The 112734-nt window shown below is 73.9% G+C and carries 99 protein-coding genes and 2 pseudogenes; 53 read left to right on the forward strand and 48 right to left on the reverse strand.

The features are described 5' to 3' along the window. The first annotated feature begins 282 nt into the window (after positions 1 to 282). Positions 283 to 723 carry a VOC family protein gene (locus tag ACIQWR_RS10110; protein ID WP_404006443.1) on the forward strand — a complete coding sequence of 147 codons (441 nt, stop codon included), beginning with the start codon at positions 283 to 285 and terminating at the stop codon, positions 721 to 723. A 9-nt stretch (positions 724 to 732) separates the two neighbouring features. On the opposite strand, the gene ACIQWR_RS10115 is transcribed toward ACIQWR_RS10110, so the two are convergent. Both ACIQWR_RS10115 and ACIQWR_RS10120 read right to left on the reverse strand, forming a co-directional pair. Further along, positions 733 to 1536: a HEAT repeat domain-containing protein gene (locus ACIQWR_RS10115; RefSeq protein ID WP_404006445.1), complete on the reverse strand. Its 804-nt coding sequence runs from the start codon at positions 1534 to 1536 to the stop codon at positions 733 to 735. A 56-nt stretch (positions 1537 to 1592) separates the two neighbouring features. Beyond that, positions 1593 to 2399 (reverse strand): SDR family NAD(P)-dependent oxidoreductase, encoded by an 807-nt coding sequence (locus tag ACIQWR_RS10120; protein ID WP_404006447.1) that lies wholly within the window; start codon positions 2397 to 2399, stop codon positions 1593 to 1595. Between the two features lie 221 nt (positions 2400 to 2620). Between ACIQWR_RS10120 and ACIQWR_RS10125 the strand changes: the two genes are divergently transcribed. Beyond that, entirely contained in the window at positions 2621 to 2851 is a 231-nt protein-coding gene (locus ACIQWR_RS10125) for a cold shock domain-containing protein (RefSeq protein ID WP_404006449.1), read from the forward strand. A gap of 20 nt (positions 2852 to 2871) precedes the next feature. Here the strand turns inward: ACIQWR_RS10125 and ACIQWR_RS10130 are convergent, their stop codons facing one another. Together ACIQWR_RS10130 and ACIQWR_RS10135 are read right to left on the reverse strand one after the other, a co-directional pair. After that, the gene (locus ACIQWR_RS10130) at positions 2872 to 3675 is read right to left on the reverse strand and encodes a DUF6585 family protein (RefSeq protein WP_404006451.1); all 804 of its coding nucleotides are present in this window, start codon (positions 3673 to 3675) and stop codon (positions 2872 to 2874) included. A 163-nt stretch (positions 3676 to 3838) separates the two neighbouring features. After that, the gene (locus ACIQWR_RS10135; RefSeq protein WP_404006453.1) at positions 3839 to 4600 is read right to left on the reverse strand and encodes a class I SAM-dependent methyltransferase; all 762 of its coding nucleotides are present in this window, start codon (positions 4598 to 4600) and stop codon (positions 3839 to 3841) included. A 212-nt stretch (positions 4601 to 4812) separates the two neighbouring features. On the opposite strand from ACIQWR_RS10135, the gene ACIQWR_RS10140 reads away from it, so the two are divergent. Next, positions 4813 to 7134: a family 20 glycosylhydrolase gene (locus ACIQWR_RS10140; RefSeq protein WP_404006455.1), complete on the forward strand. Its 2322-nt coding sequence runs from the start codon at positions 4813 to 4815 to the stop codon at positions 7132 to 7134. A gap of 259 nt (positions 7135 to 7393) precedes the next feature. Here ACIQWR_RS10140 and ACIQWR_RS10145 read toward each other — a convergent pair whose 3' ends face one another. From ACIQWR_RS10145 to ACIQWR_RS10160, 4 genes are all read right to left on the reverse strand, one after another. Next, positions 7394 to 8617: an MAB_1171c family putative transporter gene (locus ACIQWR_RS10145; protein ID WP_404006457.1), complete on the reverse strand. Its 1224-nt coding sequence runs from the start codon at positions 8615 to 8617 to the stop codon at positions 7394 to 7396. Beyond that, on the reverse strand, positions 8614 to 9816 hold the full coding sequence (locus tag ACIQWR_RS10150) for an MAB_1171c family putative transporter (RefSeq protein ID WP_404006459.1): 1203 nt from the start codon (positions 9814 to 9816) through the stop codon (positions 8614 to 8616). Before ACIQWR_RS10150 ends, ACIQWR_RS10145 begins: the two co-directional genes overlap by 4 nt. Then, entirely contained in the window at positions 9816 to 10379 is a 564-nt protein-coding gene (locus ACIQWR_RS10155; protein WP_404006461.1) for a toxin-antitoxin system, toxin component, read from the reverse strand. Before ACIQWR_RS10155 ends, ACIQWR_RS10150 begins: the two co-directional genes overlap by 1 nt. 135 nt (positions 10380 to 10514) lie before the next feature. Further along, positions 10515 to 11099, reverse strand: a complete 585-nt coding sequence (locus tag ACIQWR_RS10160) for a helix-turn-helix domain-containing protein (RefSeq protein ID WP_404006463.1) — start codon at positions 11097 to 11099, stop codon at positions 10515 to 10517. A 199-nt stretch (positions 11100 to 11298) separates the two neighbouring features. On the opposite strand from ACIQWR_RS10160, the gene ACIQWR_RS10165 reads away from it, so the two are divergent. The 5 genes from ACIQWR_RS10165 to ACIQWR_RS10185 all read left to right on the forward strand — a co-directional run bounded on the left by ACIQWR_RS10165 (position 11299) and on the right by ACIQWR_RS10185 (position 15397). Then, a complete protein-coding gene (locus ACIQWR_RS10165; RefSeq protein ID WP_404006465.1) occupies positions 11299 to 11808 on the forward strand; it encodes a helix-turn-helix domain-containing protein in 510 nt (169 codons plus the stop codon). Further along, positions 11801 to 12166: a DUF4180 domain-containing protein gene (locus ACIQWR_RS10170; protein ID WP_404006467.1), complete on the forward strand. Its 366-nt coding sequence runs from the start codon at positions 11801 to 11803 to the stop codon at positions 12164 to 12166. Before ACIQWR_RS10165 ends, ACIQWR_RS10170 begins: the two co-directional genes overlap by 8 nt. Before the next feature lie 28 nt (positions 12167 to 12194). Then, entirely contained in the window at positions 12195 to 13331 is a 1137-nt protein-coding gene (locus ACIQWR_RS10175) for a PP2C family protein-serine/threonine phosphatase (RefSeq protein WP_404006469.1), read from the forward strand. A gap of 115 nt (positions 13332 to 13446) precedes the next feature. Continuing rightward, positions 13447 to 14223, forward strand: coding sequence for a S1 family peptidase (locus ACIQWR_RS10180; RefSeq protein WP_404006471.1), 777 nt, complete (start codon positions 13447 to 13449; stop codon positions 14221 to 14223). 73 nt (positions 14224 to 14296) lie between these two features. After that, positions 14297 to 15397: a M20 family metallopeptidase gene (locus ACIQWR_RS10185; protein WP_404006473.1), complete on the forward strand. Its 1101-nt coding sequence runs from the start codon at positions 14297 to 14299 to the stop codon at positions 15395 to 15397. Between the two features lie 165 nt (positions 15398 to 15562). Here the strand turns inward: ACIQWR_RS10185 and ACIQWR_RS10190 are convergent, their stop codons facing one another. Continuing rightward, positions 15563 to 16291 carry a ribonuclease H gene (locus ACIQWR_RS10190; protein WP_404006475.1) on the reverse strand — a complete coding sequence of 243 codons (729 nt, stop codon included), beginning with the start codon at positions 16289 to 16291 and terminating at the stop codon, positions 15563 to 15565. 181 nt (positions 16292 to 16472) lie between these two features. Here ACIQWR_RS10190 and ACIQWR_RS10195 point away from each other — a divergent pair, with 181 nt between their 5' ends. Then, positions 16473 to 18044 carry an alpha/beta hydrolase gene (locus ACIQWR_RS10195; protein WP_404006477.1) on the forward strand — a complete coding sequence of 524 codons (1572 nt, stop codon included), beginning with the start codon at positions 16473 to 16475 and terminating at the stop codon, positions 18042 to 18044. Next, the gene (locus ACIQWR_RS10200) at positions 18041 to 18301 is read left to right on the forward strand and encodes a hypothetical protein (protein WP_404006478.1); all 261 of its coding nucleotides are present in this window, start codon (positions 18041 to 18043) and stop codon (positions 18299 to 18301) included. Before ACIQWR_RS10195 ends, ACIQWR_RS10200 begins: the two co-directional genes overlap by 4 nt. Before the next feature lie 19 nt (positions 18302 to 18320). On the opposite strand, the gene ACIQWR_RS10205 is transcribed toward ACIQWR_RS10200, so the two are convergent. Next, positions 18321 to 19022, reverse strand: coding sequence for an esterase/lipase family protein (locus ACIQWR_RS10205; protein WP_404006480.1), 702 nt, complete (start codon positions 19020 to 19022; stop codon positions 18321 to 18323). Between the two features lie 75 nt (positions 19023 to 19097). Continuing rightward, positions 19098 to 19958 carry an ammonia-dependent NAD(+) synthetase gene (gene nadE / locus ACIQWR_RS10210; protein WP_404006482.1) on the reverse strand — a complete coding sequence of 287 codons (861 nt, stop codon included), beginning with the start codon at positions 19956 to 19958 and terminating at the stop codon, positions 19098 to 19100. Between the two features lie 307 nt (positions 19959 to 20265). On the opposite strand from nadE, the gene ACIQWR_RS10215 reads away from it, so the two are divergent. From ACIQWR_RS10215 to ACIQWR_RS10245, 7 genes are all read left to right on the forward strand, one after another. Beyond that, positions 20266 to 20460: a thiazolylpeptide-type bacteriocin gene (locus ACIQWR_RS10215; RefSeq protein WP_399257441.1), complete on the forward strand. Its 195-nt coding sequence runs from the start codon at positions 20266 to 20268 to the stop codon at positions 20458 to 20460. 90 nt (positions 20461 to 20550) lie between these two features. Beyond that, on the forward strand, positions 20551 to 23259 hold the full coding sequence (locus tag ACIQWR_RS10220) for a lantibiotic dehydratase (protein ID WP_404006484.1): 2709 nt from the start codon (positions 20551 to 20553) through the stop codon (positions 23257 to 23259). Next, the gene (locus ACIQWR_RS10225; RefSeq protein ID WP_404006486.1) at positions 23256 to 25091 is read left to right on the forward strand and encodes a hypothetical protein; all 1836 of its coding nucleotides are present in this window, start codon (positions 23256 to 23258) and stop codon (positions 25089 to 25091) included. The genes ACIQWR_RS10220 and ACIQWR_RS10225 overlap by 4 nt, the downstream gene beginning before the upstream one ends. Next, positions 25091 to 27094 (forward strand): TOMM precursor leader peptide-binding protein, encoded by a 2004-nt coding sequence (locus ACIQWR_RS10230; RefSeq protein ID WP_404006488.1) that lies wholly within the window; start codon positions 25091 to 25093, stop codon positions 27092 to 27094. The genes ACIQWR_RS10225 and ACIQWR_RS10230 overlap by 1 nt, the downstream gene beginning before the upstream one ends. Before the next feature lie 61 nt (positions 27095 to 27155). Then, a complete protein-coding gene (locus ACIQWR_RS10235) occupies positions 27156 to 28781 on the forward strand; it encodes a lantibiotic dehydratase C-terminal domain-containing protein (RefSeq protein WP_404006490.1) in 1626 nt (541 codons plus the stop codon). Positions 28782 to 28958: 177 nt separating this feature from the next. After that, positions 28959 to 29417 (forward strand): hypothetical protein, encoded by a 459-nt coding sequence (locus ACIQWR_RS10240; protein ID WP_404006492.1) that lies wholly within the window; start codon positions 28959 to 28961, stop codon positions 29415 to 29417. 143 nt (positions 29418 to 29560) lie between these two features. Next, positions 29561 to 30775: an acyltransferase family protein gene (locus tag ACIQWR_RS10245; protein ID WP_404006494.1), complete on the forward strand. Its 1215-nt coding sequence runs from the start codon at positions 29561 to 29563 to the stop codon at positions 30773 to 30775. A gap of 42 nt (positions 30776 to 30817) precedes the next feature. Here ACIQWR_RS10245 and ACIQWR_RS10250 read toward each other — a convergent pair whose 3' ends face one another. Both ACIQWR_RS10250 and ACIQWR_RS10255 read right to left on the reverse strand, forming a co-directional pair. After that, positions 30818 to 31222 (reverse strand): hypothetical protein, encoded by a 405-nt coding sequence (locus tag ACIQWR_RS10250; protein ID WP_404006495.1) that lies wholly within the window; start codon positions 31220 to 31222, stop codon positions 30818 to 30820. Positions 31223 to 31245: 23 nt separating this feature from the next. After that, on the reverse strand, positions 31246 to 32697 hold the full coding sequence (locus tag ACIQWR_RS10255; protein WP_404006497.1) for an MFS transporter: 1452 nt from the start codon (positions 32695 to 32697) through the stop codon (positions 31246 to 31248). 101 nt (positions 32698 to 32798) lie between these two features. Between ACIQWR_RS10255 and ACIQWR_RS10260 the strand changes: the two genes are divergently transcribed. Beyond that, positions 32799 to 33707, forward strand: coding sequence for a helix-turn-helix transcriptional regulator (locus ACIQWR_RS10260; RefSeq protein WP_404006499.1), 909 nt, complete (start codon positions 32799 to 32801; stop codon positions 33705 to 33707). A gap of 49 nt (positions 33708 to 33756) precedes the next feature. Here the strand turns inward: ACIQWR_RS10260 and ACIQWR_RS10265 are convergent, their stop codons facing one another. The 6 genes from ACIQWR_RS10265 to ACIQWR_RS10290 form a co-directional block, all read right to left on the reverse strand. Next, on the reverse strand, positions 33757 to 35586 hold the full coding sequence (locus tag ACIQWR_RS10265) for a serine/threonine-protein kinase (protein WP_404006500.1): 1830 nt from the start codon (positions 35584 to 35586) through the stop codon (positions 33757 to 33759). 52 nt (positions 35587 to 35638) lie between these two features. After that, positions 35639 to 36352 (reverse strand): hypothetical protein, encoded by a 714-nt coding sequence (locus ACIQWR_RS10270; protein ID WP_404006501.1) that lies wholly within the window; start codon positions 36350 to 36352, stop codon positions 35639 to 35641. Positions 36353 to 36456: 104 nt separating this feature from the next. Next, positions 36457 to 37734 carry a VWA-like domain-containing protein gene (locus ACIQWR_RS10275; protein WP_404006503.1) on the reverse strand — a complete coding sequence of 426 codons (1278 nt, stop codon included), beginning with the start codon at positions 37732 to 37734 and terminating at the stop codon, positions 36457 to 36459. After that, a complete protein-coding gene (locus ACIQWR_RS10280) occupies positions 37731 to 38954 on the reverse strand; it encodes an AAA family ATPase (protein ID WP_404007462.1) in 1224 nt (407 codons plus the stop codon). Before ACIQWR_RS10280 ends, ACIQWR_RS10275 begins: the two co-directional genes overlap by 4 nt. Before the next feature lie 184 nt (positions 38955 to 39138). Next, positions 39139 to 40515, reverse strand: coding sequence for a hypothetical protein (locus ACIQWR_RS10285; protein WP_404006505.1), 1377 nt, complete (start codon positions 40513 to 40515; stop codon positions 39139 to 39141). A 226-nt stretch (positions 40516 to 40741) separates the two neighbouring features. Further along, positions 40742 to 41827, reverse strand: a complete 1086-nt coding sequence (locus tag ACIQWR_RS10290) for an amidase domain-containing protein (RefSeq protein ID WP_404006507.1) — start codon at positions 41825 to 41827, stop codon at positions 40742 to 40744. A gap of 295 nt (positions 41828 to 42122) precedes the next feature. Between ACIQWR_RS10290 and ACIQWR_RS10295 the strand changes: the two genes are divergently transcribed. Continuing rightward, entirely contained in the window at positions 42123 to 43466 is a 1344-nt protein-coding gene (locus ACIQWR_RS10295; RefSeq protein ID WP_404006509.1) for a hypothetical protein, read from the forward strand. A 32-nt stretch (positions 43467 to 43498) separates the two neighbouring features. On the opposite strand, the gene ACIQWR_RS10300 is transcribed toward ACIQWR_RS10295, so the two are convergent. From ACIQWR_RS10300 to ACIQWR_RS10310, 3 genes are all read right to left on the reverse strand, one after another. Beyond that, a complete protein-coding gene (locus ACIQWR_RS10300) occupies positions 43499 to 44689 on the reverse strand; it encodes a cytochrome P450 (RefSeq protein ID WP_404006510.1) in 1191 nt (396 codons plus the stop codon). Between the two features lie 185 nt (positions 44690 to 44874). Beyond that, entirely contained in the window at positions 44875 to 45444 is a 570-nt protein-coding gene (locus tag ACIQWR_RS10305) for a GNAT family N-acetyltransferase (RefSeq protein WP_404006511.1), read from the reverse strand. Between the two features lie 254 nt (positions 45445 to 45698). Beyond that, positions 45699 to 47870, reverse strand: coding sequence for a transglycosylase domain-containing protein (locus ACIQWR_RS10310; protein ID WP_404006513.1), 2172 nt, complete (start codon positions 47868 to 47870; stop codon positions 45699 to 45701). Positions 47871 to 48051: 181 nt separating this feature from the next. Here ACIQWR_RS10310 and ACIQWR_RS10315 point away from each other — a divergent pair, with 181 nt between their 5' ends. Together ACIQWR_RS10315 and ACIQWR_RS10320 are read left to right on the forward strand one after the other, a co-directional pair. Then, complete coding sequence (locus ACIQWR_RS10315) at positions 48052 to 48411, forward strand: PadR family transcriptional regulator (protein ID WP_404006515.1); 360 nt, start codon at positions 48052 to 48054, stop codon at positions 48409 to 48411. Continuing rightward, positions 48408 to 49298, forward strand: coding sequence for a hypothetical protein (locus ACIQWR_RS10320; RefSeq protein ID WP_404006517.1), 891 nt, complete (start codon positions 48408 to 48410; stop codon positions 49296 to 49298). Before ACIQWR_RS10315 ends, ACIQWR_RS10320 begins: the two co-directional genes overlap by 4 nt. Positions 49299 to 49346: 48 nt before the next feature. Here the strand turns inward: ACIQWR_RS10320 and ACIQWR_RS10325 are convergent, their stop codons facing one another. Next, positions 49347 to 50123, reverse strand: coding sequence for a class I SAM-dependent methyltransferase (locus ACIQWR_RS10325; protein WP_399257400.1), 777 nt, complete (start codon positions 50121 to 50123; stop codon positions 49347 to 49349). A gap of 253 nt (positions 50124 to 50376) precedes the next feature. Here ACIQWR_RS10325 and ACIQWR_RS10330 point away from each other — a divergent pair, with 253 nt between their 5' ends. Both ACIQWR_RS10330 and ACIQWR_RS10335 read left to right on the forward strand, forming a co-directional pair. Further along, complete coding sequence (locus tag ACIQWR_RS10330) at positions 50377 to 50832, forward strand: hypothetical protein (protein ID WP_404006519.1); 456 nt, start codon at positions 50377 to 50379, stop codon at positions 50830 to 50832. Between the two features lie 50 nt (positions 50833 to 50882). After that, positions 50883 to 51059: pseudogene (locus ACIQWR_RS10335) on the forward strand (phosphoesterase); the annotation flags it as partial. Positions 51060 to 51187: 128 nt separating this feature from the next. Here ACIQWR_RS10335 and ACIQWR_RS10340 read toward each other — a convergent pair. The 3 genes from ACIQWR_RS10340 to ACIQWR_RS10350 form a co-directional block, all read right to left on the reverse strand. Continuing rightward, positions 51188 to 51880 carry an SMI1/KNR4 family protein gene (locus ACIQWR_RS10340; RefSeq protein WP_404006521.1) on the reverse strand — a complete coding sequence of 231 codons (693 nt, stop codon included), beginning with the start codon at positions 51878 to 51880 and terminating at the stop codon, positions 51188 to 51190. Positions 51881 to 52042: 162 nt separating this feature from the next. Further along, positions 52043 to 54355, reverse strand: coding sequence for an FdhF/YdeP family oxidoreductase (locus tag ACIQWR_RS10345; protein ID WP_404006522.1), 2313 nt, complete (start codon positions 54353 to 54355; stop codon positions 52043 to 52045). A gap of 218 nt (positions 54356 to 54573) precedes the next feature. Then, complete coding sequence (locus tag ACIQWR_RS10350; protein ID WP_404006524.1) at positions 54574 to 55269, reverse strand: DUF3152 domain-containing protein; 696 nt, start codon at positions 55267 to 55269, stop codon at positions 54574 to 54576. Positions 55270 to 55562: 293 nt separating this feature from the next. Here ACIQWR_RS10350 and ACIQWR_RS10355 point away from each other — a divergent pair, with 293 nt between their 5' ends. Continuing rightward, a complete protein-coding gene (locus ACIQWR_RS10355) occupies positions 55563 to 56447 on the forward strand; it encodes an aminoglycoside phosphotransferase family protein (protein ID WP_404007466.1) in 885 nt (294 codons plus the stop codon). A 60-nt stretch (positions 56448 to 56507) separates the two neighbouring features. Here ACIQWR_RS10355 and ACIQWR_RS10360 read toward each other — a convergent pair whose 3' ends face one another. After that, positions 56508 to 57701 carry a GDSL-type esterase/lipase family protein gene (locus ACIQWR_RS10360; RefSeq protein ID WP_404006526.1) on the reverse strand — a complete coding sequence of 398 codons (1194 nt, stop codon included), beginning with the start codon at positions 57699 to 57701 and terminating at the stop codon, positions 56508 to 56510. Then, positions 57698 to 58336 (reverse strand): TetR/AcrR family transcriptional regulator, encoded by a 639-nt coding sequence (locus ACIQWR_RS10365; RefSeq protein WP_404006528.1) that lies wholly within the window; start codon positions 58334 to 58336, stop codon positions 57698 to 57700. The genes ACIQWR_RS10360 and ACIQWR_RS10365 overlap by 4 nt, the downstream gene beginning before the upstream one ends. Positions 58337 to 58538: 202 nt before the next feature. Here ACIQWR_RS10365 and ACIQWR_RS10370 point away from each other — a divergent pair, with 202 nt between their 5' ends. The 6 genes and pseudogenes from ACIQWR_RS10370 (at position 58539) to ACIQWR_RS10395 (ending at position 65124) form a co-directional block, all read left to right on the forward strand. Continuing rightward, on the forward strand, positions 58539 to 60476 hold the full coding sequence (locus tag ACIQWR_RS10370; RefSeq protein WP_404006530.1) for a hypothetical protein: 1938 nt from the start codon (positions 58539 to 58541) through the stop codon (positions 60474 to 60476). 107 nt (positions 60477 to 60583) lie between these two features. Then, positions 60584 to 60853: pseudogene (locus ACIQWR_RS10375) on the forward strand (serine hydrolase); the annotation flags it as partial. A 53-nt stretch (positions 60854 to 60906) separates the two neighbouring features. Then, on the forward strand, positions 60907 to 61389 hold the full coding sequence (locus tag ACIQWR_RS10380; RefSeq protein ID WP_404006532.1) for a hypothetical protein: 483 nt from the start codon (positions 60907 to 60909) through the stop codon (positions 61387 to 61389). A 233-nt stretch (positions 61390 to 61622) separates the two neighbouring features. Continuing rightward, positions 61623 to 62282: a hypothetical protein gene (locus ACIQWR_RS10385; RefSeq protein ID WP_404006534.1), complete on the forward strand. Its 660-nt coding sequence runs from the start codon at positions 61623 to 61625 to the stop codon at positions 62280 to 62282. A gap of 238 nt (positions 62283 to 62520) precedes the next feature. Then, a complete protein-coding gene (locus tag ACIQWR_RS10390) occupies positions 62521 to 64146 on the forward strand; it encodes an alpha/beta hydrolase (protein ID WP_404006535.1) in 1626 nt (541 codons plus the stop codon). Between the two features lie 312 nt (positions 64147 to 64458). Beyond that, positions 64459 to 65124: a DUF4232 domain-containing protein gene (locus tag ACIQWR_RS10395; RefSeq protein WP_404006537.1), complete on the forward strand. Its 666-nt coding sequence runs from the start codon at positions 64459 to 64461 to the stop codon at positions 65122 to 65124. Between the two features lie 43 nt (positions 65125 to 65167). On the opposite strand, the gene ACIQWR_RS10400 is transcribed toward ACIQWR_RS10395, so the two are convergent. Next, positions 65168 to 66205, reverse strand: a complete 1038-nt coding sequence (locus ACIQWR_RS10400; RefSeq protein ID WP_404006539.1) for a PP2C family protein-serine/threonine phosphatase — start codon at positions 66203 to 66205, stop codon at positions 65168 to 65170. A gap of 112 nt (positions 66206 to 66317) precedes the next feature. Continuing rightward, entirely contained in the window at positions 66318 to 67712 is a 1395-nt protein-coding gene (locus tag ACIQWR_RS10405; protein WP_404006540.1) for a serine/threonine-protein kinase, read from the reverse strand. 111 nt (positions 67713 to 67823) lie between these two features. Here ACIQWR_RS10405 and ACIQWR_RS10410 point away from each other — a divergent pair, with 111 nt between their 5' ends. Then, positions 67824 to 68384 (forward strand): hypothetical protein, encoded by a 561-nt coding sequence (locus tag ACIQWR_RS10410; RefSeq protein WP_404006542.1) that lies wholly within the window; start codon positions 67824 to 67826, stop codon positions 68382 to 68384. Between the two features lie 45 nt (positions 68385 to 68429). Here the strand turns inward: ACIQWR_RS10410 and ACIQWR_RS10415 are convergent, their stop codons facing one another. The 5 genes from ACIQWR_RS10415 to ACIQWR_RS10435 form a co-directional block, all read right to left on the reverse strand. Beyond that, the gene (locus ACIQWR_RS10415; RefSeq protein WP_404006544.1) at positions 68430 to 68720 is read right to left on the reverse strand and encodes a hypothetical protein; all 291 of its coding nucleotides are present in this window, start codon (positions 68718 to 68720) and stop codon (positions 68430 to 68432) included. Beyond that, positions 68717 to 69472 carry a DUF1524 domain-containing protein gene (locus ACIQWR_RS10420; protein WP_404006546.1) on the reverse strand — a complete coding sequence of 252 codons (756 nt, stop codon included), beginning with the start codon at positions 69470 to 69472 and terminating at the stop codon, positions 68717 to 68719. The genes ACIQWR_RS10415 and ACIQWR_RS10420 overlap by 4 nt, the downstream gene beginning before the upstream one ends. Positions 69473 to 69665: 193 nt before the next feature. After that, on the reverse strand, positions 69666 to 71276 hold the full coding sequence (locus ACIQWR_RS10425) for an alpha/beta hydrolase (protein ID WP_404006548.1): 1611 nt from the start codon (positions 71274 to 71276) through the stop codon (positions 69666 to 69668). 295 nt (positions 71277 to 71571) lie between these two features. Further along, on the reverse strand, positions 71572 to 73215 hold the full coding sequence (locus ACIQWR_RS10430; protein ID WP_404006550.1) for an ABC transporter substrate-binding protein: 1644 nt from the start codon (positions 73213 to 73215) through the stop codon (positions 71572 to 71574). Positions 73216 to 73267: 52 nt separating this feature from the next. Then, positions 73268 to 75454, reverse strand: a complete 2187-nt coding sequence (locus tag ACIQWR_RS10435; RefSeq protein WP_404006552.1) for a hypothetical protein — start codon at positions 75452 to 75454, stop codon at positions 73268 to 73270. A gap of 247 nt (positions 75455 to 75701) precedes the next feature. Here ACIQWR_RS10435 and ACIQWR_RS10440 point away from each other — a divergent pair, with 247 nt between their 5' ends. From ACIQWR_RS10440 to ACIQWR_RS10475, 8 genes are all read left to right on the forward strand, one after another. Further along, the gene (locus ACIQWR_RS10440) at positions 75702 to 76439 is read left to right on the forward strand and encodes an NPP1 family protein (RefSeq protein WP_404006554.1); all 738 of its coding nucleotides are present in this window, start codon (positions 75702 to 75704) and stop codon (positions 76437 to 76439) included. A gap of 90 nt (positions 76440 to 76529) precedes the next feature. Further along, complete coding sequence (locus ACIQWR_RS10445; RefSeq protein ID WP_404006556.1) at positions 76530 to 80408, forward strand: helix-turn-helix domain-containing protein; 3879 nt, start codon at positions 76530 to 76532, stop codon at positions 80406 to 80408. A gap of 219 nt (positions 80409 to 80627) precedes the next feature. Beyond that, positions 80628 to 81518 carry a C40 family peptidase gene (locus ACIQWR_RS10450; protein ID WP_404006558.1) on the forward strand — a complete coding sequence of 297 codons (891 nt, stop codon included), beginning with the start codon at positions 80628 to 80630 and terminating at the stop codon, positions 81516 to 81518. Between the two features lie 59 nt (positions 81519 to 81577). Beyond that, positions 81578 to 81952 carry a hypothetical protein gene (locus ACIQWR_RS10455; protein ID WP_404006560.1) on the forward strand — a complete coding sequence of 125 codons (375 nt, stop codon included), beginning with the start codon at positions 81578 to 81580 and terminating at the stop codon, positions 81950 to 81952. Positions 81953 to 82102: 150 nt separating this feature from the next. Then, positions 82103 to 82828, forward strand: a complete 726-nt coding sequence (locus tag ACIQWR_RS10460; RefSeq protein ID WP_404006562.1) for a response regulator transcription factor — start codon at positions 82103 to 82105, stop codon at positions 82826 to 82828. Continuing rightward, complete coding sequence (locus tag ACIQWR_RS10465; RefSeq protein ID WP_404006564.1) at positions 82825 to 84348, forward strand: sensor histidine kinase; 1524 nt, start codon at positions 82825 to 82827, stop codon at positions 84346 to 84348. Before ACIQWR_RS10460 ends, ACIQWR_RS10465 begins: the two co-directional genes overlap by 4 nt. Positions 84349 to 84407: 59 nt before the next feature. Then, positions 84408 to 84824, forward strand: a complete 417-nt coding sequence (locus tag ACIQWR_RS10470) for a hypothetical protein (protein WP_404006566.1) — start codon at positions 84408 to 84410, stop codon at positions 84822 to 84824. Beyond that, entirely contained in the window at positions 84821 to 85039 is a 219-nt protein-coding gene (locus ACIQWR_RS10475; protein ID WP_404006567.1) for a hypothetical protein, read from the forward strand. The genes ACIQWR_RS10470 and ACIQWR_RS10475 overlap by 4 nt, the downstream gene beginning before the upstream one ends. A gap of 4 nt (positions 85040 to 85043) precedes the next feature. On the opposite strand, the gene ACIQWR_RS10480 is transcribed toward ACIQWR_RS10475, so the two are convergent. Together ACIQWR_RS10480 and ACIQWR_RS10485 are read right to left on the reverse strand one after the other, a co-directional pair. Next, the gene (locus ACIQWR_RS10480) at positions 85044 to 85397 is read right to left on the reverse strand and encodes a hypothetical protein (protein WP_404006568.1); all 354 of its coding nucleotides are present in this window, start codon (positions 85395 to 85397) and stop codon (positions 85044 to 85046) included. A 143-nt stretch (positions 85398 to 85540) separates the two neighbouring features. Then, positions 85541 to 86050, reverse strand: coding sequence for a DUF664 domain-containing protein (locus ACIQWR_RS10485; protein WP_404006570.1), 510 nt, complete (start codon positions 86048 to 86050; stop codon positions 85541 to 85543). 279 nt (positions 86051 to 86329) lie between these two features. On the opposite strand from ACIQWR_RS10485, the gene ACIQWR_RS10490 reads away from it, so the two are divergent. Together ACIQWR_RS10490 and ACIQWR_RS10495 are read left to right on the forward strand one after the other, a co-directional pair. Then, on the forward strand, positions 86330 to 87166 hold the full coding sequence (locus ACIQWR_RS10490) for an undecaprenyl-diphosphate phosphatase (protein WP_404006571.1): 837 nt from the start codon (positions 86330 to 86332) through the stop codon (positions 87164 to 87166). Between the two features lie 75 nt (positions 87167 to 87241). Continuing rightward, on the forward strand, positions 87242 to 88519 hold the full coding sequence (locus tag ACIQWR_RS10495; protein WP_404006572.1) for a monooxygenase: 1278 nt from the start codon (positions 87242 to 87244) through the stop codon (positions 88517 to 88519). 114 nt (positions 88520 to 88633) lie between these two features. On the opposite strand, the gene ACIQWR_RS10500 is transcribed toward ACIQWR_RS10495, so the two are convergent. After that, positions 88634 to 91480 (reverse strand): AAA family ATPase, encoded by a 2847-nt coding sequence (locus tag ACIQWR_RS10500; RefSeq protein WP_404006573.1) that lies wholly within the window; start codon positions 91478 to 91480, stop codon positions 88634 to 88636. 377 nt (positions 91481 to 91857) lie between these two features. Here ACIQWR_RS10500 and ACIQWR_RS10505 point away from each other — a divergent pair, with 377 nt between their 5' ends. Continuing rightward, positions 91858 to 93624, forward strand: a complete 1767-nt coding sequence (locus ACIQWR_RS10505; protein ID WP_404006575.1) for a putative Ig domain-containing protein — start codon at positions 91858 to 91860, stop codon at positions 93622 to 93624. Positions 93625 to 93849: 225 nt separating this feature from the next. After that, a complete protein-coding gene (locus tag ACIQWR_RS10510; protein WP_385772458.1) occupies positions 93850 to 94176 on the forward strand; it encodes a DUF6968 family protein in 327 nt (108 codons plus the stop codon). Between the two features lie 17 nt (positions 94177 to 94193). Here ACIQWR_RS10510 and ACIQWR_RS10515 read toward each other — a convergent pair whose 3' ends face one another. Then, positions 94194 to 95213 carry an aldo/keto reductase family oxidoreductase gene (locus tag ACIQWR_RS10515; RefSeq protein WP_404006576.1) on the reverse strand — a complete coding sequence of 340 codons (1020 nt, stop codon included), beginning with the start codon at positions 95211 to 95213 and terminating at the stop codon, positions 94194 to 94196. 43 nt (positions 95214 to 95256) lie between these two features. Then, positions 95257 to 96747 (reverse strand): hypothetical protein, encoded by a 1491-nt coding sequence (locus tag ACIQWR_RS10520; protein WP_404006578.1) that lies wholly within the window; start codon positions 96745 to 96747, stop codon positions 95257 to 95259. 209 nt (positions 96748 to 96956) lie between these two features. Between ACIQWR_RS10520 and ACIQWR_RS10525 the strand changes: the two genes are divergently transcribed. Further along, positions 96957 to 97706: a GntR family transcriptional regulator gene (locus ACIQWR_RS10525; RefSeq protein WP_404006580.1), complete on the forward strand. Its 750-nt coding sequence runs from the start codon at positions 96957 to 96959 to the stop codon at positions 97704 to 97706. Between the two features lie 26 nt (positions 97707 to 97732). Here ACIQWR_RS10525 and ACIQWR_RS10530 read toward each other — a convergent pair whose 3' ends face one another. The 3 genes from ACIQWR_RS10530 to ACIQWR_RS10540 form a co-directional block, all read right to left on the reverse strand. Then, positions 97733 to 98038 carry a cupin domain-containing protein gene (locus ACIQWR_RS10530; RefSeq protein ID WP_404007469.1) on the reverse strand — a complete coding sequence of 102 codons (306 nt, stop codon included), beginning with the start codon at positions 98036 to 98038 and terminating at the stop codon, positions 97733 to 97735. A 150-nt stretch (positions 98039 to 98188) separates the two neighbouring features. Next, positions 98189 to 99454 (reverse strand): 3-phosphoshikimate 1-carboxyvinyltransferase, encoded by a 1266-nt coding sequence (aroA, locus tag ACIQWR_RS10535; protein WP_404006582.1) that lies wholly within the window; start codon positions 99452 to 99454, stop codon positions 98189 to 98191. Between the two features lie 166 nt (positions 99455 to 99620). Then, positions 99621 to 100256: an alpha-ketoglutarate-dependent dioxygenase AlkB gene (locus ACIQWR_RS10540; protein WP_404006584.1), complete on the reverse strand. Its 636-nt coding sequence runs from the start codon at positions 100254 to 100256 to the stop codon at positions 99621 to 99623. A gap of 128 nt (positions 100257 to 100384) precedes the next feature. Between ACIQWR_RS10540 and ACIQWR_RS10545 the strand changes: the two genes are divergently transcribed. Continuing rightward, on the forward strand, positions 100385 to 101005 hold the full coding sequence (locus ACIQWR_RS10545; RefSeq protein WP_404006586.1) for an L-threonylcarbamoyladenylate synthase: 621 nt from the start codon (positions 100385 to 100387) through the stop codon (positions 101003 to 101005). A 70-nt stretch (positions 101006 to 101075) separates the two neighbouring features. Here the strand turns inward: ACIQWR_RS10545 and ACIQWR_RS10550 are convergent, their stop codons facing one another. Both ACIQWR_RS10550 and ACIQWR_RS10555 read right to left on the reverse strand, forming a co-directional pair. Beyond that, on the reverse strand, positions 101076 to 101684 hold the full coding sequence (locus ACIQWR_RS10550; RefSeq protein WP_404006587.1) for a TetR family transcriptional regulator: 609 nt from the start codon (positions 101682 to 101684) through the stop codon (positions 101076 to 101078). Continuing rightward, positions 101681 to 103207, reverse strand: coding sequence for an MFS transporter (locus ACIQWR_RS10555; RefSeq protein ID WP_404006589.1), 1527 nt, complete (start codon positions 103205 to 103207; stop codon positions 101681 to 101683). The genes ACIQWR_RS10550 and ACIQWR_RS10555 overlap by 4 nt, the downstream gene beginning before the upstream one ends. 235 nt (positions 103208 to 103442) lie before the next feature. On the opposite strand from ACIQWR_RS10555, the gene ACIQWR_RS10560 reads away from it, so the two are divergent. The 4 genes from ACIQWR_RS10560 (at position 103443) to ACIQWR_RS10575 (ending at position 106476) form a co-directional block, all read left to right on the forward strand. Continuing rightward, positions 103443 to 103883, forward strand: a complete 441-nt coding sequence (locus tag ACIQWR_RS10560) for a ribonuclease domain-containing protein (protein ID WP_404006590.1) — start codon at positions 103443 to 103445, stop codon at positions 103881 to 103883. Between the two features lie 77 nt (positions 103884 to 103960). Beyond that, on the forward strand, positions 103961 to 105217 hold the full coding sequence (locus ACIQWR_RS10565) for a sensor histidine kinase (protein WP_404006592.1): 1257 nt from the start codon (positions 103961 to 103963) through the stop codon (positions 105215 to 105217). Positions 105218 to 105264: 47 nt separating this feature from the next. Then, a complete protein-coding gene (locus ACIQWR_RS10570) occupies positions 105265 to 105972 on the forward strand; it encodes a response regulator (protein WP_404006594.1) in 708 nt (235 codons plus the stop codon). 189 nt (positions 105973 to 106161) lie between these two features. Next, on the forward strand, positions 106162 to 106476 hold the full coding sequence (locus tag ACIQWR_RS10575; RefSeq protein WP_399257915.1) for an SHOCT domain-containing protein: 315 nt from the start codon (positions 106162 to 106164) through the stop codon (positions 106474 to 106476). 118 nt (positions 106477 to 106594) lie between these two features. Here the strand turns inward: ACIQWR_RS10575 and ACIQWR_RS10580 are convergent, their stop codons facing one another. Continuing rightward, entirely contained in the window at positions 106595 to 107548 is a 954-nt protein-coding gene (locus ACIQWR_RS10580; RefSeq protein ID WP_404006596.1) for a tellurite resistance/C4-dicarboxylate transporter family protein, read from the reverse strand. Positions 107549 to 107761: 213 nt separating this feature from the next. On the opposite strand from ACIQWR_RS10580, the gene ACIQWR_RS10585 reads away from it, so the two are divergent. Further along, entirely contained in the window at positions 107762 to 108850 is a 1089-nt protein-coding gene (locus ACIQWR_RS10585) for an AI-2E family transporter (protein WP_404007472.1), read from the forward strand. Positions 108851 to 108895: 45 nt separating this feature from the next. Here ACIQWR_RS10585 and ACIQWR_RS10590 read toward each other — a convergent pair whose 3' ends face one another. Beyond that, positions 108896 to 110005 carry an alpha/beta hydrolase gene (locus ACIQWR_RS10590; protein ID WP_404006597.1) on the reverse strand — a complete coding sequence of 370 codons (1110 nt, stop codon included), beginning with the start codon at positions 110003 to 110005 and terminating at the stop codon, positions 108896 to 108898. A 255-nt stretch (positions 110006 to 110260) separates the two neighbouring features. Here ACIQWR_RS10590 and ACIQWR_RS10595 point away from each other — a divergent pair, with 255 nt between their 5' ends. From ACIQWR_RS10595 to ACIQWR_RS10605, 3 genes are read left to right on the forward strand one after another with little or no spacing between them, the layout of a single operon-like run. After that, positions 110261 to 110689: a hypothetical protein gene (locus ACIQWR_RS10595; RefSeq protein WP_404006599.1), complete on the forward strand. Its 429-nt coding sequence runs from the start codon at positions 110261 to 110263 to the stop codon at positions 110687 to 110689. After that, entirely contained in the window at positions 110683 to 110979 is a 297-nt protein-coding gene (locus ACIQWR_RS10600) for a helix-turn-helix transcriptional regulator (protein ID WP_404006601.1), read from the forward strand. The genes ACIQWR_RS10595 and ACIQWR_RS10600 overlap by 7 nt, the downstream gene beginning before the upstream one ends. Next, complete coding sequence (locus ACIQWR_RS10605; protein ID WP_404006603.1) at positions 110976 to 111983, forward strand: NAD(P)-dependent alcohol dehydrogenase; 1008 nt, start codon at positions 110976 to 110978, stop codon at positions 111981 to 111983. The genes ACIQWR_RS10600 and ACIQWR_RS10605 overlap by 4 nt, the downstream gene beginning before the upstream one ends. A 50-nt stretch (positions 111984 to 112033) precedes the next feature. Here the strand turns inward: ACIQWR_RS10605 and ACIQWR_RS10610 are convergent, their stop codons facing one another. Continuing rightward, entirely contained in the window at positions 112034 to 112615 is a 582-nt protein-coding gene (locus tag ACIQWR_RS10610) for a TetR family transcriptional regulator (protein WP_404006605.1), read from the reverse strand. Positions 112616 to 112734 lie beyond the last annotated feature (119 nt).

Here is a 112734-nt window from a genome sequence, read left to right on the forward strand (position 1 = left end):
CGCACCCCGGCAAGCTCCCCAGCCCTCATACAACCAGCGAACTACCAGACACCCGACCTGACAAGACCCGCTAACAAAGCACTACTAGGGAGTGTCTGACGGATGTCCGTGGCGTCGCGGCGCCCGGCACGCACTCTCGCCGCACCGACCGAAAGCCCGAGTACGTCCAGTACGCGGGCTCCCGGTCGGCACGCCGAGAGCACGCACCGGACACCGCTCCTTCCCCACGCACATCCGTCAGACACCCCCTAGCCGTCGGTGGCCGCCCCTATCCTCGGGCGCATGACCCTTCTGCGCATGGACAACGTCGCCATCGTCGTCGACGACCTCGACGCCGCCGTCGCCTTCTTCACCGAGCTCGGCATGGAGCTGGAGGGCAGGATGCCGATCGAAGGGAGCTGGGCGGGACGGATCGTCGGGCTCGACGACATGCGGTCCGAGATCGCGATGATGCGGATCCCGGGCGCCCCGGGCCGGCTCGAACTGACGAAGTACCACAGCCCGGAGGCGATCGCCCCCGAGCGGGAGGCCACCCCGGCGAACACGCTGGGCCTGCACCGCGTCATGTTCGCCGTCGACGACATCGAGGACACCCTCGCCCGCCTCCGGCCGCTCGGCGCCGAACTCATCGGTGAGGTCACGCGCTTCGAGGACAGCTACCTGCTCTGCTACCTCCGCGGGCCGGGCGCGATCGTGCTCGCGCTGGCCGAACAGCTGAGCTGAGGAGGGGGCTCAGCGCCCCTCGCGCGCCTCCTGCACCGCCTCCCGGACCGCCGCTTCGGGGTCGTCGGCGAGGGCGTCCAGCAGCTCGGTGACCCCGGGCGTGGACCAGCGGGACACGGCCCACACCAACTCCTCGCGCACCGTGGGATCGGGGTGCGCGGCCAGCCGGCCCACCTGGGCGAGCGGACCCCGCCGGCGCATCCCGAGCCACTCCAGGGCGTCCCGCAGCGCGGCCGGGTCCCCCGGGTCACCGGCCGCCGCGATCCGGGCGAGCAGGACCGGGGTGGGCGGCGGCGGAGCGTCCGACGGGAGCGGGAGCCGCTCGCGCAGGCGCCGTGACCCGTACTGGCCCCGGCCCTGGCACCCGACGCAGGTACAGGGGCGCACCCCGTGCGCGTCCGGCACGTACCGCCAGCCCGCCACCTGCGGCGCCGTGCGCACCCGGTGCACCGCGCCCGACCGGATCGCCCCGGGGACGAAGACCTCCCACCCGCGCGGGTCCTCCAGCGCCGCGATCCGCCGCACCGCCTCCGCCGCGGTGACCGCGGCCTGCGTCCCGCCCGCCCGGTCCCGGTAGTGCCCGACCAGCACGTCCTGGGCGTCGTCCAACCGCACGTGGACGGCCACGAGCCCGCCCCGGGTGCCGAATCGGGCCAGCTCGCGCAGCCACTGGTGGGTGAGGGTGTACGACGGCAGCACCGGGAAGCAGAAGACGCCCCGCCGGCCGCCCTGTCCGTAGCTCACCGCCCGGACCCCGGAGCGCCGGATGCGCGGCGCGTTCGCCGCCGAGGTCAGGTGCACGAACATCGCCATGGCACGGGATCCTAGGCCTCGCGCTCGGCGCCCTCCCGCGCGGGTCCCGGCACGGGTCAGCCGGTGGCCGTCGAGGGCATGATGCGGCCGACCGAGGTGACCATCTGCCGTCGGGTCAGGAGGCGGCCGCCGAGGGCCATCAGCCGGTTGAGGCCACCGGGTATGACGCTGGGCGGCGGGTTGCGGCGGTCGAGGGTGCGCAGCGCCGTGCGGACGACCGCTCCGGCGCTCTGGACGCGGGTGCCGCCGCTCACCCCGTCCGTGCCGAGGACGTCGAAGAATTCGGTGCGGGTCGCTCCGGGGCACAGGGCCAGCACGCGCAGCCCGGTGCCCCGGGATTCGTGCCAGAGGGCCTCGGTGAAGCTCAGGACGAAGGCCTTGCTCGCGCCGTACACCGCCATCCCGGGTACGGGCTGGTAGGCGGCCGTGCTCGCGACGTTGACGAGGACGCCCTTGCCGTGGGCGCGCAGCCGGTCCACGAAGGCCCCGCTGATGCCGACCACCGCGCCGACGTTCACCGCGATCTCCTGGCGCAGCCGCTCCGGGTCCCCGCGGTGGAGGGGGCCGAAGGTGCCGAAGCCGGCATTGTTGATCACGCTGGTGACGGTCAGCCCGCGCCGGTCCAGCTCCTGCGAGAGCAGTTCTCCGGCCCGGTCCACGCCGAGGTCCATGGGGACGGGGACGACCGCGACCCCGTGCGCCGCCGCCAGCTCCGCCGCCAGCCGCACCAGGCGCTCCTCCCTGCGGGCGACCAGCACGAGGTCGGAGCCGCGCTCGGCCAGGCGGCGGGCGAACTCCTCCCCCAGGCCCGAGCTCGCTCCGGTGATCAGCGTCGTCTGGCCCCGGTAGTCGACCGCGTTCATGGCGCTCCTCCTGGATGCGTGGTGGCGCTCACCGTACGGGGCGGGGCGCGGCGCTCGACGGCCGGCCCGACCCGCGGGGGAGCGCCCGTACGTACGGCGGCCTCACCCGACTGCGCCGCCCGGCGCGCGGCCCCCGCCCGTACCGCCCACAGTGGACGGCACGCACCGCCCCGGGCACCGCCCCGGGCACGCGGCCGCGGCTCCGACGCGAAGGAGGCTGCATGGACGACACGTGCGAGGAGCCGGGCGGGGCCCGGGTCAAGGGGTTCGTCCAGTCCTTCAACCGCGACCACGGCTACGGCTTCCTCGTCCCCTACGGGGCCCGGGACGCGATATACGTCGAGCGTGCGGACATCGAGTGCGGTGCCCCGACCCTGTCCGAGGAGCAACAGGTCAGCTTCACCATCGAGTTCGCCGCCGGGCGCTTCGTCGCCAAGCACGTCCAGCCCTGAGTCCGCGGCGCCGGAGCGCGCTACCGGCGCCGCAGCTCGTCCACGATGGTCAGGAAGACCAGCAGGTTGGGCACCTTAGGGGCCTTGGGGGCCGCCCACGCCTTGGTCAGGCCGGTCCGCCAGACGCAGACCATGCCGCCGCGGGCGGCGACCTCGCTGACCTCCGCCCAGGGCAACGTCCCGTGGGACTCGTGCGTGACGCCGGCGCGGGACAGCGCGAGCGGGCCGAATCGGACCGTCCCGCCCTCGCGCACCAGCTTCCACACCTTGTCGACCTGGGTGCGGGCGACGGCTTCCGCGAGCAACGGGCCCCAGGTGACCGAGCCCGCGTAGAGGTCGGTGATCCGCACCTGCTCGCCGCCCGGCGCGACCACCACGGAGACGTGGGAGCGCCCGACCGGCGTCCGCGTGCCCTTGTAGTCGATCACCTCCTGGACGGTCTCCTGGTAGAGCACGGCCCGCTCCCAGCGGGCCGCGAACAGCGCGCTACCGCCCTTGTCGACGATCAGCCCGTGCTCGTAGAGGTGCAACCGTTTGGCGGCCAGGCCCCTGCGGAACAGCGGGCTGTTGGCGACCGCCACCGCGGCCAGCACACCGATCCACAGGGGGTACATCGCGACCTTCCAGTCCACCTCCAGCCAGAGGAGGACCCCACCGCCCAACAGCGCGGCGATGCCGACCAGCGAGCCGATGACGAACCAGATCCGGTACTTGCCCCGGACGCCGATCTCGCTCTCGGGCCGGAAGGTGTGCTCCAGGGCGCCGAGCCGGTGGCGCACGGCGAGGGCCTCAGCTGCTCGGGAGGGCGACGTCGGGACGGTCATGCGCAGCCTCGGCTCCACGGTCACGGCGACCCCGCAAGGCCACCTGAACGGTGCGGAGTTGACCGGACGACACGGCGCCGCCGCCGCACGTACGACCCCAGCAGCCAACACCACGATCAAGGCCCGGGCAAGCCCTCCCGGCCCCCGGTCGCCGCGCCGCCGGTCAGCGCGCCCGGGCCGTGGTGACCACCAGCGGCGGCGCGGCCCGCTCCGCCGACCACGGGCGGCTGTGGGCGAGATCGGGGTCGGCGACGAGCAGCGCCTCGGCCACCGTCGGGTGGTGGTGCGCGACGCCCTCGAACCCGGCGCGTTCGAGCAGCGGCGGGAGCACGTCGACGGGCCATGCCCGGTTGGGCATCTCCTGCCAGGTGCCGTCCGTGCGCAGGAGCCGTACGGTCACCCGCTCGCCGGGGCCGTAGACCGCGCCCGGCTCCCCGATGCGCAGCGAGGCGTACTCCGTGCCCGCGCACGCGGGGTCGGTCGCCAGCAGCACGAACAGGCCGCCCGGCCGCAGCAGCCGACGGACCTCGCCGAACACCGAGAGCAGGGCCGCCTCATCCGGCAGCGAGGCCAGCACGTGGTTGCACATCACCGCGTCGGCGCAGCCGTCCGCGAGGCCCACCGCCCGCCCGTCCTCGACCAGGTGGTACTCCGCGACCGCGCTGCCCGCGGCCCGGGCCAGCTCCAGCATCTGCGGGGAGGTGTCCACGCCGAGCACCCGGGCCCCGAGCACCCGGGCGGCGTGCGCCGCGACGGTGCCGGGCCCGCAGCCGTAGTCCACCAGGACGTGCCCGGCGCCGATCCGCTCGGCCAGGGACCGGAAGACGAAGGGGTACCCCAGCAGCCAGTCCGTGGCCGCCACCACGGAGGCGAAGGCCCGCGCCCCCTCCGGCCCGGACCACGCGGCGCGTTCTCTGTCGCTCACAGCACCCACTATCGGGCCGGGACCACCGGGCGCACGGGTTACGACACGGCGGGGCGTGCGCCGGGGACCGGGGACCGGGCGGGCGTCGACGATCGTGCGCGATCGTGCGCGCAACCAGCCCACTTCGAGCACCTATTGACATGAACGCGGCACTGCGCTGCACTTTGCCCGCCACACGCACTCCCCTTCCCACCCACCGTTCGGGGACTTCCATGCGTCTGCTCAGACTCCTGATCGCCGCCGTGCTGGCCCTGGCCGCACTCGCCGTACCCGCGATCGCCGCTCCCACGACCGCCGCTCCGGCCGCCCCGGCCGCCGCCGGGCCGCCCCAGACGATTCCGGCGCTGCGCCAGTGGACGGCCGGCTCCGGCGCCTACACCTTCACCGGCACCAGCCGGATCGTCGTCGATCCCGCCTCCGCCGACCGGCTCCTCGACGAGGCGCAGACCCTGGCGGAGGATCTGGGGGCCCTCGCGGGGCGTCCGGTGACCGTCGTCACGGGCACGGCCTCCACCGGTGACATCGCGCTCGCGCTCGGGGACGCCACACTGCCCGCCGAGGGCTACCGGATGACCGTCGCGGCGACCCTCTCCCTACGGGCCGGGACCGACGCCGGCGCCTTCTACGGCACGCGCAGCGTGCTCCAGCTGCTGCACCGGTCCACCTCGATCCCCGCCGGAACCGCGGTGGACTGGCCGTCCAAGGCCGAGCGCGGCCTGATGATCGACCAGGGCCGGAAGTTCTTCACCGTGGAGTGGGTCGCGCAGCACATCAAGGAGTTGGCCTACCTCAAGCTCAACTACTTCCACTTCCACCTGTCGGACACCTTCGGCTTCCGGCTGGAGAGCGCCACGCACCCCGAGATCGTCTCCGCCGACCACTACTCCAAGCAGGACCTCGCCGACCTGATCGCGCTCGGGCGGAAGTACCACGTCACGATCGTGCCGGAGATCGACACCCCGGGGCACATGAACCCGATCCTGGCCGCCCACCCCGAGTTGAAGCTCAAGAGCAGCTCGGGCGCGGTCAGCGCCGACTTCATCGACCTGTCGCTGCCCGCCTCGTACGCCCTGATCAAGGACCTGGTCGACGAGTACCTGCCGCTCTTCCCGGCCGCCTACTGGCACATCGGCGCCGACGAGTACGTCACCGACTACGGCAAGTACCCCCAGCTGCTCAGCTACGCCCGCGCCCACTACGGCGCGGGCGCGACCGCGAAGGACACCTACTACGGGTTCGTGAACTGGGCCGACGACCTGGTGCGGGCCGGCGGCAAGACCACCCGGATGTGGAACGACGGCATCAAGTCCGGGGACGGCACGATCGCCCCGCACCCGGGCATCCTCGTCGAGTACTGGTACAGCTACGGGCTCACGCCCCAGCAGTTGGCCGCGGCCGGGCACCAGGTCGCCAACGAGTCCTGGACGCCGACCTACTACGTGCTCGGTGGCGCCAAGCCCGACACCAAGTGGATGTACGAGACCTGGACCCCCGACCGCTTCGAGGGCGGCGCCACCCTCACCGACCCCGCGAAGAACCCCGGTTCGCTGCTCCACGTGTGGTGCGACAACCCGGGCGCCGAGACGGAGGCCCAGATCGCCGCGGGCATCGCCAACCCCCTGCGGGCCCTCGCCCAGCAGACCTGGGGGTCACCGAAGCCGGTGGGCGACTACGCCTCCTTCACCACGGTCATCGGGGCGATCGGGCACAACCCCGCCTGGCCCGGGCTCGCCCAGCCGGGGAACCTCGCCCGCAACCGCCCCACCACCGCCTCCAGCACCGAGACGGCGAACTTCCCGGCGGCCACCGCGACCGACGGTGACCCCGCCACCCGCTGGTCGAGCGCCCACGCCGACCCGCAGTGGCTCCAGGTCGACCTGGGCTCCACCCAGGCCGTCGACCGGGTGGTGCTGCGCTGGGAGGCGGCGTACGGCAAGGCGTTCCAGATCCAGCTCTCCGACGACGGCGCGACCTGGCGCACCGCGTACACGACGACCAGCGGCGCCGGCGGGGTCCAGGACCTCGGCGGCCTCTCCGGGTCGGGCCGCTACATCCGGATGTACGGGACCCAGCGCGGCACCGCCTACGGGTACTCCCTGTACGAGTTCGAGGTGTACGGGGGTCAGCTGGGCGGGACCCGGACCCTGACCGCCGCCGGGCGGGCCCTCGACGACCCGGCGAGCTCCACCGCCTCCGGCACCCGGCTGATCACCTGGACCCCGCACGGCGGCCCCAACCAGCAGTGGCAACTGGCGCCGGGCGGCGACGGGACCTACACGTTGACCAACGTCCTCTCGCACCTCTGCGCGGACGTGGAGGGCGGATCCACCGGCGCCGGCGCGGCCGTGGTCCAGGCCACCTGCACGGGCGGCGACGGCCAGCGCTGGCTGTTCACCGCGCTCGGCGGCGGCGACTACTCGGTGGCCAACCGGAAGAGCGCACTGCTCCTCACCACCGCTTCCACCGCGGACGGCTCCCCCGTCACCCAACAACCGTCCGGCGGGACCGGCATCCAACGGTGGCAGCTCGCCTGACGGCAACCCTACCAACGATCGTTTCTCTGGACGAACCGATTAACCCCCGGTTCAGACCTTGGGGGAACAGCCCCCTCCACTGGTCAAGTACCTGACCAGTGGGGGTTTTAGGGCCCCAAGGCACGACGAATCCGCCCGTGCCGGACGCGGTGAGTCCGAAAGGTCAAATTCAAGGATCGTTTCGCTTGCACAATCGATCATTGACATGTTCTAGTGGCCACGAAGCCCGGGGAGGAAGTCCTCGCCGGGTCGGAGACGGCTAGCGTTGCGGCACCGGTATATCGGGGGTGTGCCGCAGCGCAGCCGCTTCTCGGAAGGACCGGACGACGTCCGAGCACAGCGCGCGGGACATCCGCACCAGACCGGAGGGATCGTCGGGAGAGACCAGTACGGAGCGGTGGTTCTGCCGCAGCGGGTCCGACCCCTCGGGCAGCGGGACGCGACGGGCCCACACCACGACCGCGTCGACGAGCGCGGCCGCGTCGGCGGTGGCCTCGGCCTCTTCGGCGCAGCCGGCCGTTTCGCGCGCGCGGAGCAGGGCGCGGGCGCGCAGTTCCGCGTCCAGGTAGGGGCTGACCGTGAGGATCCCGTCGTGGATGTCGGCTTCCAGCTGGGTGACGCGCAGTTCGATGGAGGCACGGGGGCCTTCGGCGAGCTCGCGCGTGTGCTGGGTGGCCGCGCTCAGCTCCTTCCAGAGCGGCCGCAGCTGACGGAACCGGCGCCACTGGTCCCAGTGGGTCGAGCACCGCTGCCAGGCCAGCGGCAGCACGAACCCGCCGCCGATCAGGATCACGGACAGCGAGGCGACCACGGGGGCGACCCCGGCGCTGAGGTAGTCCCGGTCGTGACCGAGCCAGCGGGAGACGATCGCGGTGAACTTCAGCCCGTCGTAGGCCAGGTTGAAGAGGTGCCCGATGCAGATGAGGATCAGTCCGGCGCGCAGCGCGCCGTGCACCTGCCGCGCCCACACCCAGCACAGGGCCGTCACGATGATGCCGTTCGCCGTGTGGGCCAGCAGGTAGAGCAGGAGCATCTCGCGGATGTAGGGCGTGGACGCGTAATAGGTGTCCATGTCGGTGAGCCGCTCCACCGGAGCGTCGCCCAGCACGAACAGGACGTTGATCGTGACGACGACCACCGCGGTCACCCGGTAGCAGCGGCGCGTCCACCGGGCCGCCCAGGCGGCCTTCTCCGGCCCGGCGTTCCACCGGATGATCAGGACGATGCTCGCCCCGCAGAACGCGGTCAGCAGGGAGTAGACGAGCGGTGCGGCGGCGTTCGCGATGCCGGTGAAACGGTTGATCGCCACGAGCGAGGGCAGGGCGGTGGCGAAGTCCACGCAGACCGCCAGGGCGAGCACCGCGCAGACGGACCGCAGCAGTTCGTTGCGCGGGTCGCGCCACAGCGCGGGGAGCCGGAGCAGCAGGATGACGACCAGGAAGGCGCCCGGTATGTAGAAATCGAGGCCTTGCGAGCGCATCATCGTGCGACCTTCCGTGCGGGTGCGGGGGGCCGGACGGGCCCGGTGGTCACCGTCCGGCGGGAGAGCACCCCATAGTGCCGGGCCACCCGCGCGATTTCGTCGCCGCCCCCTCCCAGGAGGAGGGAGACCGCTTCGAACCCGGCGCCGCGGTCGGCCCCCTCCGCGGGGTCCGGTCCCTCCCGTTTGGCCGCGATGGCGGCGGCGATCATGGTAGCGGCCCCGGCGGCCCGGGCCGGCCCGGGCTCCTCCCCCGCGCGCAGGGCCGCCGCGCGCCCCTGCGTCATGAGCTCCGGATCGCAGTGCGGGGCGAGGGCGATCAGCTGGTCGTGGACGTCCGTCTCCCGGTACGCGAGCCGGTCGTCCAGCGACGGCCGGCGCAGCGTCAGCGTCAGGTCCGGCTCCCGGGCGACCTCGCGCAGGTCGCGCCAGAGCGGAGCCAACTCCCGGTAGCGCCTCCAGGTGTTCCGGAAGGCGTCGACCCGCTCGCCCTGCGGGAGGAGGAACCCGGCAGCGCAGAGCAGGGACCCGAGACCCGCGGCGGGCGGGGCGAGGTCACTGCTCAGGTAGTCGAGGTCGACGCCCGACCAGCGGGCACCGAGCGCCACCGCCTTGGCGATCCCGAAGGCGGCGCCGAGCCCGAAACCGGCGACCAGGCAGCTCAGTCCGGCCCGGAGCCAGCCCTCGGCCTCGCTCAGCCACCGGCGGCAGGTACGGGTGAGCGTGGCGTAGATCGCGGTGTGCCAGAGCAGGTAGAGGACGATCATTTCGCGGATGCCCGGGGCGGAGGCGTAGTAGGTGTCCAGGTCGCGCACCCGCTCGCTCGGCGCGTCCCCGGAGGCGAACAGCGCCGAGATGGACACGATGACGAACGCGCCGCCCCACAACCAGCCGCGGACCTGGCGCCGGACCTCCTCGCCGAACCCGCTGCGCCAGTAGGTCAGGAGCACCATCGCCATGGTGCTGCACGCGCTGAGGAGCGAGTAGACGAGCGGTGCCGAGATGTTGTCGACGCCCGTGGTCCGGTTGACGAAGCGGATGGTGGAGGGGGCCGCGAAGAAGAACCCCGCGCCGATCAGGAAGGTCAGCGCGGCGACTCCGCGCACCATGGGGTTGCGCCACCTGCGGGTCAGGTTCGGCAGTTTGGCGAGGAAGACCAGGGCGAGCACCACGGCCGGTATGTAGTAGTCCGCATTGGCCATCAGTCCTCAGAGCCTCCGAGGGAGGACTGGATCCGCTGCCCGGGGCCGTTGAGGGGGCGCTGGCCGGCATGGGGCTCCACGTGGCGGCGCAGCCGGCTGCCGAACCGGCGTCCGAACGCCTCCGCCTCGGCCTCGTCGCCGGGCACGGCGTGCGTGCGCGCGGCGACGCTGAGGATGGCCTGGTCGAGCGGGCCGGGGCCGAGGACGTCCACCAGCAGCCGGGTCGCGGCCTGCGAACCGTGTTCGTGGGTGCCGCAGTGGCCGCGCACCATGTGCCAGATCTCGTGCCCCAGGATGACCAGGGAGTGGAAGGGGCTGGTGCTGCGCACGACGACGATGACGTCCTCGTGCTCGCGGTCCAGCCACAGCCCGGACAGGCCGGGCGGGAAGTTGCGCCGCAGCACCCGCACGGGGCGGCCGCGCATCTCGGTGAGGTAGCCGGCCACCCTCTTGAACAGCTCGTCCACATCGACCGGGGCCGGCCCGCGCAGCGCGGCGTCCAGCTCGCCGCACAGCTTCGCCATCTCCTCCTCGAGCTGGTGCTGCCGACGCCTGTTGCGCAAGATCCCCACCCGGAAAACCCCTCGAAAAGCACACCGCTCGGGCGCGGTGTGCGGTGCCCTCTCCCCGTGCCCGCGCCGAGTGGCGGAGCCGATCCCACGTACTGCCTCCGCGCGCGATACCCCGCGCGCAGCGCCTCAGGCGTCCAGCTGGTCCTCTTCGATCGAGTTGATCAGGGCCTGCATCACGGCGCGCGTCTTGGGCGATGTGCCCCGCAGGGCGAATCCGTTGAGCTGGTTCTTGCGCTTGAAGTCCTGGAGCTCGGCCAGCTGGCGCGACTGCTCCTCCTCCAGCTTCTCCCGCAGGGCCCGGTCCAGGGCCTGGGAGGGGGTGGCCGTCAGGAAGCCGCGGGGCACCTGGAAGAAGTCCTCGATCCGGGCGGCGTGCTCCAGCGAGGGCGCCTTCTCCCCGCGCAGGAAACGGCCGAACCACTGCGGCGTCAGACCGGCCCCGTGCGCGATCTCGGCCTGCGTGTACGACCGGCCCGCCGGGCCGAGCCGGGTCCGGCGCAGGAATTCGAGCCGCTGGGTGACCTGCTGGAGGAAGTCGCTCTCGGGCAGCGGGCGCCGGTGCAGGCCCGCCACCACCACGGACTCGGGCAGACCGGTGCTCCGGGCCAGCGGCTCCGGGTCGAGGGTCACGGCCCAATCCAGCTCCGCTTCCTCGATCAGCCCCTCGAGAAGCGCCAGGCTCTTCAGGTGAGGGCTTTCCTCGTCGGTCACGTTCACTCCTGGCTGGCTTGCTTGTCCCGTACGCGTAGCGGCCGACGGGCAGCGCCCGTACCGCCTCGTCACTGAATCAGATCAGCGATCGGTTCTACAACCGAAACGATCGTTGAATTCACCGCCCCACCCCTCCTCATCGCTCCCTATCAGTACTCATCTTCCATAAATACAGTTGTTTGCAGTACGATCCAGTCCCATGGAGAGTGCTGAACGCGAGCTGTATTCGGTGGGCGAGGTCGCCGAGCGCCTGGGGCTCCATGTGCGGACCGTCCGGAACTACGTGCGCGACGGGCGGCTCAAAGCCGTCCGGATCGGCAAGCAGTACCGGATCAGCCGAGAGGACTTCGAGGCGCTGACCCGGCTTCCGCTCACCGACCCGGATCCGGCAGCGGCACCGGCGCCGAAGCCGGTCACGGCCCCGCGCGGACACCTGGAGGTGTCCAGCATCGTGCTGGTCGAGCCGATCGGCCCGGAGGGGGCCGGCCGGCTGAGCACCCTGGTCACCGCCGCCGTGCAGGGACCGCGGGACACCCCGGAAGCACTGCGCGTCCAGACCGTCTACGACAAGGAGCGAGCCCGTATGAAGATCGTGATCCTCGGCGGTGCGGTCGACACCGCCGATCTGCTGCACCTGATCGACGGCGCCCTGGAACCGGACAACGGCCTGTTCCTCTCCGGCGCCCGGCAGGGGGCCCACCGTGCCTGACCGCCTCGTGACCCACCACGGCGTACCGGTCCTCGTCTGCGCCGCCGACGGCCCTCCGATCGCCACCGAGCAGGACGCCCTCGACCACCTCATCGGCGCCGCCTACCAGCACGCGCCGGACGTGGTCGCGGTCCCGGCGCAGCGGTTCGACGACGCCTTCTTCGACCTCAGCAGCGGGGTCGCGGGAGCGATCCTGCAGAAATTCGTGAGCTACCGGCTCCGCCTGGTCGTCGTCGGGGACATCGCGCACCACCTGCGGGCGAGCAAGGCCCTGCCGGACCTGGTCCGCGAGTCGAACCGGGGCACCCACGCCTGGTTCGTCGACGACCTCGACGCGCTGGCGGACCGACTCGCGTGAGTCGCCTCCCCCGGTGTATGCAGGAGCCATGGGTCATCGGCTGCGCCACCCGGGGCGGGGCGGGGGCCGGGAACCGCGCTTGGCGCTGCTGCCGGTTCCCTTCGTCCTGATCGCCCTCGTCACCGTGGTCGACATCCTGGCTCCGCCGGGTGTCCACCTCGGCCCGTTCCTGGTCGCCGCACCCGCGCTGGCCGCTTCCTTCACCGGGCCCCGGATGACCGGGTTCGTCGGCGCCGTGGCGGTGCTGGCCCAGGCCGTGGTGGCCGTCGTACGGACCAACCTGACCGATCTGAACCACACCATCCAGATCATCGCGCTGGTGTTGATCTCGGTGTTCGTCACCCTCTTCGCCCATCTGCGCGAGGTCCGCGAACGCCAGCTCACCCAGCTGCGCTCGGTGGCCGAGGCGGCGCAGCGGGTCGTCCTGCGGCCCCTGCGCGAACGGATGGGCCCGCTCCGGCTCGCCTCCGTGTACCTCGCCGCCGAGGCCGAGGCGCAGATCGGCGGGGACCTGTACGCCGCCGCGCGCACCCCCGACGGCACCCGGCTGATCATCGGTGACGTCCGGGGCAAGGGGTTGGCGGCCGTCGGGGACGCCGCCCTGGTCCTCGGCGCCTTCCGGGCCGCCGCCCACCAGGAGCCCGACCTGCCGGGGCTGGTCGCCCATTTGGAGGCCGCCGTCGCCCCGGACCCGTACGACGACGGCCACGACGGCGACGCACACGGGGAGCCCCCCGAGCACGACGGGCACCGCGAGCAGTTCACCACGGCGGCCGTGCTCGACGTCCCGGACCGGGAGACGACCCTGTACCTCGTCAGCTGCGGGCACCCGCCGCCCCTGCTGCTGCGCGGCGGGAAGGTCCTCCCGCTGGAGGTGGACCACCCCGCTCCGCCCCTGGGCCTCACCGAGTTCGCGGACGGCGGCTTCGTCGTGCAGTCGTTCTCCTTCGAGCCCGGGGACGTCGTGCTCCTCTACACCGACGGGGTCATCGAGGCCCGGGACGCGCGCGGCGCCTTCTACCCGCTGGCGGACCGGGTCGCCGACCGGGTCGGCGACGGCCCGGAAGCCCTGCTGCGCCACCTGTGCGCGGACCTGCTCGCCCACTCCCCCGGCGGGCACCTGGGCGACGACGCGGCGATGGTGGCCATCGAGCGGCTCGGCTGACGTTTCCGGCCATTTCGCCGCCGCCGCGGAACCCCGCCACCGGTGCCCCCATCCTCCTGCACGACATCGACGCCGCGCGCCCCCAGGGTCGCGCACCGCGCCCCGGGGGGATCACATGCTCAGGTTCGACAGGCGTACCGCAGCCGCCGCGTTCACCGCTTCCGTACTCGCCGCGGCCGGACTCGCGGCCACCGCGGCTCCGGCCGCGGCCGTCCACGGCGGGCAGAACGCGACGGTGACGGACCACCCGTACGCCATGCTCATCGAGACCGCGGACGGACAGCCGTTCTGCGGCGGCACGCTCGTGGCCCCCACCAAGGTGCTGACGGCGGCGCACTGCGTCAAGGACGCCCCCGCACCGCTCGACCTGCTGGTCGTCGGCGGGCGCACGACGGTCGCGAGCACCAAGGGCACGGTCCGCCACGTCGCCTCGGTCAAGGTCCACCCGAAGTTCGAACAGGGCACGCTGACCTACGACGCGGCGGTCATCACCCTCTCCGCACCGATGCCGTACGCCGCCCTGCCGGTGGCGGGCCCGAAGGACTCCGCCCTCTACGCCTTCGGCACGAGCGCGAAGACGGCGGGCTGGGGCCGCACCGCCACCAACACCCCCGCCACGCGGCTGAAGTCGGCCACCTTGACCCTGGCTCCGCTCACCGGCTGCGCACCTTTCGCCGAACCCGGCGAGTCCGACGCCCTCAAGGTGTGCGGGCTGCCCCGCGCCGGTACGCACGACAGCATCTGCCGCGGCGATTCCGGCGGCCCCCTCGTCGCCGGGGGGAAGGTGATCGGCATCGTCTCCACCGGGAACAAGTACTGCGACGACCAGTACCCGGTGTCCGTCTACACCAAGGTCAGCGCGATCGCGGCGGGCCTGGGCCTGCCCACCTGAGCGGGCACGGCCCGACGGCCCGCCCCGTGGACAGGCGCTCCCGCGGCGCGGCGCGGCGGATACCCTTGCCCGCATGACGATGCCCAAGACCGTCCCCGTGAGCGTCGACGCCATGCTCGAAGACCTTCGGACACTCGTCGAGACCGAATCCCCGTCGCGCGAGCGCGACGCCCTGAGCAACTCCGCCAAGGTCGTCGCCGCCGTCATCGAGAGCCGCCTCGGCGGGCAGGCCGTGCTCGTCGAGAGCGAGGCCGGGCCGCACGTCCACTGGTCCGCGGGCGGCGATCCCAAGGTGCTGGTCCTCGGCCACCACGACACGGTGTTCCCGCTCGGCACCCTGGAGCGCCGCCCGTTCGCGGTCGCCGACGGCCGCGCGACCGGCCCCGGGGTCTTCGACATGCTCGGCGGACTGGTGCAGGCCGTCCACGGCCTCGCGGCCCTCGACGACCGGTCGGGCGTCGAGATCCTGGTGACCGCGGACGAAGAGGTCGGCTCCCACACCTCCCGGTCCCTCATCGAGGAGCGCGCCCTCGCCTGCGGCGCCGTCCTCGTCTTCGAGGGCGCCGCCGACGGCGGGGCCCTCAAGACCGGGCGCAAGGGGTGCGGCACCTTCCAGGTGGCGATCACGGGCCGCGCCTCGCACGCGGGCCTGGAGCCCGAGGCCGGAGTCAACGCCCTCGTCGAAGCCGCGTACCAGGTCCTGGACATCGCGGCGCTCGGCCGCCCCGAGCTCGGCACCACCGTCACGCCGACCGTCGCGTCCGCGGGCACCTTGGACAACGTCGTCCCCGCCGGGGCGACCGTGATCGTCGACGTCCGCGTCGAGTCCGCCGACGAGACCGAGCGCGTGGAGTCCGCCTTCGCGGCGCTGTCCCCGCACCTCGCCGGCGCGCGGATCGAGGTGCAGGGGTCCATCGGCCGTCCCCCGATGCCCGAATCGGCGTCGACGTCCCTCTTCGCGCTGGCCCGGCGGCTCCTGCCGCACCTGGAGGGCAAGGCGGTCGGCGGCGGCAGCGACGGCAACTTCACGGCCGCGCTCGGGGTGCCCACCCTCGACGGGCTCGGCGCAGTCGGCGGCGGCGCCCACGCCGACCACGAGTACCTGTTGGTCGACGCCATGACCGAGCGGGCGAACCTCGTCACCGAACTGGTGCGGGCGATCCAGCACGCGTAGCGGGGCCGCGGGACCGCGCGGCGGGCACCCCGTAACCCCCTCGCGATCCGCTCGTTGAACGGGCAGGTCAAGCGAAGAGCACGGAGTCCCGGCCCCCAGGGTCCGGGACTTCGTGCTGTCCTGGCAGAACGGCAGCGGGCGACCTGGGCGCGGGCGGGCGCGCGGTCAGGCGGGCACGTCGGCGGGGGCCGCGGCGGCGCAGTCCGCGTGGCCCCAGCGCGCCCCGAGCTTGGCGATCATGTCGCCGGCCGCGTAGGGCTTGCCGCACGGGCAACTGCCGGGGAACTTCGCCTTGATGGCGCGGCCGCCCTTGCCCGACGCCGCGCCTGACGCCGCGCCCGACGCCGCGGTCCGCTTCTCCGGGGCCGCCGACTTCTGCCGCGCCGGTCCGCTGCGGGCCGGCGCCGGCACCGGGACGGTCTCGCTGCCGAGCGCCGTCCCGGCCGCCTGCTGCGTCACGGCGGCGTCACTGGCGGCCTGGTCGGCGATCGCGTTGAGGTGATCGCCGTCCTCGCGGTGGGCGGGGACGTAGCGGAACTCCACGTCCCGGTCGGTCAGCAGCACGTCGATGCTCTCGACCAGTTCGCGGTTGGCCACCGGCTTCCCCGCCGCCGTCTTCCAGCCGTTGCGCTTCCAGGCGGGCAGCCATTGCGTCACGGCCTTCATCGCGTACTGCGAGTCCATCCGTACCTCGATGGACGTGCCCGGCGCCACGGCCTCCAGGAGCCGCTGGAGGGCGGTGAGTTCACCGACGTTGTTGGTGGCGCGGCCGAGCGCGCCGGACTCCCAGCGCTCCGGACGGCCCGCGGAGTCCGCGATGACCCAGGCCCACCCGGCAGGCCCGGGATTCCCCTTCGCCGCCCCGTCGCAGGCGGCAATGATGCGATCTGACATCCCCCGATCATGCCCCACCGGTCCCGGTATCCCGGCATCGGCGGACGGCCCGGTCGGCCGGGCCCCGGCCCTCGGGGTGGCACTACTGCCACCTCCAACCCTGGCAGCAGTGGTATCGAAGCCGGGGTGGCCCGCGGGCGAGGATCGGAAGCGACCGAGATCGTCCGACGGGGAGTACCACATGCACCTGTTCAGCAGGAAGAGGAAGACCGCGCGCCGGGCCGGAGCGGCCGCCGCCTGCGCACTGCTCGCCGCCGCCGCGCTGCCCGCGGCGGCCGCGAACGCGGCCCCCGGAGCGGGCCCGTCCACCGGGCCCTCCGCCACGGCCCCGCCCGTGCCGGAGCGCTACCGCGCCCAGCGCCTCGACTGGCACCCCTGTGCCTCGGGTCCGCTGGAGTGCGCCACGATGGCCGTGCCGCGGGACTGGTACCACCCGGACGCCGGGCCGAACCTGAGCATCGAGGTGTCCCGGCACCGCGCGACGGACCCCGCGAAGCGCCGCGGCGTCCTGATGGTGGCGGCGGGCGGGCCGGGTTCCTCCGGGCTGGGCCGCCCCGCGGGGCTGGCCGCGTACGGGCCGAAGCTGGCGGCGGCGTACGACATCGTCGGCTTCGACCAGCGGGGCGTGGGCGCCAGTACCCGGGTGGTCTGCTCCGACCAGGACGGGGTGGACGCGCTCTTCACCAGCGGCGACCTGCGCGACCGGTCCCCGCGGGCCCTCGCCCGCACCGTGGAACGCGCCCGCGCCTTCGTCCGGGACTGCGAGCGCAACTCGGGCGGACTGCTGCCTTACATCACCACCGACCAGGCCGTGCACGACATGGACCTGTACCGGGCGCTGCTGGGCGAGGACCGGATCTCCTACTTCGGGCCGTCGTACGCGACCGTCCTCGGGGCGTACTACGCGACCGAGTTCCCCCGCCGGGTGGACCGGGTCGTGCTCGACAGCAACGTCGACTTCACCAGCACCTGGCAGGCCTTCCAACTGGGCCAGCCGGCGAGCTTCCAGCGCCGCTACGAGCAGGACTTCCTCCCCTGGCTGGCGGCGAACGACGCCACCTACCACCAGGGGAGCACCCCGGCCGCCGCGCAGGCCTCCTACGAACGGCTGCGGGCCGCCCTGAGCGAGCACCCGCTCGACATCGAGGGGACGGTGGTCACCGCCAACCACCTCGACGTGGCGGCGAGCGACGCGATGTACAACGCCGCCGGCCGCTTCGCGTCCTTCGCCTCGCTGCTCGGCGTCCTCGAACACCCGGAGCAGGCGCCGGCGCCGGCGCGGACCGCGGTGGCCGCCCGGCTGAAGCACCTCATGGGGGCTCCGTTCGTCGCCGACTACTTCGCCGTGACCTGTGCGGACACCCCGTGGAACAGGGACGGGCGGTTCTGGCTGGCGCAGAGCGGCGCGGCGACCCGCGACGCCCCGCTGGTCGGGGCCCGCGCGCTGACCTTCGCCTCGATCTGTGCGAACTGGCCCCGGACCGCGACGCCGCGGGTCAAGGTGACCGGCGCGGGGCTGCCGCCGGTGTTGATGCTCAACTCGACGAACGACCCGGCGACCTACTACGAGGCGGCCGTGCGCGCCCATCGCGGGCTGGCCGGTTCCCGGCTGGTGACGGTCGACGGGGGCGACCACGGCCAGTACCAGAACGGCAACGCCTGCGTCGACGCGCACGTCGAGGCCTACCTGTTGGACGGCGCCCTGCCGGCCGAGGACACCCGCTGCGCGGGCAACCCGGCTGGTACCGCTTGAGCGGGAGTGACGCACGGACCGGAGCCGGGGGGTGGCGAGCCGGGGTCAGGGCCGGGAGCGCGCCGGTCAGGGACGGCCGGCGGATCCGGACGCTCGGTCAGTGGAGGACGGTCGGATACAAGGAGGTCGCCGGCTTCAAGGGTGAGTACGTCTCCTGGCAGATCAACCGGAAGTTCCGCCACGACGACAGGATCTGCGTGGTCTTCGAAGGCCTGCGGGAACGGCCGTGCGTGACCCTGCGCGACGCGTCCCGGTAGCACCGGACGACCGGCCGCGTCAGCCGGCTCGCAGTCCGCCGATGTGGTCCCTCACCGCCGTGTACACCCCCGCGTCACCCGGGAAGGCGCCGTGTTGCAGGCACGGGGTCCGCGTGTTCACCGCGCCCGCGAGGGCGACGCTGCTGTCGGGATTGATGACCCCGTCGCAGGAGGACCACCACGTGGCGTAGCGGGTGGCTCCGGGCGTTTCGTCCCCCTTGTTGAGCGCGGCGAGGAAGGCGGAGCCGGGGCGCATCTCGACGCAGGAGTCCTGACCGCACCAGCGGGCGGTGTCGGTGCCGTGGTTGGGGCCCGCCAAGGACACCCACGCGTCGACCTTGGCATCGCCGCCGAGGTTCTTGAGGTAGTAGCGGGACGACAGCGCGCCCATGGAATGGCTGACGAGATCCACCTTCATCGCCCCGGTCGTCCGAAGGACACGGTCGATGACCTCGGCGAGCTGCTGGGCGGTGCCGGCGTTGGAGCCGGACGTGGGGTACGTCCACTGGACCAGGCGATCCGCGGGCCAGCCGTCCGCCCGGAACCGGCCGGCCATGGTGTTCCAGGTCGCACCGTCACTGTTCCAGCCGTGCACGAAGACCACGGGGTCGGGTACGGCCGGTGCCGGGGCGGGCGCGGCGGGACGAGCGGCGGCCGGGGCGGCGAAGGTGGCCAGAGCGAGTACGACCGCCGGGACGACGCGGAGCGCGGGTGAGTGCATGGCCCGTTTGTAGCGGCCCCGACCCACCCGCCTAGGGCAGCAGCCCGCCCCACTCACCCGTCCGGCGGCGGGACTTCACACCGGAAACGTTTCGGCGCCTCGCCACCAGTCGTCGAGCGGGGTGACCGGGACGGTCCGCTTGTGCCGGGTCGCGAGGAAGATCGACTCCAGCTTCGCCGCCACCTCCGGGGCGACGTCCGCGCCCTCCAGGTAGTCGTCGATCTGCGCGTACGTGAGGCCGAGCGCCACCTCGTCGGGCAGCGCGGGCCGGTCGTCCTCCAGGTCGGCGGTCGGCACCTTCTCCCATGAGCTGGGCGGTGCGCCCAATTCCTGGAGCAGGGCCACTCCCTGACGCTTGGTCAGCCCGGTCAGCGGGGTCACGTCGACACCGCCGTCGCCGAACTTGGTGAAGAAGCCGGTGACCGCCTCGGCCGCGTGGTCGGTGCCCACCACGAGCATGCCCAGCTGTCCGGCGATCGAGTACTGGATCACCATGCGCTCGCGGGCCTTGATGTTGCCGCGCACGAAGTCCCGCAGCACGGTCTCCTCGCCCAGCAGCTCGCGCAGGCCGGTGGCCGCCTCGACGGCGACGGCGTCCGCGCTCGGCTTGACGTTCACGGCGATCGACCGGTCGGGCCGGATGAATCCGAGCGCGATCTGCGCGTCGTGCTCGTCCGCCTGGACGCCGTAGGGCAGCCGCACCGCGACGAAGGTGGCCTCGTGCCCCTCCGCGCGCAGCTCCTCGGCCGCCAGCTGGCAGAGCCGACCGGCGAGCGTACTGTCCTGGCCGCCGCTGATCCCGAGGACGAAGCCCTTGGCCGGGGTCGACCTCAGGTAGTCCTTGAGGAAGTCGACCCGCTGCCGGATTTCGACTTTCGGCACGACGGCCGCCTTGACACCGAGCTCGACGCGGATCTGCTCCCGTAGGTTCACCATCCACGTACTGTACTGGCCGGAATCGAGCCGGAGAAAACCGGTCGCCCCGGCCCCCCGCGGCCGCCCGGCGCCCGGCCCGCCCGGGGGCCGGAGGCAGAGGCCGCGTGCAGCGCCGCTGGAGCCGGTGGCCGCGCGGCCGGTACTCAGCGGCGTGTCGGCCAACTCCGTTGATTTCGGCTTGAGTTACGCCGGAAGAGCGCAAATCGCGCGCTGCGCGCCGAACGCCCCCGGAGCTACGGTTGCGCTCGCTCGTCCCCCACCAACGGGACGGCGGTTACCAGCCAACCCCACCACCCTGGGAGTTCTCATGGCAGACATCAACGCGGCCACCACCTTCGAGGCCACCGACCTGGACCTCGGCGGAATCACCGTCACCACGATGCGCGACACGGCGGGCGTATCGGCCTTCTCGGCCAACACGTCCACCTCCGGCTGCGGGTTCCCCGGAGCCTCCTCCTGCGCGTGCGTCCAGCATCCGCAGGTGCTCCCCAGCGTCGCCTGAGGCCGTTCCGCCGGCGTCCGACCCGGCCCCCGCGCGCACTGCGGGGCCGGGTCGGACCCACCCGCCGAGCCGAAAGGGAATCCGGACCACATGCCGCCCTCCGCGCCCTTCCCGCGCACCGCCCCCTACCTACAGGTGCGCGCGACCGTACTGCACCACCCCGCGCAGTCCCCGGACGCCGCCGCCTTCCGCGCCGGGACGCACGCGCTGGCGGAGCTCGAAGGCGTGCTCGCGGAACTCCTCCCCCGGCTCACCGACGCCCTCTACCACAGCCGCGGCGGCCACCCCGGGGCGTTCCACCGGGACGTAGTGCTGCCCCTGCGCCGGGCGCTGCACAACCGGCGCGCGCCGCGGGCCGCGCTCCTCGAACGGCTCGGCGGACTGCCCGAGCGGGTGCCCGAGCTGCGGGCCTGGCTGGAGCTGCGGGGCCGGCTGGATTCGGCGCGCGCCCGGGTCGCCGCCACCGCGGCCGCCGCGCTCGCCGCGGAGCGGGAGGCGCTGGCCGCCCAGTGCCGGGAGCCGGCCTTCGCCCTCGCCGCCTCCTACAGCGGCGCCGATCTACTGGCGGCGGTGGAGCGCGCCGGTGCGGGGACGAGCGGGCGGCGGGCACGCAAGGAGGAGCCCGGGGTACTGCGTCACGCCCTGCGCGCCGGGACCAGGACCAGCCCGCTGTCCTGGTTCACCGCCGTCGGCTGGGGCCCGCTGGACGACGGGACGCCCGCCCCGCGGTCGCCCGGGGCCGAGTGGGGAGAGCGGGACCTGCTCGGCGCCACCGTCACCTCCGCACGGACCAGCCGGACCCTGGTGGCCGCGCTGTGCGAAGCACTGCTGTCGGATCCGCGCCGGCGCGCCCGGCTCCCCCACCGGATGGTCGGCCCGGCCCGGTTCGATGGCGGCCGGGCCGTGTTCGCGCGCACCCACGCCGCCTCCTCCTTCGGCCGCTTCGTCCTCACCGACGAGGACGAGGTGGCGGTCGCGGCGAGCGGCCCGCTGGAGCGGGTGACGGAGCTGTGCCGTGCGCCCCGCACGCCCGCCCGGCTCGCGGCCGCGCTGGCCCGGCCGCAGGACCTGCCGGCCGCGTCGGCGTACGTGGAGCAGCTGGTCGCGGCCGGGCTCCTCGTCCCCGTGCCCCCCGTGGGCCCGCACGAGCCCGATCCGCTGGCGCGGCTCGCCGACTGGCTGCGCGACGGGACGGACGGGGCGGACGGGGCGGACACCGCCTTGGCCCGGCTCGTCGACGAAGTGGCGGACACCACGGCGAAGTTCGGCGCGGCCGCCCCCGGCGAACGCGCGCGGCTGCTGACGGTACTGCGGGAGCGGTGGACCACCTTGTTGGAGGCGGCGGGCGGGGCCCTGCCCGGGGGCGGCCGGACACCCACCCTGCTGACGGAGGACGTGGTGGCCGCTCGCCCGGTGCCGACGGACGGCCTCCTCGACGACCACGACCACGCGACGCTGCGCGAAGTGGCGGCGCTGGCCGAGCTGTTCGACCTCGGGCACGTGATGCGCCGCGCACTGCGCGACCGCTTCGTCGCCCGCTTCGGCTCCGGCGGGGTCTGCCACCCGGTCTGGGACTTCGGTACGGAGTCGGTCGCGGCCTGGGACGACACCGCCCGCGCGGCGCTCCTGGGCGCGGACGACGGGTCCGTCGAGCTGCCTTCGGGAGCGGTCGAACTGACGCTGCTGCGGCGGGCGTTCACCGAAGAAGTGCGCCGACACGCCGCGGCCGCGGCGGACCCGGACGCCGATGTCGTCCTGCCGCCGGGGCTGGTGGCGGACGTCGGCGGCCGGTTGCCCGGCTCAGCGGCGGTGCGCCCCGTGTCCTACGCACACTTCCTCCAGTACGACGCCCGGGCGCGGCTGCTCTGCCTCAACCACGTGTACGGCGGCTGGGGCCGGATCGGCAGCCGCTTCCTGGACCTGGTCGACCCCCGCGCCGGCGAGCTGGTCGCGCGGGAGGCGGACCGCGTCACGGCCCCGGACGCCCGGCTCGCGCAGTTCCGACCCATCCGCGGCTTCAACGCCAATCTGCACCCGCTGTTCCTGCCCGACGAGATCGTCTCGGAGGAGCACGGTCCGCAGCACACGGAGCACACGGAGCACACGCAGCGCTCGCGGAGTCCGATCGACGAGGCCGACGTGGAACTCTTCCACGACCCGGCGACCGACCAGGTCCGGCTCCGGTTACGGTCCACCGGCGAGCTGCTGGAGGTCCTCTACCCGGGCCTGCTGGTGCCCAGCCTGCTCACCACGCGCAGCGCGCCCCTGGTCCACGACCACCCCGAAGGCGTCGTCTCCTTCGACGCGCTGGTGCCCGAGGTGGTGACCGAAGTCCCGGGCGGTCCCTTGGTACGCACTCCTCGGCTGCGGCACCGCAACATCGTGCTGCGGCGGCGCCGCTGGACGCTGACCGGCGGTACGGTCGCCGCCCTGCGGGCCGCCCTGGCCGCCGACGCGGAAGTGCCCTTCGGCGCCGCGGCCCGCTGGCGCGCCCTGCTCGGCGTCCCTGACCAGTTGTTCCTGCACCCGGCCAAGGGCTCCGCGGTCGATGGCGCGGGCGGGGACGGGGGCGGGGACGCCGGGGCGTTGCGGCGCACGATGAGCCGACTGGCGGTTCCCAAACCGCAGTTCGTCGACCTCGGCAACGCCCTGCACCTGCGCTGCCTCGACCGGTGGCTGGCCCGCCATCCCGACGGGGTGGTGCTGGAGGAGGCCCTCCCGCGGCCGGGCGGTCAGGACCGGCCCGTGCGCGCCGTCGAAGTCGTGGTGGAGACCTACCGGGCGGGGTGCGAGGCGTGAGCGCCGCGCCGCCCGACGCCTTGGACTCGGTGCGCCGACGTCGCCTGCGGCCGGGCGTCACGGCCACCGCGCTCGCACGGGGCCTGCACCTGCGCGGGTGGTCCGCCAGCGTCACGCTGGAGGGCAGCCCCGCGCTCCCCGGGCTGTGGCGGATGCTGGAGGAGGCCCTGCGCGAGGGCGGCGGCGCGGACCTCGCCGACCGCACCCCGGTCGGCACGCCGCTGCGCACCGCGCTGTGCACGCTGATCCGGCAACTGGACCTGCACGGGATGCTGGTCGAGGAGACGGCGCTGCCCACCGGCGGCGCCGCGGACCGCTGGCTGCGGACCGTCGCCGACCGGCCCGCCGAGGCCTCCGCCGCCTTGCGCGACGCCCTCGTCGAGGTCCGCGCCGGCGATCCGGGCGCCCGCCTGGCCGCTGCCGCCCTACGGGCCCTGGCGCGGGCCGGGGTCACCGCCAGGGCGGTGACCCCGGCGGCCGGCGGCCCGGACCGGGTGCTGCTCTCGGCCGCCCGCGCGGACGGGAGCGTGCTGGCGGTCGGGGCGGCACTGCGCCCGGGCGCCGCCTTCGTCACACCGGTCGGCGGGCTCGGGGCGGCGCGCGCGGACGCCGAGGCGATCGCCGACCGGCTGGGGCGGGACCGTGACGGGGGCCCGGTCCCGGACCCGGACTCCGGGACCGGGGCACCGCCGCTGCCCGAGGACGAGCTCGCGGCGCTCGTGGCCGGGGCCGCCGTGCAACGGCTGCTGGCGGCCGTGGCCGGCCTGCCCGACCCCGGGGAGGAGGACACCGGGACCGAAGCCGCGGCGGAAGGCGGTTCCGGGGCCGTCGGCGCCGCCGGGCGGGTGCCGAAGGCCCGGATCCCCGTCGCCCTGGTCGTCGGGGAGCGCCCCACCCGCTCGGCCCATCACCCCTGGTTGGGCCCGGGCCGGGCCGCCGCCCCGGCACCGGAGACGCTCGCGGAGGCGCTGGTGGCCGTGGCCGCGCTCGGCGACGTACGGCTCGGCCCGCTGCCGGCGCCCGAGGCGGGTTCCCTGCCCCAGCTGCCGGTGGCACTGGTCCGCTGTGCGGCGCCGGGCGGCGCGGGGATCACGTCCGGGGGCGTACGGGCGGACCTCGCCCGGATCGACGCCCTGTGCCGCACGGCCGAGCTGCGGGCGGCGGTCCCGGGGCCGGCGTCGGGAGGCTCCGCTCCGGTGGTGGGGGCGGGTCCCGAGCACGCGCTGGGCCGGGCACTGCGCCGGGCGGCGCTGCCCCCGCGGCTCGCGGCAGCCCCGCCCGCGCCCTGGGACCCGTACGGCGCGGACCATCCGCAGGCCCGCCACTGGTGGCGCACGCTCACCGAGCGGCTCGGCGTTCGGGCGGAGCTGACCGTGACCCCGCTCGTCGCGGGCGGGGGTGCCCACCGGGCCGAGGTGCACGGGCACGTACGCGGGAGGAACGGGCGACTGCTCGGACAGGCCGTCGAAGCCACCGCGGGAGACGCCGCGGCCTTCGCGGTGCTGGCCGCGCTGACCCGCGTACAGATCGGGCCAACAGACGTGACGGACCATCACATCACCTCGCACGGAGGGGAGTTGTGCGTGCTGGCAACGGCTGCGGTCATCCCGGCGCCCTGGGAGGACGAGCGGTGGACGACGGGCTGGTGGAGCCGGGTGGCCGGCCGCGAACGGGCCCTGCGCGCCGTCCTCACCGAGGCCACCGGACTGCGCACCCGCCCTTGGACCCCCGTCGGGCCCGGCGGTCGGGACCTGCTCACCGCCCTGCGCGGATGCGGATTCAGCGCCCTCGACATCGGTATCCACGCCAACGACCCGGAAGGCGGACGGTGATGGCCACGACCACCGCGCACCCGACCACCGCGCCCGCGGCCGCGGGCCTCTCGGCGGCCCTGGGCGCCCTCGACGTGACCGTGCTCGACGTCCGCGGCGCGCTGGCGCGCACGGCGGGCCGGGCCGTCGTCGTGCTGGACGACTGGACGCTGGAGAGCGCCGCCGAGCTGTCCCGGCACGCCCTCGCCCACCCCGTCACGCTGGTCCCGGTGCGCTGCGACGGCGCGGTCACCGTCGTGGGGCCCGTGCTGCGGCCCGGCGCGGTGGGCTGCCTCTCCTGCACGGAGTACCGCAGGCTGGCCACCATCGGCGGACGGGTGCCCTGGCACGGCACCGGCCTGCGGCTGACCGGGGGCCCCTCCCCCGCGATGGCCGACGCGGTCGCCGCGTCGGCGGCCGGGATGCTGGGCGCGGACCCGCGACGGCCGGACCCACGGCGCCCGGACGCCGGATCGGACGCCGAACCGGACGCCGAACCGGACGCCGGACCGGGGGCGCTCGTGCGGATCGTGCACAGCGGCCGCACCACCTGGTCGGACCACGTCTTCCGCCCGGTCGGGGGCTGCCCGGTGTGCCTGCCGCTGCCGCCGGACGACGCGAACGCCGCCCGTCCGCCCCGGGCACCGCGGCCGCTGTCGGACCCGACCGTGCTGCGCGGCCCCAACGACCGTACGGGACGGGAGGATCTGCGGGCCGCGCTGTACGACGAGCGCTTCGGCCCCGTCCACCGGGTGACCCGGACCGAGGACTCGGTGCACGGCCTGACCAGTGCGTACGTCACCTATGGGCGCGACCTCGGCGACGGCGGCTACGGCCGGGCGGGCGACTGGGACACGAGCGAGCGGGTGGCCCTCTTCGAGGCCGTGGAACGCCTCACCGGGATGAGCCCGCAGGGGCGGCGTACCGTACTGCGCGCGTCCTACGCCGAGTTGGGACCGGAGCGGGCGGTGGACCCGGAGCGGCTGGGGCTGCCCGATCCCTCCCACCACGGCCATCCGGCGTCGGGGAGCGTCGCCTACGACCCGGAGCTCGCGCTGGACTGGGTCCACGGCTGGTCGCTCACCCGCGACCGGGTGACCGCCGTGCCCGAGCACGTCGCCTACTGGGACCCGAGCCCGGGGCGACCACGGGTGGTCTACGAGTGCTCCAGCGGCTGCGGGCTCGGCAACAGCCCCCAAGAGGCCGCGCTCTACGGCCTGTTCGAGGTCGCCGAGCGGGACGCCTTCCTGATGGCCTGGTACGGGGCCACACCGCTGCGTCGGATCGCACTGCCCGGTGACGACCTGGAGGTGGTGCACCTGGCGGACCGCGCGGAGTCGGCCGGCTACCGGCTCGACCTGTTCGACGCGACGAACGACTTCGGCGTTCCGGCCGTCATCGCCGTCGCCGCGTACGGGGATCCACGGGCGGCCGCCCCCCAGGTGTTCGTGGCGGCGGGAGCACACCACGATCCACGGGTGGCCGTGCGCGGGGCGGTGGTGGAGACGGTGACGAACGTCTTCAACGCCCCGCAGCGGATGCGGGCGGAGCCCGAGGAGTTCAGCCCGGCCCGGTTGTTGCCGATGTTGGAACGGCCCGAGCTGGTGCGGACCCTGGCCGACCACACCGCGCTGTACACCCTGCCCGCGGCCCGACCGCGGCTGGACTTCCTGCTGGACTCCGTCGACGGCGGCGACCGTCCGCTGCCGTGGCGCGAGGCCTGGCCCGGTGCGCCGGAACCGGTCGTGGACCTGGCGGAGCTGCTCGACACGACCGTGCGGCGGCTGGCCGGGGTCGGGTTGGAGGTGATCGTGGTCGGCCAGGACGAAGCGGGCGTGCGCGAGCGCCTCGGGCTGTACGGCGCCAAGGCGGTGGTGCCCGGCGCGCTGCCCATGACCTTCGGACACGTGAACCGGCGCACCCGGGGGCTGCCCCGGCTGCTGGAGGTGCCGTACCGGCTGGGCAGGTCCCCCGCTCCCCTGCGCCACGAGGACCTGGCCCTGCACCCGCACCCCTTCCCCTGACACCCGCCCCCGATCCACCCCCCGCTTCGTCGTCGAGCATCGAGCACCGAGGAGAACCGCCGTGCCGTCGTCCACCTCCGGTCCCGGACAGCCCTGGCTGGCCCTGCACTTCTCCTTGCGGACCGCACCGGGAGCCGTCGACGACTTCCTCGTGCGGGAGGTCGCGCCGCTGTTGGACGGCCTCGTCCGTACGGGCGCGGCCACGGCCTGGTCCTTCGTCCGCGCGGACGTCGACGGCGGCCCGCACCTGCGGGTACGGCTGCGCGGCGCCGAGCCGGGCGCGGCGGCGGCGTTGGCCGGGTCCCCGAAGGTCGCGGAGGCAACGGAGGTCCTGGAGGTCCTGGAGGACACGGCAGCGGCCGACGAGGCGCCGGGCGAGGCGCTGGCGGCGTGCGCCTCCCGGATCGCGGTCGAGGTGGTCTCCGTGACGGATCGCGGTAGCGGACGGCTGGCGGCGGCCGCCGATCTGGCGCACGCGACGGCCTGGGCCCTGGGAATGGACCGCTTCGAGAGCGCGCGCTGGCTGCGCGGCCGGGCAGGACGGCACCCCGGGCCGGCGGTGGAGGCGGCGGCCGGCGACCCACCGGCCGACCGGGTGACCCGGCTGCCCGGGGCGGTCGTGCACGCGCAGGTGAACGCGGTCCACGCCGCGCAGCGCGAGCAGCTCGCCGGGCGGGCCGCCGCCCTGCGCGAGGAGCTGGAGCGCGGCGGCGCCGCGGGCCCGGTGGCGCGGTGGGCGGCGGCGGTGCGGGAGGCGGACGAGCGGGAGGGCGGCGGGGGCGGCGCCGCCCGGGTGCGGGAGGCGGTGTGGGCGGCGCGGCTGCACGACCTCCTCGGCCGGCTGGGCACGGCCCCCGACGAGGAGCGGGCCGTCTGCCTGCTCGCCGCCCACGCGCTCCTCGACGCGGGGCGACCGGCCTCGCACTTCCCCACGGGCCATCTGGCTCCCGACCGCCAGTACTTGGAGCGGAGCAAGTTCCGGATCGGCCGGGAGCACGAGATCGTCCCCCGCCACGCCCCGCCGGAGGAGCTGCCCGCCGGACCCGAAGTGGCCCTCGCGGCCGGGCCGGTGCCCGATGTCTCGCTGCGGGCCGCCGTCACCGGGCGGCGTACCGTGCGGGGCTCGCTCACGGGGCCGCTGACGGCCGCCGGGCTCGGCACGCTGCTGTGGGGCGCCCACGCCGTCAGCCACACGACGGGCGCCGACCCCCTGGTCCCGCACCGCCCCTACCCCAGCGCGGGGGCCCTGTACACGGCTGGCCTGCGGCTCTTCGCCCTCGGGGTGGAAGGCCTGGCTCCGGGCACCTATCACTGCGTGCCCGACCGGCGTGCGTTGCGGCGCGTGGCGGACGCGCCGTCCCTCGACGAGATCGAAGCGCTGTCGGCGTACACCTCCGCGCCGCCCGACGACCCGCGGGCCGTGGTCGTGGACGGCGTACCGGCGGTACTGGGGCTCTACGTGGACCTGGGCCGCCTGCGCCTGCGGTACGGCCTGCGGGCGCTGCGGATGGGCCTGTTGGAAGCCGGGCACCTCGCACAGTCCCTGCTGTTGACGGCATCGGCACTGGGGCTGGCGACGACCCCGCTGGGCGGCTTCCGCGACGACCTGGCGCACGAGCTGTTCGGCCTGGACGGCCTGGACCAGCCCCTCCAGTACCTCCTCCCGATCGGCCGCCCCCCGGCCTGAGCCGAGGACCACGTGGGCCGAGGACCACAGGGGCCGAGGATCACGGGGACCGCTCGCCGCCCCCGCGGCCGGACGCGCCGGATACCCGCTCGCGCCGCGCGCCCCGCGGTGGGTACCGTACGCGGGCCCGCGGGGGGACCGCGTGGAGCACGTCGTCATGTACCGGGGGGACACACGATGAGCACGGAGACCAGCGGGGCACTGGAGCCGGTGTGGCTCGTGTCGGCGAACGTCGTGTGGTGGCGGCGGTACGGGGCCGGCGGTCAACAACTGCGGCGCGGGACGAAGTCGTTCAGAGGCGGGGCGAAGGTGTACGTGAGCTACGTGCACTGGGGGCCCGGCGGTGACAAGATCACCGTCATCGGACGGGAGCGGAACACCGGACGGTGGATCGTCATCGACATGGCCACCCGGAACCTGCACAGCTTCCGGCCCCGGTTCGTGCACACGCCGAGGGTGTTGGAGCGCTTCCACGCCTCGACGCGCTGGCCCGCGTGGGACGCCGAGTTCGCGGCCCAGGCGGCCACCGCGCTGGAAAGGCACGCGTGCGCGTACCGCGCCGAGGGGTGGCGGGGCTCCGAGCACCCCCCGCGCTGTCTGTGCCACGCCTGCCTGACCGGCGAGCCGACGGCGTAGGTCAACGGGCGGAACCGGCCACGCCGGGCTTCTTGAGCGGTCCACGAGCGGCCGCCGGTACAAAGAGCGCTGTACCTCCCCTTCAGGGCTGGGCCGCACCACACCGGATGCACCGCAGGACCACATCCCAGAACGGAAGCCCCATGGCCACTGACCACATCACCACCGGTTCTGCGCCATCGCGGACGAGAGCGGCGGCTCCCCGCGAGCGCGCCGCCCCGACCGCCACGGAGGCCGTCGCACCGGAGCGGCCCCGTACTCCCCGGCTGGACTCCCTCACCGGTCTGCGGTTCCCCGCCGCGCTGGCCGTCTTCGCCCACCACGCCTTCCTCCCCATCCCCCCGCTGCGGTTGCTGGGCGACGACGCCACCGAGGAGCGGCTGGCCGGCTGGTTCGCGCAGGCGGGCGGGCTGGGCGTGTCCTTCTTCTTCGTGCTCAGCGGCTTCGTGCTGACCTGGTCGGCCCGGGACAGGGACACCACGACGGCGTTCTGGCGGCGCAGGTTCGTCAAGATCTACCCGACCTACCTCGTCACCTGGGCGCTCGCGCTCTCCCTGTTCGCGATGTACTACACCTCCGCGGGCGTCGCCGTCGCCAACCTGTTCATGGTCCAGGTGTGGTGGCCGGAATACATGACCAACTTCAGCGTGGACGCCCCGAGTTGGTCGCTCGCCGTGGAAGCGGTCTTCTACCTCTGCTTCCCGATGCTGCTGCGCGCCTTCCGGCGCATCGACCCCGCCCACCTGAAGTACTGGATCACCGGGGCGATCGCCGCGGTGGTGGCCACCCCCGCCCTCGCGTACGCCCTCTTCCCGAGCGACCCGCGGATCCCCAGCGGTCACGAGAGCTCGGTCTCGCAGTACTGGTTCAGCTACGTGCTGCCCCCGGTCCGGATGGTCGACTTCGCCCTCGGCATCCTGGTGGCGCTCGCCGTGAAGCACGGGCGTTGGCGCAACATCGGCATGATCTGGTCGAGCGTGCTGCTGGCCGGCGGGTACTGGCTGACCTTCCACGTGCCGTACCTCTACGGCCAGCGCGCGGTGATGATCCTGCCGATCGTGCTGCTGATCGCGGCCACGGCGACCGCGGACATCGAGGGCCGCAGGAGCCTGTTCCGGGGCCGCACGATGGTCTGGCTGGGCGAGATCTCCTTCGCCTTCTACCTGCTGCACTACATCACGATGTGTTCGCTGCGCTGGGCGCTCGGCGAGGACCGGATGTACTCGCTGCCGGTCACCCTCGCGATGCTGGTGGGCGTGGGCGTGGTGACGGTCCTGATGTCCTGGGGGCTCTTCGCCTGGGTCGAGAACCCGCTCGTACGCCGCTTCGGCCGCTCGCGCCCCGCGAAGACCGGCTGAGGCCCCGGCGGGGAGGCCCGCGGCCCGCCTCCCCGCACCGCGTCAGGGCATCTCGTCCGGGTCGCAGCTGGCCCGGCGCAGCCCGATCGTCCGCAGGGCGCGCATCAGTCCGTCGGTGTCCCCCTCGCGGACCACGTGCACGGCGCCCTCCTCGGCCCGCGCGGCCAGCGCCCCGAGGACCGCGCCCGCCGAGGTGCGCAGGACCACTCCGCTCGGCGGGTCCAGGGCGCGCACCCCGCGGAAGACGTCGAGTACGTCGGGGTCGCCCCCGGGACCCGCGGGCAGCGCCAGGACCGTGATGTCGGGGAGCAGGACGCGGGCGTGCGCGAGCGCGACGGCGGGTGCCTGGGCATGGGAGATGACCTGGAAGTGCGGGTTGCTCTGGATCCGCGACCGCAGCCGCTCCAGCTCCGCCCCTTCCGGTACGCCCACCACCAGGACCGTCATCACAGTCCCCATCCTCCGTCCGGTCAGCGCATGGCGCGCGGCAGGCGCAGGCTCAGCAGGGCCGTCACCGCGACCAGGCCCAGCTGCACGAGCAGGGTGACGGCGAGGGCGTCGCGCATCCCCATGGAGGGGGTCAGGGCGAGGAAGAGGCTGCCGAGGGTGGCCACGCCCAGGGCCAGCGCCGACTGCTGGGTGGTGACCATGACGCCGCCGCCCACCCCGGCCCGGTCGGCGGGTACGTCCGAGAGCATCAGCCGCATCAGCACCGGCAGCTGGAGGCCCTGACCGAGGCCCGCGACGGCGACGCCGGGGGCGAGTCCGACGATGCCGAGGTCGGGCCAGTCGCGCAGCACGGCCAGGAGCAGCAGGCCGAGGCCGACGGCCTGGAGCACGCCTCCCGCGGTGACCACGCGCGTGCCGAACCGGGCGACCAGGCGCGGGCCCGCGAGCGAGGCCGCGAAGAACGAGAGAGCCATCGGCACCAGGGCCAGTCCGGCGGCCACCGGCCCCATCCGCAGGCCCTGCTGGAGGGCCACGGCGACCACGAACATGAATCCGCTGAAGCCGATCGAGAAGGGGACGACCATCACCAGCCCCCGGCGCAGCGAGTCCAGCCGCAGCAGGCTCGGCGGCACCAGCGGGACCCGGCCGAGCCGGTCCAGTCGGCGCTCGGTGAGGTAGAAGGCCGCGGACGCGAAGGGGAACACCCCGAGCGAGACCCAGGTCCACAGCGGCCAGCCGGTCGCCCGGCCCTCGGTCAGCGGCAGCAGCAGCGACACCAGGGACAGCGCGAGCAGCAGGGTGCCGGACACGTCGACGGAGGCGGGGCGCTCCGAGCGGGTCTCGGGCACCGCGCGGGCCGCGAGCACCAGACCCAGCAGCACGATCGGCACGTTCACCAGGAACACCGAGCGCCATCCGGAGCCCGCCACGTCGGCGGCGACCAGGACGCCGCCGAGGATCTGGCCGGCGACCATGGACAGCCCGGCGGTCGCTCCGTACAGGCTCATCGCCCGGGCCCGGCGGGGTCCCTCAGTGGTGGCCTGGATGGTGGCGAGCACCTGCGGCAGCATCAGCGCGGCCGCGGCGCCCTGGGCCACGCGCGCCCCGACCAGGGTCCAGGCGGTGGGCGCCAGGCCGCAGGCGAGCGAGGTGAGGCCGAAGGCCGCCATGCCGATCAGGAAGAGCCTGCGCCGACCGGCCATGTCGCCCAGGCGACCGCCGAGGACGAGGAGGACGGCGTAGGCGACGCCGTAGCCGCCGACGACCAGTTCCAGCACGGCGGGACCGGCCGCGAGGTCGGTGTCGATGGCGGGCAGGGCCACGTTGACGATGAAGAAGTCGATCAGGGGCAGGGCGGCGCCGAGCAGCACCGTGAACAGCCCGAGCGGGGTCATCGCCGCGGGCCCCGAGGGGTCCGGCGCGGTGGCTCGGGGGGAGGGGTGGGTCGTCGTACGTACCGTCGTGTCGCTCACGACGGAGACGATCCTCCTATCGGGAGCCTGGTACCAGAGTCTCTTTATCCTGGTACCACGAGCACCTGGAAACGGGATGGGGGATGCGGCACCCTGGGAGCATGACCACTGTGGCTCCCGATACGGACGTGCGCCGGCACGAGCTGGCCGAATTCCTGCGCAGCCGGCGGGAGCGGATCACCCCGGAGCAGGTGGGGCTGCCGCGCGGCCGTCGTCGGCGCACTCCGGGGCTGCGCCGCGAGGAGGTCGCCCAGCTCTCCGCCGTGGGCGTCACCTGGTACACCTGGCTGGAGCAGGCCCGTGAGATCCAGGTCTCCCAGCAGGTGCTGGACTCCCTGGCCCGGGCCCTGCTGCTGGACGCCAGCGAGCGCAGGCACCTGTTCGCGCTGGCCGGGAGCCCGGACCCGACGCCGCACGCGCCGTGCCCGATCGTCACGCCCGCGCTGCGGGCGCTGCTCGACCAGCTGGGCCCGGTGCCCGCCGTGGTGCAGAACAGTCGCTACGACATCCTGGCGTACAACGCGACGTACGGGCGGCTGCTGTGCGACATGGACCGGGTGCGGCCGGAGGACCGCAACTGCATGTGGCTGGCCTTCACGAACGAGGAGTGGCGGGCGGCGGTGGTCGACCGCGCGGAGGTGAACCGGGTGATGGCGGCCAAGTTCCGCGCCTCGATGGCGGAGCACCTGGCCGAACCCGCCTGGAAGACGCTGCTGGGGCGACTGGAGACGGCCTCGGCGGAGTTCCGCGAGGTGTGGGCGCGGCACGAGGTGGTCGGCCAGGGGGGCAGGGTGAAGCACATCCGCAATCCGCTGGTGGGACTGCTCAGCCTCGAACACACCAACTTGTGGCTCGGACCGGCGACCGGTGCGCGACTGATCACCTACACGCCGTTGGACGAGGAGACCCGCGGGCGCCTGGAACTCCTGGAGCGCCTCGCACCCACCGCCGCCGCCGCGCCCGCCGTGCCCGCCGTGCCCGCCGTGCCCGCCCTCGCGGGGCGGGGCTGACCGGGCCGGTCCGCGGTGGGCGGCCCGGACCCGGTCGCCGCGGCGGTGCTCAGCGCGCCTTCGGGTCGTCGGCGTTGCGCCAGACCGTCAGGTCGACGGTGATGTACTTGCTCGGGTCGTTCGGGCCCGACTTGCCCTGGTAGGTGGCCACGGCGATGTGCCCGGCCTTGCTCAGCACGCAGATCTGCGTCCCCTTGCCGAGCTGGTCGAGCCCGACCTTCTCGGTGTAGCGGGTCTCGCTGCGGCAGGTCTCCAACGAGCCCTTCTGCGAGTTGTTCAGCACGACCAGCTTCCCGTTGGCGCTGCCGAGCTTGTCGTCCCCGAACATGCTGTCGCTGTAGTAGTAGAGGTCGCCCTTGCCGTACATCACGCCGCCGCTGTGGTCCTCGGCCGGGGTCGGCGGGTTGTCACCGAGCATCACCGCGTAGTTCCCCGTCACGTCGATGCCCTCGTACGTGGCGGGCTGCGGGTCGGTCCGCTTCTTCGGCGAGGCCGAGGAGCCGCTCGTGCTCGCGGCGCCGCCGGACTTCGCGCCGTCGGCCTTCGCGTCGCCGCCCTTTCCACCGGTGTCCGGCAGCAGGTAGCCGATGAGACCGAGCCCGACGAACGCGGCCACGACGGACCCGACGACGATCAGCCCGGTCCGGCGGGGGCGGGGCGCGACCGGCGGGTAGCCGGTCGGGTGGGTGGGCGGCAGCGTGGGGTAACCCGGCCGGTAGGCCTGCGGGTTGTGGTAGCCGGGCGGCGGGGTCTGGTAGCCCGGCGGCGGCCGGTAGCCGGGCGGGAGCCCCGGGGCCGCGGGCATGCCGGGGGCCGCGGGGATGCCCGGCACGGCCTGCGTCGGCGCCGCGGCCACCGCGTGACCGGTCGGCGCGTACGGGTGCGCGCCGCCCGGGGGCGGGGTGTGCGGGGAGTACTCGGTCGGCGTCGGCGCGACGGACGGCTGCTGCGGGGGCGGGGTGGGCGCGGGGGCGGGGAGTCGCAGCCGCTCGGTGATCGAGCCGGCGACCTTGCGGGGCAACCAGTCCTCCCCCTGGCGCAGCGGTTCGGGCGAGATCTGCTGGCACAGCTCGATGATCTCGGTCAGCGCGGGACGCGCGGCGGGGTCGCGGCTGAGGCACCGGGTCACCAGGGGCCGCAGCTCCTCGGGCAGCCCGCTGAGATCGGGGTCCTCGTGAACGATGCGGTACAGCACGGCGTGTGACGGTCCGTCACCGAAGGCGGGGGCGCCGATCGCGGCGTAGGCCATGATCTGGCCGAGCGCGAAGACGTCGGTCGCGGGGGTGATCGTACCGGCCGAGGCCTGCTCGGGCGCCATGAACGCGGGGGTGCCGACGCTGACGCCGGTGCTGGTCAGGGCGGTGGTGTCGGCAGCCCGGGCGATGCCGAAGTCGATCACGCGGGGGCCGTCGGCGGCGAGGAGCACGTTGGCCGGCTTCAGGTCGCGGTGGACGATGCCCGCGCCGTGGATGACGTGGAGGGCCTCGGCGACCCCGACGGTCAGCAACAGCACGCTGCGCAGCGGCAGTGCCCCGTTCAGGGCGACGGCGTGCGCGAGGGAGGGGCCGGGCACGTAGGCCGTGGCGAGCCAGGGCTGCTCGCCCTCGGTGTCCGAGTCGATGACCGGGGCCGTGTACAGGCCCTGCACCCGCTCGGCGGAGCGCACCTCCTGCTGGAAGCGCCGCCGGAACTCGGGGTCTTCGCCGAACTCCGCCCGGATCACCTTGACCGCGATGGGACGACCGCCGGGCGTGTACGAGAGGTACACCTTGCCCATGCCGCCCGCGCCCAGCACCGCGGCGAGGCGGTAACCGCCCACCACGACCGGGTCGTCCGCCTTGAGCGGTTGGAAGAACTCTGCCGAAGGCGTACTGCTCATGATCAACCCATCCCCTGCCGGCGGCGCTTCAGCCCCTGCCGAGGCCGCGAAGTCAACCGCGAGCGTACCCAATGCCGGGGCCGCCGAGGGCCACGCGCAGGGCGGGGTCCACGGACCCGTCGAAGGTGGTGGCGAGGTGGCGCAGCTCCTCCCGTCGTTCCGGGTCCCCCCGGCCGGTCAGGGCCGTGGCCCAGGCCACCCGGTCCGCGGCGGCGATGCCGGCCGTTTCGTGGAAGAGCGCGTACAGGGCGTACCAGCGGACGGCCGCGTCGTCGTCCTCGGCGAGTCGGAGCAGGGCCTCGACGACCCGGTCCTGCGTGTGGTCGGGATCGGCCAGCGCGGGCAGGGCCGCGGCGACCCCGAAGCGCACCGCCTGCTCCGCGTGCGAGCGGTGGCCGAGGACGAGGTCGAGGGTCTCCCGGGCCTCGTGGTAGCCGAGGACGGAGAGCATGCATCCGAGGACCCAGTAGTCGGGTTCGCTCGGCAGCTCCGCCACGACGACCGCGATGGTCTCCGCGCGGAAGGGCCGGCTGCCGTCGGCGGCGCGGGGGCCCAGCTCGCGCAGGACCCGCGCCCCCAGTTCGCGCTGCGCCGGCTCGTCGTGGGCCAGCAGCCCGGCGGCCCGCTCGAAGACCTCCCGGGTGGGGCGGTCGAGCAGGAGGAGGAGGTGGGGCGCGGGCCCCTCGTCGCCGTCGTCCCGTTCGATCTCGACCAGGGCGCTCGCGAACAGCTCGTCCGTGGACGCGCCGGCCCCTCCGTCAGCCATCACGCCCACGCACCTCTCCCCTGCTTCCCGACGGCCACCGGACGCCGGACGAACGACCAGTATGCGAGGACCCCGCCGCCGGTGGTCGGGAATTTCGCCGCGCCCTACCCGATGGTCACCACGCGCGCCCACGGCGGCGGTGTGTCCGGCTCGTAGTCGGGGTTCTCCTCGTCCATCGACCCGTCGCGCGCATCCCGGGGGAAGAGGCCCACCACCGTCCGGCACGGCGGAGGAGTCTCGGGCCAGGGCGTCTGGCCGTCCGTCAGCACCACGATGACGTCGGGGCGGGGGCTCGCCCGCAGGGCCGCGGCGAAGCCCGTGCGCAGGTCCGTACCCCCACCGCCGACCAGCGCGATCCCCTCGGCGCCGCACAGCGCGTGCACGGTACGGGCCGCCGCGTCGCACGACACCACGGTGACCAGGTCCCGACGGCCGCCCACCGCACGGGAGATCGCCGCGACCTCCAACAGCGCGCCGCCCAGTTCGGCGTCGCTGACCGACCCGGAGGTGTCGATGACCACGCAGACCCGCGGCGGCCTGCGGCGCAGGCTCGGCAGCACCACCCCGGGCAGGCCGGCCGAGCGCCGCGAGGGGCGGCCGTACGTGTAGTCCTCGCCCGCACCGGATCCGGCGGCGGCCGAGCGGACCGCCGCCCCCAGCAGCTCCCGCCACGGCTGCGGCGCGTGGAAGACCTCCTCGGCCCAGCGCCGCCAGCCCTCGGGAGCGCTGCCCGGGCGGCCGGTGATGCCCTGGGCCACGCGGAACCGGACCGCGTCCCGTTCGTGCTCGGTGAGGCCGTGCGCGCCGTCCGGTCCCAGGTCCCATGCGCGGTCCAACCCGTCGGCGCCGCTGCCGCAGTCCAGCCAGACCATGCCCTGGGTGAGCGGCCCGAGCCCGAACTGGCGGAGGTAGTCCTCCATCAGTTCCCCCGGAGCGAGCCCCAGGGTCCGGGGCAGGACGGCTCCTTCGGGCCGGACCAACCCGTCCCCGAACACGTCGTCGTTGATCTCGCAGTCGGCGGCGATGTTCATCCGCAGCCGTTCCCCGGGGCCGCTCAGGCCCCGCTCCCGCGCGACCCGGTCGCTGCGCCCGTGGTGGTCGCGGAGCAGGTGCGAGACCTCGTGCACCCAGACCCCGGCCAGTTCCTCCACCGGTGTCCGGTCCACGAACGCCGGGGAGACGTAGCACCGCCAGTGCCGGTCGACGGCCATGGTCGGCACCCGCCGCGACTCCACGACGTGCAGGGCGAACAGCGCCGTCGCCACGTACGGGCGGACCCGGGTGGCGTGCAACCGGGCGGCGTAGAGCTTGTCGAGGTCCAGGACTCCCGGACCCCCGTGTACGGGCGGGGCGTTCGGGGCGCGTCGCGCGCCGCCGCTCACCAGGACCCGCCGGACCGCGTCGCGGCAGCGGCCCGGGCGCTCGCGCGGTCCGCCCGGCGGGACAGCGACACGGCTCCGGCGAGCCGCTCGATGGAGGCCGGGACGTCCCACTCGTCCCGGCGCAGGGAGGCGAGCGCGGTAGCGGGGACGACCACCAGGTCCGGCGCCCCGGTGTCCAGCGCCTTGACCAGCAGCGCCCACGCGGCGTCCCAGCGGGGCTTGTCGGGGCGCACCCGCACGGCCTCCACCACCGCGTCGAGGCAGGCCTGGCGCAGGTCCCCGCGCTGCGGGAGGTCGGCGCCGGCCGGGTCGGCGAGCAGGGTCTCGGGGTCCGGCAGGTCCATCCGGTCGATGCCGGCCAGTAGTTCCAGACCGGGACCGTCGCCCACGGCGCCGCGCACCAGCAGGGAGAGCACCTCGCGGGAGGAGCCGGCCGCGGTCGCGAAGGCGACCAGGGACAGGGCCATGTCCCAGCTGCGCGGGGACGGCCAGGGGCCGCCCCGACGCGCTTCGTTGCCGGGCAGCCGGTGCACCAGCGCGGGGCGGGCGGCCAGGAGTCCGCACACCGCGCGCCGGGCGAAGTCGACCGCGTGCGGCAGCCGCTCCGGGTCGAGCCGGGGCAGCGTCGCGCGGGGCCAGGTGCCACCGAGCCCGCGGACCACCACCTCGTGGTCGTGGGTCCACTGGAGGTGGACGAACCGGTTGGCCAGCGGCGGGCTCAGTTCCCACCCGTCGGCCGCCGAGGCGCGCGGGTTGGCCGCGGCCACGATCCTTACTCCGGGCGGCAGTTGCAGTGCGCCGATCCGCCGCTCCAGTACGAGGCGGAGCAGGGCCGCCTGCACGGCCGGCGGCGCGGTGGACAGTTCGTCCAGGAACAGCAGCCCGCGCCCGGCCTCCACCAGGCGCACCGCCCAGTCCGGCGGGGCCATCGGGACGCCGTGTCGCGCGGGGTCGTCCCCGATCACGGGCAGGCCGGAGAAGTCGGACGGTTCGTGGACGCTGGCGATGACGGTGGTCAGCGGAAGGTCCAGGGACGCGGCGAGCTGGGTCAGGGCGGCGGTCTTGCCGATCCCCGGCTCGCCCCACAGGAGGACGGGGAGATCGGCCGCGACGGCCACGGTCAGCGCCTCCAACTGCACGTCCGGGCGCGGTTCGGTGGTGGTGTCGCGCAACAGGGCGAGCAGTTCGGCCGCGACGTCGAGCTGAGCGGCCTCGGGCATGGGCGTGGGCGTAACAGCGGGCGCGGGTGCGGGCGCGGGTGCGGGTGCGGGTGCGGGTGCGGGTGCGGGTGCGGGTGCGGGTGCGGGTGCGGAAAGGGGCATGGAGAGGGGCATGGAAAGGGTCATCCTTCATCACCTGTGCAGCGTCGTGAGGGGGGACGGTGGGACGGGGTGGTCCCCCGGTTCAGCGAGTGGTCGCCCGCCGCGGCCGCGTACGGGCGGCGGGCCGGCGGTGGGCGGCCGGGAGGGGGCGCCCCGGGGCCGGGTCCATCAGGCCCGCCCGGAACAGCCCGTAGGTGATCCGCCGGTCGGCGGCCGCTTCGAGTTCGTCGCGCAGGGGGCCGCCGCGCAGCAGGACGTCGGGCCCGAGCAGGCCCTCGACGACGGCCAGTGCGCCGGCGGTGTCCCCGTGGTCGAGGCGTTCGCGGACCCCGGCGAGGCAGTCCGGGCGGCGGTGGGCCAGGTCGATCTCCCGCAGGCAGGGCAGCGGCGTCCCGGTCAACGCGACCAGCAGTTCCTCCCGCCGGATCTCGGCCGGGTCGTGGTCGAGCGGGGCCAGCACCCCGTCGACCAGGCCGATCCGGTGCCGGGCCCCGCGGCAGTCCACCAGTCGCGGCCCCGGCTCCGGCGCCGGACCGCTCGGTCGCGCGGCCGCCCGGTGGCCCGGTACGAGCGCCGGGGCGACCAGCGGGTGCAGCCGGTCGGCTCCGATCAGCCCGGCCGCCAGCAGCTCCAGGTCGGGCGGCACCCAGGTCGACGCGTCGGGCAGGAGCGGCGGCTCGGCCGTGCCCCGGCCCGCTCCCGCGTCGCGGTGGCGGTATCCGTGGTGGTGCCGGTCCAGGTCGACGTACAGGTCCAGTCGCTCCCGCGTCCCGAGCCGGACCGTGACGGTACCGGTGGACCGGCCCTCGGCGCGCAGCAGGATGCCCGCCTCGGCCACCCACCGTTGCGCGGCCCAGGGTTTCCCCGGCGGGAGCGCACCGAAGGGGTCGGTTCCCCCCGCGAGCGGACCGACCCCGGACCGGGTCCGGAAGTCATCGGTCCGCCGCGCGTCCCACAGGTGCCGGTGCAGGTCGAGCCGGAAGCGCGGGTGGGGTCGGGCGTGCGGGTGGCGGCGGACCGCCGCGTCGGAGCCGTGCGGATCCCAGAGCGCGAGGCCGATCCGCTGACCGGCGTCCGCCCAGGCGGGCGGGGTCCGCGCCACGAGGTGCAGGGGACGGGGGCCGTCGGGTCCCGGGACCTCGTACCGGGCCAGGGCCACGGTCAGTCCCGGGCGCAGCAGTCCGTCGGGGGCGACACGCGGCAGGTGCCAGCGCAGCAGGTCGGGAGCGAGGTGGCGCAGGTCGGCCCGGATGCGGGCGGCGAGTTCCCTGCCGTGGGCGCGTGCCACGTCGCGCGGCCGGAGGTCGACGTCGACGTTCGCGGCGGCGCAGGCGGCGGCCCAGTCCCCGGCCAGGCGGCGGGCGGTCGCGGTTTCGATCATGGAGGGCGGCACGGCGTACTCGCGCACGCGCAGCCAGCGGGCAAGGCGGGAATTCCCGGTCGCGGTGTCGGTGGGCATCAGCACTCACCTTGCGCGGACGGGTCCCCCGATCTCTGTGTCGTTTCGGTGATCATCGCGGTGAGCGTACCGCTCTCCCGCCGGCGTCCGCCAGGGATTTGCGGCCCGGGATCCACAGGCCGGGTGTCGTGCGTCACGTCCCACCCCGTCCCGACGGACCACCCCCGTCCCGACGGACCACCCCCGTCCCGACGGACCGCCAGCGGCCCGCCGGGACGGGGACCCGTCAGGTGCGGTAGGCGAAGTACACCGCGTTGGGGTACGAGGCGATCAGGCTCGCCAGGGACTTCCGGTAGGTGTTCGTGGAGTGGTACGTGAGGTAGGGCGTTCCCGCGCTGCTCCGGTACGTCACGATCATCGAGTGGTCCTTGGACCCGTCCCGGTTGAAGTCCATCTGCAGGATGTCGCCGACATCCATCTGGTAGACGTAAGCCAGGTTCGGCGCACGGTTGTTGGAGTTCGTGAACCATGCCCACTCGTTGGCGCCCGCCCAGGAATCGGTCTGGAGGGAGCCGTCGTACCACCAGTTGCGGTAGTCCGAGGTGGTCCCCGAGACGTTCTTCCAGCCGCCCGCCTTCAGGGACTGGCTGATGAAGTTGGTGCAGTCCCCGCCGGCGCCGTTGAACTGCCGGTACGCCGGGTTGTAGTTCTTCCAGTACTTCTCGGCGTAGGTGGCCATGGCCGCGTAGTCGTACGCGCCACCGGTCTTCGCCTTGGGCTTGGCCGGCGCGGGGTACTTCGTGGACGCCGGGGTGCCGTCCGGGTAGGTCTGACCGTCGTCCTTGACGACGGCGGTCTTGGCCAGGGTCGGCTCGTTGACCGCGACCGGGCCGTTCTCCTTGGAGGCGATCGAGGTCAGCTCCCAGGCGCCGCCCGGCTTGCCCACGAGGTTCAGCTCGTAGCGCGTACGGAAGCCGGTCGTCGTCGGCTCGTCACCGCGGACCTTCTTGTAGGTGAGGGTGGTCTCCTCGGTGACCTGCACGACCGCCTTGCCCTTGGTGACCGTGGCCTTGTCCACGGAGACCTTGGTGTCGGCGGCGCTGTAGGCCTCACCCAGCGCCTTGAGGCGCGTCTTGCGGGTGCGCAGCGACGAGAGCGCTTCGGTCTCGTCCTTCTGCAGCTGGGGCGACATGCGCGTCTTCTGGCCCGAGGTGGCCGGGCGGTGGCCCGGCTGTTCCTCGACGAGGGCCTCGGTGCGCTGGGAGAGCACGTCGTCGGCTATGCGGGCGAAGGCCTTCATGTTCGCACTGTTCGCGGTGTGCGTCTGAGGGGCCTCGCTCGCGGAGGAGGAGGGCAGGAATGCGTACGACATGACTGCGGCCAGAGCCACGGCGCCGATGGCGGCGGGTCTGAACGTCTTTGGTATCACAATAGTTCCCCTTGTCACCGGTCCACACGAACCGGCGGGCGGAATCCTCGCACAGCCGACGTCCCCGCAGAATTCCCCCCGCACGACCCCGTCCGGATCGGCACCCGTCTGTGCCCCCGCTGTGAGACGGCGCGCACGAAGGGTCCGGAGTGCGGTAGACATGCAGACAAGTTCTATATTCGTATGAACAATCCATGCGCGGCGGGGGCTGCGGTAACCACGGGGGAAGACAGCTGCCATGCCTGACACCGACGACGCCCCGGACTCCTCCGTGACGGAATCCCGAGCCGCCCTCAAGGCCGCCCGCAAGGCCCGCGAGCGGGCGCGCAACCGCAAGCGCATGGGCGTCGGCGCCGGCGCGGTCGCCCTCTGCGCGGCCACCGCGACCACCTACGCCCTCACCCTCGGCGGCGGCTCCGCCGCCGGCGGGGACGAGAAGACGGCGTCCGCGGAGCTCTCGGGCGGGCAGAACGGCAAGGCCGCGGCGGCGCGCGACGAGGAGAAGAACTGGGACGGCAAGGTCAAGGTGCTGGGGGACGGCTCCACCTCCTACACCGGGCCGCAGCCGGGCCAGCTCAAGCCGGAGAAGCTCAAGCCCGGCGAGAAGCCGCCGCAGTTCGTGGTGTTCTCCTGGGACGGCGCGCTGGAGGGCGACGACCACCTCTTCTCGCACTTCCGTCAGGTGGCCAAGGAGAACAAGGCCCACATGACCTTCTTCCTCACGGGCATCTACCTGCTGCCCGAGAGCAAGAAGATGCTGTACACCCCGCCGCAGCACAGCCCCGGCTCCTCGGCCATCTCCTACCCGACCGTCCCGCACGTGAAGACCACGCTGGAGCAGCTGCGCGGCGCCTGGGGCGACGGCGACGAGATCGGCTCGCACTTCAACGGCCACTTCTGCGGACCCAAGGGCGGCGGGGACTGGAGCCCCGCCGAGTGGAAGAGCGAGATAGACCAGACGTACTCCTTCATCAAGAACTGGAAGACGAACACCGGGTTCACGAACGTGGCGCCGCTGCCCTTCGACCCGGACCGCGAGGTGGTCGGCGGCCGCGCCCCCTGCCTGGAGGGCCAGAAGAACCTCCTGGAGGCCGCCAAGCCGTACGGCTGGCGCTACGACGCGAGCTCGTCGGGGGACTTCCAGCTGTGGCCGTCGAAGATCAACGGCATATGGAACTTTCCCCTCCAACTCGTCCCCTTGCAGAACAAGGAGAAGCAAGTCCTCTCGATGGACTTCAACTTCCTCTACAACCAGTCCGGCGACAGCACCAAGGGCGATCCCACCAAGTACCCGGAATGGCTTGAACAGACCCGTATGTCCTATCTGAACGGCTTCAACCGGGTCTACAACGGCAGCCGGGCACCGATGTACATCGGCAACCACTTCGAGGACTGGAACGGCGGCATCTACATGAAGGCCGTCGAGGACGTCATGAAGGACGTCTGCCCGCGCCAGGAAGTGCGGTGCGTGTCCTTCCGCGAGCTGGCCGACTGGCTCGACGTCCAGGACCCGAAGGTCCTGGCCCAGCTGCGCCTGCTCGATCCGGCGCAGGCCCCGGAGTGGCCGACCCTGGTCAAGTAGCCCCGCCCGCGGGCGGCACCGCCCCGCCGCGCTCACGCCTCCCAGGTGACCGGCAGGGACTTCACCCCGTGGATGTCCGCGGCCTCCGGGCGCAGCGGGACCTCCTCGGCGGGTACGGCCAGGCGCAGCGCGGGGAAGCGCGCGACCAGCGCGCCGAGCGCGACCCGCATCTCGATGCGGGCCAGCTGCGCCCCCAGGCACAGGTGGATGCCGTGGCCGAAGGCCAGGTGCCCGCCGTCCTCCCGCGCGAGGTCGAGCGCGTGGGGGTCGGCGAAGCGCTCCGGGTCGCGGTTGGCCGTGTTGTAGGACAGGACCACGGTCGTGCCGGCCTCGATGGTCCGGCCGCCCACCTCGACGTCCACGAGCGCCGTCCGCATGAACGACTTGGCGACGCTCAGGTACCGCAGCAGCTCCTCCACGGCCTGGTCGATCAAGCTGGGATCGGCGCGCAGGGCGGCCAGTTGCGCGGGGTTCCGCAAGAGCGCGAAGGCTCCGAGGGCCAGCATGTTCGCGGTGGTGTCGAAGCCGGCCGCGAGCAGGATCAGGGCGATCCCCCGCAGCTCCTCCTCGCTCAGGTCGCCGGCGGCGAGTTCGCTGAGCACGTCGTCGGTGGGGGCGGCGCGCTTGGCGGCCACCAGCTGCGCGAGGTACTCCTGGGTCGCGGTGTAGGCCGCCATCAGCTCCTCGTCGCCGGTCTCCCCGCTCATGAAGGTGTCGATCTGCTCCTGGAAGGAGTCCCGGTCCTCGTACGGCACCCCCAGCAGCTCGCAGATGACGATGGTGGGGATGGGCTTGGCGAAGGCGGTCACCAGGTCCGCCGTCGGCCCGGCCGCCTCCATCGCGTCCAGGCGCTCGGCGGTGATCTGCTCGATGCGCTCGGTGAGCATCCGCATCCGCCGCGCGGTGAACTTGCCCACCAGGGGCTTCCGGTAGCGCCCGTGCTGCGGCTCGTCCATGAGCAGGAACTCGCCGGGCGGCGCCGGCGGAAGGCTGAAGTCGACCACGTTCAGGAGTTCCTTGCGCGAACTGAACCGCGGGTCGGCCAGGACGGACCTCACCAGGTCGTATCCGGTGATGAGCCAGCCGGGCGGGCCACCGGGGTGGGCGTAGCGGCTGATGGGTCCGTGCTCGCGGGCCTCGACCAGCTCGGCCGGCGGATCGAAGGGGCAGCCGGGCCGGCGCTCGCTCGGCAGCGCCGCGACGGTGTGGGTGGATCCGCTCATGGCCGTTCCTCATCTCTCGACATCTCGTGTTCACGCATGCCGAAAGCTACGTTGCGTTCACGAACTCGTCAATCACTAACAGCCCATCAATGCACGCTTTCCCAGGCCATTGACGGTGAATTGATGCAATGACCCCAAGGCTGAACGCAACGATGCGTTGCAATGGGCTACGTTGAAAGCAACCGTCACCGGCGCAGGTCGAGCATGTGGAAGACCTTGTCGTAGCGGCGCGCGCCGACGGCGACGAAGTCCGGCAGGCGGCCGTACTCGGTGAAGCCCAGGGACCGGTACAGGTGCAGGGCGTTGTCGTTGTCGCCCCGGGCGTCCAGGGTGAGGACCTCGATCCCGGCCCGGCGGGCATCGGTGATCAGGGCCGCGGTCAGGGCCCGGCCGACGCCGCGTCCGTGGGCGGCGGCGGCCACCGCGAGCTTCTCCAGGTCGGCGTGCGGGCGGTGGGTCGCCCGGGCGTAGCGCTGCCAGTACCCCAGGCCGACCAGCCGACGCCCGACGTAGGCGGCGCGCAGGGCCGCGTCACCGGCGCGCGCGGCGCGGACCACCCCGTCGAGGAGCTCGGCCACCTCGTGCGGGGAGGGCGGGTCGACCCACCCCAGGGCCGCGCCCGCCCGGACCAGCTCCGCCAGGATCCCGTGGGCGGACTCCGCGAAGTGCGCGCCGAGCTCGGGGTCGGAGGTCAGCTCCGCCGCGTCGAGGAGAACGGGGCCGCCGGCACCGCCGTCGATCGTCATCGTGTTCATGATCGGCAGCCTACGAGCCCCCGGGCGCTCACCGGCGGGAGCGACGGCACGACGCCGCCCGCCGGGCTCCGGGCGGCACGGCGAAGGCCCCGGACTCCTTGCGGAGACCGGGGCCTTGATCGAGCGCTGGGCAGGCCTTGCACCTGCATCCCCCCACAGGAAGTGGGGTGCCTTTCCTTGGACCACCAACGCGAGCCCACCGCCGGGAATCCCGGCCGCGAGAACAAGATCAATCGTAGCGCACCCCCGAGGGGTCACCGCACCGCCTTGATGTACTCCGCCCACAGCTCGACCGCCCGGTCGCTGCCCGGGGTACCGGGCGCGTCCGCGCCGAGGCCGGTCAACGGCAGCGGGATCAGGTCGGTGAGGGACATCCGGTAGACCACCACGGCGGTGGACTCCTGCCCGGTGTTGGCGACGAACCAGCCCGCGGTGTTCGCCGCGGTCGTCCCGGTCTTGCCCGCCGTGCCCGGGTGCGTCCTGCTCACGGCCTTCGCCGAGCCCTCGGTGACGGCGTCCCGCAGGGCGTTGGTCACCGACGCGGCCGCCGTGGCCGACATCGCCCGGGCGGGCTTGGGGGCCACGACCGGCAGCGCGCTCCCGTTGCGCGTGATCGAGCGCACCGAATAGGGCTCGGTGTGCATGCCGGCGGCGGCGAAGGTCTCGTAGGCCCCGGCCATCCGGATCGCGCTGGGCGTCGAGTTCTCCCCGAGCGCGAAGCCGGGCACCTGGGGGCCGAGGCTCGCGCCGAGCAGTCCGGCGCGCTGGGCCAGGCCGTCCACCCGGTCGAGGCCGACGTCGAGGCCCAGTTGCAGCATCGGGGTGTTCACCGAGTTGGCGACGGCCTGGCGCAGGGTGACCTGGCCCCAGCTGCGGGCGACGTCGTTGCGCCCCTTGACGACCTTGCCGCTGCGGTCCCAGTAGGGGCCGTCGGGCGTCTGCACGGTGACCTGGTCGTTGCCGTCGTAGAGGGAGGTCGGGGCGACCTTGGTGCGCGGCTTGCCGCGGGTGCGCATGACGCCGTCGTCCAGGGCGGCGGCGTAGACGAAGGGGGTGAAGGCCGTGCCGACCGGGATCGTCGTCGCGTTCGATTCGTTGAAGCCCTGCTTCAGGTAGTCGGGTCCGCCGTAGACGGCGAGCAACCGCCCGTCGGGGGCGACGCTGGCCGCGCCGATCTTCGCGTACGTGTCGGTGGTGGGCCGGTGCTCGGCGTCGAAGTCCTTCTGCGTCTTCTGCACGGCCGCGGTGAGCGCGTCCATGCGGGACCTGTCGAAGGTCGTGTAGATCTGGTAGCCGCCGAGGTCGAAGTCGGCGTCCTTGATGTGCCCCGACTTGATCGCGTAGGCCTTGGCCAGCTCCACCAGGTAGCCGGACTGGCCGGTGGCGTCGCTGGCGACGGACCGCTCCACGGGGTCGGGGAACTTCGTGTACTTCGCGCGCTCGGCCGCCGTGAGGTTGCCGGTCTCGACCATCCGGTCCAGCGTCCAGCTCCAGCGTTCGACGGCGCGGGCGCGGTTCTCCTTGCTGATCGCCGGGTCGTACAGGGCGGCGCCCTTGAGGAGCGAGGCGAGGAAGGCGCCCTCGCTGGCGTTGAGCTGGGAGACGTCCTTGCCGTAGTACGCCTGGGAGGCGCGCTGGATGCCGTAGGTCCCCCGGCCGAACCAGCTGGTGTTGAGGTAGTCCTGCAGGATCTGCTGCTTGGTCTTCTGCCGGTCCAGTTTCACCGCGAGGAGGATCTCGGTGAACTTCCGGGAGACGGTGCGGTCCTGGTTCAGGTAGGCGTTCTTCACGTACTGCTGCGTGATGGTCGAGCCGCCCTGGGTCTCGCCCCCGGTCACGGCGGCCTTCACCGCGCGCAGGAAGCCCGAGGGGGAGACCCCGGGGTCCGAGTAGAAGCTCGCGTTCTCGGCCGAGAGGATGGCGCCCTGAACCGGCTTGGGAACCTTCTCCAGCGGCATTTCCTGGCGGCTGACCCAGCCCGTGCGGGCCATCTTGGAGCCGTCGGACCAGTAGTAGACGTTGTCCTGCTGCTTCGCGAAGGAGTTCAGGTCGTCGGGTATGTCGGTGACCGCGTAGGCACAGCCGACGAAGGCGAGCACGGCGAGGAAGCCGTAGAGGCACGCGCCCAGCCATTGGCGCCAGGACGGGATCCACCGGCGCCAGTCGGCGCGCCCGGGCCGGGGGTAGTCCGGCTTCAGGCGCCGGGCGAGGGGGCGCGCGCGGGCGACGAGCGGGGCGAGGGCGGGGGCCAGCGCCGCCCGGCGGGCGGCGACCCACGCGACCCACGCGGCCCACCTGGCCGCGCCGGCACGCTCGGTGCGGCGCTTGCGCCGACGGCCCGCGGGGGCCTTGCGCCCGGCCCCGACCCCGGCCGTCGCCCGATCGTCGCCCGACCCCTGCTCTGCTGCCCCGCCGCGTCTGCTCACGCCGAATGTCCCCTCTGCTCCCGTACCCCCTCACCATAAATCGCTCGTACGAACCTCCATGACGCCGCCCCGGCCGATGGGACCCTTCGGCGGTCGCTCGGCGGACCGCTCCCCGCTCCCCCTCCCGCCGCCCTCCCGCTCCGCCGCCGTTATATGCCGGTGGGTGACTTACGATGCGGACATGAGTGATCGTGCGATGCAGGAACCCACCCTCCTCCTCCTGACCGCGCTCGCGGACGAGCCCCGGCACGGCTACGCCATCGCCCGCGAGGTGGAGAAGATCTCGGACGGTCGGGTCAAGCTGCGCACCGGCACGCTGTACGGCGCCCTGGAGCGGCTGCTCGGGCAGGGCCTGATCGAGGTGCACGAGGAAGAGGTCGTGGACAGCCGCCTGCGCCGTACGTACACGCTCACTCCGGCCGGGCGGGAGGGCCTCGGCGCCGAAGCGAAGCGGATCGCCGCGACGGCGCGCGAGGCGACCCGGCGCCTGGGCGTCACCGGCGAGGCCACCGGCGGCGTCACCGGCCGGGCCACCGCGTGAGCCTGCCGCTGCTGCGCCTGTACCCGGCCGGGTTCCGCCGCGAGTTCGGCGACGAGATAGCCGAGGCCTACCGCGAGGCGACCGAAGGGGCCGACCGGCGCACCCGATTCCGGGAGGCCGCCGACATCGCGGCGCACGCCTTCCGGCTGCGACTGGGCACGGGCTCCGCCCAGCCGGGCGGGCGGCTCTTCGCCGCCGTGTCGCCCTACGCGCTGGCCGCCACGGCCTCGTACGCCGCCTTCAACCTGATCTCGACGGTCTCCGACTGGCAGATCAGCGACAACCCCGACTTCCTCGTGCCGCTCACCTACGCCACGAGCGGCAGCTACGTGGTGGCGCTCGTCGGCGCGGTACTGGCACTGTGCGGACGCGCCTCGGGCGCCCTGTGGTCCCTGGTCGGCATGATCGCCAACGCCCTCTGCGTCCTCGTCGTGGTGCTGCCCGCCGACCTGCCGGTGCCCTGGCAGCTCCCGGCCTTCCTGCTGCTGCCGCTGGTGTCCGCCGTCCTCCCGCTGGCCTGCCCGCCGGACCTGCGGCCGCCGCGCCGGATCCTCAGCACCGCCGGGGTGGTGGCCCTGGTCCTGTGGGCCCCGCTCGCGGTCTTCCTCTTCGCCCTGCTCGACTCGAAGGGGATCGGGCTCTTCCTGCACTGGCGGTACGGGGTCCCCGTGCTCGCGGCGCTGGCGCTGGCGGGCCGCTCCGCCCTGTCCGGGCTCCGCACCGCGCCCCAGGTCGCGGTCGCCGCGCTGCCCTTCATGATCACCAGCTTCTTCGGCGGCGTGCTGGACGGGGACAGCATCCCCTCCGTCCTCCTGCTGCTCGCCATCACGGCCTACGGCGTACGCCAGTGGCGGCGCCGGAACTCCGGGACGCCCACCCCCACCTGACACCGGCCCGCGCCGGCCCGGGACCGGCTCGGGGCCGTCCGCGCCGGGTCAGCGCGCGCTGACCCGGATCTTGGACTGGCCGTGGCCGAGTTCCTCCCAGTCGTCCATGAACCGGGCCGCGAGTCCGTGCCGGGCGGCCAGGGCGATCAGGGTCTCGGTGCGGTAGTAGAAGTCCTCGCGCAGCACCTGGTGCTCGGAACCGGTGGTGCGGTCGAAGGTGAAGTCGAAGTGGCCTCCCGGCGCCAGCACCCGGCCGACGTGCGCGAGGCACTCGTCGATGACCTCGATCGGCGAGTGCGAGAACACGCTGTGCGCGTGCACGACGTCGAAGTGGGCGTCGGGCAGGAAGTCCAGCGTCAGGTTCCCCGTGATGGTCAGGTGCGGGACCTTGTCCTGGAGCCCCCGCTCGGTCAGGGTCTCCTTCGCGGCGATCAGGATGTCGGGCGAGATGTCGATGCCGTAGTAGTGGCCCGGCTCCAGGTAGTCGATGAAGCGCCAGCCCGCGCGCAGGTTGCCGCAGCCTATGTCCAGCATCCTGGCGCCCGGCGCGAGGTCGTGCCGCAGCAGGTAGTCGAACTGCATCCGGCCGAGCGCGAGCCAGCGTTCGTGCGTCTGACTGCCCACGGCGGCCTCGGGGTTGCGCCGGGTGTCCGAGGCCATCACCGCGCGGTAGTAGCTCACGTGGTCGGGGTGCTTGAAGGCCAACCAGCGGTCGCGCGCGGCCCGCTTCAGGTACGGGGCGATGCGGTGCGGACTGCTCGCGGCGTACCGGACCTTGTGGGCGAGCGACGCCCGGTTGGCGACGAGGTTCTTCTTGCTGGCCATGCCTGCTCCATCTCCGTCACACGCCGAGTCCCCGGTACGCACGGCGGCGTCGACCGCCGCCGGACCGGGATTCATGTGGCCACTATATGCCGGTGACCGACATATGCACGTCGCGGGGGGATGCCCGGGGCTCCTCGGGGTTTCCCGCGGTTTCCCGGATCCGTCCCCGGGAGGAGACGGCCGCCTCCTCGACGGCCGAACCGGGGTGCACCAGGCTCGGACCGACCCGCTCCCCCGGCGAAAGGGAACTCCCATGCACACCGCACTCCTCAGGAGCCACACCCGTACGTTCGCGAAGGCCGGCACGGCGGTCGCGGTCGCCACCCTGCTCCTGTCCGCGACCTCGACGGCCACGGCGCACGCCGCACCGGCCGCGCCCACCGGCGCCAAGGCCTACGTGCAGCGCTGCACGGACCTCGGCAACGGCACCCTGTGCATCGACGTCAACGGCCGGGTCGGCGCGCAGGGCGTCATCGGCGTCGGCTATTGGAAGCGGGCCGGGGACGCCGTCCACGTCCGGCTCGGCTGGCAGAACACCACGGGCGGCGGCGCGAACTTCAGCAGGACCGTGCACGGTCCGCTGGTCCCGGGGTCCAACACCGGCACCGAGACCTGGCGGACCTACCTCGCCGCCGGCTGCGTGTACCCGCTGATCGAGGTGGTCGGCCAGGGCACCCTCAAGGGCAAGGAGGTCTGCGTCCCCTCCTGACCGGAACGGCCGACGGGGGCGTCCTGGCGGGCACGTGGGCCCGGACGCGGTACTCGCCGCAGGGCTACGGCGGCCAGAACGCCCGCTGGTCCCTGCCGGGCAACGGCCCGGACTCGGTCGACCAGCCCGGTGCCCTCTCGTTCGTCCACGGCAACCTCGGCATCATCGCGCTCGACGCCAACGACGTCTCGTACGGGATCACCACCAACATCGGCATCAGCGGCGGGGTGAACAAGCCCGTCCGGCTCTGGTGGTGAGGATCGCGCAGGCGGCACCTGAGCAACTCATCGTCTCTGCCTGGAAACAGGTCCCTGATGCTCACGATCTCGACTCGGTCGAGCCCCTCTCCAAGAGGTCAGCCCTCCAGCCAGTCCCCCGGCACCGCCTCCCGCAGCTGCTCCAGCCCTTCTTCCGTACGGACCCGGGCATGCAGGCAGAACCCGTCCAGCTCGCGGATCAGGACATCGGCGTCAGCGAACCAGCGCATGTCGCGCCCCACGCGGGGAAGCTCCGGAAAGAGCCCATCCAGCTGAGTCTCCTCGGCGCCCTCCTCCAGGAAGTCAGTGAACCCGCCACTGAACAGCACCGTCTCGGACATCACCATCTCGACGCAGGCAGTCATCAGACTCGATTCCCAGGCTTCCCACCGCTCCTGTGACTTGTCGGCGAGATCCGCACGCACAACGGTGCCTGGGTCGCCGTCGCCCAGTTCTGCCAACAGGATGCCCCAGGAGGCCGCCCCCTGGTTCTCCGTCCGGTACACGAGCGCGCCGTCGAACACGTGCAGTTCATCGGGCTCGAGCAGGGTGTCGTGGTTGCTGGTCAGGTCGGTCCGTCGACCCAGCAACAGATACGTCTCACGAAGCGCGGCCGGCAGATCAAGGCCCAGGCGCCGCTCGGCTGCCTCGATGTCCGCCACCGCGAATCCGTCACCCGGCCGAAGTGGCTGCTGCCAGTGGGCGGCGAAGTCAGCGACGAATCGCCACGCTTCCCCACGATGACTCAATGCTGCAGGTAGACGGGTGTGGATGTCGAAAGTCTCAGTCATGCCCGCACCCTACGGCGGGGCGCCGACACCATCCGGCCGAAGTGCTGACGTTGAACGCGGTGGCCCGCAAGGTCCCGATCGGCGAGCGCACCGACCCGGGACGGCTTCGCGTACGTCAGCGCGCCCGGCGGGCCGGTCCGGACGGCGGACGGCGGGCCGCCCTCAGATCACCGCGACCGCGGCCGGTCCGCTGTCCGGCTCGAAGCGGATGACGACCGACTTGTAGGCGGGGGTGTTGCTGATGTCCGAGGTGTGGTCGAGGGGTACCAGGACGGTCGCCTCCGGCATGTAGGCGGCCGCGCATCCCCGCGCCGTGGGGTAGGAGACCACCTTGAAGTGGGCGGCCCGGCGCTCCCGGCCGTCGGGCCACTCGGAGACGAGGTCGACGAAGGACCCCTCGGTCACGCCGAGGGCGGTGATGTCCGCGGGGCTGACCAGGACCACGCGCCGGCCCTCGTGGACGCCGCGGTAGCGGTCGTCGAGGCCGTAGATCGTGGTGTTGTACTGGTCGTGCGAGCGCAGCGTCTGGAGCAGCAGCCGCCCTTCGGGGACGTCGAGCACCACCATGTCGTTGACCGTGAAGTTGGCCCTGCCCGTGTGGGTGGGGAAGCTGCGCGCGTCCCGGGGGGCGTGCGGCAGCACGAAGCCGCCGGGCCGGCGCACCCGGGCGTTGAAGTCGTCGAAGCCCGGGACCACCCGCTCGATGCGGTCCCGCAGCCGGTCGTGGTCGGCGGCGAACTCCTCCCAGGGGACGTCGTCACCGGGGCCGAGCGCAGCGCGGGCCATCGCGCAGACGATGGAGGTCTCCGAGCGCAGCATCGGTTCGGGCTTCAGCCGCCCGCGCGAGGCGTGCACCCGTCCCATCGAGTCCTCCACGGTCACGAACTGCGGCCCCGCCTGCGTGCGGTCCTCGTCCGAGCGTCCCAGCGTGGGCAGGATCAGCGCCCGCCGGCCCGTGATCAGGTGGGACCGGTTGGGCTTGGTGGAGATCTGCACCGTCAGGGAGCAGCGGCGCAGTGCTTCCTCGGTGACCGGGGTGTCCGGGGCCGCGGCCGCGAAGTTGCCGCCCATGCCGACGAAGACCTTCACCTCGCCGTCGCGCATCGCCTTGATGGCGCCCACCGAGTCGTAGCCGTGGTGGCGCGGCGAGGTGAATCCGAACTCCTCGCCGAGCGCCCGGTGGAAGGCCTCGGTGGGGCGCTCGTAGATGCCCATCGTGCGGTCGCCCTGCACGTTGGAGTGGCCGCGGACCGGGCAGACGCCCGCGCCCGGGCGGCCCACGTTGCCGCGCAGCAGCAGGAAGTTGACGATCTCCCGCAGCGTGGGCACGGAGTGCTTGTGCTGGGTCAGGCCGAGCGCCCAGCACACGATCACGCTCTTGGACTCCAGGACCATCCGCGCGGCCGCTTCGATCTGCTCCATGGGCAGGCCGGTGGCGGCCAGCACGTCGTCCCGTTCGGTGGCGCGGGCGTCCCGCTCCCAGGCCTCGAAGCCGAGGGTGTGCTCGGCGATGAAGGCCCGGTCGAGGACGGTGCCCGGGGCCTCGTCCTCGGCGCGCAACAGCAGCTGGTTCAGGGCCCGGAAGAGGGCGAGGTCGCCGCCCGTACGGATCTGCAGGAACAGGTCGGTGAGCTTGGTGCCGTCGCCCAGGACGCCGCGCGGACGCTGGGGGTTCTTGAACCGTTCCAATCCCGCTTCGGGCAGCGGGTTCACGCTGATGATCCGGCCGCCGTTGCCCTTGGTCTGTTCGAGGGCGGCCATCATCCGGGGGTGGTTGGTACCGGGGTTCTGCCCCGCGACGATGACCAGGTCGGCGTGGTGGATGTCCTCCAGGGAGACGCTTCCCTTGCCGACGCCGAGGGTTTCCACCAGCGCGTCCCCGGTGGCCTCGTGGCACATGTTGGCGCAGTCCGGCAGGTTGTTGGTGCCCAGGCGCCGGGCGAGGAGCTGGAGCGCGAAGGCCGGTTCGTTCGGGGTGCGGCCGGAGGTGTAGAAGACGGCCTCGTCGGGCGAGTCGAGGGCGGCGAACTCCTCGCCGATGATCTCGTACGCCCGCTCCCAGCTGACCGGGACGTAGTGCGTCGCGCCGTCGTCCAGGAGCATCGGGTGGGTGAGCCGGCCCTGTTGGCCGAGCCAGTAGCCGGACCTGCCGAGCAGGTCGGCCACCGCGTGTTCGGCGAAGAAGGCGGGCGTCACCCGCCTCCGGGTGGCCTCCTCGGCCACGGCCTTGGCGCCGTTCTCGCAGAACTCCGCCCGGTGCACCCGGTCCTCCTCGGGCCAGGCGCAGCCGGGGCAGTCGAAGCCGTCCGACTGGTTGACCCGCAGCAGGGTGCGGGCACTGCGCAGAACGCCCATCTGCCGCTGCGCCAGCCGCATCGCGGTGGTCACCGCGTGCACGCCGACCGCGTGGTGGCTGGGCTCCGTGATGCGGGGGGCGTCCTGGGCGGGATCGGATCCGGGCGCGCGGACGGCCATCGTGCTCCTTGGGTTGGTACCGGACCCGCCGCGCCGTGGGCGTCGTCCCGCGGGGCACGGTGGGACCGCCGGTGCGTTCTCCGTATCGGCCTTCGAAGGCTACGGGGGCTGGAGCGGCCCGATCATGAGGCGAAGGCCCCGCCGTCCCCACGACCAAGGGACCCCCGTCCACCTGCCGAAGGGCCGTGCCGAAGGCCCGTATCGGGGCCCGGCCCCTCCTACTGCGCCTCGGGTCCCGTGAGGAAGGCGCCGTCCGCGGTGTAGGGCCAGGCGTTGGACACGCAGCCGTCCAGCCCCTTGATCTGCTGCATCATCACCGGCGCCGGTCGGCCGCGGCCCGGGCACCCCATGTGCCGGCGGTAGCCGATCATGTGACCCACCTCGTGGTTGATGATGAGGTGCCGGTACTCGGTGGCCGGTCCGTCGTACTGCGGCGAACCCTGCATCCAGCGCTTGAGGTTGACGACGACTCCCCCGGTGATCTCGCAGTTCAGCTCCCCGCGGGTGTTGCCGACCGGCGCGCAGAGGGTGTCTGTGGTCTTCGGGGTGGCGATCTTGATGGTGACGTCGGCTTCGGTGTCGACCAGTTGGAACTGACCCTGGCCGTGCGCGGCCCAGCTCCTCGGGTCGGAGAGGATCGCCTGGATCTCCGTGGCCGCCTGTACGGGCGACACGTCGATGCCGTCCTCGACCTCCACCCGGTAGCGGCGCAGCGGCCCACCGGTCCCGATGACGGCTCCGGAAGCCTGCGCGCTGGTGAAGGTGCCGGGCCCGGAGGCGGGCACCGGGGGTCCGGAGTACGGGGGTGCGTGGGTACCGCTCCCGGGCCGCTGGGAGAGGGCGAAGCCGCCGGTGAGCGCCAGTCCCAACAGGGAGAGGGCGATGACCGGCAGCCGACTGTGCCGCGTTGCCACGGTGTGGATCCTGCCTTTCCTGGGCGCTGGTCACGGCGGTCGGCTGCGCCGGGCCGGTGCGTCCTTCGAGCAGTCTGGGAGACCGACGTTTCCAGCATCGCGGGGTCACCGGTCGGGAACCGCACGATCATGTATCAACCGCGTATCAACGCCCGGAACGGCTGGTTCCGCGCATGCCGTGCATTCCTCGCGCATTCCGCGTATTCCACCGCCGGGGAAACCCGGTTGACGCCCCGCCGCCTCCGACGGTCGGATGGTGCGTCATGAGCACAGGTGCGGAGAGCGCGGAACAGATGCACGCGGGCAGCCACCCCATCGACGAGGACCTCGTACGGCGCCTGGTCGCCGGCCGGTTCCCGCAGTGGGCCGGGCTGCCGGTGCGGCGGATCGCCTCGGGCGGCACGGTCAACGCCGTGTACCGGCTGGGCGGGACGAGGCTGGTCCGGCTGCCGCTGACGGCCGACGGCGCCGGGGACGTACCGCACGAGCAGGAGTGGCTGCCCCGGCTGGCTCCGCTGCTCCCGACGGCCGTCCCCGAGGTGCTGGGGGTCGGCGGGCCCGCCGAGGGGTATCCGTGGTCGTGGTCGGTGTACCGGTGGCTGGAGGGCGAGAACCCCGCGGCCGGGGCGCTGGACGCGCCCGAGGCACTGGCCGGGGACCTGGCCGCCTTCGTGGCGGCGATGCGGAAGGTCACGCTGGGGCGGGCACCGCGGGCCCACCGCGGCGGGCCGCTGGCCGCGCTCGACGCGGCGACCCGGGCGGCCGTCGAGGAGCTGCGCGGGATCCCGGGCGAAGCCGTCGACTGCGACGCGCTGGCGGCCGTGTGGGACCGGGCGTCGCGCGCCCCGGCGTGGGACGGACCTCCCGTGTGGCTGCACGCCGACCTCATGCCGGGGAACGTGCTCGTGCGGGGCGGGCGGCTCGCCTCGGTGATCGACTTCGGTTGTGCGGGGGTGGGCGATCCGGCCTGCGACCTGTTCCCCGCCTGGAACCTGCTGCCCGCCGACGCCCGGGAGGTCTTCCGCACGGCCCTCGGCGTGGACGACGCGACCTGGCTGCGCGGCCGCGCCCGGGCCCTGTCCCAGGCGGTGATCGCGCTGCCCTACTACCGGAACACCAACCCGGCGATGGCACGCAACGCCCGGCACGTGATCGCGGCGGTGCTGGAGCGGGGGTGACGCCGCCGGACGGGGCGGGGGCTGGGGAACAGGGCCAGGGGGCTGGGTCAGGGGGCTGGGTCAGGGAGCGGGCCGGGCGGTCGGGTCCGCGAAGGGGCCCTCGGGTGCGAAGGCGCGTGCGGCGAAGCGCTCGCCGATGCGGCGGTGCGTGGCGGCGTCCGGGTGCAGCTCGTCGGGCAGCGGCAGCTCGGCGTTGTCGGCCTCGCCGTAGAGCTCGCGGCCGTCCAGGTAGTGCAGGTTCGGGTCGCAGGCCGCCCGCTCCGCCACGATCCGGGCCAGTTCCTCCCGGACGACGCCGAGGGTCAGCTTGCCGCTCGCGCGCTCCGCGGGATCACCGGTGGCCAGGAAGCGCAGTCGACCGGCGCTGAAGGCGGCGAAGTCGGGGGCGCTGGGACCCGGGGTGTCCTCGTGGATCGGGCACAGGATGGAGGAGACCACCAGCAGCGGCGCATCGGGGTGGCCCTCCCGGATGGTGTCGAGGAAGCCGTGGACGGCGGGGCCGAAGGCCCGCAGCCGCATCAGGTCGGTGTTGACCAGGTTGATGCCGATCTTGAGGCTGATCAGGTCGGCGGGGGCGTCGCGCAGGGCGCGGGCGGTGAACGGGTCGAGCAGGGCGCTGCCGCCCAGGCCCAGGTTGGTCAGCTCCACCCCGCCGAGGGCGGCGGCCAGCGCGGGCCAGGTGGTGCTGGGGCTCTCGGCGTCGGATCCGTGACTGATCGAGCTGCCGTGGTGCAGCCACACCCTGCGCCCGTGGTCCGGCGCGGGCTCGACGGGCGCGTCGGAGCGCAGGGCCACCAGACGGGTGGTCTCGTTGTGCGGCAGCCAGATCTCCACGTCCTTGTCCGCGTCGGCGAGGCCGGAGAAGCGGAGGGTGCCGACCGGGCCGGGCTGCTCGGTGGTGGTGCCCGCGGCCAGGTCGATGGTGAGGGTGGTGCCCCCGGCGACGCCGGCCCGCCCGACCAGGCTGCCGTCGACCAGCAGGTCGTAGACGCCCTCCGGGCGCGGCGGGGCGCCCACGTAGACGCGCTTGGTGGGCAGGGTGTCGAGTTCGAGGGCGGTGGCCCGGGTGCGGAAGACGAGCCGTACGCCGGAGGGCTGCGACTCCGCCATGGCGAGCTGGCCGTCGGCGTTCTGGGCGCGGGCCCGGGCGGGCAGCCGGTGCGGCAGGACGCCCTGTTCGGTGTGCTCCAGGTCCAGCGCTCCGCGCAGGAGGTCCGCGGTGATCGGCGTGGTGATCCAGCGGTGCGTGCTCATGGTGTCGTCAGCCTGTCCGTCGAAGGGCCCGCATCGCCCGGATGCGGCGGTGCGCCACCACTGTGCGGCGGCGTGGTCCAGCTGCGCAGGAGGGCGTCCAGCCGGTCGAGGATCCACGACCAGGTCTCCTGCGGGTCGGGAGCGCTGTGGCTGAAGCCGCCGGACAGTTCCAGGGTGACGTAACCGTGGAAGACGCTGCCCAACAGCCGGACCGCGTGCGTCTGGTCGGGCTCGGTCAGGTCGTACCCGCGCAGGATCGCCCGGGTCATCCGGGCGTGCCGGCCGCCCGCGCTCGCGGCGGCCGCCTCCGGGTCGAGCCGGAACTGCGCCGCGGCGTAGCGACCGGGGTGCTGCCGGGCGTAGTCGCGGTAGACGTTCGCGAAGGCCGCCAGGGCGTCCTTGCCCGCCCGCCCGGCGAGGGCGACGGCGACCGCGTCGGCGAGTTCTTCCAGCGCGAGCAGGGCGATCCCGGTCTTGAGGTCGTGGGAGTTCTTCACGTGCGAGTACAGGCTCGCGACCTTGACGTCGAACTGTCGGGCCAGCGCCGAGACGGTCACCTGCTCGAAGCCGACCTCGTCGGCCAGCTCCGCCCCCGCCCGCACCAGACGTGCCGTGGTCAGTCCCGCACGTGCCATAGCCATCCCTCCATCAGCCTGAAGCCATTATTGATTTACCTAAAAGCTTTAGGCAAATCCCGCTTCCTTGGTCTCTCCGGGTCCATTGTGCGAGCCGGGAGGAACGCGGCGCGCCGGCCCTCGTTACCCACGCATGACGTGCGTCCGCGGCGCCCCCGCGGTGTTGCGGCGGTGACGGCACGTCACCGAACGAGGGAGGCTCATGGCACCGTCCATCACCCTGTCCGCCGTCCTGGCGACAGCCCTGCTGAGCATTCCCGGACCGACCACCGACACCACCGCCGGCACCACCGCCGGCTCCACCGGAACCACCGGCACCACCGCCGACGCAGCCGCCTCCGCCCCGCGCGCGGAGCAGGCCCGGCACGACGTGGGCCTGTTCGGCATCAAGGCCGCGGACCACGCGGCGGCGCAGGAGTTCACCGCCGCCGGCTCCCGTCTCGACCGGGTCGGCTTCTACCTGACCAGCGCGGCCTCCACCGGCACGGTGACCGTGCAGGTGCGCACCGCGCTGGACGGCGCCGCGTCCGCCGTCGCCACCCGGACGCTGGACCTGGCCGCCCTCGGCGGTGCGGGAGCGGGCTGGATCGAAGTTCCGTTCGGCGCACCGCTCACGGCGGGGAGTCCGTACTACCTGTTCGTCCAGGCCACCACCCGCGAGGGCAAGGCGGTCGTCTGGCACGGAACGCGGACCGCGGATCCCGGGTCCCCGGTCAGCTGGAACTACGACCGGGCCTACTGGGGAGGCTGGCACGCCGACGCCGCCCGCCTCGCCTTCCGCGTCAACCCCGTCGGCGCCGACCGCTGCGGGGAGAGCGAGCCCTGCTACGTGCCCACCTCCTCGTTGGCCGCCCGTACGGCCGGCCTGCTGACGAACCAGCAGGTGACGGAGGCCGTCGCGCCCTCGTTCGCGGTGGGTGCCGGCTACGTCGAGGGCAGCAACGTCCTGCGCCTGCCGTCGGGCCGCTGGCGCCACCTCCCCGCCGGTCGCAAGGCGTCGGTGGTGACCGGGGCCGACGACCCCGGTGCGCTGAAGCAGATCACCGAGAGCCGCGCCTGGCTGGCCGCCGGCAAGGTGCCCGGGTCGACGCCCGCGCGCCGGGAGGCGTCCCGGCGGGCGCTGTTGTCCATGCGGGCCCTGCTGCACCCGAACGGGGCGTTCGCCGCCGCCCGGTCACCGGCGTGGGAGTACTCCTGGCCCCGCGACGGCGGCTTCGCCGCTGCCGCCTTCGCCGCGACCGGCCACGACGCCGAGGCGTACCGGATGCTGCGCCACGACCAGGCGACCCAGCGTCCGGACGGCACCTGGGAGGCGCGCACCACGCTCGACGGCGCGGGTCCGCCCGACGCGCGGACCTGGCAGCTCGACGGCAACGGCTGGGTGCCCTGGGCGACCTGGCAGTGGTACCGGGCCGCGCCCGCCAAGGACCGGGCCGCCAGGCTGGCCGCGCTGTACCCGATGGTCCGCAAGGCCGCCGACTACGCGGCCGACTCGCTCGACGCGGACGGGCTGCCGCCCGCCGGACCGGACTACTGGGAGCTGCCGACGGACACCGCCAACATCGGCACCGCCGCGCCCCTGCTCTCGGGGCTCAACGCGGCCGCCGACCTCGCCCGGGCGTCCGGCCGCGGGGCCGACGCGACGCGCTGGGCGACGGCCGCCCGGCGCCTCGCCGACGGCATCGCGACGCACTTCGCACCGCTGGGCTACCCGCGGACCAGCGACGGGCTGCACGGCCGCGACAGCGCCGCCGCGTTCATGGCCCCGCCCTTCAACACCGCGCCCGCCGACCTGGCCACGGCCCTCGACTCCACCCACCGCGCACTGCTGCTGCCGAACGGGGGGCTCACGCCCGGCAACGACCCCGGGTTCAGTTGGGGGGCGTACGCCTGGACGCCCAGCACCACCTTCTTCGCGCTGGCCTGGGCCGGTACCGGTGAGCGGCAGAAGGCCGAACGCGTCCTGGACTGGGTCCTGTCCAAGCGCAACGGGCTCGGCGAGCTGCCCGAGACCGTCAACGGCAGCGGGCGGCCCTCCTCGGTCGCACCGCTCGGCTGGACCGATTCCCTGGTGCTCCTCACCGCCCTGGCCCTCGACGGCACCCCGGCCCCGACCCCGCCCACGACGCCGGCGCCGTAGGCCGTCCCCTCCGGATCCTGCCGGGCCGGGGGCCGGGGCGGGGCTCCCGGCCCCCGGCCCGGGCGTTGGGGCCGGACGGGCCACGGTCCGCCGGGGTGCGGCCGCGTCGCCCCCGGCGCCGGTACCGGTACGCCAACTCCGACAACATCGCCGTCGCCCTGATGGCCGAGGCCGCCACCCGGCGCCGGTACGAGGAGCTGCTCCGCGAGCTCGTCCACGCGCCCTCGGGCATGGACGACACGAGCCTGCCCCAGGGCTACCGACTGCCCGAGCCGTTCCTGCACGGTTACCAGATCGATCCGCAGGACGGTCCCGTCGACGTCAGCGAGGCTGCACGAGTGAGGTCCAGCGGGTGCGGGGTCCGCGCCGGTGGGGGAAGCTGGGAATGCCGCAGTGCCCACGGCGGGCAGAGTGGTGAGGAAGGCCCTTCGTGAACGTTTCAGCAGCCGACCGTCCCGCGCGCGCGTCCCGGCGCAGGGCGCGGATGACCACGGTGTTGTGCGCGGCTGCGGCCCTGACGGCCGTCGCCGCGCACCCCGGTGGGATGTCATCGGCGCGGGCACTGGACCCACCGGACCCGGTGGTGGTCGTCGACTGTTCCGCACAAGCCCGCATGCGCCCCCAGGAGTACCTCCTGGCCTGCGGTGACGGGAACAACCATCTGGTCGACCTCCGGTGGGACACCTGGGGCGCGCGGACCGCGACGGCCACCGGCACCGACATGGTGAACGACTGCCGCCCCTACTGCGCGGCCGGCCGTTTCCGCGCCTACCCGGTATCGGTGACGCTGAGCGACCCCCAGACCTGGCCCGCGCACCCGGACGTCCGGCGCTTCACGACGATCAGGCTCCTCTACACCGACACCGCACCGCCGCCGGTCCCCAAGGACGTGACCTACAAGCTCGTGTACTGAGAGCCCGGAAGCGCAGGCAGGACCATCGGTCCCCCCCCCTCGTCGCGACCGGCCGAGGCAAGGTTGGGAGCGGGGCCCGCGGACGTCCCCCGGCCGATTCCCGGTGGCGTCGCCGGGCACCCGTCGGAGATGATCGGCGTCCACGTACCAGGTGCCGCCCCCTGCCAGGAGGCGGCAGAGCGCGACTGGACCTCGTACGCCGCCGATGTCCGCCGCCGTGCCCCGGAGAACCGATGAAGCTCCCCGTGACCATCCACCACGTACGCCTCGGATCAGCGGAGTTCAAGGTCATCCGACCCGCCCGGCCCCTGGCGCGCGCCGTGCTCATCGACCACGACCGCCACCTGGACGCCTACCTCGATCAGGACGCCGCCCAGCGAATCGGTGCGCTGTGGACGCTCGCCGCCTCTTCACCTCGCTCGCTGGTCCACCTGCCCATGCGGGGGAACCCCGGCCCCTCCCGAGCGCTGCCGGAGAACTGCACGCGACAGCTCGATCTCGTACTGCTGCACCACTCGCTCCAGTTCGCACCCGCACGCTGGAAGGAGATACGGGGACGGCTCGGCCCAGGGCGTCCGCGGACCGTGACGCTACCCGGCCCGAGACACACCGACGATGCCGTGATGGACCACGGGGCACGGCACTACCAGGAGAACCGGGATCTGTTCCACCAACATCTCCACGCCGAGACCCTGTTCATGACCGGCAGCGCGAAGGTGTTCAGGGAGACCGCCCGGCACTTCTTCGACGTCGCCCGAAGCGGACCCGGATACGTCCCCCTCCATCCCAACTACCCGCGCTTCTACACCGACCTCCACTCCAACGACGGCATCCTGGGCGATGCGCGCGAGATCCGCATCGAGTACTGCGACGAGTGGCACCCATGCCGCTAGTTGTCGTTCGTCGTCCTCCCTGAGGGGGATGGGACTACGCGTGGGCGGGGCGGGCCGTCCCGGAAGTGGCGGCGGATGTGGGGATCTTGAGGGGTGGGTCTCGGTCATGTGGCTTGATTCCGGGTGGTACGCGTGGGGGACGGAAGATCGGCTCTTGGGAGGGATCCGGTCTCTCCGGCTCATCCAACACAGTGGAGGTGCACGCGATTTCACCTGACGAAGGAACGGCACCACGCGCATGAAACGTCTCGCACCCCTGCTCGCCACCGCCGGGCTCCTGGCCACCGCTCTGCCCGCACTGGTGGCGTCCCCGGCATCCGCTGCCCAGACTCCCGAGTACCTGCGCCAGAAGCCGGCGTGGCACCGTTGCAGCCCCGATCGGCCGGCGGAGTACGAGTGCGCGACCCTCAAGGTCCCGCTCGACTACCAGCGTCCCGAAGGGCGCACCCTCGACGTCGCCATATCCCGGATGAAGAGCGAGAACCCGGCCAAGCGGCGTGGTGTGCTGCTGCTCAATCCCGGCGGCCCAGGGACTTCCGGCCTCTCCCGGCCGATCCGGGCGAACGCCGATATGCCCAAGGACGTCCGCGACCGGTACGACCTCGTCGGCTTCGACCCGCGCGGCGTCGGCGAGAGCAGCCCGATCAGCTGTGGCGATCTGAGCGCGGCGGAGACGGGCGAAGGCGGGGCCTACCGGCCCGAGACCTTCGCGTCGGACGTGGCCTGGGCGCGCGGGATCGCCGACAAGTGCCGTGAGAAGTCGGGCGATGTGATCCCGTACATCACCACCCGCAACACGGCGCGCGACATGGACGTCATCCGCGCCGCACTGGGGGAACGGACGGTCTCGTACCTGGGCTACTCGTACGGGACGTACCTCGGCACGGTGTACGCGCAGATGTTCCCGGAGCGCACCGACCGGTTCGTCCTGGACAGCGGCATAGACCCGCAACGCGTCTGGCGCGGCATGATCCAGGTGCAGGGGACCGGGGCCGAGCCCGCCTTCGAGCGGTGGACCCGGTGGGCGGCCGAGCGCTCGGACACCTACGGCCTCGGCGCCACGCCCGAGGCGGTCTCCGCCACCTTCTGGGCCCTAGTGGCCCGGGCCGACCGGGAACCGATCGACCACTACGGCCAGAAGATGACGGGTGACGACATCAGGGCCGACCCGTCGCTCTACTTCGATCCCCACGCCGCCTCGGTCGTCATCAAGGGCATAAAGGCGTCTGGCGAGAAGGCGCCCCAGCCGCCGGTGAACCCCGCTCCGAGCGGCACCGCTCCGGGCACGAGCGGGAAGGACGCCGGTAAGAAGGGGTCCGTCGCGCGGTCACCGCTCGGCGGCGGCCGGGCCGCCGCTCCGGGCGTCGACGCGGCCGGGGCCTCGGAGGCGCCGGACGCCACTCCCGCCAGCAACGCCACCGCCGCGCACTGGGCCGTGGTGTGCGGGGACGCGGACAACTGGCCCCGCGATCCGGACCAGTACGCGCGGGAGGCGGCGCAGGACAAGATCAAGCACCCGCTGTACGGGGATTTCGCCTCGAACATCAAACCGTGCGCCTTCTGGCAGCGGCCGCTGGAGCCCGCCACGCCCATGAAGACCCGGTTCGATGTCCTGACCGTGCAGAACGAGTGGGATCCGATGACCCCGCTCAGCAGCGGCCAGGGGATGCACCAAGCGCTCAAGGGATCGCGGATGGTGCTCGCGTCGGGAGGTGTGGGGCACGGCGTGTACCTGTCCACCCCCACGGCCTGCGCCAACACACCTGTCAACGCGTACCTGTCGACGGGTCGGCTGCCCGCCAAGGACGTCACCTGCCACAACCCGCCGCCCGCCCCGGACCCGGAGGGCGCCGGAGCCCGCTGACGACGGGGCCCGCGCCGCTCGCCGTCAAGATCGACTGCGTCACAGTTCCGCCCCAGGGGCCGGGTGGCCGAGAACGCGCGCGGAGCATGGCGGGAACCGTCATATCCGCTGGTGGGAGGCTTGGGGCGAGCTGCCGTGTCGGCCGCACGGGCGTGCGTCGTCCGACCATGCGTGTAACAGGAAGGTATGAGGGCAGGGGCGGACGGAACGGAGCGGCGGTCGGACGGGTCCTCTGGGTCAGAAGTGCCCGTTCCCACCGGCCCGTTCGGGCCCGAGCCGCCCCGGCTGCCTACCGATTCCGAGGAAACAACGATGCGCGTCCACAAGATCACCTTCGCCGCCCTGGCCGTCGCCGCCGGCCTCTCGCTGACGGCGTGCCAGAACGGCGACGACGCCGCGGCACCGGGTGGCGGCCCGTCGTCCGCGTCCACCGCGTCCCCGTCCGCGCCGTCGACCACGGGCGGGGCCGACCAGGTCGGGGGCAAGGGCTCCCCGACGGTCGCGGGCGGCAAGGGCACGGCGGCCGGGACCGGCTCCGACAAGGGCGGCGCGTCCGGCTCCGACAAGTGCCGCACCGGCGACCTGGAGATCACCGCGATCGACAGCACCATCGGCGGCGACACCGACGGTACGGTCGCGGTGCAGTTCAAGAACCGCGGCAGCCGGGACTGCACGCTCTCCGAGTACGCCGGCGTCGATCTGAAGACCAACGCGGGGTCGATCTCCGCGAAGCGCACCGGCCAGCATCCCGGCCCGACCACCCTGAAGAAGGGCGCGGCGGTCTCCTTCGGCGTCACCTACCCGCTCAACACGTCGGGCGGCTCCGGCGTCCGCGTCACCGGCCTGGTCGTCACCCCGCCGGACGAGACGAAGTCGGTCAGCCTCGCCTGGCCGGGCGCCGCCACCCTGCCCGTCACGGACGGCAGTGGCTCCCCGGTCAAGGTCGGCCCGATCGGCAGCGCCGGCCAGGGCGGCTGACCCACCGCGAAGCGTCGTACCGCTCGCGCCCCGGGCCGGCGCCTCAGGTTCCGCGCAGGCGGACGGCGAGGGCGGCGATGTCGTCGTCGAGACGCCCCCTGCTGTAGTGCAGGAGATCGCGGTGGAGGGCGGCGAGGAGGTCGCGGGGCGGTGTCCCGGGCTGTCGCCGCATCCACGTCGCCAGCGGGAAGAACTCGCCGTCGCGGGCGCGCGCCTCCGCGATCCCGTCGGTGTACAGGAGCAGCAGGTCGTCGGGGGCGAAATCGAAGCTGTCGACGGTGTAGTGGTCGCCGATCAGCTCCGCGAGGCTCAGCAACGGCGACGGCGTCGGCGTTTCGAGGACGTGCAGCCTGCTGCCGTTCAGGAGCAGTGGTGGAGGATGCCCGCAGTTGAGGATGTCGACGCGCCCGCCCCCGTGCGGGATCTCGGCGAGAAGCGCGGTGGCGAAGCGTTCCATGGCCCCCTCGGGTGGAAAGGCCGCGTTGTACCGGGTGCTGCTGGCGTCCAGCCTGCGGGCGACGACGACCAGGTCCTCCTCGTCGTACGCCGCCTCCCGGAAGGCGTTGACGATCGCGGCGGCCGCCCCCACTGCCGGCAGGCCCTTCCCCCGCACGTCGCCGATGAGCAGCCTGACCCCGTACTTCGTGTCGACCACCTCGTAGAAGTCCCCGCCGATGCGCGCCTCCGCCGCGGCCGCGAGGTACAGCGACTCGATCTCGACGCCGCCGATGCGGTGCGGCAGCGGGCTCAGCACCACCTGCTGCGCGGCCTCGGCGACGAGCCGCACCTGGAAGAGCGTGCGCTCGCGCTGCAGCCGGGCGTGGCTCCCGTACGCGGCGGCGACGGTCACCGCGATGATCCCCGCGGCCGTCCACCACGTCCCCAGGTCGGGGAAGACGAAGCCGAGGCCGATCATCAGCATGAGGCAGACCGTCCCGAGCAGAACGGTCGGCAGGACCGGCCACATGGCGGCGGCGAGGGCCGGCGCCGCGGGCAGCAGTCGACTGAAGGCCATCTCCGGCGGCGTGGCATAGGCCAGGCTGGCGATGACGACGGTCAGGACGACCGGCGACAGACGCACGAGGCTTCCCGGGTCGGGGCGCCTACGGAGCCGCGGCCGTCCGGACTCGATCACATTGACCAGAATATAGGCGCATCGGGGGTACGGCGCTCCGACCGGCGTCACCCTCCGCTCACGCGGGACGACTGCCGGGCACTTTCCACCACAGCAGCCAGGCTCCCGTGCCCAGGATCAGGACGTTGGCCAGCATCATCAGGGGGCGCGTGGCGAAGCCGATGTCCCACCAGCCGAACAGCCGCCGCAGCAGCTCCAGGGTGAGGAAGTACAGCGCCATGTCGGCGACGATGACGACGGCCCAGCAGACCGCGGGGCTCCAGCGCGGCCTGGGCAGGGCGTGCGGCAGACAGAGCACGAGGGTCACGGTGAGGGCCGCCGTCCCGTGCCCCCGGCGCACCACGTCGCCCAGGTCGTTCCAGGGCAGGACCACGCCGGTGACCCACAGCAGCGCGTAGCAGCCGACGAGGCGCAGCAGGCGCGCCGTCGCCGGGGACGGTGGGACGGTCCGGGCGGTGGGCCGGGTGGGGTCCGGGGGCGCGGCTTCGAGCACGGTGGGGCGCGGGGGGACGGGGGCGGGGGCGTGTGCTGGCACGGGTGGAGGTCCGGGTACGGGCCCGACCCGGTGCGGGGTCGCGTCGCGGACCGGGGTCCCGTCGTGGCGCGGGGGAACCGCCGGGGCCGGGGTCGGCCGCTCCCGCGCCAGCGCCTGCAGCGCGGTCAGTGCCTCCGCGGCGCCGATCCGGTGTCGCGGGTCCTTCGTCAGCAGCGCCACCAGCAGCGGGCCGAGCGTGCCCGCACGCCGCGTCGGCCGGGGTTCCTCGGTGGCGACGGCGATGCACAGCGCGGTGAAGCTGGGCGCGCTGAAGGGGGGTACGCCCTCGACGGCGCAGTAGAGGGTCGCCCCCAGCGCCCACAGGTCGGTCGCGGGCGCGGGCGACTCGCCCGTCAGCTGTTCGGGGGCCATGTAGGCCGGGGTGCCGATGAGCGCACCGGTGCGGGTGAGCGCCGTGGTCGCGTCCGCGGTGTGCGCGATGCCGAAATCGGTGAGGACCACCCGGTCCTCCGTCAGCAGGACGTTGTCCGGTTTGACGTCCCGGTGGACGACGCCCGACGCGTGGGCGCGGCCCAGTGCCTTCAGCATCGCCGCGCCGATCTCCGCGACCCGCTGGACGGGCAGTGCGCCGTCGCGCGCGATGGCCGCGGCGAGGGAGGTGCCGCTCACGTACTCCATGACGATCACGGGCGCGCCCTCGTGCTCGACCACGTCGTGGACGGTGATGATCCCGGGGTGGTTGAGCCGCGCCGCCGAGCGGGCCTCGCGCACCACCCGCCGGAGCAGGACCTCCCGCTGATCGCCGGTGGTGCCGGGCGGGAGCGTCACCTCCTTGATGGCCACCTCCCGGCCGAGCACCTCGTCCGTCCCCCGCCACACGCGGCCCATGCCGCCCTGGCCGACCAGCTCCAGGGGCCGGTACCGGCCCCCGATCAGCACACCGCTCGCCTCAGTCACGGCGCCAGCCTACGGTCCGAACTCCCACCGTTCGCAGGGCAGTCCGGCCGGTCCGATCACCGGCCGGGCGGTTCTGTAGGGTCGGGTGATCTACGAACACGGGGGAAGAACATGTTCACGTCCACAGTGCGGGGTGCGGCGATCGTCGTCACGGCCCTGGCGGCGCTCACCGTTTCCTGCGGTCCGGGTCCCCAGCGGGCCGAGCCGGCCGCGCCGACCACCTCGGGCAGCGCGGCGGCCACCGGTGCCACGAGCCCCGCCGCGAGTCCCGCCACGGGCGCCCCCGCCGAACCCACCACCGGAGGCTCGCCGCCGGCCGGTGCCCCGGCCCCGTCGGCAGGGGCCGCCGATCCGGCGGCCGCGCCCCCCGTGAAGGTCCGCGATGCCTTCGCCGGACTCCAGGCCACCCTCGGCGACTCCTGCACGCCGAGCGGATGCGCCTATTTCCTGGGCCGGGTGTACGACGAACTGCACACGATGGACAGGGCCATGAAGACGGACCCGAAGGGGCCGGGTCACTTCCCCGAGCCGATCGCCCTGATCGCGAAGCTCGACGGGGAACTCGCCGGCGACCGGTCCTTCGACAACCTCAAGGAGCACCAGACCCTGCTGATCGGCACCCGGGACAAGGTCAACACGTGGATGCAGGGCCACCCCGACGACTATCGCTGACTACCGCTGACCAACGCTGACCACCGCTGACGACCCGGTCAGCGGTCAGCCGTCGGCCTGCTCCTGGGCCCGGTAGCCGGCTCGGACCAGGGCGAGGGCCGCGCGGTGCACGGCGTGGGGAGTGGCTTCGAGCCGGTACGGCCCGGAGGTGAGCAGGTACCACTCCTCCGCGCCGGTGTACTGGATCTCCACCAGAGCCGGCCCGCCCGGCCGGGCGGTGGTGCGCAGGGTCAGGTCCCCGGTGATGACCCCGACCTCGTCGGTCATCGCTCCGCCGGGTCCCGCGACGACCTCGTCCACCCACTGCTCGGCGGCGCCCGCCCCGTCGTCGGTCATGAGGCGCAGGTGTCCAGCATCGTCGTCAGCATCTGCTTCTCCGCTTCCGTCACCGTCAGTCCGTACGTCGACTTGACGGTGGTCCAGGCCCGCCCGTACTGGCACCAGGCGCTCTTGTCGGTGGGCTGCCAGCTGTCCGGGGTCTGGTCCCCCTTGGACCGGTTGGAGGACGCGCTCACCGCGATCAGCTGCGGGCGGACGAGGTCGTTGGCGAACTCCTTGCGGCGCTGCGGGTCCCAGGCGGCGGCGCCGGAGCGCCACGCCGCGGCGAGGGGCACCATGTGGTCGATGTCCAGCTTGCCCGCGTCGGTGAGCGTGACCCCGTCGTAGAGGCTGCGCCAGGTGCCGGAAGCGGCCTTGCAGTCCGCGTTCAGGGCGACGTCCTTGCCGTCGCGCTTGATGACGGTCTCGCGCGTGTCGCACTTGTTGCCCTGGTCGATCCAGTGCGTGAACTTGTCCCGGGAGTATCCGGACATCGAGCCGACGGGTCCGACCTTGAGCGCGGCCAACTGGGTGCGGGCCACCTGCACGGTGACCATGCCCGGCAGGACGTCCCCGGTGACCGGCTTGCCGTCATCGCCGCCGGCGCCCTTCTTGGACGCGGACGACGAGGGGGACTTGGCGCCGGACGCCGACGCCGACGGCTTGCCGTCGCCCGCGCCCCGGTCGGTCGCGGGCTGCGAGCACCCGGCCAGGGCCAGCAGAACCGTTACCGCCAGGATCCCACCGGGCACCCGCATCTGACGTCCCATGTCCCCCACCCCACCCAGAACCGCACCGAACCCGTTGTCCGGTTCACCCTACCCAGTACCGATACTTCTCAAGAGGCCGGCTCGCCCGCACTCCTGCCCCACCGTCACCACGGGGCCGCCCGCACCGCCGCGACCCGGCAGCGGGGCCGTGGTCGACCCGACGGTCGACCGCGGCCCCGCTGCTTCGGGGTGTTCAGCGCAGGGTGGGGATCACGTCGCGCGTCTCGTCGACGCCGACGTTCGCGCTGCGGCGGGCCAGCGGGACCGCCGGCGCCTCGTCAGCGCAGACCGTGCCCCGCGCGGGCAGGGCCAGGGTGGCGAGGTAGTCGTTGACGAGCGCGCTGACGCACGCGCTCCGGTTGTAGGCGGTGTGTCCTTCGGCCGCGAAGGTGACCAGTCGTCCGTTCTCCAGCGTCCCGGCGAGGGCCACGGCGTCCTGGTACGGGGTGTCCGGGTCCCCGGTGTTCCCGAGGACCAGGATCGGTGCGGACCCCGCGGCCCGGTAGGAGCCCTCGAAGCGGCTCGCGCGCTCCGCCGGCCACTGGGCACAGGTGGGCGCGTGGTTGTGGTCGTAGGTGGGCGGCCCCAGGCCGATGGGGGTTCCCAGCAGCGGCGTCGTGGCGGACTCGGCGCCGACCATCGCGCCCAGGAGCAGCTGGCTGCTCGGGTAGACGCGGTCGGCGCACTCGACGGCCATGTTGACGTTGAGGAAGTCGAAGGAGCCGGGTGAGGGCGGGTTCAGCAGCCAGGTGGTCCGGTGCTCCTGGGCCGCCCGCAGGCTCTCGCCCAGGGCGGGCCAGATCTCCTTGCCCGAGTTGATGTTGAACATCATCCGGTAGGCGAGGGTGTAGCCGGTGGCCGGGCGTCCGCTCGCGGTGACGACCGGATCGGCGTCGAGGTCCCGCTTGAGCTGTTCGAAGGCCTGCCGGGCCCTGCCGTCACCGAACCCGCAGGTCGCGGCGTTCTGCGAACACCAGTCGAGGAACCGGCCGACCGCGGCGTCCAGGGCGACGAACTGGCCCGCGTCGTAAGCGTACGGGACGTCCGCGTAGTGCCGCGGGTCGTAGGAGCCGTCCAGGACCATGGCGCGCACGCGCCGGGGGAACTGGGCGGCGTAGACGGTGCCGACGTAACTGCCGAAGGACCGGCCGTAGAAGGTGAGCGTCTGCTCGCCGAGGGCCTGGCGGAGCAGGTCGATGTCCTTGGCGTTCGAGGCGGTGCCGATGAACGGCAGCAGGTCGCCGGAGCGCGCCTTGCAGGCGGCGCCGACCTCGCGGCCCTGTCGCACGGCGAGTTGCAGGGCACCCGGGCCGGGCACGCCGCGCGCGGCGTCGACGGCGGCCGCGTACTCCTGGTCGTTCCAGCACTCGATCTGGCCGCTGCGCTTGACCCCGCGCATGTCGTAGCCGACGACGTCGAAGCCGTCCCGGAGCGAGGCGGGCAGCGCGTCGTAGCTGTCGCGCGCGAAGTCCACCCCGGAGTTGCCGGGGCCGCCGGGGTGCAGCAGCAGGACGCCCGTGCGGTGGGTCGGGTCGGCGGCGAGGTGCCGGGTGACCGCGATCGGGATGGTGCGCCCGGTGGGCTCGCGGTAGTCGAGCGGGACCTGGGCGGTCGCGCACTCGAAGCCGTCGCCCGGGTCGGCGCAGGGCCCCCAGGTCAGCGTGGGAACGGGCGGGGCGGCGGCGCGCGGCGTCGCCCCGGCCGCGCCGGGGACGCCCCCGAGGAGGGCCGTGACCGCGACCAGGACGAGGGTTGTCCCCCAGACTCCTCGCTTGCGCGGATGGTCGGTCGAGCGGGTCTGCATGTGTCGCGACTCCCTGCGTGGAAGGTCGGTGAGGGCCGCGCACGAGGTCGGCGCGCACGGGGTCGGGGGGAGGGACCCCTGCGCGCCCTCGCTCGGTCGAGCGGCGGCAGGCCCAGGCTCCCACTCGTGGGGCCGGCCGGGATAGACATCAGGCCGCACAAGATCCGGAACGCTCGGCCCCGCTCGGCCGCTCCGGAAGGACCTGTGGGTGGCCGGGCGGGCGGCTCGGCTGGGCGGGCGGTCGGGGCGGGCGTACGGGTACGGGACGGGTACGAGTGCGGGTACGGTACGGGCCTCAGCAGCCCGGGGCGCCGGTGCCGCCGCGCTGCGGCAGGCTCAGGTTGGGTGCGGAGTTCGGCCAGGTGAGCGAGACCGTCTTCGTCTTCCCGTCCGGCTGGATCTCCACGACGGGGGCCGGCTTGCCGACGGGGTTGCCGTCGGTGCCGAAGGACAGCCAGCCGCTGGCGCCCGGCAGCATCTGCGCGCAGTAGAACTGGTGCAGGATGCCGGTCTCCAGGCCCGGGTTCTTCAGCCCCGCACTGTCCTGTCGGGCCGCGCTGATGGCGGCCACCGTGGCGTCGTGGGTGAGCATCGCCTGGCCGTTGGCGAGGTCGGCCGGGTCGAAGGCGAGGGCCGCCGCGTCCCCCTGGGTGGTGAGGCGCTGGCTCGTGCACGGGTCGGGCCGTCCGGTGTACGCCGCCCAGAACTGGTCGTAGTTGTGCTTCGCGTCCGAGCCGGGGCACGCGGTGCCCCACTGGTCCGGGCTGGCCAGCGCCGTGTAGGCCACGGCGACCCGGCCGGAGGCGACCCCCTTGAGGACCGCGTCGTCGTGGATGGCCTCGGAGGCGTCGTCCCCGGCGAGGATGTGCAGCTGGGTGATCCCGCAGGGCGAGCCCTGGACCCAGTTCTCCACGAAGGCGCCGAGGTCGCGGCCGCGGCCGGCGAAGTAGACGATCGACGGCTGGGCCTGGCAGAGGTTCGCGTGCATCAGGTTGAACTGGTTGATCAGGTACGCCTTGCGGCCGGAGCCGCTGGGCAGGCTCTTGGGCGAGGTGTACGGGAGCACGGTGACGGTGCGGTTCGGCGCCTGGAGGCGGACCTTCGCCTCGGCCGCGAGGGTGGCCGTGTAGTCGTCGCCCACGACCCCGTCGGCGACCACGGCGAGCGAGCTGACGGCCGGGCGCAGTCCGGCGACGTACTGGTTGGCGGCGATGACCGAGTCGGTGTTGGTCGGCGAGACCCGGAACATGTCCGTGATCAGCCGCTTGCCCGCCGGGTCGGTGGGGTCGAGGTTCATCGAGTTTCCGGTCACCGTCGAGCCGATGACGGGGATGTGGAGCTTGGCGGAGATCGCCGCGGCGGCCTGCCGGGTCTCCTCGGTGCTCTGCCCGAGGCCGACGACGGCGGAGATGTGTTCGGCCTCGGCGTGCTTCTCGATGCGGGCCACCGTCTCCTTCCACGCGCCGTACTGGCTGCCCATGTTGGCCAGGTAGAGCTTCACCCCGGGCGTACTGCCGTACGCGGCCGTGTTGTTCGCCCGCCAGACGGCGGTGACGGCGCCTTCGATGTTGGGGTAGAGGGAGTCGTAGGTGAGGGTGTCCACGTCGGCGACGGGCGAGAGGTCGAGCAGCAACACCACACTGCTGGACGGACCCTTGACGGCCGCGTTGGACGTCTTGATCATCTCCTCCAGCTTCTGCATGCGCTCCGGTTCGGCCTTGGTGAAGGGCACGCTCTCCAGGTTCACCCCGACGCAGGCCGGCGGTGAGCCGGCCGCGGTCATCCCGGACCCACAGCTCAGGGCGGGCCGGTTGAAGTAGTCGTAGGTCCAGCGGGCGCCGAAGACCACACCGGCGAGGACGACGAGGGCGGCGGCCAGGGACAGCACCGGATGACGGCGCAGCCCTCCGAGTCGAGGATTGTGGACACCTACGGTCATGAACCACTCCTAGCGGTGCGCCCGGGCCCGCCCCTCGGCGGGCCCGGAGGGGTCAGGCGAAGAGCGCGCCCGCTTGCTGGAGTGCGCTGACGTCCAATAAGCGGGAATTGTGCGAGAGCCGTTCGAAGCCTTCTTCGATCTGGGCGTCCCAGCCGTGGCTGTGTTCGGTGAGCGGGTCGTTGTAGAGCCAGAGCAGGGCCAGCAGCTTGGCCGTGGCCACCGTCACCACGCCGCTCCCCCGCCCCTCGATCCCGGCGAGCAGGAGCGCGTACACCTGCGGGGCGGACCGTTCGTGGACGAACCGGCAGGGCGCCGACGCCAGGTAGTCGAGCAGCCGCACCCACGCCCGGTGGTCGCGGTCGAAGCGGGCGGCCAGCGCGTCGGCCACCGGGGCGAACCGGCCCAGGCACAGCTCGTAGAAGAGGCGTTGTTCCTCGACGGCCTCCGGCGTGCGGCCGCGGGCCGCCGACATCGCCGCCAGCGCCTCGGCCTGGCGGACGAACACCCCGTCCCAGGGGTCGACGGGCGGCGCGTCGGCCTCCCCCGGCCTCCGGGCACGGCCGGCCGCCGGCGGTTGGGCGGGCGCGGCGGACAGCGCGGTCAGGACGCAGCGGCTCAGCCACGGGTGCAGGGCCGGGGGCCGGTCCGCGGGGCCCCAGCCGACCTCGCGGATGCGGGAGGGCGCGTGGGCGTGCGTACTGACCCACAGGTTGCGGCGGAGCAGCTCCAAGCTGTGCGGGAGGTCGGCGAGTTCGGCCGGTACCCACGGGTCGTCGGCGGTGCGCGCGTCGGCGAGGTAGGCCGCGGCCAGCACGACGGCGGGCGGCGGCGTCCAGCGCGCGGCGGGCACGGCGAGCCCCTCGGGCAGGCTGGTCTCCAGGGCGCGCGACCACAGCGGTCTGCCGCCCGGGTCGAGGGCGGCGGGCAGGGATCTCTCGACCGCGGTGGCGTCGCCGTCCGGCAGCGCGCCCTCGCGCTGTTCCTTCACGGCGGTGACGGCTCCCCAGTGGCCACCGGTGAGCCGGTGGGCGACGGAGGCGGCCAGTGGCGGCGCGAGCGGTCCCGGGGCGCCGGTGACGTACCCGACCTGGTCCTCGGTCATCGGGTCGAGCCACACCGGGTACCAGTGGGACGCCACCGAGTCCGGGTCCGCGGCGGCGCCCGCGTCGTCCTCCCGGGCCCACTGGGCGCGGTCGGCGCGCGCGAGCAGGGGGACGCGGCGCTGCGAGGTGCCCGCGATCGGGGTGGTCCGCCAGGGCTCGCACCAGCGGGTGGTCCACTCGGGCTGCCACTGGTCGCAGGCAGCGAGCACGACCAGCGGGTCGGGCTTGGCCGAAGCGCCCTGTCCGGTCTGCCGGTTGCGGATGCGCGCGTTGATGAGGGCGCCCAGGAAGCGGCGTCCGGCGGCGGTCTGCGCGCCGTCCACCAGGAGGACCCACGCGTGGTCGTGGCGCCCGCGGGCCGCTTCGTGCTCGGGCACCTCGCAGGAGCAGGTGGACCGCAGGGCCGGGTGGCGTTCGGCCTGCTCCTGGGCGTCGGCGAGGAAGGCCGAGAGGAGCGGGGCCACGGCGGCCGAGCGGGACGCGGAGCTGAGCCGGATCAGGGCGTCGACGTAGCCCGCGTCCTCCGCCTCCGGGATGCCGACGTGCCAGCGCAGGGCGTCGCGCAGGCCCCAGCGGGCCGCGCTCTGGAGCAGGGAGCCGATGACGGGTCGGGCCTGGTCCCGGACGGCGGCGACCACTTGGCTGCCGGTCCCGGAGACCAGCGGGCTGAGCGCGCCGGTGGCCACGACGTCCATGGTGGTGACCGCGGCGCCCTCGACCCGGGTGGCGAAGCGGCCCGGCCGGGTGCCCCGCGTGTAGGCCTGTATCAGCCCCCGGATCTGGTCGGTGGCCCGGGTGCGGTCGGTCTCCAGGTTCTCGTTGAGTGCGAGCAGCCCGAGGGCGAAGCGGTGGAAGACGGGGCTGCGGCGCAGGGTGTCCCAGCCGCGCATCATCTGGAAGGCCGCCAGGGTGGCGGCGGACACCGGGTCCACCGGGTTCTCATTGAAGTCGAGGTGGGCGTGCACCACCGTCGAGCCGCAGCCGTGGGACAGGTTGGCCAACAGGGTGGACTTGCCCGATCCGCGCGGACCGAGCAGCGCCATGACGGGCTGCCGCTGTTGTGGATAACGCCAGATCATGTGCCGCAGGAACGCCTCGGTCCCCTGCGCGTGACCCGGCTCCGTCGTTGCGCTCACCATTGCCCCCGCCCCCCAGCTGGTCGCGTCGCCCGCGTCGACGCAACGGAAGTAAACACCGAACGGACGCTCCGTGACGGGCATACCGCGGATATTGAGGATCGCGAGAACTGCCGGGACCGGGGCTCGTGTTCGGCGATGCGGGGCCGCAGAATGCCAGCACCCCCACACAGGTCGAGGAGTTGATGTGCGCACACTGCCCCCTTCCGCGACGACGCCCGGGCGCCGGAGCGGGATACGACGGTTCGTGACCACCGCTTCACTGGGCGCGGCGGCGCTCGTGCTGACGCTGCCGGCGCTCGCCTCCGCCGACGTACTGCCCTCGCTGCCGCAGAACGCGGACGGGCTGGAACAGACGTTCTCCCCGGCCTACGACTACGACCGGGACGGCTGTTACGCCACCGCGGCCATCGGCGGCGACGGGCGGCTCAACCCCGGACTGAAGCTCGGCGGGGACGTGAACGGGCGCTGCCGGGACGCCGCGCAGCTGCAGAACTCGAACACGTACGCGCGCGAGAAGTGCGACAACGGCTGGTGCGCGGTCATGTACGCGAGCTACTTCGAGAAGGACCAGGCCACTCTCGGTCCGGCGGCCATCGGGCACCGGCACGACTTCGAGCACGTGGTGGTCTGGATCAAGGACAACCAGGTCCAGTACGTGTCGACTTCGCAGCACAGCGGCTGGAAGTGGTACCCCCGCTCCGCCGTCCGCTTCGACGGGACGCACCCCAAGGCCGTCTACCACAAGGACGGCGCCTCGACCCACTTCTTCCGGCTGGCCAACGGCAATGACGAGCCGCCCGAGAACCACACCGGTGGCTGGTTCTACCCCCGCCTCGTGGGCTGGAACGGCTATCCGGCCGGCCTGCGGGACAAACTGATGAACGCGGACTTCGGCGCGGCCACCATCAAGATCACCGATGGCCGCTTCGGCGACGCGCTCAATGCCGCCAAGCCCCCCATCCCGTTCAACGCGTACAGCTGACAGCCGCCTGCCGGGCGGCCGGGGAGGGGTCAAGCGGAGGAACTCCTCTCCGTTATGCGTACGTCCCTCCCCTGCGGGAAAGTACGCCCCGTGCCGACCGATGATGGGACGACCGGTGGATTCCCGGCGGAGCTGCGGCGCATGCGCCAGCTGCGCAAGATGTCGCTCTCGGCTCTTGCCCGCTCCGTCCACTACAGCAAGGGGTACCTGAGCAAGATCGAGAACGGCGGCAAGCCGCCGACCCCCGACCTCGCCCGCCGCTGCGACGAGGCGCTCGACGCCGGCGGCGAGCTGGCCCGGCTGGTCCCGGCCCAGCGTCCGGCGGCGGGCGCCGCCGCGCGCCCGGACGAAGTCCGCGCGGCCGAGGGCGGGCTCCCGCCGGGATCGGCCGCGGTCTGCCCCTACCGGGGGCTCGCGGCGTACGGGCCCCAGGACGCCCAGTGGTTCTTCGGCCGGGACGGGGACACGGCGGAGCTGGCGGCCCGGCTGGCCGAGCGGATCGGGCAGGGGGCGCTGGCCGTGGTGGCTCCCTCGGGGGCGGGGAAGTCCTCGCTGCTGCGGGCGGGCCTGCTGCCCGCGCTGCGGCGCGGGGTGCTGCCGGTGACGGGAGCGGGTGACTGGCCGGTGGTGCTGTGCACGCCGGGTGCGCACCCGCTGAAGGAACTGCTGCGCTGCGCGGCCGAGGTGCTGGGTGCGGCGGCCGCGGGGATCACCCCCGAGGAGTTGGCCGGGCGGCCGGAGGTGCTGCTGGAGGCGGCGGTGGCCGCGCGCGGCCGGGGCGGACTGGTGCTCGTCGTCGACCAGTTCGAGGAGGTCTTCACGCTCTGCGAGGACGACCGGGAGCGCCGCTCCTTCGTCCGGGTGCTGCACGCGCTCGCCGCGGCCGCCGGGGAGGCCCGCGCGCCGGTCGACCCGACCGGCGGGACCGGCCGGGCCCGGGGGTCGGGTCCGGTGCGTGGGCCGGGCGCGGGCGGCGCGGTGGACACCGGCGCCGCCACGACCGCCGTGGTGATCGGGATCCGCGCGGACTTCTGCGGTCACTGCCTCGACCACCCGGAGCTCGTCGAGGTCTTCACCCACGGGCTGTTCGCCCTCGGTCCGATGTCCGGCGCGCAGCTGCGCGAGGCGATCACCGGACCGGCCGCCCGGGCCGGGCTCAGCCTGGAGGGCGGCCTCGTCGAACTGCTGCTGCGCGACCTCGGGGACGGCTCCGCGGCCGACGCCGGATCGCTGCCGCTGCTGGCCCACACGCTGCTCATCACCTGGCAGCAGCGCGCCGGTACGACCCTGACGGTCGCGGGGTACGAGATGACGGGCGGCATCCACGGAGCGGTGGCCCGCACCGCGGAGTCCGTCTTCGGTCTGCTCGACCCGGCCGAGCGGCGGATGACGCGCGAACTCCTGGTCCGGCTCGTCCACATCGCCGAGGGCTCGGCGCAGACCCGCCGACCGGTGGAGCGCGGCCGGCTGCTGCGCCAGTTGCCCGAGCCCGCGGCCGGGGGCCGGGCCCTCGACGCCTTCATCGAGGCCCGGCTCGTGACGGCGGGCGGCGCGACCGTGGAGATCACCCACGAGGCGCTGCTGCACGCCTGGCCGCGGCTGCGCGAGTGGACCGAGCGGGACCGGGCCTCGCTGCGGATGCGCCAGCAGCTCTCCGAGGCGGGGGCCGAGTGGGCGGCCGGCGGGCGCGATCCGAGCCTGCTGTACCGGGGGACCCGGCTGGCGGGCGTACGGGAGTGGCTGGACCGGGCCGCCGACCGCTCCGGGCTCGGGCCCGAGGAGCAGGAGTTCGTCGACGCGTGCGAGGCGGAGGAGGACCGGCGCGAGCGGGCCGTGCTGCGCCAGAGCCGGGTCCGCCGGGCCATGGTGGTCACGCTGGCCGGGCTGCTCGCCGTCGCCCTGACCGCCGGAGCCCTGGCCCTCCAGCAGCGGTCGCAGGCGGTGGACCAGCGGCGCACCGCGCAGTCCCAGGCGATGGCGGTGCGGGCCGGGCTGCTCGCGGCGGGGCAGCCCGAGGCGTCGATGCTGCTCGCGGCCGGCGCGTACGGCACCGCGCCGACCCCGCAGGCGCGCGGCGCGCTGCTGAGCACGCAGGCGCAGTACTTCGCCGGCCGGCTCCCCGGGCACGAAGGGCCGGTCAACTCCGTCGCCTTCAGCCCGGACGGGAGGCTCATCGCCTCGGCCAGCTCGGACACCACCGTCCGCTTGTGGGACGTCGCCGCGCGCACCCCGGTGGCCACGCTGCGGGGCCACACGGGCCCGGTGACCTCGGTCGCCTTCAGCCCCGACGGTCTGCGGCTGGCGACGGCGAGCGCGGACGGGACGGTGCGGCTCTGGGACACGACCGCGCACCGGATCACCGCGACGCTGACGGGGCACCGCGGCTCCGTGCGCTCGGTGGCCTTCGCTCCGGACGGCCGGACGCTGGCCAGCGGCGGCCTCGACCGCACCGTCCGGCTGTGGAACCTGCCCGAGGGCACGTTCCGGGCCGTGCTGACCGGGCACGAGGACACGGTCATGGGCGTGGCCTTCAGCCCCGACGGCGCCACGGTCGCCTCGGCCGGCGCCGACCGCACCGTACGCCTGTGGAACGTGGCCGGGGAGCGGCAGGCGGCGGTCCTCGCCGACCACACCGACCAGGTCCTCGGGGTCGCCTTCAGCCCGGACGGGCGCACGCTCGCCTCCGGCGGCGCCGACCGGACCGTACGCCTGTGGGACCTGCCGGCGGGCACGGTGCGCGCCGTCCTCACCGGGCACGGCGACGACGTCAACAGCGTCGCCTTCACCCGCAGCGGTGACACGGTCATCAGCGGGAGCGGCGACGGCACGGTGAAGCTGTGGGACCCGGTCACCCGCAAGACGGTCACCACCCTGTCCGGCCACACCGACTACGTGCAGGCCGTCGCCGCCGGACCCGGGCAGGAGTTGGCCACCGGCGGGTTCGACCAGTCCGTGGTCCTGTGGGACCCCGGCCGGACCGCGCTGGCCGCGCGGCCGTTCACCGAGTCGTGGCAGTCGGCCTTCTCCCCCGACGGGCGGCTGCTGGCCGCCGCCGAGGCGGACGGCACCGTGCGGATCTGGGACACCGCCCGGCGTCGGCTGCTCAACACCCTGGCCGGACACGACGGTTCCGTCTTCGCCGTCGTCTTCTCCCCCGACGGACGGCTCATCGCCTCCGCGGGGGCCGATCGGACGGTCAGGGTGTGGCAGGCGGCGACGGGCGAGCCGTACGCGAAGCTCACCGGCCACGTCGGTTCCGTGTTCGCCCTCGCCTTCGCCCCCGACGGCCGGGAACTCGCGTCGGCGAGCGCCGACCGCACGGTCGCGCTGTGGAACGTGGCGTCCCGGCAGCGCGACGCCGTGCTCGAAGGCCACCAGGACTTCGTCAACGCCGTCGCCTTCAGCCCGGACGGCCGGACCCTCGCCACCGGCAGTGACGACCTGACGGTGCGCCTGTGGGACGCGACGGAACCCGGGCACCCGCAGCGCGCCGTGCTGCGCGGACACACCGGATCGGTGCGCGGGATCGCCTTCGCACCGGACGGGCGGACCCTGGCCAGCGGGGGCAACGACGGGCTGGTGCGGCTGTGGGACATCGGGCGGCGGGCGGCCGCCGGCACCCTCGCGGGCCACAACGGCTCGGTGCGGGCGGTGGCGTTCAGCCCGGACGGCGCGGTCCTGGCGAGCAGCGGCAGCGATCAGACCGTGAAGCTGTGGGACCCCGTCGGCGACCGTCAGCTCGCCACGCTGAGCGGACACACCGGCCCCGTCTGGGGAGTCGTCTTCGACCCGGTGCTCCCGGGCACGCTGGCGAGCAGCAGCAACGACGGGACCGTCCGGCTGTGGAACACGGACGTCACGCGGCGCAGGACCGAGTTGTGCCGGCTGGTGGGTGACACCGGGAGCGCGCGGTGGGCCCGGATCCTGCCGGACGAGCCGTACCAACGGGTCTGCCCGGCCCGGCGGTAGGGCGACCGCGGGCCACCTCGGTCCCTGTGGTCCCCTTCGACCCCCGCGGGCGCCGACGGGGGCCGTTTCCCTGGGGTTTCCCGTTTCCCACTCGTACGGGCGACGCGTGGCTCCTCGACGCGGACACCGGCCGCGGACCAGTCTTCGGAGCACCGCAGCCGGTGACCGCATGTCGGTCCCGGCGCTCGCGGCAGCACCACGAAACGGGGGAACGGCACCATGCGCAGCATCCTTTCCAGAGCGAAACGGTCCGCGGTCGTCGCGGGGATCCTGGCGGTCTGCGCCGCCGGGGCGCTCGCTCAGCCCGCCGCGGCGACGCCCGCCGCTCCGTCGGCGGTGTCGGCCCGCCCCACGCAGGCCGAAGCCGCCTGCGGGGTCCTCGCGACCGGGGCCTCGGCCGCGGCGGAGGCGGCGGTCCGGGCGGCCTGCACACAGATCGGCGTCTGGTACACCTGGGGCGGCGGCCACGGGCCGCAGCCGGGCGCCACCTACGGTCAGGTCGACCCCACCGACCCGGCCAGCGAACACGATCCGGAGCGGATCGGCTTCGACTGCTCGGGCCTGGTGCGGTACGCCTACGCCCAGGCGACCGGACAGGACCCGCTGGCGGGCAACGCCAACAGCCAGTACTACTCGCCGCGGGTCTCCGTGCGCATCCCCGCGTCGCAGGGGACCGGGGCGCTGCTCCCCGGTGACCTGCTCGCCTGGGGCGGCGACAACGGCATCCACCACATCGCCCTCTACCTCGGCGCCGGAAAGATGGTCCAGGCCAAGCAGTCCGGCACCCGCGTGATGGTCAGCGACCTGAACACCGGCGGGGACTACAACGGGGCGGTGCGGATCGCCGCCACGCCCGGCCAGGACACCAACTTCTCCACCTGGGGCACGGACGTGTGGACGCACACCGAGCCGTCCACGACGAGTCCGCGGGCCGTCAAGTTCCCCGGGCCCACCCGGATCCGCGTCAGCTGCCAGAAGCACGCCCAGTGGGTGGACGCCGAGGGCTACCACAACGACGCCTGGTCGTACCTGCCGGACTACAACGCCTGGCTCACCAACATCTACATCCAGGGACCGGCCTGGCTCGACGGCGTCCCGACCTGCCGCTGACCGGCCCTTCGCGCCACCGCTCGCTCGACCACTCAGCTCATCTTTCAGAGGAGTTCGCTGTGAACGCACGCACCAAGTTCGGCTTCCTGGTCGCCTCCGGCACGCTGGCGCTGGGGCTGGCCGCATCGGTCGCCGCCCCGGCCGCGATGGCCTCGACCACCGACACCCAGGGTTGCCCGTCCGGCGCCGTCTGCATCTACCCGCAGGACGCGGGCTGGAACGGCGGCCACCCCAGCAACGTGTACTACGCCTACGGGGCCCACAACCTGTCCAACCAGAACGGGAACCACTACGTCTTCAACAACCAGACCGGCGGCGCCACGATGCGCACCTGCACCGGTTACAACGGGAACGGCTGTCAGGGCTACCTCCAGGCCGGGACCTACATGGTCAAGGACCTGACCCCGATCAACTCGATCACCCTCCAGCCGTAACCGTCCCGCACGTGCCGGTGCACCGTCGCCCCCCGGGGCGGCGGTGCACCGGCACGTGCGCCGGACGGTTCCCGCCCCGGGTGCCGGACGCCCGCGCGTCCGTGAGAGGGTCGGGCCCGGTCCCGGACGGGGGCCGGTGAGGAGGACAGGGTGAGCGGGCAGCGGGGCGGCGCGGGCGGGACCTCGGGCGTGGTGCTCGTCGCGGACGACGACGCCGCCATCCGCCGTTCCCTGGAGCGGGGGCTGCGCCTGAGCGGCTTCACCGTGCTGCTCGCCGAGGACGGGATCGCCGCCCTCGACCTGTTCGCCGAGCGGTCCCCGGACGTCCTGGTGCTGGACGTGTGCATGCCCGGCCTGACCGGCACGGAGGTCTGCCGCCGGCTGCGGGAGCGGGGGGACGCGACGCCCGTCCTGATGCTCTCGGCCCTCGACGAGCTGGCGGACCGGGTCGCCGGTCTCCAGGCCGGCGCCGACGACTACCTGGTCAAACCCTTCGCGCTGGAGGAGCTGGTGCTGCGGCTGCGCGCCATCCTGCGGCGGCGACCGCAGCAGACCCTTTCGGAGGTGCTGCGCGAGGGCCCGCTGGTGATCGACCAGGCGACCCGACAGGTGCACCACGACGGCGTCGAACTCCACCTCACCCGCCGGGAGTTCGAGCTGCTGGTGCAGCTGGTCCGCAACGCGCGGATCGTCCTCACCCGGGACCAGCTGCTGGACCGCGTCTGGGGCTACGACTTCGAGGTGCGCACGGACGCCGTCGACACCTTCGTCAGCTATCTGCGCCGCAAGTTGGAAGAGGGCGGGCGCCCGCGCCTGATCCACACGGTCCGCGGCGTCGGCTTCGTCCTGCGCGTGCCCGGGGAGGACGCTCCGTGAAGCTGGCCACCCGGATCGCGCTCTCGGTGACCGTGGTCGTGCCGTTGCTGGTGCTCGGCGCCGGCCTGCTGGTGCTGGGGCTGGTCAGCCGGGACCTGCACCGCCAGCAGGACACCCGGCTCCAGGACCTGGCCGCCGCCGCGCTGCCCGACGTACGGACCCTGCTCGCGGCCGACCTGCGCGGGCGCCCCAAGGTGGAGCAGAACCAGCACCGCAAGGTCCTGGACGCCGTCCTCGACGCCGGGATCCGGGTGCGCTCGGCGGACGGCGCCGACGTCCTGGAGGGCGGCCCGCAGCCCGCCGACCCGGCCCGACTGCCCGAGCCGGGTACGGACGGGCCCGTCACCGTACGGGCCAAGGGCCACGCCTGGCGGGTGCTGACCGTCCAGGTGGCCGGTCCGGCGCCGGGGACGTTGTGGCTGTTCACCCCCGCCTCGGCCGCCGACCCGCAGCTGACCGCGGTGCGCGGGCGGGTCCTGCTGGTCGCCCTGCTCTCGGCCCCCGTCTCCGGCCTGCTCGCCCGCGCCCTCGCCGGGCGCGCGACCGCCTCCGTGCGGCGGCTGAGCCGGCGCGCCGCGGCACTGGACCCGGGGGCCGGCGTCGCCGCCTTCGCCACCGCTCCGGTCAACATCGCCGAGGTGGACGAACTGTCCATGGCCATCGGCCAGTTGCTCGCCCGCTACGAGGAACAGGCGGCGCGCACGGCGCAGGCGCTGGACACCGCCCGGTCGTTCTCCTCGGCCGCCTCGCACGAACTGCGCACCCCGCTGATGAGCATGCGGACCGACCTGGACGTGCTCGCCGCGCACCCCGACCTCTCCCCCGCCGAGCGGGCCGAGGTCGTCAAGGACCTGCAGGACGACCACGCCCGGCTGCTCGAACTGCTCACCGCCCTCCAGCTGCTCGCCCGGGGCGATCTGGTGGAGGCCTCGGCCTTCGGCCCACTGGACCTCGCCGAACTGGTGGACACGGCGGTCGCCGAGGTCGCCCGGCGCCATCCCGGGGCCCGCACGAGCACCGATCTCCCCGCGGAGCTGCGGGTCTTCGGCTGGGACGCCGGGCTGATGATCCTGCTGGCCAACCTGCTGGGCAACGCGGTGGTCCACGGTCACCGGCCGGACGAGGCGCCGGTGGTGCGCGTACGGCTGCGCGCGCAGGGCCCGTACGCCGTGCTCACCGTGGACGACGAGGGCCCCGGCATCCCGCCGGAGGACCACGACAGCGTCTTCCGGCGCTTCCACCACCGGCCCGGCAGCCCCGGGTCGGGCCTCGGGCTGACCCTGGTCGCCCAGCAGGTGGCGCTGCACGGCGCCGCGATCACCATCGGGACCCCGGAGGACGGACCGGGCGCCCGGATCGAGGTGCGGCTGCCGCTGGCCGCCGCGGACGGCGCGGCCCTCCCGGCGCTGCCCGCGCGGCGCGACTGGATCTCCCGGGGCGACGCCCCGACGGCCGATCCCGCGGCAGGTCCGGGAGCCGGTCCGGCGGACTCACAAAGAAACCACAAGGACGGTCCCTAGCGTCGTGCGCGGCCGGCCCGTCCGGGTGCCGGCCCGTCCGCACCTGAGGAGACACGACCATGCCCGCGAACCGCACGACCGTTGCCGCGATCGGCGCCCTCGCCCTGGCCGGAGCACTGCTCGCCGTCGCTCCCGCGCAGGCCGACTCGTCCCGTTCCGACGCGGGCAAGGACGGCAAGGGTGCCAAGTCCGCACCGAAGGGGGACGGCTCCAAGGAGATCTGCAAGCGCCTGCCGAAGACCAAGGGCCGGGTCGACGCCGCGATCACCCGCCTCGGCGGCGACGCGACCGTGGCCGGCTCGGTCACGCGCCTGGAGCAGCGCGTCGCCAACGCCAAGACCGCCGGCCACACCGAGGTCTACACCTACCTCAACGACCGCCTCACCGCGCGCAAGGCCCTGCTGCCCACGCTGCAGAAGCGCCAGGGCAACCTCAAGGCCGTGAGCACCTGGTGCGCGGCCCAGGACGCCAAGTGAGCGTGGCGCGCCGCGCCGCCGCCGCGCTCGCCGTCCTGGCCACCGGGGCGGCGCTGCTGGTCACCGGATGTTCGCCGGGTACGGGCGCCCGTCCCGCGGCGGAGCGGTCCGCCGGGGCGGGCGACGACGCCCGGCGGGCGCAGATGCAGCAGAGGCTCGACGACGCCGACAAGGCGGCGGCCGATGCCGACGCGGACGCCGGCCGCGGCGACTGACGGCTCAGCCTGCCGCGGGCACGGCGGCGGGGGCCGTGTCGAGTTCCCACGCGTGCCGCTTGAACTCCCGCACGAAGTCGGGGTGGTCCTCCCACTGGCGGGCCACCCCGCGCAGGACGTCCCAGTGCTGCTCTACCGCCTGGTCGATGACCCGGCGCACCGCCGGTTCGGCGGTCGGGCGCTTCTCCAGGAGCCCCTTGACCGCGGACGCCTCCAGCACGGCGTTGCGCAGCGCGCGCAGCGCCCGCGAGGTGTCGTCCATCCCGAATCCGTTCTCGCTGCCGGTCTCCTCGGCGAACAGCGGGGTCAGGCGCTCCTCGATGAACGCGGTGATCCGCTCGAAGTGCCGTACATCCATCGGGAACTCCCTCTCCTGCCGCGCGGGGCGACGAAACGTGTGTCAGAGCGCAGTTCTATCAGCGCGCCCCGGGGCCGTCCCACCGCGGGTCGGACCGTACGCGCCACCCGCCGCGCCCGCCCGGCCCCGTCCGCCCCGCCCGGTCAGCGGCGGCGCAGCGCACCCCGCACGAAGGCCGCCTGTCCGGCGTGCTGGAGGTCGTCGGCCAGGACACTGACCAGGCGGGCCCCGAGGGTGACCGGCGGATCCCAGCGCTCGTCGACCACCCGGTCGAGGTCGGTGGCGGCCAGGCCGTGCAGGAAGGCGACGGTCCGCTCGTGCACGGCGTCGAAGTACCCCAGCAGCAGCGCGTCCGAGTCGACCCGGACCGAGCCGACCTGCCGGGCGGTGTGACCGTACCCGGTCGCGTCGACGGGCAGCGGCAGGTCGAACCGGTCGGCCCAGCCCCCCGCGGTCCACAGCTGCTCCCGCTCCGCGACCTCCGCCACGTGGTCGTCCTGGACCCGCGTCAGGTGCCACACCAACCAGGCGATCGAGTTCGCCTCCGGGTCGAGGCGGGCGCCCAGTTCGTCGGCCGAGAGCCCCTCGACGCTCTCGTGCACCACCTCGCGGATGCGCCCGAACGCGTCGGCCAGTACGTCGGTGGCCTTCATGGATCCTCCTCGTCCGTGCTGTCCGGCGCCGCCGGTCCGGCGGTCGCCGCCCGGCCACCATGCCCGGCCCGCCGCCCTCGGGGGCGCGAGCGACACGCGGTCGCACCGGGTCGAGGACCTGTGCGCGCGGGTCGGTCGGCGGGGTGACGGCGTACGGAGGCGGGGTCCGGGTCGGGCACCATCTATGCCGACGGGGGCGGGCCCCGGGACGGCCCGTACCGCAACCGCGGCGGCCGTCCGGGCCGACGCCACTTCGACGACACCGCGAAGGTGATGCACGTGAGCGCGATCAGCATCGGTCAGGCCGTGATTCTGGGCGTGGTCGAGGGGGTGACGGAGTTCCTGCCGGTCTCCTCGACCGGGCACCTGAAGATCACCGAGGGCCTGATGGGGATCCCCGTCGACGACAAGGGCGTGGTCGCCTTCACCGCCGTGATCCAGGTGGGGGCCATCGCGGCGGTCCTCGTGTACTTCTTCAAGGACATCGTGCGGATCGTCTCCGCATGGGTGCGGGGCCTGCGCGACCCGGAGGAGCGCTACCACCACGACTACAAGTTCGCCTGGTGGGTCATCTACGCCACGATCCCCATCGTCGTGGTCGGACTGGCCGCCAAGCCGCTGATCGAGGGGACGCTCGCCTCGCTGTGGGTGGTGGCCGGCTCCCTGATCGTCGGCAGCGGGCTGATGTGGGCCGCCGACCGGATGGGCCGCCACAAGCGCGGCGAGGACGACACCTCGCTGAAGGACGCGATGCTCGTGGGCTCCTCGCAGATCCTCGCCCTGCTCTTCCCCGGCTTCTCCCGCTCCGGCGCCACCATCTCCACCGGCCTGATCCTCGGCCTCGAACGGGTCGCCGCCACCCGCCTGTCGTTCTTCCTCGGCATCCCCGCCCTGACCGGCGCCGGCCTGTACGAGCTCAAGGACGCGGTCGGCGCCGGGGTGAGCGCCGTCCCGCTGCTCGTGGGGACGTTGGTGTCCTTCGTGGTCGCCTACGCCTCGATCGCCTGGCTGCTCAAGTTCGTCGCGAAGCACTCCTTCAACGCCTTCGTGGCCTACCGCATCGCCGTCGGCGTCCTGCTCTTCGGCCTGTTGGGAACGGGCATCCTGCAGGCCTGAGGCGGCCGGCGCGCGTGCGTCCACCGTCCGGTGGGCAGGGTGAGCCCTGCGGACGTACTCCTGGAGGGAGCGGATATGCGAGGCGGCGGTTCGGTCGCGGTGATCGGCGGGAGCATCGCGGGGTGTGCGTTCGCCTCGGCGGCCGTGCGGGCCGGCGCGCGCGAGGTGGTGGTGCTGGAGCGGACCCTGGGGCGGCTCCAGGACCGGGGGCTCGGGCTCTGCGTCCACGACGAACGGGCCGCCGAACTGACGGCCACCGGCGCGCTGCCCGGCAAGATCGACGCGCACCGGCTGGTCAGACGCCGGTGGGTGGTCCGGGACGGGGCCGGCGCGGGCAGCGCGGGCGGGCACTCGGCCGCCGCGGGCGGGCGGGTGATCTGGGAGCAGCCCTTCCCCTTCCACTCCTACCACTGGGGTCTGCTGTGGCGCGGGCTGCGCGACGGGATGCCCGCCTCCGTGGCCTACCGCCAGGGGGAGGCGGTCACGGCGGTGGTCCGCTCCGGCGACCGGGCCGAGGTCCGCCTGGACTCCGGCGCGGTCGAGCGCTACGACCTGTGCGTCGGCGCCGACGGCTACCGCTCGGCCGTGCGCCGGACCGTCTGCCCGGAATCGCGTCCCCGCTACGCGGGATACGTCTGCTGGCGCGGGAACCTCGACGCGCGCGGGGCCGCCGCCCTCGATCCGTCGGCCGGGGCGTGGGACGACGCGGTCACCACCGTCTGCTTCCCCGGCGGGAGCTGCGTGGTCTACCGCATCCCGGGGCCGGACGGTCCCCGGGTGAACTGGGTCCTCTACGCCGCCCCGCCGCGCGGCGCGCTGCGCCTGGACGATCCGGCGAGCGACCCGACGAGCTTCCCGGCCGGCCGGCTCAGCCCGGAACTGGCCGCCCACCTGGCCGCGCTGCTGGCGCGGGAGTTCCCGCCGTACTGGGCCGCCGTGCTCTCCCTGACGAAGCCGGAGGACACCTTCGTACAGCCCATCTACGACCTGGAGACCCCGCGGACCACGTCGGGGCGCCTCCTGCTGGGGGGTGACGCCGCCACCGTGGTGCGGCCGCACAACACCAGCGGGGCCGCGAAGGCCCTCCAGGACGCGAGTGCCTTCGAGAGCGCCTGGCGCGGGGCCGGTTCCTGGGAGGGGCTCCTGCAGGGCTACGAGGAGGCCCGCGGCCCGGCGGGGCGGGAGCTGGTCGCACTGGCCCGCCGGCTCGGCCGGGCCCAGGTGGAGCGCACGCCCGCGTGGGCCACGATGAGCGAGCGCGACGTGGCGTCGTGGTGGCGGGAGCAGCTCGGCGGGGTCGCGGGGATCGGCGGACAGTCGATGGAGCCCACCGGGGGCAACTCCTTCGAGTGAAAGATCCGCCCCGCTCCATCCGGCGCGGCCGCAGGGCGCGAAGGAGGGGTGCGCGGGTGACGGTTGTCGGCACCGCCACCCGCGCGCCCGACCGTCGCCGCCCGGGCGCGTAGGTCAGACACCCCCCAGGGCGGCGGCGAGCTGGGTGCGCGAGCGGACGCCGAGCTTGCGGTAGATCCGGCTGAGCATGCCCTCGACCGTCTTGACGGAGAGGAAGAGGTACCGGGCCGCGTCCTGGTTGGACGCGCCGCGCCGCACGAGGTCCGCGAGGCGCGCCTCCGACTCGGTCAGCTCGGCGCGGCCCGCGGCGGACCCCGTGTGCGGGCCGGCCGCCGCGGCCCCTTCCGCCGCGGCCGCTCCCTCTCCGGCCCCGTGCGCGGTGTGCCCGTGCGCGCGGTCGAGCAGTTCCCGGGTGATCTGTTGCCAGGGGCGGGCGCCGGTCTCCTCGAAGACGTCGAGGGCCGTCTCCCACGCGGTACGGGCGGCCGCCTGCCGGCGTCGGGCGCGCTCGACCCGGCCCAGCGCGACCAGGGTGCGGGCCCGTTCGAGCGGCAGGTCCAGCCGCTCGAACCCGGCGGCGGCGCGGCGCAGGCAGTCGGTGGCCTCATCACCGGCGGCGGCCGGGGCGCCGCCCGTACGACCGGGGGCGCGGGCCAGGAGCACGCCGTGGGCCCGGGTCAGGGCGGCCCAGGTCCCGGAGTCCGCGCCCGGCGCGCCCAGCGCGGCCCGGGTCCGGTCGAGCAACTGCCGCGCGCGGGGCAGCTGCCCGGCGCGGGTGAAGGCCTCGATCGCGTCCGGCTGCCACCGGAAGGTGCTGGGCTCCGCCGGCGGTCCGTTCTCCTCCGCCTCGGCGAGGGCGGTGAAGGTCGCCGCGGCGCGTGCGATCTCCCCGGTGTGCAGGTGCACCGCGCCCGTGATCCAGAGGTTGCGGGCGACGTACAGCCCGTCCCCCTCTTCCCGGGAGGCCCGGGCCCCGCAGGCGGCGGTGCGCAGCGCGGCCGTGAACGACCCGGCGGCGCTCTGCGTCAGGGCGGCGGTGTACCAGGCCGGCCCCATCGACAGGGCCGCGGTGGTGGACAGCCGCACCGCCCGGTCGGCCCAGGCGAGGGCGGGGCCGCAGGCGCCGAGGCGGGTGTCGACCTCGGCGAGGCTGCGCCAGACGTCGACGAGGTCCTCGGCGTCCCCCTCGTGCTCCGCGAGCGCGAGCAGCTCGGTCAACCGGCCGCGTGCCTCGTGCAGCCGGTCGTCGAAGACGGCGTGCCGGGCGGCGAGGTACTGGGCACTGTTGCGGATGCCCGACTGCTGGGCGGGGACCCCCAGGGCGAGGGCCCGGGCCAGGGTTTCGGGGGCGTCGGCCGCGCCGAGGACGCGCTCCATGCGGGCCCGCATCGTCAACGCGGCCGCCTCCAGCGGGCGGTGGCCGCCGCGGCGGGCCAGTTCGGCGGCGCGCGCGGCCGCGCGCAGGGCGCGCTCCGGCGCCCCGTGCGCGATGTTGGCGACGATGGCGGCCCTGATCTCCACGGCGGCCAGCAGCTCCGGGTGGCCCGCGGCCAGCTCCCGGCAACGGGCCAGCAGCGGATCCACGCCGGCCAGCGCCTGGCCGTGCGCGTCGACGAGCGCGAGCAGCGCGGTGACCTGGTGGACCGGTTCGGCCCGGGCCGCGATGACGGCGTCGGCCGCCTGCCGGGCGAGGTCCGTGGCTCCCGCGGCCGCGGCTTCCCGCGCCGAGGCGGTGAGCCTGCGCGTCCGCGGGGCGGGCCGGTCCACCGGGGTGATCTCGGCGGCGAGCAGGAAGAGTTCGGCGGCCAGGGCCCGCTCCCCCGCGTCGCGCGCGACGGTCGCGGCGAGTTCGGTGTCCTCCGCGAGGCCCTGGTCGGGGCGGTCCTGGGCCAGGGCGCGGTGCCGGGCCTCGTGCACCGGGTCGCCCACCGCCAGCGCGAGGGTGTGGTGCGCGCGGGAGCGCCCGCGCCGGTCCTGTGCGCGGGCGGCGGCCCGGGCGAGCGCCGTCGCGGTGAAGTGGACGCCGTCCCCGGGGCCGGTGCGCAGTACCCCGGCCTCCACGGCCCGCGCGAGGTGTTCCTCGGCGTCGGGGCAGCCGGCGCGGAGCAGCAGGGACGCGGAGGGACGTACGGTCAGCGCGGCGAGCATGAGGGTCCGGCGGGCCTGCGGGCCGAGGGTCTCGCGCAGCCAGGCCGCCGCGGCGGCGACCGCCTGCGGCGGCAGGGGCGGGCAGTGCCCGGGCTCCGGCGGAAGCTGGGCGAGGGCGTGGCAGGTCAGGGCGGTCAGCAACCGGTGTCCGCCGCAGTGCCGTTGGAGCGCCGCGGCCCACCGGGTGGGCAGACCGTGCGCGGAGAGCAGGGCGGCGCTCTCCTCGGCGTCCAGCGGGGCGAGGTCCACCTGGGGCGGATGTCCGCCGAGCAGGTCGGTGGCGGCCTGCGCCCGGCCCTGGGTGCGTTCGGTCACGACGGCCCGCAGGCGGGGCGCGGGCAGGGTCCGCAGGGCGTAGCCGAGGGCGTCGGCGCTCTCGGGGTCGAGCCATTGGGCTCCGTCCACGGCGAGCAGGTGGTCCCGGCCGCCGAGCAGCGTGGTCAGCGCGAGCCGGAGGGGGAGCCGGTCCCCGTCCGTGAGGGGGCGTTCGTCCGGCCCGCGGTGCAGGAGCCGGTCGACCAGCCGGGCCTGCTGGGGAGCCAGGGTCCCGAGTTCGGGCGCCGTGCGGGAGGAGAGCAACTGCGCCAGCGCTCCGAAGGGTTGGTCCTGGTCGCCGCGCGCGGTGGTGATCCGCAGCGCGCCCCGGTCGGCGGACCCGGGCAGCGCGCGCAGGACCCCGTCGAGGACGGTGGTCCGACCCGCCCCCCAGGGCCCCGCCACCGCGACCCGCCCGCCGCGCCGGAGCTCCCGCAGGGCCCGCTCCACGGCCCCCGCACCCGGCGGACCGGAGCCCACGCCCACATCTGCGCCCACCTCGAACCTCCCGAGAGGGCACGGTAGGCCGCCCGCACCCCGACCACAACGACTGCGACCGACCCACCCGGGATCAAGGGTTTCCCCTGGTGCCCCGGCCGGGGCCCGACGGGCGCCACGGCCGGAGCCGGGTCCGAACCCGACCCGCGCCATCGCCCACACCCGCCGCCCGGGTCGTGGTGGGCCGAGTTCCGCCAGCCCGCACGGAGCGGGGGCCGGGACCCCGCGGGAGCCGCAAGGGATTCCTCCGATGACCCCAACACCCGGTCCGGCGGACGCTGTTGGCCGTCCCAAGGTCTCGGCCCCGCGGCTCCCCCCGCGGGTCCGGCCTCCGTGCCGGGCGATCGCACCGGCACGCCCCCCACGAAGGGATCGTCATGCGCACTCTGCCCACCGGGCCCCTGCGGGCCGCCGTCACGACGGCCGTCGCGGCCGTCGTCCTCGGCGGACTGGGGGTCCTGCCCGCCGGCGCGAGCCCGGCCGATCGGACCGCACCCGCACCCGCCCCCGCCCCCTCCGTATCGCCCCTGGTCCTGCGGTCGATGCAGCGCGACCTCCACCTCTCCGCCGACGAGGTGCGCGCCCGCGTGGCGGACGAGGCCGCCGCCGCGCGGGCCGCCACGCTGGTGCGGGGCCGGGTCGGCGACCGGGTCGCCGGCTTGTGGTTCGACCCGGCCACCGGGCTGCTCAACGCCGCCGTCACCGACGCGGCGGACGCGGCGACCGTACGCGCGGCCGGGGCCGTGGCCCGGGAGGTGCGCTACGGCCGCGCCGAACTCGACGCCGCCGCCCGCGCGGTGACCCGTACCGTGGGCGCCGGCGTACCGGGCGTGCTCTCCTGGGGCCCGGACGCGCGGGACAACCGCATCACCGTCACCGTGGACCGCACGGTGGGCGACGCCTCCACCGCCGCCTTCTTGACCCGGGTCGCCGCCCTGGGACCGATCGTCCGGATCGCCGAGAGCGCCGAACACCCGCGCCAGCAGGCGGACGTCGTCGGCGGCGAGAAGTGGGTCCCCGGTACGGAGAGCCCCTGCTCCATCGGCTTCCCCGTCACCCGCACCAGCGGTGGCGCCAAGGCCTTCCTGACCGCGGGTCACTGCACCAACGACGCCGACCAGGCCGCGTACGGCAAGGACGGCACCCGGGTCGGCACGTCCAACCGGAACGGCACGGGCAGCGTCAACGCCCGTGAGGGGGACATGGGGATCGTCGACGTGGACCAGGCCGGCTGGAACGTGGTCCCCACCGTGTCGGGGTACGGGCAGGGCGACGTCACCCTCACGGGCTCCGCGGACGCCGTGGTCGGCACCGCGATATGCCGGTCCGGCCAGACCACCGGGATGCGGTGCGGCGAGGTCACCAAGGTCGACCAGAGCGTCGACTACGGCAACGTGGTCATCGACGGCCTGTCCTACTCCAGCGCCTGTTCCGCCGGTGGAGATTCGGGCGGCTCCTACGTCACCGCGAGCGGCGGCAAGGCGGTCGGCCTGCATTCCGGTGGCGGCAGCGCCACCTGCACCTCGGGCTCCGGCGAGAAGTTCACCATCTTCCAGCCCGTGAACGAGGCCCTGAGCAGGTTCGGCGCGAGCCTGGTCACCTCCACCCCGCAGCCCGGCGGCGTGACCGTGGCCGCCGTCTCCGCGCAGTCCGGCACCGTCGGCGCCGCGGTCGAGTTGCGCAACGCCGCGGAGGGCGGCACCGCGCCCTACACCTGGACCGCCTCCGGCCTGCCCGGCGGCCTGGCCGTCGCCGCGGCCACCGGCACCGTCACCGGCACCCCGACCGCCGCGGGTTCGTTCCAGGTGACGGTGACCGCCACCGACCGCGCGGGCAAGGCCGGTTCCGCCTCCTTCACCTGGACGATCACCCCGGCGAGCAGCACCGGCCCGGTGCTGCGCAACCCGGGCAACCAGGTCGCCTACATCGGCAAGCCGGTCAGCCTCGCGCTCCAGGCCACCGGCGGGAGCGCGCCGTACGCCTTCAAGGCGACCGGCCTGCCGGCGGGGCTGCGCGTCAACCCCTCGACCGGCCTCATCACCGGCTCCCCCACCGCCTGGGGCTTCGGCAGCAGCACCGTGACGGTGACCGACGCCGCGGGCAGGTCGTCCTCGGTGGCCGTCAGCTGGAACGTCTACTTCTAGGTCGTCGGCCACGACGTGACGGCCTGGGCCGCACCCGATGCCGGGCGTGCCGTCTGACGTGGGACGTTGACGACAGGCCCGGCTGAGGGAACCAGATATTCCGCTTTTCTGGAGTACGGTCGTCGGCACGGGTGGCCGCGGCCGCCCGTGCCGACCCCGAGCACCTCCAGACATACCTCCGGGCTCCGCGAACCGACGGCCCGGATGCGGACCACAGGAGCGACCATGCCCGACAGCGACACCCTCGGCCCCGTCATCGCCCACCGCACGCTGGAGGCGGTGCCCGAGAGCGGCGCGCCCTTCACCGTCTCGCTCCAGCTCGGCGCCCCGCGCCCGGAGGGCGATCCCGACGGCGACTGGATCTGCCCCTGTCGGATCGAGGGGATCGACGATTCGATCGTCTACGAGATCCACGGCGTGGACGGCCTACAGGCCGCCAGCATCGCGATGAGCGTCCTGCAGAGCCAGCTCGAACACGCGGCGCGCGCGGGCGGGCTCACCTTCACCTGGGGCGGCGAGAGCGGCCTCACCGCCGCGCAGACGTCCCCTTAGGGGGCGGGTCCGCCGCTCTATGGCAGCGGGACGCCCCGGGCGGTGAGCCACAGGTCGTACCACTCGTCGTGGGAGAGGTCCGGCTCCCGTCGCGCGGCGTCGCGGCAGGCACGGATCCGCTCCGGGCGACCCGTGCCCACGACCGGGGCGATCCGGGCCGGGTGGCGTTGCAGCCACCAGAGCACGACGGTCTCCGGCGTGGTGCCCTTCGCCTCGGCGAGCGAGCGGACGAGGCGCGCCGTCGCGTGCTGCTCCGCGGTCTCCTGCCGCCCGGTGAAGCGGCCCTGGGCCAGCGCGCCCCATGCCTGGAGGCGGACGTCGTGGGCCCGGCAGTATTCGAGCGTCCCGGTGGGGAAGCCGTTCGCCGCGGCCTCGGCGGTGTTGACGAGGACGCCGTCCTCCACCCAGTCGCGCCGGTCCAGACTCATCTCCAGCTGGTTGACGACGAGGGGGAAGTCGAGGTGGGCCTGGAGGGCGGCGATCTGAGCGGCGCTCATGTTCGACACGCCGAAGCCGCGGACGAGCCCCTGCCGTCGGAGCGAGGTGAGCGCCCCGGCGACGTCCTCGGCGTCGGCCAGGGGATCGGGGCGGTGCAGGAGCAGCACGTCGATGACGTCGGTGCGCAGGCGGCCGAGGCTCTCCTCGACGCGTTGGAGGATGGCCGTGGCGCGCAGGTCGTAGCGGCCGGGGCGGTCCCCGTCGGCGAGGCGGATGCCGCACTTGGTCTGGAGGGTGACGCGTTCGCGCAGGCCCGGCGTGCGGCTCAGCACCTCGCCGAAGACGGCCTCCGCCTTCCCCTGCCGGTAGATGTCGGCGTGGTCGAAGACGCTGATCCCGCTCTCCAGCGCCGCCTCGATCACCGCCTCGGCCTCGTCGACGTCCGCTGGCCCGTAGGGGTCCGCGCCCCAACTGCCGCCCAGCGCCATGCACCCGTAGACGACCCGGGCGGTGTCCACGCCGTCGGGAGCGCCGACCTGTCGCGGCTCCCCGTCCGGTGCGGCTCCTGCGGCTCCTGCGACCCCTGTGTTCTCCGGCATGCCGCCCACCCTACGTCCGCCCGCCCCCGCGTCGGCCCGTGCGTCAGCCGCCCTGCCCCGCGGGTGCGCCCCGGCCGTCGGGGGCGCCGTCCGCGAGGGTCCGCTCGATCGCGTCGACTCCGTGGATCAGGTCGCGGTTGAGCGCGTCGTCGGCGGCGAAGTCGCGGGTCATGTCGACGTAGTAGCCCTCGGGCAGGGTCGATTCGGCCAGCGAGAGGTCGGCTTCGAGGTGCCGCAACCGGCCGATCGACAGCCGGACCGGCAGCTCGGCCAGCACCAACGCCCGGTAGAGGGCGCCGTCGTCGGGCGCGCCGGACGGGGACAGGGTGCGCAGCGCCCCGGCGAGGGCGCCGGCGCGGAACTCCGCCAGGGCGACGGCCAGCTCGATGCCCGCGTACGAGACCTCGATCGAGCCGGGCTCGTCGTGCGACAGCCACGACGCGAGGGTGCCCGCCCGGCGCGGGGCCGCGGCGCCGGGTCCGGACACGGCGTCGAAGACGGCGCCGGCCCTGGTGACGTCCCGGGTCAGCGCGTCGGCGAAGGCCCGGGCGTCGACGGCGGGGAAGTCGACCCCGGAGTCCCGGTACCACGACGCCTCGGCGTCCTTGCGGAACCGGTCGGCGTGGAAGGCGAAGAGCGCACCGAGGCGTACGGCGGCCAGCTCGGCCACGGGCAGGTGTCCGCGCACGGCGGCCCGGTGGGCCCGGTCGCGCCCGGCCAGTTCCGCCAGTTCCGCGGCGTAGGCGCGCAGCGGCTCCTCGGGGCCGCTGCCGGGGCCCGAGGCGGCGGGGGCGGGTGGCACGGGGGCGGCCCAGGGCGGGACCGGGAGCCGCGGATCGAGCCCCCAGGCCCCGGGGAAGGCCCGGGCGTAATCGGCGCCGTACGGGCCCGCCCCACCGCGGCGTCCGAGTTCGGCCAGCCCCGCGTCCAGGTCGAGCACGCCGTCGAGCACGTCGGCCAGCTCGTCCAGCGCGGCGGTGAGCCGGGCGGTCAGCGCGTCCTCGGTCGGTTCCCCCAGCAGCCGTGCCACGGACCGCAGCGTCCGGTGGACCTTGCCCGTCGGCAGGAGCAGCTCGTAGCCGATCCCGCCCGGTGCGCATCCGACCGCCGTCAGCGCGATCACCCGGCGGCGGCGCGGTTCGAGACCGGCCAACCGGTCGGTGAGGGCCTTCCACCCGCCGCGGGTCGCCGCTTCCCGCGCTCCGGGAGCCAGCGGCCCACCGGTCGGGGGCGCGGACCCGGCCACCCCGGCCGGGTCCGCGGCCGCCGATCGCTCCAGCCCCGCGAGGGCGACCCGGTGGGTCCACGCCCGGGACTCCCCCGCACGGTCACGGCCCGGGGCGTGGCCGCCCGGCGGCTCCGGTGCGGCGGCGTCGACGGCCGTCCAGTCCCTGGCCGCGGCCATCGCGTCCTGGGCGAGCCGCGCGGCGGCGCCCGGGTCGGCGCCGCGCACCAGCAGGAACGCGACGAGGCGTGCGGTGTGCGTGCGGTAGAAGCCGGCGAACTCCGCCGCCGTGCCGTGGGCCGTGTCCACCACTGTCCTGCCCCCTCGTGCGCCGGAACCGGGGCCGCGAGCGTGCCCGGGTCGAGACCGGCACCACGCTATCCCCGGGCCTGCGGCCCGGGTTCCGATCCGGCCAAACCCGTTCGGTTGCCGAACACCTACTCACCGAAAGGTATAGACCACTGCTACGTTGGTTCAGCAGACCGCGCAGTCCTTGACCACCCGTCCGAGGAGAAGCCATGCCCTCCCCTTCGCGGGGTGACGGCCCCGCCGTCATGCCCAAGTACCAGCGGATCGCGGCAGCGCTGCGGCAGGAACTGGAGCGCACCGCCCGCACCCCCGGCGCCAAGCTGCCCTCCGAGCGCGTCCTGGCCGCCCGCTACCAGGTGAACCGCCAGACCGTCCGGGCCGCCCTGCAACACCTGCGCGAGGACGGCCTGATCGTGACCGGCCGCCGCGGCACCCGGTCGGTGTCGGCCGTCCAACCGCCCGCCCGTCCCGCGCGGCAGACGGCTCCCGCCGCCCCCAGCCAGAACTGGCTGACGCACGTCACGGTGGCGCCCTCGCTCGCCGCCCTGCTCTCCATGAGCGGGGGCGAACGCACCCTGGTGCACCACCACCGCACCCTCGGCCCCTCGGGCGAGACCCTGCACCACGCCGTGACGTACCTCTGTCCGGCCGTCGTCGCCGGGACCCCGGAGCTGGCGGGCTACCGCCACCGGGCGGCCACCGCGCCCCGCGACGAGGACCTGCGGCCGCTGCACCGGTGGTTGGAGCACGTCGCGACGACCGCCCGGACCGCCGAGACGATCACGATGACCCGCACCACGCACCCGTCGGCCACCACCTCGGCCAGCGGCCTGTCCGTGCGCCGCACCCTGCACGACGCCGCGGGACGGCTGTTGACGGTCACCGACCTCGCGTACCCCACGTGGGACCGCCTGATCTTCCACCGCGACCTCCCGACCCCGGGCTTCCTCATCAGCTGAGGCCCGCGCGCCGGCCGCGCGGAGCGTCACGCCGCCCGGGTCTCGACGATCACGAGGGTGCCCCGGCTGCCGGGCCGGACCGCGTGGGGCGTGCCGGCCGGGACCACGTAGACCTCGCCGGGCCCCACCGTCACCGGGCGGCCGTCGACTTCGAGCGCGAGGTGCCCGTCGAGGACGAGCAGGGCTTCGGCCTCTTCGTGACGCTCCACCTCGACGGGCAGCTCGTCCATCCGCAGGACCTTCACGCAGGCGGTGCCCACCTCCCCGACGACGCGTGAACTCCACGCGTCGGGGAGGTCCGTCGCGGTGTCGATCAGGTTGATCAGCTCGATCGGGCTCACGGCACACTTCTCCTACCGGCCCGGTGGGGTCACCGGCCGTTTTCGTCACGGTCGTTGGATGTCTGCGACGTTATCCGGGGCGGGCCGGCCGCCGGTCGACCGTAAGGCAAAGGATCCGGGCGCTCCCCCTGCGGCGACGACCTACGCCCGCCCCGGCGCGTCGGCCCAGCCTTCGCGGAGCGCCGCGAAGGCGGTGTGGAACTCCGGGAACGTCTTGCGCACGCAACCGGGGTCGTCGAAGGTGATGCCGGGCGTGCGCAGCGAGGTCACGGCGAAGGACATCACCATCCGGTGGTCGCCGTGGGTGGTGATCCGCGCGGGCCGGGGAGCGCCCGGGGTGATCTCGATCCAGTCCCGCCCGGTGGCGACGTCGATGCCCAGGCTCCGCAGGTTCTGCGCGCACGCCTCCAACCGGTCGCACTCCTTGACCCGGGTGTTGTAGACGTCCTCGATGCGCACCGGTCCCGAGGCGAAGGGCGCGATGGCCGCCAGCGTGGGCATCGTGTCGGAGATGTCCCGCATGTTGACGCTCAGGCCGCGCAGTTCACCGGTACCGGCCACGGTCGTCCGGTCGCCCGAGATCCGCACGGTGGCGCCCATGCGCTCCAGGACCTCGACGAAGCGCAGGTCTCCCTGGAGGGCGTCGCGGCCGAGGCCGGGCACGGTGACCTCCCGGCCCGTGAGGGCGGCCGCCGCGAAGAAGTAGCTGGCGGTCGAGGCGTCCGGCTCGACGGGGTAGGCGGCGGCCCGGTACCCGCCGGGCGGCACGGTGTAGATCCTGCCCCCGGCGGTGTCCTCGCGCCCGACCTCCACCCCGAACGCCCGCATCATGGTCGTGGTGATGTCGACGTACGGCTCCGAGACCAGCCGGGTGACGCGGATCCGCAGGCCCGCCTCCGTCAGCGGGCCGAGCATCAGCAGGGCGGTGAGGTACTGCGACGACTCCCCGGCGTCCAGGGTGAGTTCGCCGCCCTTGACCCCCTGCGCGGTGACGGTCAGCGGGTGGTGCCCCTCAACGTCACCGTGCCGTGCGTCGACGCCCAGTTCGCGCAGCGCCCGGGTCAGCGGGGCCACGGGCCGGCGGCGCATCTGGGCGGAGGCGTCGAACCTGTACTCGCCCCGGGCGGCGGCGGCCACCAGCGTGGGCAGGAACCGGGCGGTGGTGGCGCCGTCGCGGCAGTACACGTCCGCCTCGGCCACCGCCGGTCCGTCGGGGCGCCCCTCGATGGTCCAGGCCCCCGGCTGCCGTTCGACGCGGTAACCCAGGGCCGTCAGGCCCTCCGCGAAGCCCTCGGTGTCGTCCGAGTGCAGCGGGCGCAGCAGGGTGGTGGTCCCTTCGGCGGCGGCGGCGAGGAACAGCGCCCTCGCGGTGATGGACTTGGAGCCGGGGACGTCGACGTATCTCACGGGAGCCTCTCGGGTGCGGGTGCGGGAACCGGTGCGGTGCGGTGTGGTGCTCGTGGTGATGATCCTGCCCGGCCCGGCGCCCCGACGAAGGAGGCTTCCACCGGTTGGACGGCCCCGCGGACCGCCCCGGTCGTCCGGTCGGGCCCACCGGCACGGCGGTGCGCCCTCACCGCACCCCGCGGGTGCGGAACTGGATGCTGATCCGGGGGCCGACGGCGCGGGCGGTCTTCGGGATCGCGTGCTCCATCGTCCGCTGGCAGGAACCGCCCATGACCACGAGGTCACCGTGGCCCAGGGGCAACCGCAGCAGGGTCGGACCGCCGTCGCGCGGGCGGACGGCGAGGTCCCGCGGGTCGCCGACGGAGACGATCGCGACCATGGTGTCCTGGGTCGCGGAACGTCCCGTGCGGTCCCCGTGCCAGGCGACGCTGTCGCGCCCGTCCCGGTAGAGGCAGAGGCCCGCGGTGACGAAGGGTTCGCCGAGCTCGGTGGCGTAGTGCCGACCCAGCGCCTCCCGGGCCGCCACGAGGACCGGGTCGGGCAGCGGGTCGTCGGCCCGGTAGAAGGCGAGCAGCCGGGGCACCTCCACCTCACGGTCGTACATCTGCCGCCGCTCGGCCTTCCAGGGCACGTCGGCGGCGAGCCGCTCGAACAGGGCGTCCGCCCCGGTCAGCCAGCCGGGCAGGTGGTCGACCCAGGCACCGGCCCCGAGCACGGTGCGCCGCAGGCCGGCGAGCGGGCCGAGCGCCGTTTCGTCGCTCTGGTCGAAGAGGGAACCCTGGAGTCCGTGGAGGCCGCGCATGCATCGAGCGTACCGCGTCGCCCGAACACCTGCTCGATTTCCCGCGTCCCGAACGCGGGGGTGTCCGAACGCACGGCCACCGTCGCCCAGCGGGGTGCGGGGCGCTGCTGATCACGTACGCTCGGCGGATGGCGAAGTATTTCGATGTACACCCCGAAAACCCCCAGCAACGCACGATCAGCAGCGTCGCCGACGGCATCCGCGCGGGCCAGCTCGTCGCGTACCCCACGGACTCCTGCTACGCGCTGGGCGTCCAGCTGGGCAACCAGGCCGGCGTCAGCCGGATCCGTTCCATCCGCCAGCTCGACGACCGCCACCACTTCACCCTGGTGTGCCAGAACTTCGCGCAACTGGGCCAGTTCGTCTACGTCGACAACGACGTCTTCCGCGCGATCAAGGCGGCCACTCCCGGTAGCTACACCTTCATCCTCCCCGCGACGAAGGAGGTGCCGCGCCAGCTCCAGCACCCCAAGAAGAAGACGGTCGGCGTGCGCATCCCCGACCACGTCGTCACCCAGGCGCTGCTCGCCGAACTCGGCGAACCGCTGCTGTCGAGCACGCTCCTCCTGCCGGACGAGCCCGATCCGATGACCCAGGGTTGGGAGATCAAGGACCGTCTCGACCACGTCGTCGACATCGTCCTCGACTCGGGCGAATGCGGGACGCAGCCGACCACGGTCATCGACTTCTCCAGCGGCGAGGCCGAGATCGTGCGCCGCGGAGCGGGCGACCCCAGCCGCTTCGAGTGAGCGGGAGGGCGGCGGGCCCGGGCGGCGCGGCGGGCCCGACCGTCAGGCCCAGCCGTCGGGAACCGGCCCGTCAGCCCGCCCCGCCGTCGATCAGCCGCTGGAGCCCGGGCGCGTACACCTCCGCGAGCCGCTCCGGCGGCGTACGGGAGCCCGCGCCGTCGGGTCGGTGCAGGCTCAGGGTGGCGCCCAGCCCCAGCAACTGACCGGCGATCAGCTCGGCGCGCAGCTCCCGGTCCCGGCCGGCGAGGGAGGCGGCCAGCCGACCGGTCACCTGCTCGCGGAAGCGCTCGCGCAGCAGGGTGCGCTCGTCGTCGTTGCCGAGGGAGAAGACCACCCGCAGCAGCGGGTCGCCGCGCAGCTCGTCGCGCAGCCGGACCATGGTCAGGACGAGGTGGCGACCGAGCCCGTCCGGGGCCGCCGCGAAGAGGGCGTCGGCGGCGGGGCGGAAATCGGCGACCGTGTTGAACAGGCGCTCCTTGCTGCCGAACCGCTTGACGATCAGCGACGGACTGACCCCCGCGTCGGCGGCGATGCCGCGCAGGGTGACCTCGGCGTACGGGCGCAGCGTGAAGGCGCGGCGGGCGGCCCGCACGATGGCGTCACGACCGGTCCCCGCCCCGACGCCCTCGCCCTCGTCCCCCGTGACGGGCGCCGCGGCGGGGTCCTCGATCGCGCTCATGTCATGGTCTCCCGGGCGGCGGGCGCAGCAGTCGTCACCGCGACGTTACCCGCCGGGCCGCCGGGGCGCGCCGAGGGGAGGAAGAGGGTCGCCACCAGGGCGGCGAGCGCCGCGCCGGCCGCGATGAGGAAGATCAGCAGGTAGGCGTGCAGGGTGGGGGCGCTGCGCCCGCCGACGGTGAAGGTGACGTGCGCCAGTACCGCCGCCACCACCGCGCTGCAGCACGCCTGCCCGACCGAACGCATCAGGGTGTTCAGCCCGTTCGCGGCGCCGGTCTCGGTCACCGGGACGGCCCGCATGACCAGCGCGGGGAGCGCGGAGTACGCGATCGCGGTGCCGGAGGCGACCACCGTGGCGCCGGCCACGATCAGCCCGAGGCTGTGGCTGGTGAAGAAGCGGACGACGTATCCGAGCGCCATCACGGCGGCGGCCAGGGCGAGGGCCGTCCGGGGGCCGTACGTGGCGGAGATCCGCGCCGAGACGGGGGACAGGGCCACCATGGCCAGGCCGCCGGGCAGCAGGCACAGTCCGCTGACCACGATGGAGGCGCCCAGGCCGTAGCCCGTGCTCGTGGGTTCCTGCACCAGCTGGGCGGTGACCAGGGAGTTCGCGTAGAAGGCGAAGCCGATGAGCAGCCCGGCCACATTGGTCAGCAGCACCGCCGGCCGGGCCGAGACCCGCAGGTCCACCATCGGGGAAGCGGTGCCCAGTTCATAGCGCGCCCACAGGAGCCCGACCAGCAGCGAGCCGCCGAGCAGCCCGAGCGTGCGCGCCGAGCCCCAACCCCACTGCGCGCCCTGGGTGATCGCGAGCAGCGTCCCCACCAGGGTGGCGGCGAGCCCGAGGGTGCCGATGACGTCGAAGCGACCCGGTGTGCGCAGGGGGGACTCCGGCACGAAGCACAGGACGAGGACCACGTCGAGCACGCCCAGCGCGGCGGAGGCCCAGAACATGGTGTGCCAGTCGAAGTTCTCGACGACGACGGCCGCCACGGGGAGCCCTATCGCGGCGCCGATGCCGAGGGTCGAGCTCATGAGGGCGATGGACGGCAGGACCCGCTCGGGCGGGAGTTCGTCGCGGATGATGCTGATGCCGAGCGGGATGACGGCGAGCGCGGCCCCCTGGAGGGCGCGGCCCGCGATCAGGACGCCGATGGCGGAGGTGAGCGCGCACAGCACGGATCCGGCGGTGAGCACGCCGAGCGAGGCGAGGAGCACGCGCCGCTTCCCGTACATGTCACCGGCCCGACCCAGTACGGGCGTGAAGACCGCCCCGGTCAGGAGGGTGATCGTGACGAGCCAGCCGGCCGCGCCGGGAGTGGCTCCGGTGAGGTCGGGGACGTGCGGGAGGAGCGGCACCACCAGGGTCTGCATGACCGCGACGACCGCGCCGCAGAAGGCGAGCACGGGGACGGTCAGGCGCGACACGGGTCGGGGGTCCGATGCGGACTCGGGGCCGGACTCGGGGCCGGACTCGGGGTCGGGTTCGAGGTCGGGTTCGGGTTCGGGTCGCACGGCGGGCATGGGGCTCCAGACACTGGTCCCCGAAAGGGGGTGCACAAGCGTTCACCCTCACGGTAAACGCTTGTGCACCCCCGTGTCTCCCCCACGGCGGGCAGCCGAGCGGACCCGCCGGGTGTCCACCCGCTGAAACTCCGGGGACGCTTGCGCCCCGACCGTCGCCCCACCGGTGAACAGGCGAGGAAATCAAGGGAGTTGATGTTGACGACGGTATCCGCGCGAGCGCCACGATGGGCACATGAGAATCCCCCCGCGCCTGGCCGCCCTCGGTGGCGTCGCCGCCGTCTCCCTCGCCCTGTTCGTCGCGCCGACCGCCTCGGCCGTCTCCACCGCGTCGCCCGCGTCCGTCGGGTCCGCCGCGCCCCGCTCCGTCTCCGCCGCCTCCGTCACGGCGGTCGGCACCGTCTGCTACTCGGCCCTGCCGTCCCAGGCCCACGACACCCTCGACCTCATCGACGCGGGCGGTCCCTTCCCGTACTCCCAGGACGGTGTCGTCTTCCAGAACCGGGAGCGACTGCTGCCGAGCCACACCACCGGGTACTACCACGAGTACACGGTCGTCACCCCGGGCTCGCCGACCCGCGGCGCCCGCCGGATCATCACCGGGCAGCAGACGAACGAGGACTACTACACCACGGACCACTACGCGAGCTTCCGCCTCGTCAAGTTCACCTGCTGACGTACTCCGCGGGGAGTACGCCCGCCCGCACCGCCCGGCGGACGACGCGGGGCCCCGAGGCCCTCTAGCGTGGCCGCATGGAGGAACGGCGGGAGCGCGGGGCGCGGCGGGAGCACGGGGCGCGGCGGGAGCACGGGGCACGACGGACCAGCACCAGGACCCGGATGCGGCTCGGTCCGCCCTGGCGGACCGCCCTGCTGGTCGCCGTGGTCGCGCAGGTGGGCACGGGCTGGGTGGAGCACCTGCAACCGGACCGGGAACCGCTCGGTTGGCCCGGCCGGATCCTGTTGCTCCTCGGTCCGCTCCTGCTCGCCCTGCGCCGCCGGTACCCGGCGGCCGTGGTGGGCGGGGTCTGCGCGGTCACGCTCGGCTACCTGGCGGGCGGGTACCCCTACGGCCCGGTCTTCTTCAGCGTGGCCGTCGCCTGCCTGTCCGCCGTGGTCGCCGGGCGCCGGTACGCCGCCTGGACCTCCGTCGGCCTGCTCTGGGCGGGGCACCTGGCGATCGCGCACTGGCTCTACCGGTGGCTGCCGCCCGCCGGGGACGGGCCCGCGTCCTGGACGGCCGAGGGCCCGGTCGTCGCCTGGGTGCTCGCCCTGCTCGCCGCGTCCGAGGTGGTGCGCGTGCGACGGGAGCAGCGGGCCCGCGAACGGGCCGAACGGGCGGTCGCCGAGCGGCGCCGGGCGGACGAGGAGCGGCTGCGGATCGCCCGCGAACTGCACGACGTACTGGCCCACAGCATCTCCGTGATCAACGTGCAGGCCGGGATGGGGCTGGCGCTGTTGGATTCCGATCCCGAGCAGGCCCGTACCGCGCTGCGCACCATCAAGGCCGCCAGCAAGGAGGCCCTGGGCGAGGTCCGCCAGGTACTGGACACGTTGCGCGCCCCGGGCGCGGCACCCCGTACGCCCGCTCCCGGACTCGACCGGCTCCCCGAGCTCTTCGCCCAGGCCGCGGCCGCCGGGCTCACGGTCTCCCTGGAGGGCGCCGCGGACGGTCGCGGCCTGTCACCGGGCACGGACCTGGCCGCGTTCCGGATCGTCCAGGAGGCGCTGACCAACGTGGTGCGGCATTCCGGTTCCCGCGCGGCGCGGGTCCGCGTCACCCGCCCGCCCGGCGCACTGGAGCTCCGGATCGACGACGACGGACCGGCCACGGGCGGTGACCCGGGCGGCAGCGGCAACGGGCTGACCGGCATGCGCGAACGGGCCGCGGACCGGGGCGGCTCCATCGAGGCCGGACCGCGACCGGACGGCGGCTTCCGGGTCGTGGCCCGGCTGCCTCGGGACACCCGCGCGGACGCGGGAGCGGACGTGCACGGGGAGCGGGCGTGAGCGGGGACGTCCCGGAAGGCCGGGGCCCGGCCCGTAGCCTGGGGCCCATGAACGGGACGACCGCGGACCACCGGCCGCCACCGGTGCGGGTGCTGCTCGCCGACGACCAACAGCTCGTCCGGGCCGGCTTCCGGGCGCTGCTCGACGCGCAGCCGGACATCGAGGTGGTCGGCGAGGCGTCCGACGGGGCCGAGGCCGTCGCCCTGGCGGGCGCCCTGCGTCCCGACATCGCCCTGATGGACATCCGGATGCCGGTGCTCGACGGACTGGCCGCCACCCGTGCGATCACCGGGGACCCCGCGCTGGCCGCCGTCAAGGTGGTCATGCTGACCACCTTCGAACTGGACGAGTACGTCTTCGAGGCGATCCGCGGCGGGGCCTGCGGGTTCCTGGTCAAGGACACCGAGCCGGAGGAACTGCTGCGCGCCGTACGGTCGGTGGTGGCGGGCGACGCCCTGCTCTCCCCCGGCGTGACGCGCCGCCTGATCGCGGAGTTCGCGGCCCGCTCGAAGGCTCCGCAGGACCCGGCCGTGGCCGGGGAACTGCACCGGCTGACCCAGCGGGAGCGCGAGGTCGTGGCCCTGGTGGGCATGGGGCTCTCCAACGAGGAGATCGCCCGCCGCCTGGTGGTCAGTCCCCTGACGGCCAAGACGCACGTCAGCCGGGCGATGGTGAAGGTGGGCGCCCGCGACCGGGCGCAACTGGTCGTACTGGCCTACGAGTCGGGGCTGGTCCGACCCGGCTGGCTCGGCTGACCCCGGCCGGCTCGGGCGACCCGGTCACGGCACCGACCGGGCCGCTGGCGTCCGGCGGGCGTCGGTCCGCCCGCCCGGGTACTCCCGCGGGGGTACGTGCGGTGCCGCCGGGGGTACGACGACCGGGGCGCCCTCCCGGGGCGAGGCTCGGGGTGACGGATCAACCCCTTTCCGAGGAGCGCAGTCGTGATGAACACCCTGGCGTACGACGGGCCCGGCCCGTGGATCCTGTTCTTCCCGCTGGTCTGGGCGGCCGTGATCTTCACCGTGGTCACGGTGCTGCGCCGCACCGTCTGGCGCGGCCGGCGCGGTGGCCGCGCCCCGTGGGCGGCTGCCGGTCGCGTCCCCTACGGCGAGAACTCCCCCATCGTGATCATCGGCCGGCGGTTCGCCACCGGCGAGATCGACGAGGACGAGTACTGGCGTCGGCTGTCGGTGCTGGACGAGCAGTTCGGCCGGGCCGGTGTCGAAGGCCCCGGGCGCGGCCGGGACATGTCCGTCTGACCGGTCGGGCCGCCCGGCCCGGCTCGACCCGCACGGATCGGGCCGCCCGGCCCGACCGGTGGTCCGGTGCACCGACGAGGTGCGCCGGACCGCCCGCGAGGGGGCCGGGCGGTGCGGATCAGCGGTCGCGCCCGGCCCCGACCCCTGGGTGGGTCCTGACCAGGGCCGTGAAGGTCAGCAGCCAGGCGGCCAGCGCGATCCAGAGCAGGATCTCGCCGAGGGGACGCAGCCACCCCACGCCGGTCGGACCCGCCGCCGAGAGGCAGGACGCGGCGGTCATGCCGAGCGGGAACACGGTGGCCCAGCGCCGGATGTCGTAGCGGGGGCGCGGCCGGGCCGCTTCGGCGACCAGCAGGACGACGTACCAGCCGAGCGAGAGGGCGAGCGTCACCAGAGTGGCGGTACGCAGGGCGGCGTGCGCCCCGCCTCCCCATACGGGTGACGCCGTGAGTTTGGAACCGGCGAGGGCGCAGATGGCGAGCGCGCCGCCCGCCACCCACTGGTCGCCCGCCCCGTGCAGCACCTCGCGGAAGTCGAACCGCACCAGGGCTTCGACGTAGAGCAGCAGCCCGAGGCAGAACGCGACGAGCGCCACCCACGCGAGCCAGTCCTGACCGCTGTCGTCGGCGACCACGGCCGCCAGGACGGCCACTCCCTGGGTGGCGACGCAGACGAGGAACGCCACCCCCGTCTCGCCGCGGCGCCGGTGCCGCAGGACCGCGAGCATCAGTCCGGGCCAGAGCAGCACGGCCAGCGCCAACAGGACGACGGCGGCCGGCCGCCAGCCCAGCATGGACAGCCGGGCGCCGAGCACCGTGGTGGCGGCGACGGCGGTGAGCGCCGCCGGGGTGTCGGCCTCGGACCGGAAGCGGCCGCGATCGGCGAGCAGCCGGACCGTGAAGTCGGCGGCGAGTACGCACCACAGGGCTCCGGCGACGGCCAGTGCGACGAGCGACGCCGCGCCGTGGCCGGTCAGGTGCAGGCCGATCGAGATGATGCCGGCGGCCATGACGGCGGCGCCCGCCGCCGGGGGCAGGTCGGCCCACCAGCGGGCACCGGGGGTGCGGTTCACCCTTCCAGCGGACACCGCGGCCGTGCGGCGCGCGAGCGTAGGGGGCCATTGGGGCCAACGGTCGGACCCGCCCGTGAGGCGGAGGCGGGGCGCCGGCCCTTTGATGACCTCATGGCGGATCACCGGCAGCGGCAGCCCACCGCGACCAGGCGCGGCACGGCGCGCTCGGCGCGCACGCCCCGCCGTGCCGCCGGACGGCGCGGGCGGCCGCGGATGTCCGCGGTGCCCGCGCGGTACCGGACGTACCCGGCGGGGGCGGCGCGCGTGTCGCCCGTGCTGCGCACGGCCGCCGCCCACGCGTGGCGGCTGCTGGTCGTGGCCGCCGTGGCCTACGGCGTCTTCGTGGTGCTCGGGCGCTTCCACGAGATCGGGCTCGCCGTCTTCCTCGGGCTCGTCGCGACGGCGCTCCTGCGGCCCCCCGCCAACCTGCTGGCCCGGTGGATACCGCGGCCGCTGGCGGTGGCGTGCGCCCTGATCGGCTCCATCGTGCTGGTCCTCGGCGCGCTGGCGTTCGTCGGCGAGACGGTGGCCAGCCAGTGGACCGACCTGATCGCGGAGTTCCGGGACGGGCTGGCACGGATCGAACCGTGGCTGGAGCGGGCACCGTTCCGGCTGGATCCGCACGCGCTCAGCGACCTGCAGGCCCGGATCGGCTCGTACCTCTCCAGCCATCGCTCCACGCTGCTCGACACCGCCGTGACCGGCGCGGGGAGGCTGGTGCAGGCGCTGACGGTCATCGCCCTGGCCCTCTTCTGTTCGGTCTTCTTCATCCACTCGAGCGACCGGCAGTGGGCGTGGTTCTGCGCCCAGTTCCCCACCGACGCACGGCAGCGGGTCGCGGACGCGGGCCGGGCCGCGTGGCGGACCTTCACCGGGTACACCCACGGCATCGTGCTGGTGGCCGCCACCAACGCCGTGCTCGTGTGCGTCGCGCTGCTCCTGCTGGGCGTGCCGCTCGCGGTGCCGCTCGCCCTGCTGGAGTTCTTCGCCGCCTTCATCCCGCTGATCGGGTCCCCGGTGGCGCTGGCCGTGGCCGCCGTCGTGGCACTGGCCGCCAAGGGGCCGCTGGTCGCCGGCCTGGTGGTCGTGCTGATCGTGGTCATCGGCCAGATCGAGGGGCACCTGCTGCATCCGCTGGTGATGAGCTGGGCCGTGAGCCTGCACCCGGTGGTGGTGGCGCTGTCGGTGATCGCGGGGGCCATCGCCGCGGGGGTGGTGGGCGCGGTGGTGGCGGTGCCGCTGGTCTCGGTCCTGTGGTCGGTCCGCCAGACCCTCCGCGCACCCGCTTCGCCCACCCCCTGACCCCGGCCGTGCACCGGCGCGCTCGGGGTCACGTGCCCAGCGGGGTCACTTGCCCAGGCGGGCGCCCATCCACTCCATCGCCGGCGGGATCTCCCGGCGCCAGGTGTTGAAGCCGTGCCCGCCGCTGTCGAGGGTGATCGACGAGACGTTCGCGCGGTCCTTCACCTTCTCGACGAACTCCCGCGTCGGCTTGAGGTTCGACTCGCCGATGAGCGAGGTGGTGACCAGGAAGGAGGACTTGCCCTTGGGCAGCTTCTCCAGGTTCGTCATCAGGTCGGAGCGCTTCTCCAGCTTCTTGTCCCCGTGGAAGAGGTCGCCGGACTGCGCGTCCACCTCGGGCTTGTAGTCGGCCGACAGACCGATCGCCACGGAGTAGGTCTCCTGGTGCTGGAGGCCCATCTTCAACGCGCAGTACCCGCCGGTGGAGTCGCCGATGATGCCCCAGTCGCGCGCCTGGGTGCCGGTCCGGTAGGCCCCCGCGATCGTCTTGGGAAGATCGGTCCCGAAGAAGGTCTCCGTCGCCGGACCGCCGGGGATGTCGATGCACTGCGAGTTGAAGGGCACGACGGTCGGCCGCATCATCACCAGGATCGTCGGCGGCATCTTCTTCTCCTTGGCCAGCGTCCACGCCGTCCTCGGGTACTTCAGGTTGCGCACCAGGTTCTCGGCCATGCCCGGGTAGCCGGTGAGGACGACCGCCGCGGGGAACTTCCGGTGCTCGTTGCCCTTCTGGAAGTACTCCGGGGGCAGGTAGACGTACGCCTCGCCGCCCTGCCGGGACCGCTCGCCCTTCAGCATGACCTTCTCGACCACCCCGGCCGACCGGGGCTCGGCGCTGCCGGGCACCTCGGGCTTCTGCCGGCCGAGGACCTTGACCGCGACGCCACCGGGCAGGTCGCCGCCCTGCTGGGAGGCCTCCGTCTTCTGCCCGGCGAACAGGTCGCCCCACGAGGCGTACAGCAGGAAGGTCCGGTTCGCCACCAGCCCGACCGAGGCCAGCACGAGCACCTGCGCGGTGAGGATCAGGCCGACGCGACCGAGCACGGCCCGCCAGCTGCGCCGCGCGAGCCGCGGCCACAGCCACACACCGGCCGCGAACACCAGCACCGTACCCAGCAGGATGGTCACCAGGAACGCGTTACTCATCAGACTCACGGATCAGAACTGCTCTCTGCGATGTTCCGGGCCGGACCCCCGGGTCCGGGGCGCACCGCTTCAGGTGCGCGTCAGGGTAGACAGTCACGCCGGACGATCCGTTCCACCTCGACACCCCTCATGTCACCCGGGCGGGTCACACGGGCGCCCGGATCCGCCCGCACGCCACACGAGGTAAAGAAACATTGACACGAGGTCAAGCAGACCTTACGTTCATCGTGTCAAAGATGCTTTACACGGGAACGGAGGGTGCACGTGTCGTTCGAAGAGAAGCGCGCCTGGACCATGGGGCTGGTGGCCGTCGCGGCGTACGCGGTGTACCTCTCGCTGGTGCTGGGCCGGGCAGGGGGCGGCTCTCCCGCGGACGTGGCGTACGTACCGCTGATGCTGTGGTCGATCGGCGGCTCGATCGCCGCGACGATCGCGGTCAACATCGCCGTGGGCATCGGCTCCCCCGGGAGCGGCCGGCGCACGGACCAGCGCGACCGGGAGATCAGCCGGTTCGGCGAGCACATCGGGCAGTCGTTCGTCGCCATCGGCGGGGTGGCGGCGCTCCTGATGGCGATGGCCGAGCTGGACTACTTCTGGATCGCCAACGCCGTCTACCTGGCCTTCGTCCTGTCGGCGGTCCTCGGCTCCATGGCCAAGATCGCCGCCTACCGGGGGGGCTTCCAGGCATGGTGAAGCCCACGGAGGTCACCAACAGCATCCGCGCCCTGCGGTTCACGCACGGGGAGATGACCCAGGCGGAACTCGCGGACCGGATCGGCGTGACGCGCCAGACCGTCATCGCCATCGAGAAGGGGCGCTACTCCCCCTCGCTCCAGATGGCGTTCCAGATCGCCCGCGCCTTCCGGGTCCCGCTCGACACGGTCTTCCAGTACCCGGACGACGACGCGTCCGACACCGGCACGGACACCGGCACCGGCAGCACTACCGACAGCACCACCGACAAGGGAAGCGAGGGGCCATGAGAGCCATCGTCCAGGACGCGTACGGCTCGGCCGACGCGATGAGGTTCGACGCCGACGTGGAGCGGCCCGTCCCCGGGGACGACGACGTCCTCGTGCGGGTGCGCGCGGCCGGGGTCGACGCCGGGGTCTGGCACCTGATGACGGGGACGCCGTACCTGGTCCGGCTGATGGGCTACGGGCTACGACGGCCCAAGTACCGCATACCCGGCATGGACATGGCGGGCACGGTCGAGGCGGTCGGCGCGAACGTGACGCGATTGCGGCCGGGCGACGAGGTGTTCGGCATGGGCAAGGGCGCCTTCGCCGAGTACGCGTGCGCGCCGCAGGCCAAACTCGCCCTGAAGCCGGCCTCCTTGAGCTTCGAGCAGGCCGCCGCGCTGCCGGTGTCCGGGCTCACCGCCCTCCAGGCCCTGCGCGACAGCGGGGGCATCCGCGCGGGACAGAAGGTGCTGGTCATCGGGGCTTCCGGGGGCGTGGGGTCGTACGCCGTACAGCTCGCCAAGGCGTACGGCGCGGAGGTCACCGGGGTGTGCGGGACCGCCAAGACCGACCTGGTCCGCTCGCTCGGCGCGGACCACGTCATCGACTACACGCGCGCGGAGATCGGCGCGGGCGCGGGGACGGCTACGGGTGCGGCGGGCGGGGCGCCGGCCCGCTACGACCTCGTCCTCGACATCGCGGGCGGCAGGCCCCTGTCCCGGCTGCGGCGCGCCCTCACGCCCCGGGGGACGCTCGTCCTGGTGGGCAACGAGGCCGGGGGCCGCTGGTCGGGCGGGATGGGCCGGCTGCTCCGGGCCGCGCTGCTCTCGCTCTTCGTCGGCCAGCGGCTGCGCCCGATGGCCGCGGCGGAGCGGTACGAGGACCTCGACGTGCTCGCCGACTTCGTCGGAGCCGGCCGGCTGACACCGGCCCTGGACCGGACGTACCCGCTGAGCGAGGCACCCGAAGCCGTGCGGAGCCTGGCGGAACACCGCGTCCGCGGCAAGTCCGTCGTCACCGTCTGACGCCCGGCCGTCAGGCCGCCTGGCCGCCTGGCCGTCAGGCCGTCAGGCCGTCAGGCCGTCAGGCGACGGACCGCGTCGACCAGGGCCGCGCGCTGCGCGGCGGCGCCGTCGTCCGCGACGCCGGGGACGAGCATCCGGGAGAGCTGGGGCAGGTTGAACCAGGAGACGGTCAGCGAGATCACGCTGTGCATGATCTGGCCGGGGGCGACGGCGCCGGTGACGGCGCCGGCCCGCTGCGCGGCGGCGATGGCCGCGATCTTCTCGTCGTAGTGGTCGGTGCGCTCGCACTGGGCGGCCACCCGGTCCTGGCACTGGAGCCCCTCCCAGGCCAGCAGGCGGACGAAGTGCGGGTACCGCTGGTGGTAGTCGAAGATCCGGCCCGCGTAGTCCCCGAGGTCCTCGGCCTGCTCGGGCGCCAGCGGTACCGCGGCGGCGAGCTTCTGCAGTTCCGCCTCCAGGACGGCGACGAACAGCTTCTCCTTGCCACCGAAGTACTGGTAGATGCGCTCTTTGTTGACGCCCGCCCGGGTCGCGACGCGGGCGATCCGGGCGCCCTCGGGGCCGTGCTCGGCGAACTCCTCGACCGCGGCGTCGAGCAGGAGCTGTTTCGTACGTGCGGTGTCCCAGGCCATGGGCCGCATCCTAACCCATCTCCAACCTTCTGGTTGGAGATGGGTCGGATCATGTGCAAGACTCCAACCAGTTGGTTGGAGATCAGGATTCCAGCCGCTCGGCACCGCCACGACCAGGA

Source organism: Streptomyces sp. NPDC098789, assembly GCF_044759975.1.
GTDB lineage: Bacteria > Actinomycetota > Actinomycetes > Streptomycetales > Streptomycetaceae > Streptomyces.

Excerpts from the sequence above, each read along its gene's own strand:
- ACIQWR_RS10565 (WP_404006592.1), top strand. The coding sequence starts at position 103,961 with ATGGAGGAACGGCGGGAGCGCGGGGCGCGGCGGGAGCACGGGGCGCGG.
- ACIQWR_RS10325 (WP_399257400.1), bottom strand. The coding sequence starts at position 50,123 with ATGGCCAGCAAGAAGAACCTCGTCGCCAACCGGGCGTCGCTCGCCCAC.
- ACIQWR_RS10215 (WP_399257441.1), top strand. The coding sequence starts at position 20,266 with ATGGCAGACATCAACGCGGCCACCACCTTCGAGGCCACCGACCTGGAC.
- ACIQWR_RS10265 (WP_404006500.1), bottom strand. The coding sequence starts at position 35,586 with ATGAGCAGTACGCCTTCGGCAGAGTTCTTCCAACCGCTCAAGGCGGAC.
- ACIQWR_RS10110 (WP_404006443.1), top strand. The coding sequence starts at position 283 with ATGACCCTTCTGCGCATGGACAACGTCGCCATCGTCGTCGACGACCTC.
- ACIQWR_RS10245 (WP_404006494.1), top strand. The coding sequence starts at position 29,561 with ATGGCCACTGACCACATCACCACCGGTTCTGCGCCATCGCGGACGAGA.
- ACIQWR_RS10175 (WP_404006469.1), top strand. The coding sequence starts at position 12,195 with ATGGGTCATCGGCTGCGCCACCCGGGGCGGGGCGGGGGCCGGGAACCG.
- ACIQWR_RS10600 (WP_404006601.1), top strand. The coding sequence starts at position 110,683 with ATGGTGAAGCCCACGGAGGTCACCAACAGCATCCGCGCCCTGCGGTTC.
- ACIQWR_RS10385 (WP_404006534.1), top strand. The coding sequence starts at position 61,623 with ATGAAGCTCCCCGTGACCATCCACCACGTACGCCTCGGATCAGCGGAG.
- ACIQWR_RS10540 (WP_404006584.1), bottom strand. The coding sequence starts at position 100,256 with ATGCGCGGCCTCCACGGACTCCAGGGTTCCCTCTTCGACCAGAGCGAC.
- ACIQWR_RS10560 (WP_404006590.1), top strand. The coding sequence starts at position 103,443 with ATGAGAATCCCCCCGCGCCTGGCCGCCCTCGGTGGCGTCGCCGCCGTC.
- ACIQWR_RS10300 (WP_404006510.1), bottom strand. The coding sequence starts at position 44,689 with ATGAGCGGATCCACCCACACCGTCGCGGCGCTGCCGAGCGAGCGCCGG.
- ACIQWR_RS10190 (WP_404006475.1), bottom strand. The coding sequence starts at position 16,291 with ATGTCAGATCGCATCATTGCCGCCTGCGACGGGGCGGCGAAGGGGAAT.
- ACIQWR_RS10195 (WP_404006477.1), top strand. The coding sequence starts at position 16,473 with ATGCACCTGTTCAGCAGGAAGAGGAAGACCGCGCGCCGGGCCGGAGCG.
- ACIQWR_RS10415 (WP_404006544.1), bottom strand. The coding sequence starts at position 68,720 with ATGACCGACGACGGGGCGGGCGCCGCCGAGCAGTGGGTGGACGAGGTC.
- ACIQWR_RS10525 (WP_404006580.1), top strand. The coding sequence starts at position 96,957 with ATGCCCTCCCCTTCGCGGGGTGACGGCCCCGCCGTCATGCCCAAGTAC.
- ACIQWR_RS10260 (WP_404006499.1), top strand. The coding sequence starts at position 32,799 with ATGACCACTGTGGCTCCCGATACGGACGTGCGCCGGCACGAGCTGGCC.
- ACIQWR_RS10480 (WP_404006568.1), bottom strand. The coding sequence starts at position 85,397 with ATGGATGTACGGCACTTCGAGCGGATCACCGCGTTCATCGAGGAGCGC.
- ACIQWR_RS10315 (WP_404006515.1), top strand. The coding sequence starts at position 48,052 with ATGAGTGATCGTGCGATGCAGGAACCCACCCTCCTCCTCCTGACCGCG.
- ACIQWR_RS10505 (WP_404006575.1), top strand. The coding sequence starts at position 91,858 with ATGCGCACTCTGCCCACCGGGCCCCTGCGGGCCGCCGTCACGACGGCC.
- ACIQWR_RS10330 (WP_404006519.1), top strand. The coding sequence starts at position 50,377 with ATGCACACCGCACTCCTCAGGAGCCACACCCGTACGTTCGCGAAGGCC.
- ACIQWR_RS10575 (WP_399257915.1), top strand. The coding sequence starts at position 106,162 with ATGAACACCCTGGCGTACGACGGGCCCGGCCCGTGGATCCTGTTCTTC.
- ACIQWR_RS10370 (WP_404006530.1), top strand. The coding sequence starts at position 58,539 with ATGGCACCGTCCATCACCCTGTCCGCCGTCCTGGCGACAGCCCTGCTG.
- ACIQWR_RS10150 (WP_404006459.1), bottom strand. The coding sequence starts at position 9,816 with ATGGCCAATGCGGACTACTACATACCGGCCGTGGTGCTCGCCCTGGTC.
- ACIQWR_RS10555 (WP_404006589.1), bottom strand. The coding sequence starts at position 103,207 with ATGCCCGCCGTGCGACCCGAACCCGAACCCGACCTCGAACCCGACCCC.
- ACIQWR_RS10550 (WP_404006587.1), bottom strand. The coding sequence starts at position 101,684 with ATGAGCGCGATCGAGGACCCCGCCGCGGCGCCCGTCACGGGGGACGAG.
- ACIQWR_RS10410 (WP_404006542.1), top strand. The coding sequence starts at position 67,824 with ATGTTCACGTCCACAGTGCGGGGTGCGGCGATCGTCGTCACGGCCCTG.
- ACIQWR_RS10230 (WP_404006488.1), top strand. The coding sequence starts at position 25,091 with ATGGCCACGACCACCGCGCACCCGACCACCGCGCCCGCGGCCGCGGGC.
- ACIQWR_RS10585 (WP_404007472.1), top strand. The coding sequence starts at position 107,762 with ATGTCCGCGGTGCCCGCGCGGTACCGGACGTACCCGGCGGGGGCGGCG.
- ACIQWR_RS10240 (WP_404006492.1), top strand. The coding sequence starts at position 28,959 with ATGAGCACGGAGACCAGCGGGGCACTGGAGCCGGTGTGGCTCGTGTCG.
- ACIQWR_RS10290 (WP_404006507.1), bottom strand. The coding sequence starts at position 41,827 with ATGTCGTACGCATTCCTGCCCTCCTCCTCCGCGAGCGAGGCCCCTCAG.
- ACIQWR_RS10450 (WP_404006558.1), top strand. The coding sequence starts at position 80,628 with ATGCGCAGCATCCTTTCCAGAGCGAAACGGTCCGCGGTCGTCGCGGGG.
- ACIQWR_RS10295 (WP_404006509.1), top strand. The coding sequence starts at position 42,123 with ATGCCTGACACCGACGACGCCCCGGACTCCTCCGTGACGGAATCCCGA.
- ACIQWR_RS10115 (WP_404006445.1), bottom strand. The coding sequence starts at position 1,536 with ATGGCGATGTTCGTGCACCTGACCTCGGCGGCGAACGCGCCGCGCATC.
- ACIQWR_RS10610 (WP_404006605.1), bottom strand. The coding sequence starts at position 112,615 with ATGGCCTGGGACACCGCACGTACGAAACAGCTCCTGCTCGACGCCGCG.
- ACIQWR_RS10420 (WP_404006546.1), bottom strand. The coding sequence starts at position 69,472 with ATGGGACGTCAGATGCGGGTGCCCGGTGGGATCCTGGCGGTAACGGTT.
- ACIQWR_RS10250 (WP_404006495.1), bottom strand. The coding sequence starts at position 31,222 with ATGACGGTCCTGGTGGTGGGCGTACCGGAAGGGGCGGAGCTGGAGCGG.
- ACIQWR_RS10180 (WP_404006471.1), top strand. The coding sequence starts at position 13,447 with ATGCTCAGGTTCGACAGGCGTACCGCAGCCGCCGCGTTCACCGCTTCC.
- ACIQWR_RS10340 (WP_404006521.1), bottom strand. The coding sequence starts at position 51,880 with ATGACTGAGACTTTCGACATCCACACCCGTCTACCTGCAGCATTGAGT.
- ACIQWR_RS10470 (WP_404006566.1), top strand. The coding sequence starts at position 84,408 with ATGCCCGCGAACCGCACGACCGTTGCCGCGATCGGCGCCCTCGCCCTG.
- ACIQWR_RS10545 (WP_404006586.1), top strand. The coding sequence starts at position 100,385 with ATGGCGAAGTATTTCGATGTACACCCCGAAAACCCCCAGCAACGCACG.
- ACIQWR_RS10140 (WP_404006455.1), top strand. The coding sequence starts at position 4,813 with ATGCGTCTGCTCAGACTCCTGATCGCCGCCGTGCTGGCCCTGGCCGCA.
- ACIQWR_RS10355 (WP_404007466.1), top strand. The coding sequence starts at position 55,563 with ATGCACGCGGGCAGCCACCCCATCGACGAGGACCTCGTACGGCGCCTG.
- ACIQWR_RS10395 (WP_404006537.1), top strand. The coding sequence starts at position 64,459 with ATGCGCGTCCACAAGATCACCTTCGCCGCCCTGGCCGTCGCCGCCGGC.
- ACIQWR_RS10365 (WP_404006528.1), bottom strand. The coding sequence starts at position 58,336 with ATGGCACGTGCGGGACTGACCACGGCACGTCTGGTGCGGGCGGGGGCG.
- ACIQWR_RS10495 (WP_404006572.1), top strand. The coding sequence starts at position 87,242 with ATGCGAGGCGGCGGTTCGGTCGCGGTGATCGGCGGGAGCATCGCGGGG.
- ACIQWR_RS10125 (WP_404006449.1), top strand. The coding sequence starts at position 2,621 with ATGGACGACACGTGCGAGGAGCCGGGCGGGGCCCGGGTCAAGGGGTTC.
- ACIQWR_RS10425 (WP_404006548.1), bottom strand. The coding sequence starts at position 71,276 with ATGCAGACCCGCTCGACCGACCATCCGCGCAAGCGAGGAGTCTGGGGG.
- ACIQWR_RS10285 (WP_404006505.1), bottom strand. The coding sequence starts at position 40,515 with ATGCCCACCGACACCGCGACCGGGAATTCCCGCCTTGCCCGCTGGCTG.
- ACIQWR_RS10205 (WP_404006480.1), bottom strand. The coding sequence starts at position 19,022 with ATGCACTCACCCGCGCTCCGCGTCGTCCCGGCGGTCGTACTCGCTCTG.
- ACIQWR_RS10305 (WP_404006511.1), bottom strand. The coding sequence starts at position 45,444 with ATGAACACGATGACGATCGACGGCGGTGCCGGCGGCCCCGTTCTCCTC.
- ACIQWR_RS10605 (WP_404006603.1), top strand. The coding sequence starts at position 110,976 with ATGAGAGCCATCGTCCAGGACGCGTACGGCTCGGCCGACGCGATGAGG.
- ACIQWR_RS10185 (WP_404006473.1), top strand. The coding sequence starts at position 14,297 with ATGACGATGCCCAAGACCGTCCCCGTGAGCGTCGACGCCATGCTCGAA.
- ACIQWR_RS10165 (WP_404006465.1), top strand. The coding sequence starts at position 11,299 with ATGGAGAGTGCTGAACGCGAGCTGTATTCGGTGGGCGAGGTCGCCGAG.
- ACIQWR_RS10430 (WP_404006550.1), bottom strand. The coding sequence starts at position 73,215 with ATGACCGTAGGTGTCCACAATCCTCGACTCGGAGGGCTGCGCCGTCAT.
- ACIQWR_RS10220 (WP_404006484.1), top strand. The coding sequence starts at position 20,551 with ATGCCGCCCTCCGCGCCCTTCCCGCGCACCGCCCCCTACCTACAGGTG.
- ACIQWR_RS10345 (WP_404006522.1), bottom strand. The coding sequence starts at position 54,355 with ATGGCCGTCCGCGCGCCCGGATCCGATCCCGCCCAGGACGCCCCCCGC.
- ACIQWR_RS10130 (WP_404006451.1), bottom strand. The coding sequence starts at position 3,675 with ATGACCGTCCCGACGTCGCCCTCCCGAGCAGCTGAGGCCCTCGCCGTG.
- ACIQWR_RS10515 (WP_404006576.1), bottom strand. The coding sequence starts at position 95,213 with ATGCCGGAGAACACAGGGGTCGCAGGAGCCGCAGGAGCCGCACCGGAC.
- ACIQWR_RS10360 (WP_404006526.1), bottom strand. The coding sequence starts at position 57,701 with ATGAGCACGCACCGCTGGATCACCACGCCGATCACCGCGGACCTCCTG.
- ACIQWR_RS10510 (WP_385772458.1), top strand. The coding sequence starts at position 93,850 with ATGCCCGACAGCGACACCCTCGGCCCCGTCATCGCCCACCGCACGCTG.
- nadE (WP_404006482.1), bottom strand. The coding sequence starts at position 19,958 with ATGGTGAACCTACGGGAGCAGATCCGCGTCGAGCTCGGTGTCAAGGCG.
- ACIQWR_RS10570 (WP_404006594.1), top strand. The coding sequence starts at position 105,265 with ATGAACGGGACGACCGCGGACCACCGGCCGCCACCGGTGCGGGTGCTG.
- ACIQWR_RS10270 (WP_404006501.1), bottom strand. The coding sequence starts at position 36,352 with ATGGCTGACGGAGGGGCCGGCGCGTCCACGGACGAGCTGTTCGCGAGC.
- ACIQWR_RS10390 (WP_404006535.1), top strand. The coding sequence starts at position 62,521 with ATGAAACGTCTCGCACCCCTGCTCGCCACCGCCGGGCTCCTGGCCACC.
- ACIQWR_RS10145 (WP_404006457.1), bottom strand. The coding sequence starts at position 8,617 with ATGATGCGCTCGCAAGGCCTCGATTTCTACATACCGGGCGCCTTCCTG.
- ACIQWR_RS10120 (WP_404006447.1), bottom strand. The coding sequence starts at position 2,399 with ATGAACGCGGTCGACTACCGGGGCCAGACGACGCTGATCACCGGAGCG.
- ACIQWR_RS10485 (WP_404006570.1), bottom strand. The coding sequence starts at position 86,050 with ATGAAGGCCACCGACGTACTGGCCGACGCGTTCGGGCGCATCCGCGAG.
- ACIQWR_RS10280 (WP_404007462.1), bottom strand. The coding sequence starts at position 38,954 with ATGCCCGAGGCCGCTCAGCTCGACGTCGCGGCCGAACTGCTCGCCCTG.